Here is a 110821-nt window from a genome sequence, read left to right as displayed (position 1 = left end):
GAGCCGAGGTGCGAGTGAACGAGGTGCAACCGCGTGCCGTCGTTTGCGCTCTCGAGAGTGATGGACAGCCGTGAGGACGCCTCGTTCGGAAACTCCCACGTCAGCTGCAGTCGATGCGGTTCCGCAGCTTCGAGAATGTCGCTTCGAGACAGGGTGTCCTCACCGTGGTCCACCACGAGAAGGCCACCCTCCCTGATGTCGCACTCGACCGCCGCTCCCAGCCATTGGGAGAGCAACGCCGGGTCGGTCCACGCCGACCACACACGTTCGGGCGGCGCCTCGAGCGACCAGGCCAGGGAGACGACACCGCCAGAGCAGCTCGTGGAGGAGAGGGGCATCGCGCATCCGTTCTCTCGATGGTCAACACGGCCGACGCTATCAGCGCCCGTCTACAGACCCGCCTGAATCAGCCGGATGTTCTCGCCGAGAACTCCCGACGCCAAGAGTCCGGCGCCGAGCGGTCCGGACGAATCCGTGCCGAGCAAGGGAAGCTGCCGGCCGCGCCGAGCGCGTGTGCGCTCATGTGAACCCTCGACGCCGTCGACACACCCGGCCGCTCACCGGCTATCGGCCTGCAAAACCCCCAAAGTAGCGATCGAGGGCGTCCCGGTAGCGTGCGGCCACCAGCTCGGGCGTCACTGCGGGCGTGTTTCTGGTGTGAGGGGGAGACCAGGCATCGAGCGCTCGGGTCTCTGATTCGACGGCATCGATCGCGCCCAGATCGGCCTCGCAGAACCACTCGCAGACGGCCAAGCCGTACGTCGCCAGCTGCGCCAGCCCCTCACGGCGGTACACCCTAAAATCCCACGAGAACGTGCTGATCAGCGGCCATGGTGTGAGGCCGGCGGCATGAGGCCGGCTGTCTGCCGCCGGGCTGCGAGCCCAGGCGGCGACGGCTGCGCCCAGCCAGACCCTCCGTTTACCACGGGTCAGAATCACGGATGTCATCCCACGCTCGGCGTCGAACAGCACGCGGGTCTCATCCCGCTCGAGCAGAAGACTCGCGACGGCCATCTGCACCGGACCCCAGGCCTCCACGACCATGAAACCCGCCCCGAGCAACTCGCGGGCGAGCGGCCGCAGCTCGGCTTCGAGCACGGGGATGACCCTCAAGGGGTCGTTGTGGTGATCGAGGTCGGGCACCGCCTCAGCGTAGCTACCCGTCGCCCCGTCGACTGCCGCCGCGCGCCTTGGCATGGCCTGCGGAGGCCCGCAGCTCACGCGCGGGGTGGACGAGAGAGAGGAAACCCAGCTTCATTCCGAGCGATCGACTTCAGTCTGCATTGCTGCCTCGACGGAGTCGGCGAGAAGCTCCAGCACGTGCCGGTACTCCCTTCCGGTGGCGCGCGTCATGCCCAGTTCACACGTTCGATTGCACGACGCATGCGCATCACCATTGATTTCGGCCACCTCTGCCGCTTCCGAAGCAGTCGCAGACGCGGTGAGTTCGGGATGCAGCATGCCTCGGTCACCCGCGAAAGCACAGCAACCCCAATCGTCTGGAATGTGCACGCGATCAGCCACGGCTCCGCCAAGAACCTGCAGATCGGGGTCGAGACCCATCTGTTTGGACGAGCACGTGGGGTGGAGGACGAGGTCACTCACCCGATCACCGAGCGGCACACGCGGCAGAATTTCACGCACCGCGAATGCCACCGCATCTTCAACGGCGAGGCCCTCGTCGGCGAGGAGTCGGGCGAAACCCTCGGTGCAGCTCGACGCATCACTCACGACCACCAGGCCCTTCTCGGCGACGGCCGCACCGATCCGTCTGACTGTGCGGCTGCGATTCACCTCGGCCCCTCGAGCAAAACCCTTCGATGACCACGGCGTACCGCAACAGACTCCCTCGATACCGTCGGGCACGATGAGGCGAACCCCTGCTCGCTCCAACAGACGCACGAAAGCCGCACTCACTCCCGTGCCCTCGCCCGATGCGCCGAACATGCTGTTGACACAAGCCGGCACGTAAACTCCGATCGGCTCGTCGTCGCCTCCCCCGACGACGCGTCCCAGAGAAGCTCGGGATGTTCCGCCGCCGGGCAACTCCTGGGAGTACTGAGGTACGTGTTCCGCTCCGAGCACTGCCCTGCCCACACGGGTCGCTCCGCGAACCACGGAAACCGGAAGGACCGTGGCAACCGACAGAGCAAGGGAGCCCGCCCGCGTCACGGGCGCCCAGGCGGTAGCGGCGGCGCGCCATCCGGCGGCGGCCGCCGGATCGGCCTTCTCTCTGCGGAGTCGCTTGATGAGGTCGCCGGTGTTGATTCCGACAGGGCAAGCCGTCTGACACATGCCGTCGACCGCACAGGTCTCGACGCCCTCATACTCGAAGTCCTTCTCGAGCTCTTCAGCGAGAGATTCGTCACCCCGGGCGCGCGCCGTCACTGCCGCCCGACGTACGACGATCCGCTGCCGCGGGGTCAGGGTAATGTCACGGCTCGGGCAGGCAGGCTCGCAGTATCCGCACTCGACGCAGCGGTCGACCTCCGGCTCGACCGTCGGCTGCAGCTTTATCCCCCGAACGTGCGCAGCGACATCCTCGTCGATCAGGACGCCCGGATTCATGACGTCGAAAGGATCGCAGAGGCGTTTGAGCTCGAGCATCACGTCGTAGAGCTCGTCACCATATTGACGGCGCACATACGGAGCCATTGCACGCCCCGTTCCGTGCTCGGCCTTGAGATTTCCGCCGGCGTTAAGAACCAGGTCCACCATGCCCTCGGTGAAGTCGAGGTATCGTGACAGCGCAGCATCACCTTCGAAGCGATCCGTGAGCATGAAATGGATATTGCCGTCTTTTGCGTGGCCGAAGATGACCGAATTGCGGTATTCGTGCCGCTCGAAGAGCGTCTGCAGCCCCGCGCAGGTGTCGGCCAGCGACGCAGTCGGCACGACGATGTCCTCGAGAAGCGCTGTCGTTCCACTTGGTCGAGCACCAGCGACCGACGCATAAAGACCCTTTCTCAACGACCACGCCCGCTGCCGAGCCGAGGGGTCGGTTTGAAACTCCGCCGGTGCGTGCAGCGACAGGGCAGACAACACTCGTGAGCCCCGTTCCGCAGCATCGGACAGCTCCTCAGCGTCGAGTGCGCGGTACTCCACAAGGAGCGCGGCATGCTTCACCGGCGTGAATCCGCGAATCTGATCGGGCGCCCCCACGAGGCGTTGCCCGATCGCCAGTGATGTGGCATCCATGAGCTCGAGCGTTGCCGCCCCGGAGTCGACGAGGGCGGGGAGGGACCGCGTTGCGGCGTCGAGCGAGGGAAACAGTGCCAGTGCCGTCGAGGCAAGAGGCCATACGGGCACCGTATGGAAGGTCGCCTCGGCGACGAAAGCAAGCGTTCCTTCGGAACCGATGATCAGATGCTGCAGTACGTCGATCGGTGACTCGAAGTCGAGGAAGGCGTTGACGCCGTATCCCATGGTGTTCTTGAGGGCGAACTGTCGCCGGATCAATTCGACGGATTGCGGGTTGCCTCGCACCCTTCGGCGGAGCCGTTCGAGCCCCGCGAAAAGCGCCGGCTCCATTGTCCGCAATTGCGCGTTCGCCTCCGAGGCCGCCGTATCGATGACGGTTCCCGAAGGGAGGACGATCACCATAGATTCGAGTGTTTGGTAGGTGTTCTCGTCGATGCCACATGCCATACCGCTCGAGTTGTTCGCCACGACGCCGCCGATCGTGCACGCGACTTCGCTGGCCGGGTCAGGGCCTAGACGGCGCGCGTGTCGGCGCAAGCGAGCATTGACCTGCGCGACGGTCGCTCCCGGCTGCACGCGTACTCGTTTTCCGCCGTCGAGAACGTCGATGCGTCGAAAACGCTGTCGAACGTCGATGAGCACGCCCGAGCTGGAAGACTGGCCCGAGAGGCTCGTGCCACCGGATCGGAAGGTGACGGCCGTTCGGGAGCGGGATGCTGCGACGAGGATTCGCGCGACCTCCTCGGCCGATTCCGCGACGATGACCGCCTCGGGAGTGAGTAGGTAGTGCGACGCGTCACCCGCGTAAGCGGCTCGATCGATCGCCCGCGTGCGGATGCGCGAGGTCTCAGCCACAGCCTCGATCACTGCCGGAGCGAGTCTCCCTAACGAAATGGGAACCTTCATTTCTGTGGCTCATTCAGGGTGACGTAGCGGTAGTAGTCAGCCAATCGCAGACGCGACGCAGCCGCCTCGTCGACGATGACCGTCGCGTGACGATGCAGTTGCAAAGCAGAACCGGGCACAAAAGACGTCACAGGTCCCTCGACGGAGTCGGCGATGGCGTTCGCCTTCGACTCTCCGTGCGCGACGAGGACTAATTCTCTCGCTTCCAAAATCGTGCCGAGCCCCTGAGTGATGCAATGGATGGGCACCTCGTCGAGAGACCGAAAAAAGCGTGCATTGTCTTCGCGGGTCCGAGGCGCCAGCGTCTTGACTCGTGTTCGGGAGGCGAATGACGACGTCGGCTCGTTGAACCCGATGTGTCCGTTGCTGCCGATACCGAGAATCTGCACATCGATCCCACCGGCCGCCTTGATCGCCGCCTCGTACGCCTCGGCAGCTGCGGCCAAGTCCACAGCTCGCCCGTCTGGTACGTGAACACGAACAGGATCGAATCCGAGTGGGTCGACGACGTCGCGCGTGATCACGCTCGCGTACGACTGGGGGTCACTCACGGAGATGCCGACATACTCGTCGAGCGCAAATCCCGTCGCCCCGGCGAACGAGATCTCTCCCTTCGTCACCCGACCATGAAGTGCTCGATAGGTGTCACTGGGGCTCGATCCTGTCGCCAATCCGATGACGGCTGTGGGATCAGCCCCGACAATGGCAGCGATCTTTGCGCTCGCGATGCGCCCGACAGCATCGGCATTCGCGACGATTATGACCTGCATGCGCTCTCTTCTCTCTCATTCGGCCGTTTGAGTCCGACGAACTCAGCTCTGGGCGAGCGATGAACCAGGGATGGCCGCGAGCAGTTCCTGCGTGTACGGCTCGCTCGGCGTCGAAAAGATCTGCGCCGGAGTACCCGACTCGATGACCCGCCCGCCCTGCATCACGTACACGTGGTGAGCGATCATCTTGACGACTGCCAAATCGTGACTGATGAACAGATAACTGAGCCCGAGATCACGCTGGAGTTGAACAAGGAGGTCGAGGATTTGCGCCTGCACCAGCACGTCCAGCGCAGACACGGCCTCGTCGAGCACCACGAGCTCGGGCTCGAGTGCCAAGGCACGAGCGATTGCGACGCGTTGACGCTGACCACCCGAGAGCTCGTGTGGATACCGGTCTGCGATCGTCGCCGGGAGCGCGACGTGGTCAAGAAGTTGCAGCACCCGCCGGTGCCGTGCCTGTCGTTGCCCTACCCGGTGCACGCGCAGTGGTTCCGAGATCGAGGCGGCAACCGAGTAGCGCGGATCCAGCGATGCGAACGGGTTCTGAAAAACTGGCTGCACACGCCGACGCATACCGAAAAGTTCTCGGCGCCGCAGGGTCGATAGATCTTGTTCCGCGAAAAGAATCCGGCCCTCGGTGAGGGGTTCGAGGCCGAGAAGCATCTTGGCTGTAGTGGATTTACCGGATCCGGATTCCCCGACGATTGCGACGGTACGCCCGCGGGGGATAGTGAACGACACGTCACGGGCGGCCCAGAAGTCGGAGCCTCGGGAGGCCCCGCGCAGCTTGTAGCTGCGCCCGACGCCCTCGATAACTGCCAGCGGCTCAGAATGCTCGTTGTTGGCATCGTCGGCCGAGACAAGCGCAGTCGAGACGAGACTCGGCACGGCCGCGACCAGGCGACGAGTGTATTCGTGCTGAGGCCGTTCGAGGATCTCTCGGGCGGGGCCCTCTTCCACGATCTCTCCGCGAAACATGACGAGAACGCGATCGGCGCGTTCGGCGGCGAGCGCGAGGTCGTGCGTGATCAAGACGACGGCTGTGCCGAATTCAGACGTGAGCTCACCGAGGCGGTCGAGGATGCGTCGCTGCACGGTGACGTCTAATGCGCTCGTCGGCTCATCAGCGATCAACAGTGTTGGTCTACAGGCCAGACCAATGGCGATGAGGACTCGCTGCCGCATGCCGCCCGAGAACTCGTGGGGATACTGGTCGAATCGTTGGGCGGGATCGGAGATGCCGACCATCTCGAGCAGATCGAGTGCGCGGCTCCTGCCCTTGTCTGTGCCACCCCGGCCATGCACGTGCAGGGCCTCCGCAATCTGTGAACCGACGGTGTGCACGGGGTTGAGGTTCGACATCGGGTCTTGGGGGACCAGGCCGATGCCTGCGCCCCGCAGCGCTCGCATGTCTCTTTCGGGCAGGCGCGTCAGCTCGTCGCCGTCGAAGGTGATGGTTCCGGCTGAGATACGGCCGTTTTCTGCGAGCAGACGATTGATGCTCGAGGCGATCGTCGATTTGCCAGACCCGGACTCGCCGACGATCGCCACCGTTTCGCCCGGTGCCACATCGAAGGACACTCCTTTGACAGCTTCGAACTCACCCGCCGGGGTGGCGAACACCACGTGCAGGTCGCGCACTGAAAGTAGTTGCTTGGTCATGATCAATTTCCGCTCGTGATGGGATTGAGAATGGAATCGGCGGCGGACAAGGCCCTCCGCCACAGAGCGTCTACAGCGACGAGTCGGTGACGCGAGGGCGGGGGCGCGCCGTGCAGGCGGTTCGCAAGGAGGGCCATACGCAGTTCCGGTTCACCGGCCACAGCTGGCGAAGCGCCGACGAATGCACCCGTAAAACCCGGGTGACCCAGCAGGTCTCGTCTTTTGCCCCGCCACATGATCGAATATCGGCGTACGCCGAGCCCCTGGCCTGAGTCTCGGGTGGTCCACATCGCGCGCCGCGTCGCCGAATCCACCCCGGTCATCCCGGTTTTTGTCAGCGCAGACGCAAGCCGCAGGAGACCCGAGACGTCGGAGAACCAGCCAGCATGACCCGCGGTTCCTCCAAAGGCATGGAAAGCATTGCCATCTGCCGTGTCGCGAATTACCCGCGTAGTGCGCCAGGCAAATTCGGCTCCGTTCAGACCGACAGGATATGGCTCACCGCTCCGCACCATCTCACGCTCGATCGCATCGCCTTCTGGGCCGGACAGCGCCGGCAGGTGTTCTGCCGGATGCCCGGGCGTCACCGTCACAGCACCCACGGGGGCAAGGACGAGCTCTGTCACGGCCGCGACGAACGGAGTGCCCGAAATTCTTTCGATGACCTCGCCGAGAACCATCATGCCGAGGTCCGAGTAGCACCGTTCGACATCCCGAGGAGCGCACGGCGACAGGGCAAGCGCCGTGCCGATGGGATCGTCTGCAGCGGTCGACTCCAGGTACAACGGCCACCACTGGCGAAGTCCGGCTCGGTGACGTAGGAGATCTTCGACCGTCGCGTCGGAATATCTTCCGCTGCGCATACCCAATACCCGGCCGAGACTCGCGTCGAGTGTCAGACCACCCCGTCTGATCAGTTCGAGAACCGCCAGCGTCGTCAGCACCTTGCTTACCGACGCGATGTCTTGCGTGTGCGCGGTGGTCACGAAGACACCGGAATCCACATCTTCCACACCCGCCGCCGCCAGACTCAGATGCTCTCCATCGGCGATGGCCAGCACGACACCGGGCGGACCGTTCAGCGACTCTGCATCCGGCAACAGGCCTGAAGCGGCGGGGTCCAATAGCGCCTCACTCACGTGATTTCTCTCCCCATCACGGCGTGCGGCCCATGGAATCGAACCGAAGGCTTGTAGGAGCTCGACGAGGTTCGGGCAGATGCAGCGGGAAGGCACCCGGGGAGAACGAGCCAAGCAAGCGGTGGCCAGATGCTCCAGTCGCACTGGGCACGTTGCCGGGAAGCCCATGCCACGCCAACCAGCCGACGAGTGCCATGAGAACGGCCTCCTTCTCGTCTGCGCCGACGCCGAGCACAGCGGTCGTTGTCACGTGAACACCGGGTAGTGCAGCAGCGAGACCGGCCATGAGCACGGGGTTTCTCGCGCCGCCACCCGAGACGAAAACCTCGCTCGCGCCCGCAGCCGACAAGGCATCCGCCACCGTCTGCACGGTCAGCTCCGCCAGTGTCGCGAGCAGATCGACCGTGGAGACCGGCGCTGCATGCGCTCGGAGGGCGTCCTCGAGGTATCCGAGATGGAAGAGCTCTTTGCCCGTACTCTTCGGCGCGGGGAGGGCATAGTACGGTTCGTCGAGGAGTCGGTTGAGCAGCGCGCCATCGACAGTGCCCTCGGCGGCAAGCAAACCGTCCGCGTCGAATCCACGGGGATGAGCCGATCGGTCCACAACGACCGCGTCCATCAGAGCATTCGCCGGCCCGATATCCCAAGCGGTCGCACGACCACGCTCGTCGAGGACTGTCACGTTCGAGATGCCACCGAGGTTCAACGCGGCAGGGCGCCCTTCACGCCCCGCCAGGAGGAGTGCATCGATTGTTGACGCGAGCGGAGCACCCTGGCCGCCGGCTGCGACGTCTCGCACACGGATGTCGCCGAGCACAGGACTGCCTGTACGCTCGGCGATCCATGCGGGCTGGCCGATCTGGAGGGTGCCGAGCACACGAGGCCCATCTGCCCAATGAAAGACCGTTTGCCCATGCGAGACGATGAGGTCGACGTCCCCGCCTGCCTCGATCGCCGTCACCGCAGCATCCGCAAATGCCTGTCCGATAAGGGTGTCGAGCTGCGCGAACTCGGCCATGTCACACTCGGCCGGCGGTAGCGCCGCGAGCAGCCGTGAGCGCAGGACCGAATCGTAGGGGGTCGAGTTCTGGTGCAGGACGCGTGCTTTGAGCACGTCGCCGCTCATGCTGAAGTCCACCACGGCGGCGTCGATACCGTCGTGAGAGGTGCCAGAGATAAGACCGAGGATGCGCACTATGCACGACCTTCCATAATGGGGCGCAAGCGCCCGTTCGTCGATTCGAGGATTGATCGTGCCGCCGCGGCATCGACACCACGGCGTATTGCCACGACAGCGACTTTGACCTCGCCGTCTGCCTGGGTCAGGGCCGAGACTGCCTTTTCGCGATCAGCTCCTGTGATGGTGCGCACTATCGTCACCGCACGCTCGCGTAGCTTGCCGTTCGATGCACGCACATCGACCATCAAGTTGCCGTACGTCTTGCCGAGACGTACCATCACGATCGTGCTGAACATGTTGAGCACGAGCTTCTGCGCCGTGCCCGATTTCAAGCGGGTGGAACCACTGATGAATTCGGGACCGACGACGACCTCGATTCCATGTTCTGCCACCACGCTCAACTCGGATCCGGGATTGCAGGACAGCCCGATTCCGAGGGCACCAAGTTCACGGGCGCGACGCACGGCGCCGACGACAAACGGGGTGCGTCCGCTCGATGTGATTCCAATCACCGTGTCCACGGGTCCGACATGAGCCGCGTCCATCGCTGCAGCTCCAGCAATCGCATCGTCCTCGGCACCCTCGACGGCACCCACGACGGCGGCGGGTCCACCAGCCATCACGGCGAAGACCTGCTCGGGTGGTGAAGAGAATGTGGGAGGGCACTCGGCGGCGTCGAGCACGCCTATTCGACCGGGCGTGCCGGCACCGACATAGAGCAGACGTCCGCCGGACTGCATGCGTGTCGAAGCTGCCTCCAAAGCCGGCACGATTTGAGGCAGGGCCGCTTGCACGGCAGTTGGAACCGCGCTGTCCGCTTCGTTCATGAGCGCCGCTAGCTGAGCGACGGGCATCCGGTCGATGTCGGCAAATCGCTGATCCACGGCCTCCGTGGTCAGGCCCTTGAGCGCGACCTTCGAATTGAACGTGCTCATCGGCTTCGCCTCCCGGTCGGATCGAGCGCGTCACGAAGACCGTCTCCGAGGAGGTTGAGGCCCACCACGAGCAGGATCAAGACGATGCCAGGCGCGAAAAGAGTCCATGGCGCGACAGACACGAGGGTGCGCGCATCGAAGATCATCGAGCCGAGCGACGCGGCTGGCGGTGGGGTGCCCAATCCGAGGAAGCTCAGCGATGCCTCGGTGAGCACAGCCCACGAGAGGGACAGCGTGATCTGAACGATGAGGATGCCGGTGATATTCGGAAGAACATGCCGGAGCATGATGCTCGAAGCGCGCATTCCCGTTGCACGCGCAGCAGAAACGTAGTCAACTTCCCGCAGGGTGAGTACTGGCCCGCGAGTGACACGCACAAAGATAGGCGTGTAGACGACCGCGATGGCGATGGCGACGGTGAACCAGTTTCGCTGAAAGACCGATGCGAGCGTGAGCGCCAGGAGGAGGGGCGGGAAGGCGAACAGCACATTCGTGACACCTCCGATCGCGATGTCGGTCACCCCTCGAAGAAAGCCGGCCACCACTCCGGCGATCGTGCCGACCACGGTGGCGACGGCCACTGCCACAAGAGCCACGACGGCCGAGTTGGCGACGCCCGAGGCCACGCGCGAGAAAATGTCACGCCCGAACTGGTCGGTTCCGAACCAATGTGATGCGTCGGGTGCCTGGAGACGGGCGGTTCGATCCTGAACTGCCGGGTCGAAGGGCAGAAGGCCCAAGACCGACACAACCGCGAGCACCAGTAGAAGCAGAAGCACGACGCTGCCCGCAGCGCCACTCGGGTTGCGAAAGAGCCGACCGCCCGTTCGGGAACCTGGCCGCCTCGCAGCTGTTGCCGGAACGAGGAGGGATTTGGTAGACGCGGCGGTCATGCGGCACGCACTCTCGGGTCGATTCGACGGTAAAGAAGGTCCGTCAGCAGATTGACGATGACGAAAATGACAGCGATGACGAGCACGGTGCTTTGCACCACTGCGTATTCGAACTGATTGATTCCGAGCAGGACCTGACGGCCTATTCCAGGGAGGGAGAAAATCTGCTCCACGACGACCGCTCCTCCGAGGAGGTACCCGAACTGCAGGCCTGACATGGTGACGATGGGAACGAGGGCTGTGCGCAGTACGTGGTGCCATTGCAAGCGTCGCGGCGGAACGCCTTTTGCGCGAGCCGTCCTGATGAAGTCCAGCGTGCGCACTTCGAGCACTGCTGTGCGCGTTGTTCGCATGATGGGAGCTGAGATTCCGAACCCGAGGACGAAGGCCGGCAGCGCCATTTGTTGAAGGTTCAACAGAGGGTCCGTGAAGAGGGTCGCGTATCCCTGACCGTTCGGGTTGAAACCAAAACTCGAGGCTGCCACGGCGAGTAACGCGGTGGAGAGGAAGAACGCGGGGATGCCGAGACCGGCGAGCCCGAAACCCTGCCCTATCCAGTCTCTCAGCGCGTTCGGCTTCGAGGCAGCGAGCATGCCGACCGGCACACCGATGAGTACCGCGATCATGAGCGAGAGAACGGCGAGTTCCAGGGTGACCGGCAACGCTGATGCCGTCATCTCGAGGACACTCTGTTGCGAGCGGGCAGAGTATCCGAGGTTGCCAGTGACGATGGAACCCAGCCACGTGAAGAATTGCCCGATCAGAGGCTGGTCAAGTCCGTAATACGCCTCGAGAGACGCCTTCTGGTCGGCGCTGAGTGCGGCGGCCTCGGTTCCGAACGAGGCAGTGATCTGGTCGCCGGGTAGAGCACGCAGCATGAAGAAGACAGCGACGGCGACGCCGAACAGGGTGAGAAGCGCCCCGCCGAGACGACGGAACCCGACCGATTGTCGAATGCGATGGATCATAGTTCTCCTTCGTTCCGGTCGACGCAGATTGCGATAGCGCCGACCGGAACGATGTCGGTAATCAGGTCAGGGTGACGTCGCGCAGAAACTGCATTGAGCCATTGGCCATTGGAGTGAACCCGTCGACCCCCGCAGCGGTCGCCGTGTAATTGAAGCTCGTGAACAGCCACACCCAAGCAGCCTGGTCCTCGAGTTCCGCGGCGATCTCGCTATAGATCTCCGTTCGTTCGTCGAGATCGTTGCTGGCGCGGCCGGCTGCGAACAACCCATCCAGCGCCGGCGAGCTGTATCCAGCCACGGCATTCAGATTGCCGGTGCTCGTGAAATAGCGACCGTACGATGCGTCAGGGTCGGGCTGCCCACCGTTCAGGGCAACTGCCAACTGGAAGTCTCCGGCGACCCAACGATCCACATAAGCGCCAGATTCCAGCACTTCGAGCTCTAGCGTGATGCCGACCTTCGCGAGCTGCGCCTGAATGTTCTCGGCCTCAGCCACCGCCGTCGAATAGCCGCCCTGCATGACGATTGCCTTCAGCGTGAGGTTGTCGACGCCGGCCGACTGCAGGTACTTTTTCGCCTTGTCTCCGTCGACCTCAGGGCATGGCCGTTCATCTGGGTCGGAGCGGAAGGCGGGAGAAGTGATGGGTCCGGTGACCTCCCCTTCGCCGAGGGCCGCAGTATCGAGTACTTCCTGACGGTCAATCGCACAGGAGATCGCGAGACGCACGTTCACGTCGCTCAGGGCTGCGTCCCGTGAATTGAGTTGGAGAGCGTGGTAGCTGAGCTGCGGCGTCTCGTCGATCGTGACGGGTGCGCCGACGGTGTCCGCGACGAGCGCGTCGTCAAAAACGGCCATCTGCACGTTGCCGGATTGGAGAGCAGCAACGATGGCGGCATCATCTGGGATTACTCGAAATTCGACGGCCGCGATCTTCGGCTCACCGCCCCAGAATTGCGGATTCGCCTTCAGAGTGAGGGACTCATTGGCTTTACGGCTCTCGAAGGTGAACGCGCCCGTGCCGACCGGCGTCTTTTCCGCCGCGGCCAGATCGACGTCGGACGGCAAGATCGCAGTGGTGATAGGAGCGAGCTTCGACGGCAGAGCCGCGTCAGCGGCAGTGAGCGTCATCGTGACCGTCTTCGGGTCTGTCGCCGCGATCGACTCGACTGCCGCGAAGTTCGCTGCGGAGATGGATGCGCTCTGAGGGTCTCGAATGGTGTCGTATGACGCCACAACGTCATCTGCGTCGAACGCCGAGCCGTCGGAGAACACAACACCCTCGCGTAAATGGAAGACAAGGGAGAGCCCATCTTCAGAAACATCCCACGAGTCGGCCAGTCCGGGAACGACGTTCAAGTCCGCGTCAAATTCGGTGAGGGTACCGTACGTGTTCTGCAAGACATTGATCGCTTGAAACTGCGTCGCGCTCCAGGGCAGCAGGGTGTCTACGTCAGTCGTGACGCCCACGACAAGCGTGCCCTCTGTGTCGTCGCTATCAGTGTTCGGTGACGCCGGCGAACAGCCTGAGAGAGCAATTGCAGCAACAGCGGTCAGCCCGAGAGCCACCGTAGTTCTGCTTCGAGAAAGGGAGAACAGTGCCATGAAGTGCCTCCAAGAGGAATGTCGAATGAAGCAATGGGCGCCGGGACACTTCTGTGACCGCGACGTTGCGGACGAGCCTAGGACACAAATATACATGATTTGTTTCGACTACGTAACTTAATTCCTCAGACCAGGGGCCGACTGGGCGCCCCGGGTACGCTGAACCTACTTGAAAGGAGGCGAGCGTGGCTCTAGAGACTGTCCGGCCTGCATCGCGCTCGGTTCTGACCGAAGTTCGTGCCCATCTTCCCGAACTCCGTCCATCCGAACGCCGAATCGCAGAGACGATTTTGGCGGATCCTGAGTCCTCGGCGACGCGTTCGATCGGCGAGCTTGCGAGCATTGCTCAAACGTCCACGACCACAGTGGTGCGATTCACCCGCCGCATCGGGTATGAGCGTTTCAAAGACTTTCGTCATGATCTCACCCAGCAGAATCTGCGCGAACGGCTGGCATTGGCGGAGGCACACGCTCCCGCGTCAGACATCTCTCCCACTGACGCAATCGAGGACATCGTGGCGAAGATAGCCGCTAACGAATCCCTCTCTATTGCGGATACCGCCAACTTCCTCGATGTCGACGAGTTGAAGCGTGCAGTTGCCGCGATCGCGCGAGCCGGTCGGGTGGATCTCTATGGCGTCGGCGCGAGCGCAATCGTTGCACTCGATCTGCAGCGAAAGCTGTCCCGCATCGGTCGCATCGCACTCGAATGGCCGGAATCGCACGCCGCGTGGACCGCGGCCGCGGTACTCGACCCGGGAGCCGTCGCCATCGCCATCTCACATTCGGGAGCCACGATGGACACCATCGAGTTTTTGCGCATCGCGCGTCAGACCGGCGCGACCACCATTGCGATCACCAATCACCAGCAATCCGAACTGGCGCGCGGAGCCGACATCGTGCTGCGCACGACAGCGCGCGAAACCGCCTTCCGCTCGGGTGCCCTCGGTAGTCGTATTGCCCAACTGATGGTCGCCGACTGCCTCTTCGTCGGTGTAGCTCAAGCTGACTACGACAAATCAGTAGATGCACTGAGAAAGACGTACGCGGCAGTGAGCGAAAAAAGCTCGAACCGTCACAACCCCTGAAGACGAGGCCCCACAGTGGCAGCCCCGTCTTCAGCGATGTTCGAGGTCTAGGCGAAGCGCATTAGGACACCTGGAGCTGCAGAGCAAGGATCGATGCCATCTGTGCTGCACCCCGAGCCATTACAGACGCCCCGGCCTCATGGCAGGCCGATGCCGCATCTGGACTCACGGCAATAGCCCAGACGTCACAATCCGCGGCGACCCCAGCTCGAACACCGATGCCGGTGTCCTCCACGACGAGCACATTGCGTTGCTCGAGGCCCATTGCCCTCCTCGCTCGCAGATACACCTCTGGATTCGGCTTACCCGCGCGGCAATCATCGCTCGTAATGGTGACATCGACGGAATCAACAAGCTCACCGAGGAGGCCTCGCACAACATGCCCAGGGGCACTCGTGGCAATAGCAAGCGGAATCCTCCCTGAGGCCGAACGAATGAAAGACCTCATCGCCGGAAACACTCTGTCCTCTGATGCCGCGAGGTGAAGGAACTTCGTGTGGAGACCGGCCACGACATCGTCTATCTCGTCGTCGCTGAGACGCTCGCCGAGAAGTTCGGTAAGCACGTCTTTCGATCGTCGGCCAGCGGCGCCAGGACGGTACTCTCGCACCTCTGGCCAAGGTGCAGTATTGACGAACTCCGACCAGACCCGGCGGTGCAGGGCGGGTGTATCTACGATGACCCCGTCCATGTCCAGGATGAGACCTCCGTATTGGCCGACGAAAGCCAACGGCGAATCATTCACTCGCCTGAGCCCCCCTACCTGTCAGATGCTGATACACGCGGGTGTAGTCCTCGGCAGGAGTGGCTTCGGCAGCCGCACCATAGAGCGAGGCCAATCCGGTGACGACAGGCAGATCGAGGTTCAGCTCTGTGGCCAGCTCGCTGAGCAGCCGCACATCCTTCGCTGCCAGGCGCAAGGCAAAGCCGGCGGGCGGCGGGTCACCGATCATCGTTCTCCCGATGTCCGAGAGCCCCACGCCTCGACCCCCTGTCGACGCGATTGCATCAAGGAAGACGGTCGTGTCCGCATCGATTCCGTCGAGCACGGTGAGCGCTTCGGCCATGGCTGCGACTTGGGCTGTGAACAGCTCGTTGGCCGCGAGCTTCGCCGCGTGCCCAGCACCGGGCGTGCCGAGCGCGAACTGCGATCGCGAGACAAGCTCGAGAATCTCTCCGTACCAGTCGATCTCGTCGCCTCCTCCTCCGAGCAGCAGAATGAGAGACCCTGTCCGGGCAAGAGGAGGGTTGCCCAACACGCCAGCATCCAAGTAGCGCAGGGAACTCCGGGCCGCCTGGCCGTGCAACTCACGACTCGTGGAAGGCTCGCTCGACGTCAAATCGAGAATGCCACGAGTGACATCTCCGCCACCGGCCAGAATCTGATCGACGGTCGCGGCCACCTCCGCGGGCCCCGGAAGCGACAAGACGATCCAGTCCGCGACACGTCGTACAGAGCCGAGGTCGGATAGCCGTGTCCCCCCGGCCTCGACGATCGCATCCACTTTTGTTGAATCCGCATCGTAGGCCCAGACGGACAGGCCGCGCTCGATGAGATGCAAGGCGAGCGGACCCCCCATCGCTCCAACTCCGATAACAGCTACAGTCGGGCTGCTCATTTCCACTCTCCCGCCCGATCCATGTCAAGGATCTCTTCGGCGATGGCATCGAGAGCGCCCATCCACTGCTCGTCGCTGATGACGAGTGGGGGCATGAGCAAAAGCGTGGAGGTGTAGGCCGATGGCTCGGCGAAGATACCTCGGCGCAGTAGCCGACTTGTGAGGTTCTCCATCGGTGGCCGAGCGAATGGGCGACCCTCGGCGTCAGTGAATTCGATACCGAGCTCGAGGCCGAGGCCCCGAACGTCGGCAACGGCCTGCACCTCGGCTACGAGGGGAGAGAGGCGCTCGATGGCGCGCTCGCCGAGAACTGCCGCGCGTTCGGTCAACCCTTCGTCTCGAATGACGTCGAGTGATGCAAGGGCCGCCGCACATGCGATGGGTGTCCACCCGAAGGTGGATGAGAAGCCGGGCCCGGCAACGGCACTTGCGAGCTCGTCGCGTATGAGAGCACCAGCCATCGGGACAGCTCCCGATGTCAGAGCCTTCGCTACGACCACAATGTCCGGGTCGAGGCCTCGATGCTGATATCCGAAATCTCGACCGGTGCGGCCGAAGCCCGTTCCCACTTCGTCGACGATCACGAGGGCTCCGACTTCGCGCGCCCCCTCTTGAACTGCGCGATAGAAAGCGTCGTCGCCAGAGATGACGCCAGGGTTCGTAAAGACAGACTCGAGGAGAATGGCGGCGGGTTCCGGTGTCGCCCTCAGACTCTCGCGAACGAGACTCGCATAGTCTCGGCCCTGTGCACGCAGCGCGTCGGGGATCGGGACGTGACGGTGATACTCGGTCGCGGGTACATCAATGCCCTGAAGTTCAGGTACGCCGCCCGCTTGCATCGCGCCGAGCGTGCCACCGTGATACGCCTGTGTAAAACCAACCACCGCCTGTCGCCCAGTTGCCCGGCGAGCCACCTTGAGGGCGGCTTCGACAGCCTCGCTACCGGTCGCTCCGCACAGTGCCTTGTACCCTCCTCCGAGAAGCTCGTTCAATCTCTCTGCGACGCGTGAACGACCGTCGTGAGTGCACCACGGCGGCGCGAACGGCATTTGAGACGCCTGAGCTGCTAATGCAGCGATAACACGCGGGTGATTCCAGCCCGTGTTGGCCACGTTCCAACCCGACGTTAGATCGAGCAAGCGGCGTCCGTCCGCATCGATCAGGTAGGCCCCCTCCCCGCCCTCGACAGCCACAGGAATCCTGGTGGTGGGCCGTGCGACGTATCGCCTGTCGCGTTCCGCGAGGGAGCTGGAGACACTGCTCGTGCCGAGAATGTCATCGATCACTGTTGACATGGTCTTTCCTTTCACTTGTTTTGCAGGGGATTCTTGCCGAGCGAATGCCCGGGAAGACAACGGTGGCCAGACACAGCAAAAGCAGTCCGAACAAGCTCGCGAGGGTGAGGGCCACTGGCACGCTTCCCTCGCCGAACACGGCGAAGAGCCACCCGACACCGGCGCCGGCCAGCACGGCACTGATCGTTTTCGTGGCGGCCGAAACGACCGTGTGGGCCACCCCGGCCCTGCGATCGGACGTGAGGGCGCGGACGGCAGAGACTTGCGCGACGGTCCAGAGGGCGACTGCTGTTGTGTACGCAACGAGTCCGGCAACAACGATGACGTTCGACAGCCGAAAGACAGCGGGCAACCAAGAACCGGCCAACAGGGTCAAGGCAATGAGATAGACGACAACCAGCCGTCGCCCTTCTAGTCGGGATCCGATGAATGCGAAGATCGGCAGCTCCAGTGCCGCCAGCACGATGAGCGTGAGAAATGGCACCGTCACGCTCAGAGAAGCGAACGGATCAAGAATCGAGCTGGAGTAGATGAGATAGGAATACGCCGAGACGGGGATCGGTAGACCGACCAGGACGAACAGGATCAGTCCTCCCGGAACCGGGTACTGGCGGGGGGATGACGACTGCGTACTGATTCCGTTCCCGAGTGGGCTTCGCGCCTCGGGTACAAGCACTGGACTGCAGACCTCGACCACCGCGATCGTGACGAAGACCACGGCGGCGACGAGGAACACGGCACCGCCCAGACCAATGAGCGACAGCACCGCGCATATAACCAAGCCCCCGCACCATCCGACGACACCGAACATGCGAATACGCGGCAGACCGTGCATCCATCCGGACCGCTGGATCCGAGCAGAAACGAGCGGATCGAGTCCCCCACTCGCCGCCCCGAAGACGCAGAGGGCCGGAATGACCACCCGTGCATCGAACCCCGTGACCGCACAGATGAAGAGGAGAAACGACCCTGATGCTGCCAGGGCGGCAGCACCGAACAACCCTTTTGCGCCCGGCCTGTCGTCGATGGAACCCCATACCGGTGCGACGACGACGGTAGCCACCGTCATGACGCCGATCGCCGACCCTGCCAAGACCGGCTCCCACCCGCTGGTGATCGCAATCGTGCTGGTCGGTGGAACCACGAGGGCGGTGCCACCGAACACTCCAGCGTTCCGATACCGCAGGCCAGCCAGGCTCATCACAGATCAGTTCGACCGTCGTAGTCCGCGTCGGGAGTAATCTCCACGAGCTCGAGGCCAGCCTCATCGACAAGGTATTCATAGCCGATTGACTGAAACGCATTCTCAGGGTCGAGCTGCTTGTAACGTCCCATTCGAGCGGCCCTGTCAGCTGCATGCAGCATTTTCAAGTGATAGAGATTCGTGTCGATGCGAGTGAATGCGTCGGTTCCTATGTATTGCGCCGAGTACCACTCGCCGTGCCACCGTGCGGGATCGAAAGCGTGCGACTCCCCGAGGTTGCGGAAGATCGCGGTTTTCCGCTTTCGTCCCCATACGCCGTCGTTGCGAAATTGGGTCGGGGAGTCCCAGACCTCTCGGAGCGGTTGATCGATTCCGATCGCCCCGGTCCGATCTGCGTCCGCGATCATGCGCGGCCAGTCGTCCCACAATCGACGAGCGGGGCGTTCATCCGCGTCAAACGCTACAAACCAGTCGGCGCCTAACGACTGCCCAGCGATGACGAGGCTTTGACGATTCTTGGGCTCGTCCCAACCTTGCTTTTCTGAGGGGTCAACTCGCAACAAGACGTCTACGAGGGGACTGGATTCGAGTAGCAACGCGGATGCGTCCGAACTTCCATCGTCGAGGGCTACGACTGCCCCGACCCGCGCGGCGACCGCTTCGAGCCAGCCAGGAAGATAACGCGCGTCGTTGAAGACGGGGAGCAGAGCGACCACCCCGTCGAGACGATCGCTCATGCCCTCGAGGGCCCGTCCAGTGTCGTTCTCTTCGCCCCAACGGATTCGAACGCCAGGAGCGTTGTACCCGGTTCGGTGCAGACACGATGAGGTTCCCCTTCTTTGATATGAATCAGAGATCCCGCGGTCACCGTGATGGGACCCTCTTCGGTGTCTACCTCGAGAACTCCGGCGAGTACGACAAGGACTTCGTCGCTATCTTGGCTATGCCAAGACCCAACGAGCTCCCCTCCCCCGCTGTGAAGAACGATGGATGAGTTCATAGTGGTCAATTCAGCGTTGACCCACGAGGGCGGCGCAGTCGGGGTCTTGCCAGCAAGACTCAGCTCGGCGTTGTGCAGGGTGGCCATGGAAACTCCTTAGGTTTGTCGATCGTCGTGATGGTCAGATGCGGAGGAACTTCGAGCCCACCGGTAGCCGATGACCGCGACGAGAAAGCCAGAGGTAACGGCCAGCAGTCCGGTGACCGCAAAGACTCCGGCACTCGTAGGGTCGTCTGCAGCGGCCAAGGCGACTGCCGGAATGAGCGCTCCGCCCCCGGCGCCGCATGCTACGAACAGCCCGGTCGCCCAGCGGGCGCGTGCTATTGGTATGCCGCTGAGTCCGATGCCCAAGATGAGCGAGTAACAGGGGCCCAAAGCGATTACCGCTACGCCCAACGACACGGTCGCCGCCACCGGATAGTTGGAAACGGTCATGGCGGTCACGCCAAGGGCGCATGCCGCCAGGGATGTCGAGAACAAGAGGTACACCCTTGGCGACAATGACCCGCTCAGCAGATACGTCGCCAGGTAGCGCCCCGAGGCGAGAAGTAGCCAGAAGACAGACGTACCGATAGCTGCATGTTGAGCTGGCACGTTGAGCACGAGCAATGGAATGGTCGAGGACCATCCGGAATATACGGTCTCAACACCTACATACAGAGCGAGAGAAAAACCCACCGGGACAAGCACGCTCGCAAGGCTGCGAGTTCGCGTTCCTTGACGACCGGAAAGGGCTTCTTTTTCGGCAACAAACGGCGTAGACGAGCTGCGATTCGATACCCCGTCGTTCGTGCGCAGCACGAAGCACAACGCGACTAGATGCACGCCACCGATGCTGAGGAAGACGAGTTCGGGCCTGCTGCCCGCGGGCGTGAATGCGAGAAGAAGCGGCACACCTGAGGCGACGATCGCGACGGTTCCGGTGAGAGCCGAGAGCAACCGCGCTGTCCCTGTTCCGCTGAAAACGCGAGCGAGGATACTTCCACCCGCCTCCACGAGCCCGAATCCGACGCCGATAATGATGGACACAGCGACAAAGACTGTTGAAACGGATGAGACCGATAGGGCGATGAAGCCCACGGCCTGGATACCTGCGCCGAGAATCGTCACCCGACGTGGCGAAAGACTTTTTCCCAGTACGGACGAGATCAGCACCCCAGCAAGGAGCCCGAAGAACAGTGCTGGAACGGCACGAAGGTAGTCCCCCAGCACGCCTGTTCCACTCGCAGCGAGAGAGGGAATCATTGCGGGAATCGCGGCGGACGTAGTGCCCATAGAGGCAAACAAGATGAAGAGGGATGACACCGCCGCGGGCGTCGGGGCAGATGCCCGTGCCAACGTTCTACCGTGGTCGACCATGCACCCTCCTCCCGATATGCCATTAATGTACATGGGTTGTCGTAGTGAGGGAAGAAACTTACCTAGATTGATCCTTGAGCAAAATCGAAGGCAAGAAGCGCGCCTGTGTCCAAGATTGTGCGGATGCGACCAGCTTCAGACCGAGGGCAACTACGACAATTGCTCCCAGCCGGTAAACGGCCACTTGGAGACGCGGCTGAATGGTTAAGGGCCGGAAATTGTGCGACATTCCAACGCGCTACCTACGTGATTGCACACGTACTGCTGGCCCCAGCGCCCGTCTACAGACCCGCCTGAAGCAGCCGGATGTTCTCGCCGAGAACTCCCGATGCCAGGAGTCCGGCGCCGAGCGGTCCGGACGAATCCGTGCCGAGCAAGGGAAGCTGCCGCAGCGCTTCGCGCACCGGCTCGCTCATGAGCTCGAGCTGCCAATCGATCTCAGTTTGGCCACCGGCATCCGGGTCAGCGATACCCGCAGCCTTCGCGGCGTAGGCGGCCGCGCCGAGCGCGTGCGCGCCCATGTGAGCGACACCGGATGCCTGTCCGGCCGACCACGCTGCGGCCTTCGCCGCCGGGGAGCTGACCACCTGGGCCGCGCGGTTGGCCTCGAAGCGACGCCGGATCTCGCCGGCCGCATCCAGCTCGCCGCGAGCGAATGCGCGCGCCCGGGCTATGCCGTCCCGCGGCCGGTCATCGTCGGGCGCCTCCGCCTCGAACAGAGGCAGCACGCGCTCGGCGCAGTCGGCGGCCCAGGCAGCAACGAGTCGGCGATCGCTCTCACTGAGCGACTGGGGAGAAGGCATGCCAGCACTGTTGCACATCGCAGCCGTCGACGGCACCCTGATGCGCTGCCTCCCGGGCCTGCGCTCCATGGGCACTAGCGTACGGCGCGACCCCAGCGCCTTCGCGGATGCTGATTAGCCGCCAGGTTCCGGCCTATTGCGCAGGCTCGGGGATCACTCGCGACGAGTGTGCGAGGCGAGCCCATCGCGGAGTGCGACGAGGTGAGTGCGGCTGAGTTCGGATGCGGCGCTCGAGTCGCGAGTCGCGATCGCTTCGACGATCTGCGCATGGGTGAGCTGGTCGTGATCGGTGCCCGGTTCACCGCTGAGTTCGAGCATCTGGATCATCGCCTCGCGGCTGCGCTCGGCGAAAGTGTCGAAGAGTTCGGCCAGAACTTCGTTGTGGCTCGCAACGACGACACTTCGGTGGAACGCCGTGTCTGTGTCGACTCTGGCCTCGATCGTGATGCGGTCGACGTCGCGGAGCGCGAGGGCCGCGCGGATCGCATCCAACTCATCGGGCGTATGACGTTCGGCGGCGAGTGTTGCCGCTTCGGTCTCGATGGCGATGCGCGCCTCGAGGATCGACGCGATGTTTGTTCGCGTCACCAGCGCGTCCCAATCGGCAGAGGGAGAAGCTGCCTGAAGAAAAACGCCCGCGCCTTGCCGAGTGAGCAGAACGCCTTGACCGCTCAGCTGGCGGATCGCCTCTCTCACCGTCGAGCGCCCGACACCCAGCTGCGGGGCCAACGTCGTTTCGCCGGGCAGCTTCTGTCCGATCTTCCACTCACCCGCCTGGATGCGAGCGAGAAGCAATCGAGCGACCTGGTCGGAGAGTGACTCGCGCTGTATGGGGCTCATGTTTTCCAGCTTACTCCTCAGCTTGTCTGAGTAGTTGTGTTAGCGTTGCGCCGTGACCTCGACCACCAACTCTCGACTCTCGACCCCGGCGGGGCCGGTTCCGGATTCCTCACCCCATTGGAACCGACAACGCCATTCTCAGATGCCGTCCAATAGATACGACGATCTCTTCGCCCGGGTGGACGTTCCGCTCCGCACTCGCGAGTGGCCGTCACGGCGGCTGACAGAAGCTCCGCTCTGGGTTCCGGTTGATCTTCGCGACGGCAACCAGGCGCTCGCCGAGCCGATGGACCCGAGTCGAAAGAAGGCCTTCTTCGAACTCATGGTGTCGATGGGATACAAAGAGATCGAGGTCGGATACCCCTCGGCATCACAGACCGACTATGACTTCGTGCGGCTGATCGCCGAGACCGATCTCGCTCCCGACGACGTCACCATCGTGGTTTTCACCCCCGCCCGTCGCGATCTCATCGAGCGCACCGTGGAGTCGATCCGCGGCATCCGGAACCCCGTCGTCATTCACATGTACACCGCGACGGCGCCGCTGTGGCGCGACGTCGTACTCGGCCACGATCGTGAGTCGCTGCGCGAACTGATTCTCGGCGGCGGTCGAGACGTGCTCGACTTCGCCGGACACCTCGACGGCGTGCGCTTCGAGTTCTCACCCGAAGTCTTTAACCTCACCGAGCCCGACTACGCGCTCGAACTCTGCAACGCGATCACGACGCTCTGGGATGCCAGCACTGATCGGCCCGTGATCCTCAACCTGCCGGCGACCGTCGAGGCAGCAACACCGAACGTGTACGCAGACCAGATCGAGTACATGCACCGCAATCTCGACAGACGTTCCGCGGTCATCCTCTCTGTGCATCCCCACAACGACCGCGGCACCGGCATTGCGTGCGCCGAACTCGCCGTGCTCGCCGGCGCGCAACGGGTGGAGGGCTGCATCTTCGGCAACGGCGAACGCACCGGCAACGTCGACATCGCCACCCTGGCGCTGAACCTGCACGCGCAAGGCATCGATCCGATGATCGACTTCTCCGACATCGACCACATCCGCCGTGTCGTCGAACACAGCAACCGCATTGAGATCCACCCGCGGCACCCCTACGTCGGCGACCTGGTTCATACCGCGTTCTCGGGCACCCACCAAGACGCGATCAAGAAAGGCTTCGCAGAACATCGAGCTCGCTCGGAGGCCACCAATATCCCCATCGACCGGCTGCCCTGGCGGGTGCCCTATCTGCCGATCGACCCTGCAGACCTCGGCCGCAGTTACGAGGCGGTCATCCGGGTCAATTCGCAATCAGGCAAAGGCGGCATCGCCTACCTGCTCGAACGCGACTATGGCATCGAGATGCCCCGCAGGCTGCAGATCGATTTCTCTCGCCGCGTGCAACAGCACACCGACGACACGGGGCTCGAACTCGACTCCGCAGACCTGTTCGCGATCTTCGAACGCGGCTATCTCACGCCGAGCAACACAAGCGTCGAGCTTCTCGAACTCGACGTCACATCCGCGGGCGGCGCAACTCGAACCGCGCTGCGGATCAACGTGGACGGCACAGAGCATGCGGCGACGTTCGGCGATGTCGGGGTGGTCGAAGCCACCACGCGCATCCTCGAGGCCGGTGGCAAGTCCGTCGAAATCGTCTCGCTGCATCAGACCTCGCTCGCAGCCGGCAACGACAGCGACGCCCTGACACTAATCGAATACCGGCGCGGATCTGCCACCCAGTGGATGGCCGGACGCCACCGTTCTGTTCTCGACGCGACGGTCATCGCTGTCATCAACGCCTCCACAACGTGACCGCGGCAGTAGGGCCTCAGTTCACTCTCGCGAGCGGCGCTTCATAACGAGTGGTGGCGTTGCCACTCGACCGTCGCTACACCGTTGAGCACGCTCAACACCGTTCGCTCGGCGAGGACGGCGTCGATCGGCTGGTGCCCGAAGAACGCCCGATAGTAGAGCGGCGCCGCGAGGAGATCGAGCGTGAGCTCCATGTCGATGCCGGGCCGGATGTCGCCGCTCTCGACCGCGCGCTCGAGGACAGCGCGGGTGGTCGCCCGACGCGCTTCGAAATAGTCGAGCAGAAACCGCTGCCGCAGCTCTGGATCTTTCTCAAGGTCTGACAGCAGGCCGGGCAGGGCTCGCGTGATCGGAGAACTCTCGAATGCCTCGGCCAGGTTCGAGATGCCGGTCACGAGGTCGCAGTGCACGCATCCGGTGTCTGGGGTCGGCGTGGTGCCGAGCACCGAGATGAAGGTGTGAACGATCACGCCGGGCAGGCTCTTCCACCGTCGCCGCAATGCCGGCTTGCTCGTACCCGCGGCCGCAGCGACGCCGTCAAGGGTAAGGGCGCTGTACGGAAGAGTGCCGAGCAACTGGATGACCGCCTCGGTCGACCGTGCATCGATGGACGCGTCGCGGGGGCGGCCCGGTGTCGGCGGATTCGCCGGCGACGAGCTCGACGGCGGCGTCCCACCCTGCTCTGGTTGCGTCATGCAGCCATCGTATCGTAGATTCGTTTCGTTCCGGTGTGGAACGTAACGGAAGGATCGCCAATGACTCAGGATGCGAACTCACAACAGGCCGGCGGTACGTGTGAGACCGATACCGGCGCGGAAGGCGTTTTCGCGCCGCGGTTGCGTTGGTTCACCATCGGCATCCTCGCCAGCGTCGGAGCCGTGGCCTTCGAGTCGCTCGGCATTGCCACGATCCTGCCCGAGGTAGCCGAAGAACTGGGCGGGCTGGGCGCATACGGCTGGGGGCTCTCGGCTCTGATGCTGGCGAACATCGTCGGTACCGTCATCGCAGGCACAGATATCGACCGACGAGGGCCGGCCCGAACCGTGCTCATCGGCAGCCTCGTCTTCGCCGTCGGATGCCTGCTCGCCGGACTCGCGCCCGACTGGGGCGTGTTTCTCGCCGCCCGCGCACTCCAAGGTCTCGGTGTGGGCGCGATCATGGCCTACGCATACAGCCTCGTCGGTGTCGCCTACCCGCCTCGACTGCAGGCCGTGATGTTTGCTTTTCTCTCGTCGGCCTGGACGATACCGTCGCTTCTCGGCCCCGTCTTCGCCGGCGTGCTCGCAGCCGCCCTCGATTGGCGGATCGTCTTCTGGGCGATCGCACCCATCACCCTCCTCCTCCTCCCACTCGTACTGCCGGGGGCTCGCCGGTTGTCCAGCCCGCAGCCGCGGTCCGACCGGCCACTCCCCGGGCCCGTCTGGTTCTCCATGCTTCTCGCCGTCGGCACCGGTGCGATCTTGTTCGGCCTAGACATGAATGCGATCCCGTTGCTGGTCACGCTCGTCACGGCGGGACTCGTCTGCGCCGCTATTGCGCTGCGTCGCGTTGTGCCAGCGGGAACGCTCGGAGCCCGTCGTGGCGCACCGGCTGGGATCGTCATCCGCTTCATTCTCTGCGGAGTGTACTTCGGCTCGGAAGCCTTCCTGCCACTCGGCCTGACAAAGATCCATGGCCTCGACGTCACTCTTGCAGGCCTGGGTCTCGCCGCAGGGGCGCTCGCCTGGACGGCCGGCTCGTTCGTTCAGGCGCGGATCGACGCGGCACGGCCCGGCCGACGCTCGCGGTCGACCCGCATCGGCATCGTCGCTCTGCTGATCGGTGAGATCGTCATGGGCGCAACCGTCGCACTGCCCGGCGTATGGCCGGGCTGGGCCATCATCGGCTGGACCATCGCGGGTGTCGGCATGGGGGTGGCGTTCAATGCGGCGACAGCAGCAACCATGGCCACCGTCGCCGTGACCTCGGCGGGGCGCATCAGTGCCAGCCTGCAACTTGCGCAAACACTCGCGACGGCGATAGTCGCTGGCCTCGGCGGTGCGCTGATCGCAAAGCTCGGCGCCACAACGCCCGCATTCCTCGCGGTCTTCGCGCTCACCGCCGCACTCGGCCTGGTCGGCACCATGCTCGCCGGGCGCCTGGATGCTACACCCAGCAAGCGCGGCACCGCCGGCCCTGCCGAGGTCACACCGAAGTCGACGACCTAGCTGTAGCGGTAGAAGCCCTCGCCGGTCGCGACGCCCAGCTTGCCCTGGTCGATGAAGTTCGTCTTCAGGTACGCGGCCCACGCCTGCGAGCCCGGCTCCGGGTTCGCCGACGCGATGTTGTATGCGGTCGTGAGGCCGACGACGTCGTAGATCTGGAACGGCCCGACGGGCGCACCCGTGCCGATGCGCCAGGTCTTGTCGACGGTCTCCGGGTCGGCGATGCCCTGAAGAACGAGTCCGGCCGCGGCGTTGAGCAGCGGCACCAGCAGCGAGTTGAGAACGTAGCCCGCCTTCTCTTTCTTCAGCTCGATGGGCACGAGGCCGCTGCGTTCGGCGAAGTCGACCACCGAGCGGTAGACATCGGGGTCGGTATCGGTCGTGCCCATGATCTCGGCCGTGTTCTGGCGCCAGACCTGGTTCGCGTAGTGCAGCGCGAGAAAGCGGTCGGCGCGCCCGGTGAACTCCTTGATGTCACTCGGCAGCAGCGTCGAGGAGTTGGTGGCGAAGATCGTCTTCTGCGGCGCCGCCTCGGCGAGCTGCTGGTAGAGGTTGCGCTTGATGTCGATGCTCTCGGGCGCCGCCTCGATCACCAGGTCGGCATCGGCCACAGCCTCGGCCATGTCGCTCGAATACCGGATGCCGTTGGCCGCCGCCTCGGTCGACTCGGCCGTGGCTCCGGCCACCTTGTCAGACACATACACCGGCGCCAGCTGGGCGATGCGGGTGCGGGCGTGCTCGAGCGCGTCGTCGGACACGTCGTAGGCGGTCACGGCAAACCCGTGGAAGGCGGCCTGGTACGCGATCTGCGATCCGAGCACTCCGGTGCCGATGACAGTGACGTTCTGGATGGGTTGCATGGTGGTGCTCCTTGCTAATGAGAGGTAGGAATGACGCCGTAGATGCTGCGCACCCACACGTCGACGAGAACGTCGAGCTCGGCGCCGCCAGTGACGGCCGGATGCTCGCCGGTCGCCGCGGCGAGCAGCACGCGTTCGTTCATGAGATTGAGGGCTGCGGCGAGATCACGAGCATGGATGCCCTGCGGGGCGGCCCCGCGGGCCCGCTCGGCCTCGATGACCTCGGCCGTGTAGTCGACCCAGCTGAGCATCGAGCGCGACCACAGGTCGTGCACCTCGGCGTTGCGGGAGCGCACGGCCATGGCGGCGGTTGCGACAGCGCGGTGCTCGGAGAAGACCTCGACGAACGCCGCGATCGATCGACGCCAGGCCGAGGCAGTGTCGGCGTCGAACTCGCGCGACAGTGCTGCGACGCGAGCCTCCACCTGCCGGATCACCCGGTCGAGCAACGCGAGCAGCACCGCCTCTTTCGAGGCGAAGTAGAAGTAGAAGGTCGGGCGAGATATGCCGGCACCCTTGGCCAACTCGTCGATCGAGAGGCTGTCGAAGTCGCGCGACTGCAGCAGCGCCTCGGTGGTGACGAGGATCGCCTCCTGCCGGTCGTCGCCGGAGGGGCGGGATACGCGTCGCGATCGTTCGGCCATGACTCCACGCTAGCAGTTCTCTCGACATGGTGTTGATTAACTCGACACACTGTCGAGTAGTGTGGTCGTCATGGTGGTTCACGTAGACGTGGTGATTGTCGGGGCGGGTCTCAGCGGCATCGGAGCCGCGAGCATCCTGAAGCGCGACTGCCCCGACAAGACCCTCCTGATCCTCGAATCCCGCGATTCCGTGGGCGGCACCTGGGATCTGTTCCGCTACCCGGGCGTGCGTTCGGATTCCGACATGTCCACGCTCGGCTACTCGTTCCGCCCGTGGAGAGACTCGAAAGCGCTGGCCGACGGCGACGCCATCCGCGACTACATTCGCTCGACCGTCGCCGACGAGCGGCTGGAGCCCGCTCTTCGTCTCAACCACCGTGTCGTCTCGGCGTCCTGGTCGAGTGCCAACTCGCTCTGGACGCTCACCGCGGTGCGCACGCCCCCGGGCAGCGGGGAATTCACCGAGAACAACTCGCAGAGCGAGACCGTCACCATGACGTGCTCGTTCTTGCAGGTCTGCTCTGGCTACTACCGCTATGACCAGGGCTACACGCCAAAGATCGCGGGGCTCGAGTCGTTCGAGGGCCGCGTGGTTCACCCGCAGCAGTGGCCCGCCGACCTCGACTACGCGGGCAGTCGCGTAGTCGTGATCGGCAGCGGAGCGACCGCGGTCACGCTTGTGCCGTCGATGGCCGAGCGCGCCGCGCACGTCACGATGCTGCAGCGCTCCCCCACCTACATCGCCTCGGTCTCGTCGGTAGACCGGCTCGCCGATCGCCTCCGGGGCCGGATGCCCGAGCGCCTTGCCTACGCGCTGGTGCGGGCGAAGAACATCGGCTTCTCGCAGCTGACCTACCAGTTCGCGCGCCGACGACCCGAGGCCATGAAGGGCATACTGCGCAAGGCTGCCGCGCAACGACTGCCGACAGACTTCGCGATCGACCCGAACCTCACCCCCACCTACGAGCCGTGGGATCAACGCCTGTGCGCCATCCCCGACGGCGACCTCTTCTCGGCGATCCGCCGCGGCAAGGCCGACATCGTGACCGGGCAGATCGACCGCGTCACGCCCGACGGAATCGATCTGGTGGATGGCGGACACCTCGACGCGGACGTGATCGTGACGGCCACCGGTTTGAGCCTGCTGTACCTCGGCGGGATGCGACTGGTCGTCGACGGGCGCGACGTCGAGGTGTCGAAGACGCTCGCCTACAAGGGCATGATGCTGGCCGGCGTTCCCAACATGTCGATGACGATCGGCTACACCAACGCCTCGTGGACGCTGAAGGCAGACCTCGTGGCCCGCTATGTCGCGCGGCTGCTGACATTCATGGACCGCCGCGGCTACTTGAGCGTCACGCCCCGGGCCGACTCCTCCGTGGCCTCGGGCCAGCTCACCCCGCTGATCGACCTGGCGGCGGGGTATGTGCGGCGCAGCATCCGGTCGTTGCCCAAGCAGGGAGAACGCACGCCGTGGCGTCTGCACCAGAACTACGTGCGCGACTTCGCGCTGCTGCGCACCGGGCGGGTGACCGACTCCGTGCGGTTCGGTTTCGCCGGCGAGCGCACGCCCCCCGGTCTCGAGCGGCCGAGCGATGGCGAACAACGGGTGCTGCTCGATCGGCCGGGCATGGCCACCGTCTCCCTCGACGGCCGGCGCATCCGGTACCGGGTGACCGGCGAAGGGCCTGCCGTGCTTCTGCTGCACGGCATCGGTCAGAGTCTCGACGACTGGAACGACCAGCACGAGCTGCTCTCGGCGCGGCACACGGCGTACAGCCTCGACCTGCCGGGATTCGCGTACTCGCAGCGGCTGCCCGGCCGGGCCACGCTGCAGCGGCTCGCCTCGGCGCTGCCCGCTTTTCTCGACACACTCGGCGTGACCCAGGCCATCCCCGTTGTGGGCAATTCGCTCGGAGGAGCGGTGGCCATGCAGTTCGCCGCAGACCACCCCGACCGCGTCTCGGCGCTGGTGCTGGTCGACAGCGCAGGCTTCGGATCGGAGGTGACGCTCGCCCTGCGGCTGCTGACCGTGCCCCTGCTCGGCGAGGCGCTCACTCGGCCCCGACTCGGCACAGCGAGGGCGGCCGTGCGTGCGGTGTTCGGCGACCCCGCGCTCGCGACCGACACCCGAATCGCTCGCGCATACCGACTCTCGCAGCGGCCCGGGCACTCGCAGACCATGCTCGACATCGCCCGAGACCTCGGCACCCTTCGGGGCATCAGGAGTTCGTGGCGCGAGACGCTGCTGTCGCGCATAGCGGCGCACGATCGGCCCGTGATGCTCATGTGGGGCGGGCGCGACCGCATCCTGCCTGTCTCGCACCTCGCGGCCGCGCGTGCCGCACTGCCCAAGGCGGCCGTCACGGTCTTTGCGGATGCCGGGCACATGCCTCAGATCGAGAGCGCAGACGAATTCGCGTCGACCGTCGCGCGGTTTCTCGACGCGGTCTGAGCGCGACCGCGAGATGTGAGATCGGTCAGCGGCGGAACATCCTGAGGGTCGTCTCGAACAGGCCCGCGACGGGCCTCTGCTGCTCGCCCTGTTGGGCACCGAGCACGATGAGAACGGCCGTGAGCACGGGTGTGGTCCACTGCAATACCTTCTGGGCTCGCTGAGCGCCGGTGAGGGTGGACGAGGATCCGGCATCGGGCTCGGTGACGCCCTCGCCGCCTTCCTGCGCGTGGCGGCTGATGACCCCTCCCAGGAGTCCGGAGGTCAGCGCCGAGGCCCCGGCCAACGCGGTCAGCATGAGTTTGATGGTCGTGTTGGTGCGGCTCTCTTGCTGACCGACGAGGCGCGTCTTGTTTCCGGCGATCAGCCCCAGTCCGCCGATGCCGTGCACGACGACCGCGGCAAGCTGCACGGGCGCCCATTTCGCCCAGCCTCGAGACGAAATGGCGAGTCGCTCGGCCGGCGACTGAGCCGTGGCCGCGCCGCCGTTGAGGCCGACTGCGCCCATAAGAGAGCCGCCGAACCAGGCCGCGAGTCCGAGATCGTGCATGCTGCGTACGAGTGTGTTGCGTTCAGACATAAGGGCCTCACTTCCGTTTGGTCGCGCGGCGAACGTGCCGCACGTGTGCGCTCGACGCTAGGCGCGATCGACGCGCGTGCTGCGGGGACTTGACACACGCACGCGGTCGATGAGGTGTGTCGCACATCCGATGCAGCCATGCCGCAGTTCACTACGATGACGATCAGGCGCAGCACGCGCCGAGACACGGAGGTCATCCCATGGCATCACCCGAGGTAGACCAGATCATCGCCGCCTATCCCGACTGGCGCGGCGACACGCTCTCGCGCATCCGGAACCTTATCGTCGAGGCCCTGCCCGACGTGATCGAGGAGGCCAAGTGGAAGAAGCCCACCAACCCGCTCGGCGTTGCCACCTGGAGTCTCGGCGGCCTCATCTGCACCGGCGAGACCTACAAAGACAAAGTCAAACTCACGTTCCCGAAGGGCTCGTCGATCGACGACCCCACAGGCCTGCTCGCCGTGGGCGCGGGCGTGCGGCGCGCCATCGACATCCGCGAGGGTGAGATGCCGGATGCGGATGCGCTGCAGGCCGTGATCCGCGCGGCGGCGGCGCTCAACGCTGCTCCGAAAGGCTGAGCCACCGGCTCGCGCCGCTCCAATTCAGGAAAAGTGACTGGAATCAGGAAGTTCTGCACGCAGACCCTCATTATTCCTGCGTTACAGCGTGCTGAGCCATGAAAGGTCGATTCGAAGCCCGCAGCCCCAATTGAGAAGGAGCCCTCCATGGCTGACGACGAGCGCCCTGCGATTGTGCCGCCGACCACGTCGCATGATCTGCCGACCGCCGACGAGGCGATCGCGGCGCTGTCGGATCGGGCCGGGGCGTTCTACAGCGCGCTGATGAACGAGCATTTCGTGCTCGAGTCGGCACGCAGCATCACCGTGAGCGAGGCCAGCAGCCGAGCCGCCCTGTACCTCACGACGCTGTCGAGCAGCCTCGTCGCCTTCGGCTTTCTCGCCCAGACGGCTTATGCGCTGGGATTCCTCATGGTGATCATCCCGGTCGTCTTTCTGCTCGGCATCTTCACATACGAGCGGCTCGTCGAGACCTCCCTCGAAGACGTGGCGGCTCTCGACTCCATCCAGCGCATCCGCGCCGTCTACTCCACGCTCCTGCCGGGAGCGGCGAAGTATTTTCCCCGCCCCGTCGGGCCGCACGCGCCCAACGAGATGCTCCCCATCGGCCGCCGGCATTCCTGGATCGGAGTGTTCTTTACGACGGCCACGGCGATCGCAGTGGTGAACTCGATGGTGGCCGGCGCGGGCGTCGCAATCATCATCGTGCAGTCCACCGAGCAGGCCACCCCGTCGATTCTCATCGGGCTGGGAACCGCCGCGCTTCTCGTCGTTCTACACGGTCTCTACCAGGAGTACCGCTACGCGGCCCTGCGCCGCTTTCTTCACGCAGAACCCAAAGACGGAACGCGCCTCGCCTAGCGCCGCTTCGTCGGTGCCCCTTCAGCTGCAGCGCTCGTGTCCGAACACCTTCTCGACCTAGAGCACGCCGGTTGTGAGCGACTCCCCCGCGGTGAGCGGCTCGCCCGATCGCCACGAATTCGTCGCGATCGCCAGGCCTGCGATACCGAGGACCGCCGCCGAGATGGGTGCCCACAGATCGGCGGCGGGGTATCCCTCGCCGTGCACGAGTGTGTACGGCAGAGTGCCGACGAAGCTGATCGCGATGAATCCGAAGATGAGGTCGAGTCGCCACATGTACGACACGAACGTGAAGAAGCCGGAGTAGCGCTGCGGGGTGGGCCATTGCGTCACGACCTTCCTTCGGGGCTTCTTGCCCTTCTTGCCCTGTTTCGTCACGAGCATGCGTCGCGGGGTCAGGCCTAGGCGGTCTGCGGTGTCATAGCCGATCGCCTTGATCAGCGAGAACAGCATCACACCGAAGCTTCCGGCGGCGGCGAACGCGTTGGCGATCACAACGATCTCGTCGTAGGTGCCGGGCCGATAGGCGTTCCAGTCCCAGCTCTGATCCGCGTTCGCGATGAACAGGGGCGTGAAGAAGATGGCCGTCCACGCGATGATGGGCACGAGCATCCAGAGCACCCGCTCGAGGTAGCTGCGGCGCGGCACATCGACATGGTTGGCGCCGCGGCCGTAGAGTCCGCCGTCGGGGTCGACGGCGGAACTCGCCTTATTCGAGAACTCCGCGATCATGATGGCTGCGGTCGCCAGCGTGAGGAGAAGGAACTCGATGCCGATGACGGCGTTGGCGTCCCACGAGAAGAGTCTGTCTCTCGTGGCTGCGGCCTACCAGCAGAAGGCCACGAACACGGCCACGGTCAGCAACGAGAGCAGGCTGCCGACGATGTACAACCACATGATGCCGCGCGTCATTGTTCCCGTCCTCGACCCGCCCCCTGCAGAGTCGCGCCAAGCTTCCACTATCCGAGGCCGTGCCGCGATGCGCAACCCTCGCCACCATCGAGTGGCCGAAGAGCCAGCGGTGGCGCAAGATGGATTCGTTCACGACGAGGAAGGCGAGCATGCGACGGCGTTCACGGCTGCGATTCGGCCGCGACTTGAGGACGGGGCTGGCTCTGGTCAGCGTGCTGTCACTGTGTGGATGCGGCCTGACAATCCCTTCCGACCCGTCGGGCACACTCGACGCCGTGCGAGGAGGTGTGCTTCGAGCGGGCATATCTCCGAACGCCCCCTTCGTCGACGTCACGGGCGTCGACGACGAACCGACGGGCACGGAACCGACGGGCACGGAGGTCGAGGCCATCGAGGCATTCGCCGACCACCTCGACGCCGACGTCGAGTGGACGATCGGGTCAGAAGAAGAACTGGTGCGTGACCTCGAAGACGGCGAGCTCGACCTCGTGGCAGGCGGGCTCACCGACGAGACACCGTGGTCGGACAAGGCCGGCGTCACCCGCTCGTACGACGACGTGACCGATGACGACGGAAGCGTGCTCAAGTTGGTGATGCTCGCTCCGATGGGCGAGAACGCATTCATCTCCGAGCTCGAGACGTTTCTCAGCCGCTACAGTCGCGAGCACAGCTCATGAGCCGCGAGACCGTGCGCTTCGGGCACACCGAGCTCCCCGAACGCCAAGCCACGATCCTTCGTCGTGCCATCCGGCTCGAATGGATAACCATCGGCTTTCTGGCCGTGACCGTCACGCTCGTCTTTCTCGTACTCGGTAGTTCCCAGGCGATGAAAGCCGCCTGGATCGAAGACCTGCTGTCGTTCATTCCGCCGATCGCGTTCCTCGTCGCCGTGCGCGTCACCCGCCGACTCCCCACCCGACGGCATCCCTACGGCTTTCATCGCTCCGTCGGTGTCGGGCACCTCGTCGCCGCCGTGGCGCTCGCCACCATGGGCAGCTATCTGCTCGTCGATTCGTCGATCGGGCTCATCCGAGCCGAACACCCCACCATCGGCACGATCGAGTTGTTCGGAGCCTCGATCTGGCTCGGGTGGCTCATGATCATCGTCATGGCGTGCACGGCTCTGCCGCCCGTGATCATCGGGCGCATCAAGCTGAAACTCGCTGACGAGCTGCACAACAAGGTTCTCTACGCCGACGCCGATATGAACAAGGCCGATTGGATGACCGCGGTCGGCTCGATCGTCGGCGTCACGGGAATCGGTCTCGGCCTCTGGTGGCTCGACGCCGCAGCGGCCATCTTCATCGCCGGCAGCATCCTCTTCGACGGCATCCGAAACCTGCGCGCGGCGCTGGCCGATCTCATGGACGAACGGGCCACCACCTTCGACGACAAGAAGCCCCACCCGATCGCCGGGCAGATCGACGATCACCTCCGCGGGCTCCCGTGGGTCGCCGACGCGGGCAGCCGGATGCGGGACGAAGGCCATGTCTTTCACGTCGAGTCGTTCGTCATTCCGAAAGACGACGTGGTGCCGACCCTCGATCAGCTCGAATCCGCGCGCCAGGAGTGCATCGACATCGACTGGAAGGTGCAGGACATCGTGCTCGTCCTCACTCGCGACCTGCCTGCCGTCGTCGCGCCGCGCTGACGGCCCCCTTCAGAAGATCTCAGCCGCGCCAGACACCGAATCCGAAAGCCCGAGGGTTCAGACGTTTGTCGTGCAGGTGCGCGCAGCCCCCGGAGTAACGTCGCACTCGCGCTCCGGAGGGCAGCTGAGAGGGTCAGCGAGCCGACGCCGGGGCGCGCCACGGGAACGAGGACAGCCATGCACGTGCCCAGCGACCTGACACCCGCTGCCCGTCGCGTTCTCGATCAGATCGAGTACCACCCCACGACCCACAACCTCGGTTGGCACGACCTGGTCGTCATGCTCAAAAACGCGGGGTTCATGTGATGACGAGATCTGCCAGCCCATCAGACCAGACCGGAGCGACATCGTGAGCCTGCCCAGCGACCCCAACCAAGACGGATTCGAATTCGCCGGCGAACCGGCCGACGCCGACGCATCCGAAGCGATTCTCAGCGAGCTCGACGACAGCGGGGACGACGCCGCAGAAGACGAGGCATCGACTCTCGATGACGTCGACACCCCCGAGTGATTCAGGCGGGCGCACGGTTCACGCCAGCCTGCTGCTGCTCTCGTTCGGCTCGGGCGCGGCAGACGCGTTCGCGTTTCTCGCTCTCGGCGGCATCTTCACCGCCAACATGACCGGCAACCTCATCTTGAGCGGCATGTTCACGAGACCCGAGTTCCTACAGACCTTCATCGGTTCCGTCACGGCGATCCTGGCCTTCGCGGCTTTTCTCTACCTCGGGTTCCGGCTGACGAGTACGCATCGTGTGCCGACGACCTCGCCCCGCGCCACGACCTGGACGCATCTCTTGATCGGCTCGATCGTGCTGCAGACGATCGTCGTGCTGGTCTGGGTCGCCGGATGGGCCACGGCCCCGAACGGCCAGATTCTCGCGGTGGCGCTCGCGTCTGCGGCGTTGGCCCTGCAAACAGTCGCGGCCAGACGCCTCTCGGATCGCTCCGGCGTCACGACCACCTACGTCACCGGCACGCTGACCAGCACGATGGAGTCCCTCGCCGAACGCAGCTCGTCTGGGCAGTTCATCCGCGTTCTCAGCATCCTCATGCTGCCGCTCGGGGCGATCTGCGAAACCGTCGTCATCGCATCCGCGAAATGGGCCGGGCCGATGCTGCCGTGGGCGGTGGCCATCGCGGCGGCGGCCGCTCTCGGCGTCGCCAGACGGGCCGTTCGCTCGGCATAGTCAGAGGTTGCTCACTTCGTCGAACCGTCTCGCGACAACAGTGTGAGTGGCCGCCGCGAGACCTTCTTTAGCCTGGCGGCATGACGAATCCCCAGCACCGGCCGTTTCCCGCTGCGTCTCGCCCTGGCTCGCGCGCCGCGGCCGAGTTCGCAGGAACGTTCCTGCTCGTCTTCGGCCTCGTCGGAGCAGCGCTGTTCACGGCACCCGACTCGAATGGGGCGACCGCGCAGCCCGGAACGGGTCTCCTGGGCGTCGCGTTGGCACTCGGCCTGGCCGTCACGGCAGGCGGGTTCGCGTTCGGTCCGATCTCGGGCGGACACTTCAACCCGGCCGTGACGCTGGGAACCGCGATCGCGGGACGCCTGCCCTGGCGCCTGGTGCCCATCTACCTGATCGCTCAGATCGTGGGCGCGATCGTGGGGGCGACCGCCGTCTACGGGCTCGCATCCGGAGCGAAGCAGAGCTTTCTCGAGAAGGCCGTGGCGTCGGGATTCGCGTCGAATGGCTTCGATTCGTTGTCACCCGGGCAGTACGGACTGCTTCCGGTTGCGGCAGTCGAGACGATCGCCACGGCGGTATTGGTGTTCGTTGTGCTCGCGGCCACCCACCCGGTCAAGGGAACGCCGTTGGCTCCGCTGGTGGTGGGCCTCACTCTCACGTCGATGCTGCTGGTCGCGCTGCCCATCGACAACGCGTCGATCAACCCGGCGCGGTCGATCGCCACGGCCCTCTTCGGCGGGCCCGAGTGGCTCTCTCAGACCTGGGTCTTCATCGTGTTCCCCCTGCTCGGCGGAGCGCTGGCCGCGCTCGTGTATCCGCGCCTGTTCGCACCGCGCGAAGAACAACCCGCGTCATGAGTGCCCCCGGCCGGCAGACAGCGGTATCACCGGCTCCGGATGCGCCGAAGCCCGACTATCGCACCTGGTCGGCGGTGTGGATGGTGTTTGTGGGCGGAGCCGTCGGAACCCTCGCCAGGGAGTCGCTCGACCTGATCACTCCGGCGCATAATCTGCCGCACACGACCTTCATCATTAACGTGGTCGGCTCGTTCGCTCTCGCGGTGATCTATGCGCTCGTGCAGCTGCGGGTCGAGACTTCGCTCGCTCAACGCCGTCTCCGACTGCTCCTCGGCACGGGCTTCATGGGCGGCTTCACGACCTACAGTTCCTTCTCCGTCGCGGTTGCGACTGAGGCCGTGCGCGGTTCTGTGCGCGACGCGGCGCTTCTCGCCGTGGCCAGCATCGTCATCGCCACCATCGCTGCCGTGACGGGCCGCTGTCTCGTCGAGACCTTCGTCACGGGGCCGCCATCCGGGAGCACCCGATGAACGATTTCTTGCCGCTCACCGTGATCGCGATCACCGTCGCCGGCGGGCTCGGGGCCGTCGCTCGCCTCGTTCTCGGCGGAGCCATCCAACACGCGGTACGCACGTCGTTCCCCGTCGGCACACTGGTCATCAACGTCAGCGGGTCGTTCCTCTTGGGGCTCATCATGAGTTCGGCTCTCGCGCCGGCCGGCCCTGCGTGGCTCGCCATAGCGGGCACGGGATTCTGCGGCGGCTTCACGACCTTCAGCACGGCGAGCGTCGACAGCGCCGACCTGCTGCTCAAACGCACATGGATGCGTGCGGCGATCTACGCCGTCGGCACGGCCCTCGCATCGTTCGGGGCGGCGGCGCTCGGGTACTCGATCTGACGAGAGCCCCTCTCGATCGACGTCTTTTCGTCAAGCCGGGCGCCCGCTGGTCAGAACCTCGAGCATGACCAGTCAGACTTTCATTGTGGCCCGGTGCCCTCGAAAGGAATTGCTATGAGCATGGAGAGCGCGGCCTGGAGCTCGCTGTACAAGATCTCGTCTGCCAGAGACGGCAAGCACGGCTTCTCCCGCGAGTCCGTGCGGCGCATCCTGACGTTCGCGGTGCCCTACCGGGCCAAGCTCGTGATCTTCATCGCGCTCTCCGTCGTGGGAGCCTTTCTCGCCGTCGCAACTCCGGTACTCGCCGGCCAGGTGGTCAACGTCATCGTCGCCCGGGGCGCGGTCAACACGATCGTGTGGCTCGCCGTCGTCATCGCCCTCGTGGCCGTGGCCGACGCCGCCGTGTCGCTCGTGACGCGCTGGTACTCGGCACGAATCGGCGAAGGCGTGATCCTCGATCTGCGCACCGCCGTCTTCAACCACGTTCAGAAGATGCCGATCGCATTCTTCACCCGCACCCGCACCGGCGCCCTCGTGAGCCGCCTCAACAACGACGTGATCGGCGCTCAACAGGCCTTCAGTGGCACACTCTCCGGGGTGGTCACCAACGTGGTTGCGCTGATCCTCACCCTGATCGTCATGCTCAGCACGTCGTGGCTCGTGACGATCCTGGCCGTGATCATGCTGCCCCTCTTCTTGTTTCCTGCACGCCGCATGGGCAGCCGACTCGCTGCCCTGCGCCGCGAGGCCGCCGACCACAACGCCGCTATGAGCACGCAGATGACCGAGCGCTTCTCGGCTCCCGGCGCCACCCTCGTGAAGCTGTTCGGCCGGCCCGACGACGAGGCCGAGGAGTTTCGCGTGCGCGCCGCCCGCGTGCGAGACATCGGGGTGCGCTCCGCGATGCTGCAGTTCGTCTTCGTGACCGCCCTGACGCTCGTCTCAGCCCTCGCCCTCGCGCTCGTCTACGGGCTCGGCGGCTTCCTCGCCCTCGCCGGCCAGCTCGACACCGGCGACGTGGTCACGCTGGCTCTGCTGCTCACCCGCCTCTACGTACCGCTGACCGGCCTCGCGAGCGCCCGGGTCGAGATCATGAGCGCGGTGGTCAGCTTCGAGAGGGTCTTCGAGATCCTGGATCTCGAACCGCTCATCCAGGAGAAGGCCGACGCCGCATCCGTGCCCGACGGTCCGGTGTCTGTCGAGTTCGACGATGTGCGCTTCGCCTACCCGTCTGCCGACAAGGTGTCGCTCGCCTCGCTCGAAGAGGTCTCGACGCTCGACACCCGCGGTGGCGAGGAGGTTCTGCACGGTTTGTCCTTCAGGATCGAGCCGGGCCAGACCGTCGCCCTTGTCGGTACCTCCGGCGCGGGAAAGTCCACGATCGCGCAGCTGCTCTCGCGCCTCTACGACGTCGACAGCGGCGCCGTGCGTCTCGGGGGTACCGACGTGCGTGATGTCACCTTCGCCTCGGTGCGGCACACCCTCGGCATGGTGACCCAAGACGGCCATCTCTTCCACGAGACCATCCTCTCTAACCTGCGTCTCGCGAGGCCGGATGCATCCGACGACGACGTGTGGGACGCCGTGCGACGAGCGCGACTCGAGCCGCTCATCCGGTCGCTGCCCGACCAGCTCGACACCATGGTCGGCGAGCGGGGCTACCGGCTGTCGGGCGGTGAGCGCCAGAGGATGACCATCGCGAGACTCCTGCTCGCCCAGCCACGGGTCGTCATCCTCGACGAGGCCACGGCGGCGCTGGACTCGACCTCGGAGGCTGCCGTGCAGGCGGCCCTCAGCGAGGCGCTCGAGGGACGCACGGCAATGGTGATCGCACACCGCCTCTCCACGATCCGCAGTGCAGACCAGATTCTCGTGATCGAGGATGGCTCGATCGTGGAGCGGGGAACGCACGAGGAGCTGCTGGCTGCAGGCGGGCGGTATGAGGAGTTGCACCGCACGCAGTTCGCGGTGCAGAAGAACGTCGCGGCCGACGAGGACGCGCCGACCTCGCCTTAATCGCAGAGTTCGGTCGCCGCTGAGGCTAGAGGGCGAGCGACAGCACGAGGACCGCGACGGAGAGCAGGAGCATGCCGAGGCAGTTCATCCAGAATGCTTGCCCGGTGTTGCGTGCTCGCACGTGTGCCGCCGCCGCGCTGCAGAAGTAGACGATCACACCGACATTCGCAGAGAAGGCGACGCCGGGCACCCAGATGCCCACGATCAGACCGACCACTGCCAGGGTCTTGATGACGACCAAGATCCACCACCAGTCGCGCGGAAAGTTGACACCGTCGAGGCAGTCGCTGATGAACTTCGGCGGGCGCACTGACATGGCCGCATCGACGAACAGCACCAGTGCGAGAAGGGCCGCCGGCCACCATACGTCGGGAATGAGGATCATCTCGGTTGCTCCTTGCAGGTACAGATAGCGGCGAACGTGGCATGCAGGCTGTCGGCGAGCTCGTTCTCGTCGATCGTGGGGCGCGCCGACCAGCTGAAGAGGGTGCCGATATAGGCGAAGTAGATCGCTTGGGCGATGGGCGCGACGGCTCTGGGCGAGGTGCATCCGTGACGCGAGATCGCGGCCGAGATGTCGTCTACGAGCAGCACGGCGAGACGAGAGAAGAGGGGGGACGGTTCTTTTCCCAAAACCTGGATCGAGGCGTACACCCGGGAAAGATCTTGCCTGCTCGCGAACAAAGACACGAAAGGCCGCACGAGGTTCACCATGCTCTGGGCGCATGACGCGTCGTCGCCTGAGTCGGGGGTCGTGCGTTCATGGCCGGCCTCGATCAAACCGTCGAAGATCCGCACGAGCAGAGCGTTCTTGTCTCCTACGGCCATCACCGAGCCGACGCTCATGCCACTGGCGTCTGCGATGTCTCGAATCGTCGCCGCCTCGAAGCCGCGCTCACGAAAGAGTCGGTCCGCCGCGGCGAGCACCCTCTCGCGGGTCGCTTCGCGCAGCTCTACGCGTGTTGCTGCCATGACTCCTCCAATGAACGTGTTCAGTGAACACGATCAGCGTAGTGCATCCGGGAGCCATTCAGACGCATCCAGACCTAGCCGCCACCGACGGAGCGGCGGGCGATGAGCCACGTGCCACCCGTCTTGCGCAGTGACTGCGAGATGCTGGCGACGGCGCGCACCTCGCCGTCAGCCTCCACGAGGGTGAGCGTGGAGCGGGCATCCGCGGTCGCGTCATCACCTGGTGTGACGACGACATCGCTCGTGACATGCCGCGTGCCGACAGGTTCAGCCGCCCAGATGCCACCAATCGCCGACCGAACTGCGTCGCGGCCAGAGGCGGAACCCTGGGTTCCATCCAGCACCATGTCGGGTGTCGTGAGAGCAAGATACCCGTCGACGTCGCGCGCTGTCGCAAGCTCATCCGCTCGCCGAACCACCGCGATGATCTGTTGCTGATCGGCGCCGGACAGAACGCTCACGTCGCGGGCCTCAGCCATTCGTTGATCTGTGCCACCTTGTCGGGCGAGAACACCCTCTTCGGAACCACGCCATGAACCGTCTTCGCGGGTACTGACGAATACGCGGACCCGGTCTGGTTCGCGAATTGGGTGACCCGAAAGCTCACCGAGAGGCTGCACAGAGCGTAGGCCTCACTCTCCGTGATTCCCGCCGCGGCGTGAAGCCACGCGATGAGGCCGCGCAGACACTGCACGAGCGCGTCGTCGAGAGTGTCGCTGAACCCGAATCCGATCCACTCCGTCTCTGTCTCGACCAACGGCCCAGACAAGGCAACGTTTTTGCGCAGGTCGTAGCGGATCACGAGTTCTTCCGCGGCCGTCTCGATGGCCGTCTGGTCGACGACGCCATCGCCCTGAACGGCATGGATGTCTCCGAACCAGACCCGTCCACCCGGTTTGAACACGGGAAGAAAGACAGAGCTGCCCGCCGTGAGCGAGTTCAGTACGAGGTTGCCGCCATACGGTCCAGAGAGGATGGCGCTCGTCGCACTCTCCCCGGCCGGCTCGGTGCCGATGACTCCCACGAAGGGGTCCAGATCGAATTCGACACCCGGAACGAATTCGGCCCTCCGGCGGTCGTCGTCGAAGCGGAAGTAGTGCAGATAGGGCTCGGAGAAATCATGGGGCAGTGCGCCGACGCCCAGAGGGAAGCTGTTCCAGCCCCAATCGAGGGTCCGCAGCGTCTCGATGGTGCATTCGATGACATCTCCAGGCTCGGCTCCGACGACCTCGACGGGGCCGAGCATCGAGTAAGGGCCCTGCGGATACTTGTGGCGCAGCGGCTCCCGCTCGGCGAACGTCATGCCGAACACGGCCTCGTTTCCCCAGTGGGTCCATGTGTGGGGAAAAGACACGCGATCTCCGGAAGGGATCGATACGACCGGCGGAGCTGTCGGGTCGAGGTAACCGGATCGGATGGTGTCAGCGGTCGATTCCACGACGTGCGGCTCAGTCATTGCTCCCCCACTTGCCTCGTTGATGCCATCTTGCTCGATAGAGAAGTCCCGCGACTGCATCATTTGTCGCGACCTCGCATGTCGTGCACGCAAACGGACCTCAAGCTTCACCCCCGCCTTGAAGACGCTGAACGACCGCCGCTAAAGCCGCCGTCAGGCATCCGGCACCAAGGCGCCGACCGTACGATCATCTTGCTCAGACGATCGTCTAGTGAGATCGACTGGGCGAAGACCATAATTCACCGCGTCACGATCATTGAACGGAACCCGATGAGCACCACACCCATCCACTGGACTGGCGGCACGCCGACCGAGGCAGTCGACCTGCTGTCGGGCGAGGGCGGCATCGCCGTCGTGGCCACGAAGGTCGGCTACATCATCATGACGAGCGACAAAGAGGGTCTCGAGCGCAAGTTCGACGCCAAGGAGCGCAACCGCAACAAGCCGGGCGTCGTGCTGGTCAGCTCCCTCGAGATGCTGCGCAAGCTGGCCCAGCTCACTCCCGAGATCGACTCGCTCTACGAGCGCTGCTGGAATGAAGACGTGCTGCTGGGATGCATCCTGCCCTGGAGCGAATCGGGCAGGGCGTCGCTACCCGCCGACGGTTCAGACGAGCTCATGATGGACACCCGGGGCACGTCGTGCTTCGTCATCAAGTTCGGGCTTCCCGCAGAGAACACGGCCCGCGAGCTCTATGAAAAGCACGGAAATATCGCCTTCGCCAGCTCGGCGAACCCCTCGGGCAAGGGCAACCGGGGCCTCGTCGAGGGAATCGGCGGGCGCATCTTCGAGGCTGCCGACGTGATCATCGAGGCCGACGACTACGTCGCGTCGATCCAGCCCGACAAGGATGCCGACAGCCGCTACGAGCAGGGCGTCATGGTGTCGATGGTCGACGTGTTCGGCACCCTCGTGCCCGAGCAGAACGGTCAGCGATCGATCACGCCGGCGCCGACGCTGATTCGCAAGGGACTGGCGGTCGACCGGATCATGTCACTGCTGGCCGACACGTTCTCGAGCTGGGACTACCGCCAGGGCGAGTACTACTGACCCCGGCTCGAAAACGAGGTGCCGGCCGGGTGCGCGCCTGGCCGGCACCTCTTTTTCTTTCGTTATCTACTCTGGCTATTGACGTTAGCTAAACAGGAATGCATACTAGCCACATGACAACTTCCTCCTCGACTCGTTACATCGTCCGGCCCGAAGGCCGCATCGCTTATGACGTGCAGGGCACCGGCCCTCTCGTCGTCTTGGTTCCCGGAATGGGCGATCTTCGCGCCGCTTACCGCTTCCTGGCTCCCGAGCTTCTCGCCGCGGGCTACACCGTCGCCACCACCGACCTCCGGGGCCACGGCGACAGCGACAGCACCTTCTCGTCGTACGGCGACTCTGCGACCGCCGGCGACATCGAGGCTCTGATCGACGAACTGGGCGGAAAGGCTGTCATCGGCGGCAACTCGCTCGCAGCCGGCGCGGCCGTCATCGTCGCCGCCGCACACCCGGAGAAGGTCTCCGGACTGGTGCTACTCGGACCGTTCGTGCGGAATCCTCACGCATCGGCGTTCCAGATCTGGTTGTTCCGCGCGATGATGGCGCCGCTCTGGGTGTCCACGATGTGGAAGGCCTACATGCCCACGCTCTACAAGGGCACGAAGCCCGCCGACTTCGAGCAGTACCGCGACACGGTGATCGCGAGCCTCAAACGCCCCGGATACGGCAAGGCGTTCTCGCTCACGACCAATCAGACCGACCACGCCCCCGCCGAAGCGAGCCTCGCGCATGTGTCGGCACCCGCGATCGTCATCATGGGCGAGACCGATCCCGACTTCACGGACCCTGTCGGTGAGGCCACCTGGATCGGGGCGAAGCTGAAGGCCGAGGTCGTCATGGTTCCCGACGCGGGCCACTACCCCCAGTCGCAGCGGCCCGACATCACCACGCCCGCTGTCCTGGGCTTCCTCGCCACGGTGACCGCCGTTGCCTAGGGCGGGCCTCACCCGCGACGGCGTCGTCGAGACGGCCGCGGTCATGGCGGATGAGGTGGGGCTCTACTCCCTTACCCTGGCGGCCCTGGCCGAACGGCTCGGAGTGAAGCAACCGTCGCTGTACAAGCACCTCGATTCCCTGGCGGGCCTGCATCGAAGCGTCTCCCTGCTCGCCAAGCGCGAGCTCGGAGAGGCGATCTCGCGGGCGGCGGTCGGCAGATCCGGCTCCGACGCGATCTTCGCGATGTCGCACGCCTACCGCAACTGGGCGATCCTGCACCCGGGCCGCTACGACGTCACGCAGATTCCGGCAGCCCCGGGAGACGTCGAAGACGAGAACACGATGATGGCTGCCGTGCAGGTGATCGCCGATGTGCTCACCGCGTACCGACTCGACGGCGACGATTCGGTGGATGCGATCCGTGCCTTCCGGTCGCTGCTGCACGGCTTCGTCTCTCTCGAGACCACGGGCGGATTCGCCCTCAAGGCAGACATCGATCGCAGCTTCGAACGCTTGATCCACGGCTTCACCGTGGCGCTCGACCACTGGACCGACCCCGTCGAGCACGGCGGCGCGTAGAGCGGGTGCTCCGGGCGCGTCACTACTCAGGAGAAGTGCCCAGAATCGGCAGCATTCGCACTCGGCAGGCCGCTTTTTCCTGAGTTAGAGCGCCAGCACAGGGATGCCGACCCGCGACTCAGCTCTCGCCGTGCAAGATGCGCTTGCCTCGGCGCAGAGCGGTGACGACCAGCACCAGTCCGAGCACCGCCTGCACCCCGCCGATCACGAGCCACGACGTGACCGGCTCGACCTGGTGCAGGAACGCCACGGCGAGATAGTTGCCCACGTGGAACCCGCCGTGAACGCCGACGGCCGCCCATAGCGAACCCGTCCACAGCAGCAGGCCCACAGCGAGCAACGCGAAGCCGAACGGCAGTGCGAGGTAGATCACCTGCTCCCCCACCGACTGCTGCCCGCCGCTCGACACGAGGTGGATCACCGTGAATGCGAGTGTCGTCACGATGACCGCGAGCGCCGGTCGCTCGCGCAGTCGCCACAGCAGCATGCCGCGGAACAGCAGCTCTTCGGGAATGCCCTGCTGCACGAATGCGAGCCCGACGTAATAGGCGATCAACAGCGCGATGATCAGCGGGGTCGCTTCGCCGCCGGGCAACTGCGAGTCGTCGAGCACCGGTCCGGTCGCCGGCAGCAACGCGATCGCCGCGAACGCGCTCCCCGCCGCTATCGCGACTCCGAGAAGCAGCCACAGAATCGAACGCCTGCCCCAACGCCACCCGGCGGCGCGAATCGGGGCGCGCTCGACCCACCGCATCCAGAGCCACACGCAGAGCACCACGATGCACAGCACGATCGCCTGCAGCACGAACCCCAGCGCGAAGACCCACGGCGATGAGCCTTCGACGATCTCGGTCGTTCCGGGTATGAGCAGAAGCACGGCGGGCAACAGCCCGGCGATGACGTTCGCGCTCAGCAGGATGCCGATGGCCACCACGACGCGCACGGCTATGCCGAGCGGGCCGACGCCGAGTCGTGGAGACCCGGGCGACGACGCGGGCGAGGTGGGCGCGGCAGGTGGGGTGGATGCGAGGGGTGCGGTGGTCATATTCAGCACGCTACGGAGCCGCCAGGCATCCGGCCCGCCCCTGGGGTCACGACGAAACGTGACTGCGGTCACGTGCGGACGGCCCGCGCGACTGAATACGCTCGAGGGTATGCCCAGCATTCCGACCCGCCGCGCCCTGCTGCTCGACCTCGCCGCGGCCATCGGGTTGGGCGGGCCGGCGCTCATGGTGCTCGACTCCTTCGACAGCAGGCCCGGCGAGGCCACGATGTCGGTCGTGCTGCTGCTGATCGCCGCCATTGTGATCTGGGTGCTGTGGCGCCGCTCCGGGCAGAGGTCACGCACCGCTGCGATCGCCTTCGTGATCGTCGCCACGGCGACCCTGATGCTCGGCAACGGCGTTCTCTATTACGGCATAATCTGGGCGGCCTGTCTTATGCTCGGCGTCACCTTCGCGAGGGGCGCCGTCGTGTGGGGCTACGCCGCGGCACTGGTGACGTTGTCCGTGGCACTGCATCTCTCGTCCGGCAGCTCGATCGAACTCCTGGTGGCCGAAGCGATCGGCGCCGCGTTTTTCACCGGCATCGCTGCCGCGGTCGCGGTCATCTTGCGAGACAGCTTCAGCGTGGGCGAGGCCCTGCGCGGTGCACTCGAGCAGCTGGATGCGGCCAACGCCGAGCTGCGGGGGCGCCTCGACACCGACCGCGACCTGGTTCTCGCCGAGGAGCGCGAACGCACCGCGCGCGAGCTGCACGACGGCCTCGGCCACCGCCTCACCGCCATCGGCCTCTCGCTCGACTACGCCGCTCGCGTCGACGACTCGGATGCCGGGCGCGACGAGCTGCGTCGCGCCCGCGAGCTGGTCAGCGAGTCTCTGGATGCGATGCGCCGGCTCGTGCGCGCGATGCACCCGGTCGAGCTCAGCACGCTGGGCAACGCGGAGGCATTCCGCGCCGTGGCCGAGGCGTTCAGGGGCACGGGCATCGACATCCGCGTGACGATCGAGGGCGACGACTCGGCCCTGAGTCACGAGCGCTCGCTGCTGCTGCTGCGCTTCGTGCAAGAGGGGCTGACCAACGTGGTGCGGCACTCGAACGCGAGCGAGGCGGAGCTGCGCGTGGTCGTCGGTTCCGGCGGCAGCGACGAGCTGAGCGACGGCGGCGTGAACGCCGTGCTCGAGGATCGCGGGGGCGCGTCGAGCGCGTCGGCTACCTCGTTCACTCAGGGCTTCGGCCTCCGTTCCCTGAGCGCCCGAGCCGAGGCCCTCGGCGGAACGCTCGACGCCACGCCCACTCCGTCCGGCTTCCGCCTGTCGCTCGCCCTGCCCGCGCCGGCGGATACATCGGTCGATGCCCGGCAACTCCCAGCGCGCGCGACGGTGGGCAGCGAGACAGGCGCCGCGGCGCGCGCCGCCGTCGCGGGCTACGCCACGTGAGCGCCATCCGGGTGCTGATCGTCGACGATCAGGAGCTGTTGCGGCGAGGCCTGCGCATGATCCTCGAGACCGATCCGTCTATCGACGTGGTGGGCGAGGCCGAGAACGGCACGCGCGCCCTCGCACTGATCCCCGAGCTGGCCCCCGACGTGGTGCTCGCCGACGCCCGCATGCCCGTGCTCGACGGGCTCGGACTGGTGAAGCAGTGCGCCGCGTCGCATCCGGGTCTGCCCGTGCTCGTGCTCACGACCTTCGACGACGCGCGCCTGGTGCGCGAGCTGCTCGACGCCGGCGCCGCCGGCTTTCTGCTCAAAGACATCTCGACGGATGCGCTCACGGGCGCGATCCGCCAGGTTCTGGCCGGCGGCCTCGTTCTCGACCCCCGCGTCGCCCGAGCCGCACTCTCTCCCGCCCAGCCGACCGACCGGCATCCGGTTCTCACCGACGCCGAACGCGCCGTCGCCGACCTCGTGGCCCGCGGAATGCCGAATGCCGAGATCGCCGCGCGGCTGCACCTGGCGCACGGAACGGTGAAGAACACGGTGTCAGCGCTGCTGCGCAAGCTCGACGAACCCGACCGCACCGCTTTGGCGCTGCGTCTCGCGCGTGGGGTGGATGCCTAACGGCGGTCCCCTCCGCGGCGATTCTCGCCCCTTCGATCAGAAGGCGCTGCCGTACTCGATCGCCTGCCGCGCCGCCTCGGCCGGAGAGCCGTGGAAGGCCGGGCCGTGCCCGGGCAGTACCACGGATGACGGAATCCTCTCGAGCAGTTCGAGTGTCGCGCGCGCCCGGTTCACGTCGCCGTGGAACATCTCGGGCAGCAGCTGCGGCCCCGCCTGCTCGCTCGTCGGGTGCCCGGTGATGAGAGCGTCGCCGGTGACGAGAACGCCGTGTTCGGGGAGGAGGAAGCCCAGATGCCCGCGCGTATGGCCGGGGAGCGGTACGGCTTCGATCGACACTCCCACCACGCTGAGATCGTCGAGGTCGTCGACCGCGATGACCCCCTGCGGGGCCTCGACCTCGAGTCCTCCCGCTTCGACGGCGTGAGTGAGCCACTCCGATACTCCAGGCCTGTCTAGATGCGGTTGCACGTCGGCGAGGCCGACCTGTTCGATGACCTCGCGCTGGATGTTGGGGATCTCGTCTCGCGCCGCGTAGACCGGGCAGCCCGAGAGGCGTGAGACGAACGTGACGTTGCCGATGTGGTCTCCGTGGCCGTGCGTGAGCAGAATGGCGCGCACCTCCTCGACCCCGTAGCCGAGCTCTCGTAGAGCGTCGACGACCGCCTGGCGATCGCCCGGGTATCCGGTGTCGATCAGGATCGGACCGAGAGAGCCCTCGATCACGACCCAGTTGACCGACGGTCCGCGCACGAGGTGCACACCCGTTGCGACGTTGTCGATGTCACTCATCATTCGCCTTTCTGCTCATGCACAGTTCTACCGCCTGCCGGGCCAGAACCGGGCGAGAAGCCAGTCGACCCACACGAGACGTGCAGCCGGCGCCACGAGCACAGCCCAGGCCACCGACGCCAGTGCATCCGTGGGGTAGTGCAGGCCGTCGATGACCACGGAGAGAACGACGACCGCGACGAGCACGCTGCCCACGACCACGCCGGTGCGGAACCAGCGGGTGCCGGCGAGCAAGTAGAGCGCGGCGATCACGAACGCCACCATGAACACGGTGTGCCCGCTCGGGTACGAGGCGTCGACCGGCGCAGGAAGAGTCGGGTGAGCGAGGAGCTGCGCATCCGGGCGAGGCCGATCGACGAGGATCTTCACCAGATCGGAGGGCACCCAGGTGAGCGCGACGACGCCGGCGAAGGCCGCGGCCCTGCGCCAATTGCCGCCAGCGAAGCCGATCACCACGGCGATGAGCGCGGTTCCGACAATCGCCGGTCCCGGTCCGATCGCCACGTAGACCGCCGAGGTGAAGACCCCGAGGGCTCCGACGTGAGCGTCGTTGAACGCCTGCGACAGCTCTTGATCGATGGCATGGGAGCGCAGCAGGAACCCGAGCAGGGTGAGCACCAGGACGGCGACGATCGCGACGATCAGTGTGCGACGGGGACGCGGGTCGGCCCGGAGAATGTACGAGTGCGCCCCGGGGATCGGGGCGGCGTGCTTCACGGAGGGCATACGGTCCATTCGGTTGTTCGCGGGTGCGGCCCGACGAACACTCGCTCGAGCGGACCGCCGGTCACCGACGCCGTCGTGCGGTCGCGACCAAGAGTAGGCATCCGGCCCACCGGCAAGCTGCGAATGGGCCGTGGGCACAGCAAACGTGGTGCAATGAGTGCAGCCCAACCGCGGAGGAGACCCCCATGACGTTGCCCGACTCTCTGCTCGATCTGCTGCGCAAGCCGAGCCCCTGCTTTCTCTCCACGATCATGGCCGACGGCTCTCCACAGGTCACCGAGACCTGGGTCGACACCGATGGCGAGCACGTGATCATCAACACGGTGGCCGGTTACGTGAAGGTACGCAACGTCGAGCGCGACCCGCGCGTCGCGGTGGCCATCCAAGACCCCGAGAACCCGTTCCGGTACATCCAGGTGCGCGGCGAGGTGATCTCGATGACCACCGACGGCGGAGTCGAGAGCATTGAGGCCCTGTCGCAGAAGTACACGGGTCAGCCCTACCCCTGGTACGGCGGGCGCGACCAGCAGCGTGTGATCCTGACGATCAAGGCGAACAGCGTCAGCGGCCAGGGCTGATCAGGCGATTCAGGCCTCTCTTCAGCGCTCGACTCAGCGCTCCACCAGAGCGAACTGCTCGAGCACGACGAGCGACGAGTCGGTGAGCTCGAAGCCGTCTCCGAGTTCGGCGCGCATGGCCGCCGAGGTCCAGAAACGGGTGTGCCCGGCGCGCCAGTCGGCGACCGACTCGTAGCCCTCGCCCTCGGCGATGGCATGCTCCAACGACACGTCCTCGAGAGCTACCACGCGCACGGCGGTCGTCTCGATCACGGCCACCCGTTCTCCGCTCGAGTCGACGACCGCGCCCACGTCGCCCACGAGGGGTAGCGCTTCTTCACCGACCTCGTATTCGCGCAGCAGCGAGCTGGTCGCCGTCTTGGCTCCGGATCGAATGGCATCGACGAGGCGATCGCGGAGGGGGCCGGGGAAGGCGAACTCGACGACAGGAAGCTGGTCACGCATCCGACCAGCTAAGCAGGTGCCGGCCGACTCGAAAAATCAGCGCCGACGCTCACTTCTCAGGCGGCGGCCAGCAGCGACCTGACCTCGTCGAGTTCGTGCAGGTCTCCGACGATCGTGGTCGTGGCGGTCGGGGTCTCGACGATGAGGCTGGGCGTGAAGTAGACGCGGTATCGCAGCGCGTAGTCGGGCTGCTGGAGGATGTCGATCACGCGCACGTGCGACGCCTCCGCCAGACCGTCTCCGATGAGCGTGTCGAGCGTGGCTCGCGCCGATCGCGTCGCCGACGATTCTCCTGCCACGAGCAGGGTCAGCTCGGCACTTCTCGGTGTCGATGTCTCGGTCATTCCTGCTCTCCTTCGCCGTCATTCGCGAGGTTGCCCGACCGACGAGCGGCCACACGAGCTTCGAGCGCCGTGGCGGTTCGCTCCAGCGCGCCGTCTCTCGTCGAGCGCAGCCGATCGAGGTCTCGGCGGCGTAGATCGACCTCGTTGCCGAGGCCCGAGATGCGGCCCTCCAGCTCCGCCATCGAGGCAAGGATCTCTGCTTCGCCCCGCTCGTACTCCACGGCGCGCAGCCAGGCGGCGGTGCGGTCCTGTTCTTCTTTCTGGGCACGTGCCGACCCGAGCAGCACGTCGCCATCGGCGATGTAGGCCGGGCGCAGCTCGATCCCCTCCGAGGTGATCACGAGCTCTCGCACCTGGTTTGTGTGCGCCGTCGCCCTCGACTTGACGATCGTCAGCGCACGGTTCCGTTCGCCGCCGTTCGCGATGTAGGTGAGGTGGATCCAGTTGTCTGCGATCGTCGAGATGTTGCTCTTGGTCGCCTCCTCGTCGAGCGAGGCCGCGCCGTGCAGCAGTGAGGTAAGCAGCACCGTGATGCCGCGCTGACTCAGGCTGGTCAGAAGGTAGCTGAGCGACTCGTCGGCGAACGGATGCCCGGAGCCGGTCAACGCCGAGACGGGGTCGATGACCACCGCGTTGGCGCCCAGCTCGTCGACGGCACGAATGATGCGCAGAGCGGCCTCCTCGGGGGTGCCACCGGCGGCCGACTCCTCGAGAATGCGCAGAGTGCCGCTCTCGAGAGACTCGCGGAACGAATAGCCGACGCTCGCGGTGTGCAGCTCGAGCTGAGCGCGCACCTCGTCGAAGCTCACGTAGAGAACCCGGCCACCGCCCTGCACGACAGCAAGGGAGAACGCGGCTGCGAGGGTGCTCTTCGATGTTCCCGGAGCGCCCGAGAGCAGCGTTCTCGAGCCCACGAGATACCCGCCGCCCAGCAGCGGGTCGAGCTCTGTCACGCCAGTAGGCATCCGCTCGTCTGGCCGCGACGCGGCGGCACCCGCCGCGAGCGACCCGGGAGCCAGCCCGCCGGCGATCACGAGCTCGACCCCGTCGTTCGTCATGACCACCGGAACGATGTGCCCGATGTGAGCCGCGCCCCTGTATTTGGTGACCTGCAGGGTGCGCGAGATGGCATTGCCGGTCAGCAGGCGGTCGAGCACCACCACGCAGTCGGTCTGGTAGTCGAGGATCTCGGCCCGCATGCGTGCTCGTTCGTTCTCGACACTCGCCTTCGCCGTAATCAGCACGGTGAGGCCCTGGTTGCGCACCCAGTCGGTCAGACGCAGAAGCTCACGCCGCTCGTCGGCCTCTTCGAGCAGCAGAGAGAGCAGCGAGTTCAGTCCGTCGAGCATCACGATCGTGGCGCCCGAGGCGTCGGTCACGGCGAGCAGCGTGGCGATCAGCCCCTGCATGTCGAATCGGCCGGAGATATGCAGATCCGTCGGCATTCCGGTCTCGAGCACGATCAGCTCGTCTTCGGCGAAGCCGTTGGCACCCCACGAGAAGCCGGCCATGTCTTCGAGCACGCCGTCGGCGGTCTGCTCGAAGCTGATGAAGACGGCGCGCTCACCTTTACTCACCCTGTGGGCGAGGATCTGCAGCCCGAGCACGGTTTTTCCGGCACCCGCGGCACCGAAGATCGTGATCACGCGCCCCCGCGGCAAGCCACCGCCGGTGATGTGATCGAGGCCGGCGATGCCGGTCTCGAGAACGGATCGTGACTCGTCCTCCTGGTGCTGCGCTTGCTCGTCCATGTCATCCGTTCGTTGATGTCAGGCACGCTTGCCGAGGCCCGGTCTCGCGATCATACCGAGAGAGAGCAAAAGTCAACTCCTGCCCAGCGCGAATTCGTCTGCGTAATGTTGGAGCAATGAGTCCCACGCGTCATCCGGTGCTGTCTGTCGTCTACTCGAGCACCGCCACCACAGCCTTCACCGATTCCGATCTCGCCGCCCTCCTCACCGTGAGTCGGCAGAACAATTCACAGGCCGGGCTGACCGGCATGCTCGTCTCACGGCACGACCGATTCCTGCAGGTTCTCGAGGGGCCAGAGGCCCAGGTCGACCAGCTCATGGCGACGATCGCGCAGGATTCCGGGCACCACAGCGTGCGCGTTCTACTGCGCGAGCCCATCGAGCGCCGCCAGTTCGCCGACTGGACGATGAGCTTCAAGCAGCTCACCAGCGTCGACGAACACACGGTTCCGGGCTACCGGGCCGCCTTCGACGACCTCGCCGACGAGAGCAATGACGTGAACGTGACCACAGCGGCGGTGCGCGAGCTCGTCCGTTGGTTCCAAGACAGGCCGACGCCGACGATGTAGCGACTACGGGTCGCGCGATGAAGACTGCGGTCAGTCGGGGCGCGTGGCGGTAATCGTGGCCGTGACTCCGGCCGGGGTGAAGTCACCTGCCAAGCGGATGAGCTTGCGATAGGGCTGCCAACCGTACTCGCGTGTCTCGACCTTGCCGTCGGTCTCCACGAAGAGCTCGAAGCCCCGCTCCCCCTTCACCGCGTGCACCCAGGCGAGCACCTCCTCGACCGATTCGGCGCCCGTAACACGTTGCGGGTCGTGCGCGGCAGGGCGTTCCACGTCATCGCCGGTCCAGAAGCAGACCCAGTAGATGGCCGCGTCCTCCGGTTGCGCATCGAAGTACGACTCGTCCCATTCCGCTCGCACCGAGACCTCCCCTTCTCTTTCCGTCGCTCGACGCTAGCGCGAACGGCCAAACGGCAAAAGAAGTTACGCAGTCGGTCTGCGGCGCTTGCTAGGCTGGCCGCAATTACGTGACACGGGGTGCCCATCCGGGCTGAGAACACACCCGTCGAACCTGATCTAGTTCGTACTAGCGAAGGGATGTCGCGCTCATGCGCACGTCAAAACTATTTATTGAATCCACCGTCGATGCCCTCGAGCAGGTGCGGCTGACCAGCCCGCTCGTGCACTGCATCACCAACAGCGTGGTCGTGAACTTCACGGCCAACGCCCTTCTCGCCGTCGGGGCCGCGCCCGCAATGGTCGACATAGTCGGCGAGGCCGGGCCGTTCGCGACCATCGCGTCCGGCCTGCTGATCAACCTGGGCACCCCGACGCCCGAGCAACGCGGCGCCATGATCGAAGCGCAGGCCGGAGCCGCAGCGGGCGACACTCCTTGGGTGCTCGATCCGGTCGCCATCGGATCGCTTCCGGTGCGCACACCCCTCGCGTACCGCCTGCGCGATCTGCACCCCACGGTCGTGCGCGGCAACGCCTCCGAGATCATCGCGCTCTCGGGCATGGGCGAGGGCGGGCGCGGCGTCGACGCCCTCGACTCGGTCGAGGCCGCCCTTCCCGCCGCCCGCTCGCTCGCCGAGACCACGTCGGGCGTCGTCGCCGTCTCCGGTGCCGTCGACCTACTCACCGACGGCACCCGCGTGGTGCGCCTCGCCAACGGCGACCCGCTGCTCACCCGCATCACGGGCGGCGGATGCGCGTTAGGCGCCGTGATGGCCGCATTCCTGGCGGCCCACGACGACCGTCTGGCCGCGACGGTCGCGGCGGTTACCGTCTACACGGTCGCCGCCGAGCTGGCCGCTGAGAAGTCGGCCGGCCCGGGAAGCTTCGGCGTCGCCTTCCTCGACGCGCTGTCCTCCGTCGACGCCGACGACATCGCCGCGCGAGCGAGCATCTCGTGAGCCTCGATTCGTCGCTCGATCTGTCTCTCTATCTCGTGACCGACACGGCCCTCGCGACGGCGGCCGGGCATCCGATACTCACGGTCGTGCGCGAGGCTGTCGCGGGCGGCGTGACCGTCGTGCAGCTGCGCGAGAAGAACGCCACGGCCCGCGAGTTTCTCGACCTGGTGTGCCGGGTGGCCGATGCGGTGCCCGACGAGGTCGCGGTGATCGTCAACGATCGGGTGGATGTCTTTCTCGCCGCTCGCAGGCTCGGCGCGTCGGTCAGCGGCATGCATCTCGGGCAGTCCGACCTGCCGCCCGCTCTGGCACGCGAGCTCATCGGCCCCGATGCCGTGCTCGGGCTCAGCGCGTCGACCACGGCGCAGCTGCTCGAGGCCGAGAACGACCCCGGCGCGGTCGATTACGTGGGCATCGGGGCGCTGCACGCGACCACGACGAAGACCGACGCGCCCCGGCCTCTGGGGATCGAGGCGTTCGCGGCCCTGGCCGCATCCACTCGCCTGCCGGCCGTCGCCATCGGCGGTATCGGGCGGGCAGACATCGCGCCGCTGCGCCGTGCGGGAGCGGCCGGTGCCGCCGTGGTGTCGGCGATCTGCTCGGCCCCCAGCCCGGGCGACGCCGCACGAGAACTGGCGAGCGAGTGGAGGAGCGCCCGATGAGCGCCGAGACGGCTCCCCTGGCGACCCGAACGTCTGCGACCCGCGCCGTTCCTCGTGTGCTGAGCATTGCCGGCACAGACCCCACCGGTGGTGCCGGGATCCAAGCCGATCTCAAGAGCATCGCGGCGAACGGCGGCTACGGCATGGCGGTCGTCACGGCCCTCGTCGCGCAGAACACGCGCGGGGTGCGCTCGGTGCATGTGCCTCCCGTGACGTTCCTGCGCGAACAGCTGGATGCCGTGAGCGACGATGTCGAGCTCGACGCGGTGAAGATCGGGATGCTCGCCGACGTCGACGTGATCGCCGCCGTGCGCGAGTGGCTGGTTCGGGTGGCGCCGCCGATCGTGGTGCTCGACCCCGTGATGGTCGCGACCAGCGGAGACCGACTGCTGCGGGCCGATGCGGAGGGCGCGCTTCGCGAGCTGGCCCGGCTGGCGCACGTCGTCACCCCGAACATCCCCGAGCTGGCGATTCTGGCCGACGAACCGCAGGCGACAAGCTGGCAGCAGACGCTCGATCAGGCCGCGCGGGTGTCGGCGCGACTCGGCGTGATCGTGCTGGCAAAGGGCGGGCACCTCGAGTGCGACACCGCACCCGACGCCCTGGTCGACGCGACGGGTGACGAGCTGCTCGTGACCGTCTACGAGGCCTCGCGCATCGAGACGACGAACACGCACGGCACCGGATGCTCCCTATCGTCGGGCCTCGCAACCCGGCTCGTCGGCTCTGTTCGGCCGGCGCACGCGGTCGGCGAGGTCAAGCGCTGGATCAGCGAGAGCATCCGGGGCGGCAGCGACCTCGCTGTCGGCGGCGGCAACGGTCCGATCCACCACTTCGCGGGAATGTGGCAGCGCGCCGGGCTCGACACCTGCCCCACGCCCGGCGAGATCCGAGCCAACTGGTGGGAGAGCATCCGCGAGGTGCGCGAACAGATCGATGCGCTGCCGTTCGTGCTGGGTCTCGGCGACGGATCGCTGCGCGACGACGCCTTCCGCGGATATCTCGCTCAGGATGCGCTCTATCTGCGCGACTACGCACGTGCTCTGGCGACCGCGAGCGCCCTGGCTCCGACCGTCGCAGAGCAGGCGTTCTGGGCCGCGGCCTCGCAGGGGTCGATCACCGCCGAGCTGGAGTTGCACGAGTCGTGGCTCGCCGACGGGGCGTACGACGGAACCGTCGCAGACGACGCGACGAGTGCGTACCTCAATCACCTGCTCGCTCGGTGCGCCGAGGGCAGGTACGACACGCTCATCGCCGCGCTGTTGCCGTGCTTCTGGCTGTATCAGGACATCGGCCTGCGGCTGCTGCCTCGATCGCACGACACCCACCCCTATCGATCGTGGATCGAGACCTACGCCGACGCCGGCATCGCCGAGGTGACCGAGACGGCGGTCGAGTTCGTCACGCAGGCTGCTGCGCGCGCCGACGAGCGAGGTCGCGAGGCGATGCGAGAGGCGTTCACCCGCTCTGCGGAGCACGAACTGGCGTTCTTCGCCGCGCCACTGCTGTCGTAACAGCGGAGGCCGGCGTCGCGCGCGCCACAATTCAGGAGAACTGCCTCGAATCGGGCGACTTCGCACGCGGCCGGCCTGTTCTTCCTGAATTAGAGCGCGCGGGCGGCGGCGAGGTCAGTCCGCGTGCCCGCCCACGTGGTGGCGCAGCCCCCAGAGCGCGGCGTTCAGCCGGTCGCGGCTGCCCGTCTTCGACAGGATGCTCTGCACGTGGTACTTCACGGTCGTGACCTCTACGAAGAGCGCCTGGGCGATCTCGGCGTTGGAGAGCCCGCGGGTGAGCAGTTCGAGCACGTCGACTTCTCGCTGGGTCAGAAGGTCGAGAGCGGCCTGGGTCGGCGATGGGTCAGAGCGGCGCCGCCCGAACTCGGCGAGCACCTTCTGCGTGATCCGCTGGTCGAGCGTGCCTCCGCCCGCGGCGACCGAACGGATGGCCGCGGCGATCGTGCGCTCGTCGGCTCCCTTCAAGAGAAAACCGGATGCGCCCGCCTCCAGCGCCGCGAAAGTGTCTTCGTCGACATCGAAGGTCGTGAGGATGAGCACGCGCACGGCCCCGCCGTGCGCCGCGACGATCTGGCGGGTTGCCGTGATGCCGTCCATGCGCGGCATCCGCACATCCATGCACACGACATCGGGCAGCAGCTCACCGGCCAACAGCACCGCCTCTTCGCCGTCGGCCGCTTGGCCGATCACCGTGAGATCGGCCTCGGCGTCGAGCACGACCGCGAGGCCGGCTCTCACGATGGGCTGATCGTCGACGACGAGCACGGTGGTCATTCGCTGTCTCCCTTGATCGCGGGTGCGGGCACGGTGACCGACAACACGAGTGTCGTTCGCCATCCCGAGGCCGTCGGGCCGGCGTCGAGGGTCCCTCCCACCAGCGCGAGTCGTTCGCGCAGGCCCGCCAGCCCGTACCCGCTGTGCGGCACTCCCAACGATGGGGCCGACCCCGGACCGTTCTCGACCACCACGCGAAGGTGGTCGCCAGCCCAGGTCTCTGTCACCGTGACCGGCGCATCCGGAGCGTGCTTGCGCGCGTTCGCCAGCGCCTCCTGAACACCCCGGATGACCACGACTCCGGCGACGGGCCCGATCGTTGCCGGTTCTCCGGTCGTTCGAAACTCGATGGCCATTCCCCGCTCGACGGCATCCCGGATGATTCGGGGCAGGTCCTCGACGACGGGTGCCGGAGCCGGGTCGGCCGACTCATCAGACCGCAGCAATCCCACAGTCAGCCGCAGATGATCGAGCGCCGCGCGCGCATCGGTCTGCAGCGCGTCGAGGTACGTGCGCTGCTGAGTGCGGTCGCGTTCGGCGAGCGCGTTCGCGGCCTGCGCGCCGACGATGATGCCGGTGAGGTGATGGGCGGCGATGTCGTGCAGCTCGCGCGCCATTTGAGTGCGCTGCTGCTGCACAGCGTGCCGAGCCGCCGCGGCCTGCTCGCGCTCCGCGAGCTCGGCCCGTTCGCGCAGAGCCTCCACGAGCTGCGCACGGCTGACGGCGGCCTCGGCGAACAGCGCGGGCGTAATCAGCAGCAGTACGGCCCGCGCGACGCCGAACGGAACCAGCCACGCGGTCTCGATCCCGGCATCCGGACCGGCGAGCACCGTCGCCACCACACTCACCACGACGAGGGGCGCGAGCCAGGCCACCGCCCGCGCCCGGCTGAGTTCACGCCGTGCGCCGTAGGCCGCGAGCACGACGCCGAGGCCGCCCGTGCTGTCTCCCGGCGAGGCGACGATCAGGGCACTGTCGACCACGACGACCACGGCCAGAACCACGCCGGGAGCCCGCCCGCTGCCGAGAAGCGCCGCAGCCTGGATCACCAGAGCGGCGACGCCGAGGGCGAGCGTGCCGGAGGTCGAGGCCTCCGGCAGCGCGAGCAGCAGTGGCACCAGCAGGAGCACCAGAGCGGCCGACAGCAAGGGTCTGGCATTTCGGGTGATGAACATCGGCACGGCTGGGTGTCCTTCGAGATGCTGTGGTCACGGGCGCCGGCAGCGGATGCGCGGGCGCCGTCGTCTGTTCAGGGTAGTCGGCGGGTCAGGCGGCGCACAGCGCGTCGTTCATGGCCTGGAAGACGCTGCGGTAGCTGTCGGTCAGCGCTTCGTCGTCGGTCGGGTCGACCAGGCTCGAGGGCAGCGTGGTGACCGCGATCGTCACGGCCTCGCCACTGTCACTCACCGCATTGCGTGTCTCGTAGCCGAAGATGTCGCCTCCGTGACCCCAGGCGACTCCCCCGCAGCTGAGCGGATACGCCTGCACGCCGAGGCCATAGGCCGAGCCGGGCCAGACATCGTCTTCAGCGGGAACCGTCGTGAGCATCTGCTTCAGAGACTCGGAACTCGTGAGCTCACCATCGAACAGCGCCTGCATAAAGACGTTGAGTTCCTCAGGAGTCGACACCATGCCGCCCGCCGCCCACGTCGCTCCGGGGTCGAGTTCGGTGCTGTCGACGAGCTCGCCCGTCTCGGGATCGGGGTGGTAGCCGAGGGGGTGCTCGCCCGCGATGGAGCGGTCGCCGCCGTGCGGAAGCACCGTCTGAGTCAGGCCGAGCGGCTGCACGATGCGCTCGTCGGTCTGGTTCTCCAACGGCTCGCCGGTGACTCGCTCGATGAGAAGTCCAAGCACCACGTAGTTGGTGTTGCTGTACTCCCAGCGCTCGCCGGGAGCGAAGACGGCCGGGTGGGTGAACGCCATGTCGAGGATGTCGCGCGGCGACCAGTATCGAGCGAGGCCGCCCTCGTGGCCGATCACGTCGACGACGTACTCGGGCAGTCCGCTCGTGTGCTGCAGCAGCTGACGCACCGAGATCTGCCCGCCATCGATGCCGTCACCCGCCACCAGGCCGGGCAGGTAGCGGTCGATGGGCTCGTCGAGAGAGACCTCGCCCTCATCGACCAACTGCATCACCACCGTGGCGGTGAACATCTTCGTGTTGCTCGCGATGCGCACCTGGCCGTTCGGCTCGGCCGCCCGGCCGCTGTCGAGATCGGCGACCCCGGATGCGATGCTCGCCGTCTCGCCGTCGGCTTCGGTCACCGTGCCCAGTGCGGCCGGGAACCCGGCCTCGACGAGGCCGTCGAGACTGGTCTGCAACTGCTGCGTCGAGGCATCCGGGGCGCTCGTCTTGTCGGTGCCATCGCTGCCGGTCGTCGCCGTGCAGCCGGCCGCCGAGACGAGCACGAGAGCGGCCGCGGCGGTGGCCAGATAGAACTTCGTGGAACGTGTCGTTTTCATCGTCGATCACTCCTGAGGTCGTGTGGTGTCGACGAACCTCGCCGACACGAACAAGTCCACTGGAAGGGCCTAGCCGGCGCCCCGGGCCGAAGGACAGACCCGCCCCCTCCTCGAGAACGGGATCCGGGCGGCGCGCGGCCCCCGTCGCGGGTGGGGTAGCTTGGCCGGGTGCAATTCACTGCGTTCGAGGGCTACGCGGCCGAGATGGGGATGACCGTCACGGTGACCCCGGAGGCGCAGAACAGCGACTACGAGTCGGGAGTCGCGCAGATCGACGACGAGGCGTGGCACATCCGCACCGCGCGGAACACCCCGACCAAGGCGGGAGCCTTCGTCGCGTTCTGGCAGCGCGACTCAGACGGAACGACGATGCCATTCGGCGGCGACGATCTTTCCTCCGGACTGCTCGTCTTCGTGGAACAGCAGGGCAGACGCGGGGTCTTCAGGTTCACCCGCGAGCACCTCGCCCGACTCGGCATCACCTCCGGTCGCCGGCCGGGAAAGCGCGGCTTCCGGGTGTACCCGATCTGGTGCGCGGAACTGAATTCTCAGGCCATGACGACGCAGCGCGCCCAGGCACCGGCGTTTGGCGAGTACTGAGTTCGCGACGCACTAGATGCGCGGAACGACCCCGTTGCGCGTGCGATGCCGGAGCACCGCAAGCACGGTTCCGAGCACGGGGAGCCCCGCCGCCAAGATCCAGAAGATGACAACGCCCACCACCCACACCGTCTGAGCGATAACCATGGCGCGCTCGGCCTCGCGCACCGTCTGTTCGGTCACCGGATCGACGCTGCCGACGGCCCCCTGCTTGACCACGCGGGGCGGGTCGTCGGTGACCACGAGAAAAGACCGCTCGGCCGGGTAGTCCTTCGAGGGCGGGAAGCCCCACTGCTCGCCGCCGGAGAACGTGACGATCTCGTCGGGGCCGCCGTCGGCATCCGGAATCGCGACCTCGTAGTAGCTGGTGGTCTTGGGCAGGCCCGACGTGGTGTCGACGTTCGACAGGGTTCCCGTGAGCACGACGCTGCGGCCGACCGCGTCGCGTTGGAAATCGAGGCCGTTCGCCGCGGCGTCTTTGTTGACACCGAGCAGGGCGAGAGCGATCGTACCGGGAACGAGAATCACGACGAAGAGCACCCAGACCGGCCATGAGGGCAACCTGCGTGGTGGCTTGCGAATCGACGGCAGGGGAGGAAGGGCGCTCATGCCTGTGGCTCTCCGGCCACGAAGCGGTGCTCGCGCCACGACGCGACGCCGTCGAGCGCCGCTTCGAGCACCTCGCGGCGACCCGCGTAACGCTGCGGACTCGGTGAGTGGTTGAGCACCATGGGCAGATTGATGATCAGCGAGTCGGATTGAGCGTCGCTGTCTGATGTGCTCGACCGGAGGACCTCGACGACGAGATCGATCGTTCTTCTTTCGCGCACGACGGCGACCCGACCGATCGAACTCCAGCGCAGAACGATCTCGGGTTTCGTCGGGTCGGCACGGCGGTGCAGACCGATTGCTGTTTCGGACACGACGACGACCATCGATGCCACGACGGGCCCGGCCAGACGCCGACCGAGAAGCTGCTGCAGAGCAGCTCGCAGTTCACGGCTGACACCGAACTCCATCACGACGGCTCGAGGAAATTGCGCTCGTATCGCCGCGAAGCGACGCGCCGCCCGGGCTTCGTAGATGAACATAAAAATCACGAGGGGAACGATGACGACGGAGCCGATGAAGACATGCGCCGAGAGGGGGTAGTCGGGCGGATCCGCACTGCGAGACGAATTCTCGACGACCCACTCGACAAACACCGACAGAGGCAGAATCAGTGGAATCAGCAGCAGGGACCAGAGGGCGTAGCGCCACCTGAACTGGGTCATCACGCTCCTCGGTCGGGCAGGCCGCTCTCTGCGCGCCCTCCATCGACCCTACCGAGCGGTCGCCCAGCACACGAAAAGGCGGCGTGGCCGCGCTCCGAAGAGGAGCACGACCACGCCGCGAGTCGTTCTAGGAGTGCTGGCTCCTTCTCTTCTTGCGGAGCACCACGGCGCCGGCCCCCAGCATCAGGAGGGCGAGCAGGCCCACGAAGCTCCAATCCGCTCCCGTCGCCGCAAGCTTTCCCCCGTTGCCCGCCGAGCCTGTTCCGGCCGCGTCAGAACCGCCGCCGGGAACCGGGTTCGCGCCCGGGTCGGCCGGTCCACCAGGCTCACCGGGCTGACCCGGCTCCCCCGGCTCCCCCGGCTCGGAGCCGGCGAGCTGAACGAACGGAGCCACCGAGATGCTGTCGATGTTCGGCGCATACTGCGACCGCAGCAGCACTCCCGGGAACTGATCCGAGATCAACGTCGTGCCATCGAAGTTCGGCTTCTCCTCCGAGCTGAACGAGATCGTGTTGTCACCCTTCTTCAGCTGCACCTGCACCGTCAGCTCCCAGAAGTTGTTCTGGTGGAACGAGTGCGGGAACGCCACCGTCGACGTGGTGCCGTTGACGTCGAGCGTCGCGAACCGGGCGAGCGGGTCGGGGTTGTAGTGCGTCGCGGGCGACTGCTCCTCATTCGAGTACCGGATGGTGAGGGCGTACGTGCCGTCGGCGTCGACATTCACCTTCGAGAACTCGAGGCTGGAGTCGTTGCCGGGGGCTCCGCCGATGGTGCCGACGGCCTCGCCGCCGGACGCCAACGAGAGCGCACGAGTCGCGGCAGACCCGGTGAGCGTCGCATCTTCGGCCTCATACTCGCCGTTCGCCGCCGCCTTCGCGGCGCTCGCGCCAGGCTTCGAGACGGCGAGCCGGTCGAGCACCAGGGCTCCGGATGCGCCGGTGACGGTCACCTTGTTGACCCCGCCAGACAGGAACACCGTCGTGTCGGCGCTGTCGGTGAGCGAGCCCACGGCCGTGCCGTTGACCGCGATCGCGCCCTCACCTTCTCCGAATGTCGCGAACGACAGGGTCGAATACGAGTCGTCGGCGGAGTAGACCCAGAAGGTGGAACTGGCGCCGGCAGCGAGCGTCACCGTGCCCGAGCCGGATACACCGGCGCGGTCGTAGTCGGTGGTTGCATCCGCCGACAGCGTGGCGTTCTCAGCCTCGTAGAGCGAGACGGGGTCGGCCGCCGGCAGCGACAACTCGATCTTGTCGAGGATCGCGTCGCCCTGCGTGCCGCGTGAGCCATCGAGATTCTTCGCCGAGACCGAGATCGTGTGGACCCCCTTCGTCAGGTCGACCGTCGTATCGGCGTGGTCCCAGACCACCCACTTGTAACCGAGCGGCAGAAACACCTCCTGTTCGGCTCCGCCATCTACCGTGACGAACACGTTGACCGGTCCCTGATCGGCATTGAGGTTGTACGTGTTCAGCGAGCTCGAGAACAGGCTGAGGTCGTAGGCGCCGTCGGCCGGTGCCTCGACCGCGAAGTCGAGCTTCACGTCGGAACCCGTGCGAAGCCCGCCGACGTTGTAGTTGCCGGAGGTGTAGAAACCACCCTGGTTGCTGGGCGTCCCCTCGGGTCCGTTGCGGGTCCATCCGGTGCCCGTGTGGGCTGCGTCTTCGGCCTCGTACTTCGTGCGCCACGTCTCGCTCGGCACGGCCGGCGATGTCGTGTCGGTGCCCGGGGTGATGACGATCTCGTAGGCCGAGTCAATGTCGAGCTGCGGAAGGTCGTCACCGAAGCCGAGTCGCACGGCGTCATTGCTCACAGAGGCGTCGTACTCCTTGACCACCTTTGGTTCGCTCGAATCGCCGAGCTGCCCCGTCCAGCGGATCTCTCTGACGAGAACGTGCACGTTCGAGCCGAAGACGTCTTGCGGAACGTCGTCGAAGTACACGGCCTGCTTGCCGGAGGCGCCTCCAATCAGTGCCTGCGCCCGCTTCTTGGCTGTGTCGAGCGTGGCCACGCCCTGCACGGTGTAGCTGTCGAGCGACGGCGGCGTCACCGCCACGGTGTCTCCGGTCATCTGCCCGTAGGAGTTGAGTAGCCACCACTGGCCGTTGCCCCGGTTGGACTGAACGGCCGAGTCGCTGAGGTTGCCGTCGATGTTCCAGTACGCGATGTCGCCGTCCACCTTCTTGTCTTCGAGCGCCGAGATCCACTGGATCATCTGCCCGGGAACGGAGGTGTGGTAGTTGAAGGCGTACTCGTTGAGGTTGATCGGCAGCTGCTTGCCCTCGTATGCGGTGCCGGCGAAGAGCTCCGGCTCCCAGGAGCGGTAGCGATCGACGTTGCGGCGGATCGCCGACGGGTCGCTCAGCTCGTGCCAGGTGATGACAGCAGGAACGGTGCCCGCATCGAGGGTGTGCTGCATGAACCCGCGCACCTGGTCGTACAGAACGCTCGTGTTCGGTCCGGCGATGCGGGCGTCGGGCATCTTGCCCTTGATCAGCGCGTAGACCTCGTCCCAGGCCGAGAAGAACTGGGCAGGGTCGTCGAGCCAGCTCGTGCCATAGAAGCTCTCGCTGCCGTTGCCGAACATGTTGCCCTCGGGCTCGTTGAAGGGAACGAAGACGATGTTGTCTTGGTACTCGGCGGGCAGCTGCAGCACCTGATCGACCTGCGTGGCGATCTTGGCCTTGAAGTCGGCGAGCTTCTCATCGCCCGTGTCGCCGGGCACCTGGTAGGGGAATCCTCGGTAGATGTCGGTCATGTAGATGTAGACGTCGCCGTTCGAGCTGTCGGCCAGAGGCTTCACGATCTCGAGCGCGTCGGCACCCGGATGCTGTGGGCCGTCTTGGGCCTTCGTGGCAACGGTGCGCAATTTGATGCCCTCGAGCAGGTTGTTCGAGGGAACGTCTTGGCCGTAGACGCCGTAGAGCGTTCCCGAGGCGCCGCCCATGAACGCACCGGTGGATACGCCGAGGTCGACGGTCAATTCGCCGGTTTCGACGACGGTGACGGTGGCGGTGACCTCGGTGTCGGTGCCTGTGACGACGCCCGTGACCGTGAACGTCTTCTTGCGGGTGTCGTAGAGCGTCGGGTCGGACACAGCGTCCCAGGTCACCGGGGCGACACGTTCGACTCCGTCGGAGTAGAGCGCCTGCACCCCGGGGAGCGCGGGAGCCTCGCCGACGGGGGTAGTCGTGTCGACCGTCAGCTGGGTCACCGAGGTGACGGTGGGCACAGCCGGGCCGGCCAGAGAGGCGACCTGCTCGGCGTCGAGGGCTCGGTTGTACACCGTGAAGTCGTCGACGACGCCGTCGTAATAGGGGTGCACGTTCCAGAGCGCGCGTCCGATGAAGCCGCTGTTCTTCGCCGAATCCGGGCTCAGCGTCGCGCCGATATCGAGCGAGGCATCTGCCCGCGCGACCTCGAGGCCGTTCAGATACGACACGATCGTCGACCCGTCGAGCACGGTCGAGACGTTGACCCACGTGTCCTTCGCCATCACCGAGCTGGAGGCGGCGTTCGCCTGGCCTCCGGTCGAGGTCGGCTTGACCGCCGAGACGGTGGTGTTGTTGCCGTCTCGGAATTTGGGAGTGAAGAACACGGAGTTGTCTTGGCTGGCTCCGAGGCCGTAGAGCCACTGGAAGCCGCCGTCGTAGCCCGACCATTTCGTCCACGCGGAGATCGTCACGGCGTCCAGGTCTGTGAACAGACCCTTCGGAACCGTGACGAAGGGCGCCGTCGTCGAATCGGCGGGGCCGCCCGTGAGGTCGATGCCGGTCGTTCCCGGCGAGCGCCCCTCGACGAGCGACTCTGCAGAGAAGTTGGCGATGGTTCCGTCGAGCCCCCGGGCCGACTGGTCGACGACCGTGGAGTCGGTGACGTTCTTCTGCTCGAAGTCGTAGTCGAGGATCAGGGCGTCGTCGGGGATGGGGGCCGCCGTGGGCAGCGCCGCCCTCGGTTGAAGGGCCGCCGGCTGCAACGCCGCTGCCGGCGAACTGACGAGGCAGGCGAGAGCGAGCGCCGTGACGACGCCACCCGCCAGGAGTGGAGAACGCCGGTGTCGGCGTTGAGGGAATGCGATCGGGGCCACGGGGGAAACCTCTCATCGGTGTCGGTGGCGGCGCCTGAGGGGTGTCCCGGAAGATCCGCTCTCGAGCGAGTCCTTCACGTGTCAGCGCCGTTGCTTTCGGGTGTTCGACGTTCATCGAACCGGTTCGATGAGTGTATAGGGCTGTTTTGGGGCGGCGCAAGGCTTCCTTGGCGTGGCGTAGAGCATTTTTCGCTGAAGAAGGCTCGGGTTCGACGACAATGAAGGTGCGGATATCGCATCCGGAAGCCGATAAGTCATCGAATCGGTTCGACGAACATCTGAGGAGAATCGTGGCCACCATCGGAGATGTCGCCCGTGTAGCGGGCGTCTCGCGCAGCACCGTGTCGTACGCGCTGTCAGGCAAGCGTCCGATCTCGGGCGAGACGAATGAGCGCATCCAAGCGGCCATTGCGGAACTCGGTTTCACCATCAACGCCGGCGCTCGTGCGCTGGCCACCTCGCAGACGATGGTGCTGGCCCTCTTCCTGCAGTTCCACGACGACGAGTTCCCCCCGGCAATGCTGCAGTACATCTACGCCATCTCCGAGGCTGCTCGCGAAGAGGGCTACGACCTGCTGATGGTGACCGACTCCGACGGGCCGGGCGCCGTGCGGCGCATCACCTCGTCGAACATGGTCGACGGGGTACTTCTGCTCGACGTCACCCACGATGATCCGCGGCTCGAAGCACTCCGCGGCGCTCGCCAGCCAGGAGCGCTGATCGGGCTGCCCCGCGACATCGATGGCCTCGACGTCTTCGACCTCGACTTCGGCGAGGCGGCACGACTGCTGATCGACCATCTGCACGAACTCGGTCACAGCGAAGTGGTCCTGCTGACGCCGCCCCGCCACGTCTTCGAACGAGGCGGAGCCTATGCCTGGAGGTTCCGCGACGCTGCCATGGAACGCGCCGCCCGGTACAACATGACGCTCTCCAGCTACTACGGAGAATCGCAGCAGCCTGCCATCGATCGCAGCCTCGACGAGATGCTCGACCACCGAACGACCGCGACGGCCATGATCGTGCACAACGACGCATCCATCGCCGCACTGCCACGCGTGCTCGCGCGACGCGGAACGCGAGTGCCCGAAGATCTGTCGGTCGTGAGCCTGTTTCCCCGAGAGTTCGGGCGCAGCTTTCAGCTGCCCTTCACTGCCGTCGAGACGTCGCCCGATGGCCTCGCCCGCGAGGCTGTGCAGCATCTGATCCGCAGAATCGCGGATCCGGACTACGCGGCCTCGGTGGTCAAGTTCATCGACCCCGAGCTCACGATCCGGGGCAGCACGGCCACCCTCTAGCCGAAGAGGATCTGCGCCAGAAGAAGCGGTCCGAGCAGCAGAGCCATGGCGATGATGAAGTGTTGAGCCTGCCATGCCCGTTGCGCCCTCGGCGAAGCGAGCGGCGCACTGCCGCGTCGACCGATTGACTGGGGTCATGCGAAGAGTGCTTGTGCTGGGTGGAACGGGCTGGCTGGGGCGCGAGATCACGCAGCGAGCGGTGGCGGAGGGCGCAGAGGTCATCTGCCTCGCTCGCGGTGATTCGGGGTCCGTTCCCGATGGCGCGCGTCTTGTGCGAGCCGATCGGCTGTCTGCCCAGGCATACGACGGCGTGGCCGGCGAGTGGGATGACGTGATCGAGCTCTCCCACGATCCACGGTTCGTCGACCCGGCCCTCGACGCGCTCGCCTCGCGCGCCGCCCATTGGACGCTCGTGTCGAGCGTGTCGGTGTACAGCCGAAACGATGAACCGGATGCCGACGAGTCGGCCGCCGTGGTGGAGCCTCGCGACACCTCGGAGTACGCCGATGCGAAGGTCGCGGCGGAGCGCTCGAGCCTCGAGCACCTCGGCGACCGCCTGCTCGTGGCCCGACCGGGACTCATTGTCGGCCCCGGCGACCCGAGCGACCGCTTCGGCTACTGGCCGGCGCGCTTCAGCCGCTCAGGCCCCGTGCTCGCCCCCACAACTGCGGATCGGTTCGTGCAGGCGATCGACGTCTCCGACCTCGCCGCGTGGATCGAGCGCGCGGGCCGCGATCGCCTGTCGGGCGCGGTGAATGCCGTCGGCGAGGTGATTCCCCTTGCGGAGTTCCTGCACGCTGCAGCGGAGGTCGCCGGCTACGACGGCGAGGTCGTCGAACTCTCCGACGAGGCTCTGCTCGCCCACGACGTGCAGTACTGGGCCGGGCCCAGGTCGCTTCCCCTGTGGCTTCCGCTCAGCGATGCGGCCTTTGCGCAGCGATCGGGAGCCGCCTACCTGGCGTCGGGCGGCATCCGGCGGTCGCTTCACGAGACCCTGTCGCGTGTGCACGCCGACGAACTCGCCCGAGGCATCGACCGCGAGCGCCGGTCGGGACTCGGCACGGGCGACGAGCGCGCGATACTCGTTGCCCGCCGGCTGCTCTAATTCAGGAGAATCGGCCGGATCTGGGCCGTTCTGCACGCCGACAGTCGGTTCTTCCTGAATTGCGGCGGTGCCACGGCCGCGCTCCACGCCAGCGAGACCGCGCCCTCCTCAGTGGTGGTGCTCGACCATCCACTCGGGGAAAGGATCCGGGTAGCTCGCCCACTCCTCCGGCCCCGCCGCCAGCTCCTCCGCCGTGAGCAGACACTCCGACAGCGCCGCCTCGAGCGCGATCTCGTCGAGGTCGGGGCCGAAGAACACGATCTCCTGCCCGATCGGCGAGCCCGAGCTCCAGCTGAGCATCTCGGTCGGCTCGAGATCGAGCACATTGCCGGCGGTCGCCCACGACCCGACCCGGCCGCCGCGCGTCGCCAGCCGCACGAATCCTCGCGAGCGCGCGATGCATCCGACGTTCTCCGGCGTCAGCCGCAGAGTCACGGCGGCGTGCAGGCGACCCGGGTGAAACGGTCGCGGGTCGCGGAACACGAACGTCGAACACCCAGACACCGGATGCGCGGGCGCACCCTCCACGAGCTCCCGCTGCCAGCCCATCGACGCTCCGAGCCGGCGGGCGCGGCCGCGCACCAGCAACCCTGACAGCTGCATTGCGTGCGCCACGTCGAAGGGCGTCAGCACGAGTGCCGACGGCGCCAGTCGCTCGAGAAGTGCGAGCACGAGCCGCGTGTCTTCGGCGGCAGCCGCGTTGGGAACATGGGTCAGCACGATCATGCTGGCGAACTCGAGGCGAGAGGCCAGGCGCCCGGGCGAGGTGAAGTCGTCGACCTGGTCTGCCGGCTGCCCCGCCCAGCCGAGAAGCTGCTGGCCCACCTCGCGCACGGAGCTCACGGCCACCACGTCGCGAATGCCCACGGGAACGCGCGGCCGACGACCATCGAGCATGTGCTCGAGCACCAGGGCGATCTCGACGATGTCGGCCCCCGGCTCCAGCACGACCACGGTGTTGCCCGTGAGGCCGTCGTCGTACTCGGATGCGAGTTGCTCGGCGAGCTCGACGGCGAACGTCGCGTCGTCATCGCCTCCGAGATCGAGTTCGGCGGGCGACTCCGAGGCTGCGCATCCACTGAGGATGGCGGCGATCTGCTCGGCGCGAAGACGATCACTCGACGAGACGAGCGTGACGGCCAGACCGGCGATACGGGAGATCGGGTGGCTGTCGGAGGACTCGTTCATAGTGAGTTACTGTATGTGAGAATCGTTCTCAATAACAAATGGAGGCAGCTGTGAAGGTCCGCAATTCGATCAAGTCGATGAAGAAGATGCCCGGCTCGCAGGTCGTCAGACGGCGCGGGCGCGTGTTCGTGATCAACAAGCTCAACCCTCGCTTCAAAGCTCGCCAGGGGTGAGAAGCGAAAGCCCGCCAGGGGTGAGAAGCGAAAGCCCGCCAGGGGTGACAAGCCTTGCCCAGCGCGAGGTCGTCTCGTCGATCAGACGTGGTCGACGACGCGGTGCTGTGATGATCGCTGCCCTGGTGAGTGCTGCGATCATCGCGGCGCTGGTCGCGGTGAGCATCGGCCCTGTGCCGATAGCCCCGGCGAGTGTCATCGGCATCATCGGCGACGGCGTCTTCTCGACAGGTCGCGGCGACTGGTCGGACTCCGCTCAGCAGATCGTGTGGGGCACCCGGCTGCCGCGTGTGGCGATGGCCCTGGTGGCAGGCGCGGTGCTCGCGGTGTCGGGAGCGATGCTTCAGGCGCTCGTGCGCAACAGCCTCGCCGACCCCTACCTGCTCGGACTCAACTCCGGCGCATCCACCGGCGTCGCCCTCGTCGTTCTGGTGATCGGTGGCGGCAGTGCCCTGCTGTTCTCCGGTGCTGCCCTCGCCGGCGCCATCGGCGCCGTGCTGCTCGTACTGATGCTGGCCGGCGTGGCCAATCGTCGAGGCCCACTACGGCTGGTGTTGGCCGGCCTCGCCGTCGGCTACGCGCTCAATGCCGCCACCAGCTTTCTCGTGTTCTCGAGCGACTCCCCCGAGGCGGCCCGTTCGGTGCTGTTCTGGCTGCTCGGGTCGCTCGCCGCCGTGCAACCGCTCGCCCTCGCGGCCGCCGCCGTCACCGCGGCCGTCGGTATCGGCATCCTGATCGTGATCGCGCCGATGATCGACGCGCTGGCCTCGGGCGACGACTCCGCCCGATCGGCGGGACTCGACCCCGAGCGCACCCGCATCGCCATGATGGTGGGTGTCTCGGCGATGGTCGGCGTCACCGTCGCCGCGGTCGGCGGTGTCGGCTTCATCGGCCTGGTCGTGCCCCATCTCGCTCGCCGGTTGGCGGGCGGCCGTCACCGCGTCGTGCTGCCGATCTCCGCGCTCCTCGGCGCCATCCTGCTTGTCGCCGCCGACACCGTGGCGAGAACCGCCTTCGCTCCTCAAGAGATTCCCGTGGGCGTCATCACCGGAATCATCGGCGCCCCCTTCCTGCTCCTGCTGCTTCGCACATCCTCCTCACCCGCACACACCTCGTAGCCCCCTCTAGAAAGAACCCGATGAACACACCCCTCCTCCGGCGCCTGCCGGCGGCCCTCACCGTCACCGCACTGACCCTCGCGGCGCTCAGCGCGTGCTCGCCGGCCGCATCCGCGCCCGACGGCGGCGCATCCACGAGCGACGCCGCCGACGCGCCCATCACCATCGACAACTGCGGATCGGAGGTCACTCTTGCGGCGCCCGCGAAGCGCATCGTGCTCGTGAACAACGACTCGCTGCCGAACCTCGAGGCGCTCGACGCCGTCGACCGCGTGGTCGCCCTCACCTCGACCGTGCAGCCGGGCCTCTACAAGGACTCCACCTACACGACGCTCGACTCGCTCGACCTGCTCTCGACAGAGAAGAACGCAACCGGCGGATCGATCGTGTCGCAGGAGAGCATCCTCGGAGCCAGGCCGGATCTGGTGATCGCTCCCGAGAACGCGGTCGACCGAGCCGCCCTCGCCGCCAGCGGAATCGCCGTCTACACACCCAGCGCCTACTGCGCGAACCCCGGCCCCGAGCTCAGCCAACCGGCCACCTTCGACCGCGTCTGGAGCGAAGTCCGCACCCTCGGCGCCCTCCTGGGCGAGAGCGATCAGGCCGAGCAGGTCGTCGCCCAGGGCACGGCGAGCCTCGGTTCAGAGGCACCGGATGCCGGAACCGCCGCCGCCCTCTACGTGTCATCCGGCGGGAGCGTTCTCTCGCCCTACGGCGGCCCGAGCATGGTGACGCCGGTCTTCGCGGCCGCGGGGCTTACCAACGTCTACGCCGACTCCCCCGAGCGGGTCTTCGACGCCAACATCGAGGACATCATCTCGCGTGACCCGGCCACCATCGTGCTGCTCTATTCCAGCGGCGAGCCGAAAGACGTCATCGATAGCTTCATGAGCGCTCCCGGGGTGTCCGCCCTGTCGGCGGTGCAGAAGGGACGCGTCGTAGCGCTGCAGTTCCCCTACACCGACCCGCCCAGCATGCTCTCGATCGCCGGACCGCAGCAGGTGCGCGGGCTTCTCTCGACACTGCCGTGATCGAAGCCGAGGCGGTGACCGTCCGCATCGGCCGCCGGGTGCTTCTCGATGACGTCTCGTTCACCGCACAGACCGGGGCGGTCACCGGCATCGTCGGACCGAACGGAAGCGGAAAGACCACCCTGCTGCGCGCCCTCGTTCGCGCCACGCCACTGTCGTCGGGCCGGATCGCTCTGGATGGCAACGACCTCCGCATCCGGCCCCGACGCTGGATCGCGCGCCACGTCGCCGAGGTGGGGCAGCGCAGCGAGCCCGACCCCTCGCTGCGCATCGTCGACGAGGTGTCGCTCGGTGGGCTCGCCGAGCACGGGGTTCTGCGCTCGGGCGGGGCCGCCTTCGACGACAGAGTCGCCGACGCCCTCGAGGCGGTCGAACTGTCGCATCGGGCCTTCGACCGGCTGTCCACCCTCTCCGGCGGAGAGCTGCAGCGGGTGGCGCTGGCGCGAGCGCTCGCCCACGGTGCGAGCCACGTTGTGCTCGACGAACCCACCAACCACCTCGACATCAGGCACCGACTCGAGATCGTCTCGCTTTTGCGGCGCATCGCTCCGACGGTCGTGATCGTCTTGCACGATCTCGACCTCGCGGCCGAGGTGTGCGATCACGTCGTCGTTCTGCATCGCGGACGCGTCGCAGGCGCGGGGCGCCCGGCCGACGTGCTTCTGCCGCCGTTACTCGACGAGGTGTACGACGTGACGACCCACTCGCATCAGGGGCCGGATGGGCGTGCGCGCCTCTCCTTCTCCCTTCCCTCGCCGAATCCCTCCCCTCGAACAAAGGAAACCGCATGACAGACCTCAGCACCCTCGACACCGCACGCTCCCTCGCGGCACGCTGGGACGCCCAGCAGACCGGCTACATCCGACACCGCGCCGAGCGCTTCGACACCATCGCCCGCGTCGTCGCCGCTGTCTGCTCCGACGTCGCCGAGCCGCGCATCCTCGACCTCGCCGGGGGCACGGGCTCGCTGGCTCTGCACGTTCTCGGTCACGTTCCGAACGGCCGCGCGGTCGTCGCCGACAAAGACCCGGCACTTCTGGCCATCGCCGCCGACCTCGCTGCCGACGATGCTCGCGTGCAGACCGCCGAACTCGACCTCGCCCACGCAGACTGGACCGAGCATCCGGCCATCGCGGCCGCGCCGTTCGACGCCGTGGTCTCGTCGACCGCGCTGCACTGGTTGAAGCCCGGAACCCTCGCCGACGTCTATCGAGCCCTGCCCGATCTGATGCGCCCGGGCGGCATCGTCTTGAACGGCGACCACCTGTCGTACAGCGCTCGGCACGAGAGCACGCTGGCTCGCGTGGCCCTCGCCGACGACGCGGCCATGCAGGAATCGACGTTCGCCGGCGACACCGACACCTGGGACGAGTGGTGGCAGGCCGTCGCCGATGCGCCCCGCTACGCAGACGCCCTCGCGCGACGGTCGGAGGTCTGGGGAGCCGAACTGCACGAGGCACCGCCGAAGGTCACGCTCGGCTTCCACCTCGAGAGCCTCGCGAGCGCCGGATTCGCCGAGACGGGCACGGTCTGGCAGTACCTCGACGATCACGTGGTCTACGGGGTGCTCGCGCAATGACCTCCCGAAGCGACATCGCTCCCACGGTCAAGGCCCTCGACGCGCTCGTCATCGGCGCCGGCCCGGCCGGAATCGGCACGGCGCTGGCCCTCTCGGCGGTCGACGACCTGCTGGTCGGCGTGGTCGATCGCGGTCAGATCGGTCAGACGTTCCTCGACTGGCCGACGAAGCAGACCTTTCTCACTCCCTCGTTCACGGGCAATGGGTTCGGCGCGACCGACCTCAACGCGGTGCACCCGCGCACGTCGCCTGCGTTCAGCCTGGGCGCCGACTACCTCACCGGGCCGCAGTACGCCAAGTATCTGCGCAGCGTGGTGAAGCACTTTCAGGTGCCGGTGCTGTCGGATACCGAGGTGACCGCGGTGGAGGCGGCCGGCGACGGGTTCACGGTGGCGACCTCGCGAGGACCGGTGTCCGCGCGCACCGTCGTGTGGGCCGGCGGCGAGTTCTCCGATCGCCCCGACGCGCGCCTGTCCGGCATCGGCCTCGCCGATCACTCCGCCACCCCCGAGGCCTGGGAGCCGCGCTCGGGCCGGGTGATCGTGATCGGCGGCTACGAATCGGGTATCGATATCGCCTGCCACCACGTCGAGCACGGCGCGCAGGTCACGGTCGTGGATGCCGGGAGCCCCTGGGATGCCGGCTCGGGCTCCGATCCCTCGTTCCGCCTCGCCCCGCGTTCACGAATGCGTCTCGACGCCGCCGCCGCGACCGGCCGGTTGACCCTGACCAAAGCTCACGCGAGCAGCATCAAACGCGACGGCGCCGAGTGGATCGCGAGCCTCGACAACGGCACGCGCATCCGTGCCGACTCTCGCCCGATCGCCGCCACCGGTTTCGGCCCGGGTCTGGGCCCGGTCTCCGAGCTGTTCACGCTGCGCCGCGACGGGTGGCCCGAACTCGACGACGATGACCAGTCCACGAGTACCCCCGGCCTCTTCCTGTCCGGTCCGGCGATGCGGCACGGTGCTCTGAAGTTCTGCTTCATCTACAAGTTCAGACAGCGCTTCGCCCACGTCGCTCGTGTGATCGGCGAGGCGCAGGGCAAGGACTGCAGCGGCCTCGAAGAATGGCGCACCGCGGGCATGCTCACCGACGATCTGTCGTGCTGTGGAGTGGAGTGCGCGTGCTGACCGCAACACCTCGCCCCTGGGCTGTGACCGTACTCTTCGTCGCCGCCATCCTCGTCGGCAGCCTCACGGGCGCACTCGCTCCCGCTGCGGGCGGCGCCCTCGCGTCGATGGTGGATCCGTCGATCATGGTGCTGGTCGGGCTGCTCGTGTTCACCCTGCGGCTCGACAGCCTCGCCGCGCTGAAGCGTGCGCCTCGAACGGTGCTGCTCGCACTGGCCTTCAACTTCGCCCTGGTTCCGCTGATCGCGTTCTGTCTGACCTCGCTCCTGCTGCCCGAGCAGGCGCTGCGATTGGGAGTGCTGATCTACTGCCTGTTCCCCTGCACCGACTGGTTCCTCGGCTTCACCCGCATGGCCGGTGGCGACACGACGACGGGGGCGGCGCTCATCCCGATTCAGATGACGCTGCAGCTGGTGCTCTATCCCGTCTGGCTCGGCCTCTTCGGCGGCCAGCAGGTGGGGAGCTCGCCTGTCGAGATCGCTCCGACGCTCGTCACGTGGTTCGCCGTGCCGGCCGGGCTCGCGCTCGGAGCGCGTCTGCTGCTGCGGCTGTGCCTCGCCGTCGCGACACGGGAGCGCATCGTTGACGCAGCAGACAGGCTGGTTCCCCTCGTGATCGCCTTGGTGATCCTCGGGCTGTTCGGCGGCAACGTCGGAACGATCCTCGCCGACCCGGCCTCGTTCGCGTGGGTGCTGCTGGTCGTCTTCCTCTTCTTCGTCGTCGTCTTCGTGATCGGCGAGGGAGTCGCCCGCCTGTTCGGCCTCGGCTATCCCGCGCGGGCGCTGCTGACCATGACGACCTCTGCTCGCAACGCGCCGCTGATGCTCGCCGTCACGACCGTCGCTCTGCCTGATCAGCCCGTCGTGTACGCGGCGATCATCCTGGGCATGCTCATCGAGTTCCCGCACCTGACGGCTCTGATCCACTTGCTGCGTTGGCAGGAGAAGCAGCGCGAAAGAGCGCGTAGAGCGAGCGTCAGCGTGTGAGCAACCACGCCCAGCTACCGCACGGCATGAGCGCACCATGATGGGGTAGCCGAAACGACGGTCGACAGAGCGAGGAGCGAACGCTGAGCACGACACCCGCGTCGCACCCGACACTGCGCGAGTTGACCCGGTCGGAGTGGCGCTGGACGCCCACGATCGGCATCGCCGCGGTGCTGCTTCTCGTGGCGATCAGAGTTTTGGCGCCGGCCGAGTGGACGTCGTGGATGACCGATCCGGCGAAAGACTTCGTGACACTCTCGGTGAGCGTCATCATCGAGTCGCTGCCGTTCGTCATCCTCGGGATCCTGCTCTCGGCGATCGTGCAGATCTGGCTGCCCGCGGGCTTTCTTCTGAGGAGGTTGCCCAGGAACGCCGTGCTGCGGCGCAGCCTGATCTCTCTGCTCGGCGTGCTCCTGCCGGTCTGCGAGTGCGGCAACGTGCCGCTGACCCGCGGGCTCATCGTTAGTGGCCTCAGCGTCGCCGACTCCATGGCGTTCCTCTTCGCGGCGCCGATCATCAACCCGATCACGATCATCACGACGTACCAGGCGTTCGGCTGGAACGACGGCATCCTCATCAGCCGCATCCTCGGCGGCCTGGTCATCGCGAACCTCGTCGGCTTCATCTACAGCGCCCACCCGGCTCCGCAGACCCTGCTCACGCGAGGGTTTCAGGCAGCCTGCGCCGTCGATCCGCACGCCGAGCACGGCACTCGAACGCGCCGCACCCTCATCAGCTTCGGGCGCGAATCCGCGGCCATGATGCCCGCCCTGATCGTGGGCGCGGGCATCGCAGGGCTCATCCAGGTGGCCGTGTCACGCAACCTGCTGATCACGCTGGGCAGCAATCCCCTGTGGTCTGTGCTCGCACTCATGGCCCTCGCGTTCATCGTGGCCATCTGCTCGAACGTCGACGCGTTCTTCATCCTCTCCTTCGGCTCCACCTTCCTACCCGGGGGCATCGTCGCCTTCCTCATCTTCGGACCCATGATCGACATCAAGATGCTCGCGCTGATGCGCACGACCTTCACCGTGCGCACTCTGGTGCAGGTGAGCGTGCTCATCGCCGTCTGTGCCGCAGCCATCGGATTGGCGGTGAACCTTGTTTTTTAGTCGCCTCATGACGCGCTGGAAGGGGCTGGCTCTCACCCTGCTCGCGGCGATCGCCACAGTCTGGCTCGGGGTCACGGGCCAGCTCGGTCTGTACATCAACCCGCGCTACTACGTGTTCACCCTGATCATGGCCGGCATCGCGTTCGTGCTCACGATCGGTGCGCTCCTCGTCATTCCGGGGCCGCGCGAAGACGACGAGCACGATCACGTCGGGGCCGATGGGCCGGATGGGCGCGGGCCCGACGCCCACGACGTCGCCGGGGCCGGTCGCCGCCGCCCGTTGCTCGCGTTCGGCGGATCGCTCACCGCGCTCGTCATCGTCGCCGCCGCGGCCGTCGCCCTGCTCGTCGTGCCCCCGAGCTCGCTCACATCGGCGGCGGTCGAACAGCGCAGCCTCAACGGCTCGTCGAACAGCCTCGCGAACGCCGGGCCGCCGCCGGGCACGTCGGACGACACCTCCGCGTACTCGGTCAAGGACTGGGCCGCCCTCATCCGCCAGGGCGCGAGCGCCGACGACCTGAGTGGCCGGACGGCAACCCTGACGGGCTTCGTGACTCCCGACGCCGACGATCCAGACAACGTCTTCTTCGTCGCCCGCTTCGTGGTGACGTGCTGCGCGGTCGACGCGCAGCCTGTCGGGGTTCCGGTCTACTCCCCGGGCTGGGCGAGCAGCTACGCCACCGACAGCTGGGTCACGGTGACCGGCGAGTTCGAGGCGAACCCCAGCGTGCTCAGCGCCGCCACGACCGTCGTACGCCCCGACAGCCTCACCGCCGTCGACCAACCCTCCGAGCCCTATGTCTATTGACACCGCCGGCCGCAGGTTCCGCCGGCTGCTCTACGGCAGCATCACGATCGTGTCGGTCGTGGCTGCCGTTCTGGTGGTCGCCAACTTCTCGCACGGGCCAGAGCTGCAGTCGGCTCAGATCAACGTGAACACCGCGGTCGAACGCTCGGGGCAGCGCCTGCTGCTGCAGGCCAACGAGCCTCTCGATCCGTCGGCTGCCGACACCCTCACCGTGAGCCCGGCGGCGGCGACCACCGCAACGGTCGACGGCGACACCATCGATGTGCAATTCACCGGGATCCTCAGCTACAACACCCGCTACACCGTGACCGTGCCCGAGGTCCGCAGCGTCGCGGCCGGTAGCGCGTCCACCATCAGCTACACCTTCACCACGGCGAATCCCACCACCTACTTCTTGTCGCCCGCCACCGGGTCCCCCGGGTCGCAGGTGAGCGATGCCGTTCTGGCCGCACCCGTCGGCGGAGGCGCACCGACACCGGTCTACCAAGCCCCGCGCATCCGGCAGTTCGTGGCGCTCGGCGACACCCTCGTCGTCGATACCGTGAACGACGACGGAACCGACGCTCTCACCATCGTGCCGCTCACGGGTGGTGCGCCCATCGTCGTGAACCTCGCCGGCTCCGGCACCATCACAAGCCTTAAGGCCGACCCGACGAGCAAGCTCTTCGGCTACACCTTCACGCCGCAGCAGTCCCCGCACTACGAGGCGCAGCCGGATCAGCTCTACGTCTACGACATCACCCGGGGCAACGACTACTCGATCCCCATCACGGGCACCGATTTCGAGGTATTGACGGCGAAGGACTGGATGTTCATTCCGGGCACCACCTCGCTCGTCGCCCAGACAGAGGGTTCGGACCTGCTGCTGGTCGACACCCTGGGTGAACGAGACGGCACCTCGGGCCCCGCCCCGATCGGGCACGCAGACGAGCTCCTCGGGTTCGTCCCCACCACGAAGACGCTGATCACGGCAGACGCGGGCAGCCGTGTCGCGACCGACTTCGGGCAGACGGCGAATCCGAGCAGCGCATTCCCGATGGTGGCGGGCGACATCGGCTCCGCGGCAGCCGTCGTGAATGCGGGGGGAACCACCCTGCAGATCCAGGACTCGGGCTCTGGACCGGGTACGGCCGTCGCCAAGGTCGACGCGAGCGGCAGCAGCATCATCTTCGCTCTCGACACCCCCGAGTCGGCGGGTCACGCCGTCACGAGCGTCTGTGTCGCACCCAACGGTCTCTACGCCGCGATCACGACCGACGCACAGCACATCACCTACGTCGACCTCTCGAACGGCACAGCGCTCGGCACCGTCGACGGCCGCGACCCGAACTGGTGCTCGGCCCGCTGACGAAATCGCATCGAAAATGGTCTTGATTCCGACTTTCGAGTGGAGTTAATATGTTGCCGTCCGAAGGTGAAAACCCTCGGTAGCCAGCACAATTACACACGCGATATCAGAAAGGGGACTCCTCATCATGGCTATGTTTTTCGATCCTTTCACCGAGTTCGGCCGCCTCACCAGCAGCCTGAGCGGCGGCCAGGCCGGCCCGCGGTTCATGCCCGTCGACCTGTACCGCGAGGGTGATCACTACGTACTCAACGCCGACCTCCCCGGAGTGGATCCGGAGAGTGTCGACATCGACGTCGATGGTCAGCTGCTGACCATCCGCGCTCAACGCACCGCCGACATCCAGAACGGCGTGAAGTGGCTCTCTCAGGAGCGACCGCACGGATCGTACGTGCGACAGTTCAGCGTCGGCGAGGGGATCGACTCGGAGCGCATCACAGCTCACTACGAGAACGGCGTTCTCTCGGTGCTCCTGCCGGTGAGCGAGCGCGCGAAGCCCCGAAAGATCGAGGTTCAGGGCGGGGCGCCCCGCGAGCAGGCCGCGCTGCAGAGCTGACGGGGTGAGCCATGTTTCTCGTCGCCTCTATCAAGCCTCGAGACGAACCGGGAACGGCGTCGGTTTCAGCGTCTGACCAGGTTCTCGCCGAGGCAGACGACATAGTCGTGAGCGCACTGTTCGACGACATCGTGCGGCAGCTGGTGACGCCGGTCGACGTCACCGAGCCTTCGTCGGGTGCACCATCCGAGCATCCGGATGCGTCGGACGACGGCTCGAGCGTCTGGACCCCCACGCCTCGCGTACACCCGGGCAGGAGCAGGTCTCCGCCTCAGAACCTCAGAACCTCAGAACCCACGAACTGAACAACTGACTCACCAGCGAAGCGGTGCCAGAACTTCTGGCACCGCTTCACTCTTGTGAGGCATAGCCAGGCACCGCCCGCCCGGCAATACCAGAAATCGCATGGCGTGCAATGCCCTCGCCCAATTCGACCACCGGCCTAACCTGATCCCTATGACTGCACGCGACCAGTACACGTTCGGCAACCCGGTCACCCTCTACAACCGGGTCGAGCCTCCCGTTCAGCACCAGCCCGAACCCGGGGTGCAGGCGAAGATGACGCCGGTACCCGATCTCGGCGAGAAGACCTACCGCGGCACCGGCCGCCTCGCGGGTCGCAAGGCACTCATCACCGGAGGAGACTCGGGAATCGGCGGCGCCGTCGCGATCGCTTTCGCTCGCGAGGGCGCCGACGTGGTGATCGTGCACCTGCCCACCGAGCAGGAAGACGCCGATCGCATCGTGGGCCTGATCGACGAGGCCGGCACGAAGGGGCATTCCATCGCTGCCGACATCACCGACGCAGCCACCTGCCGCGCCATCATCGCCGAGGCCGTGAGCGTGCTCGGCGGACTCGACATCCTGGTGAACAACGCCGGCAAGCAGGTCGCCGTCGAGCGCCTCGAAGACCTCAGCGACGAGCAGTTCGAGCAGACCTTCCGCACAAACGTCTTCGCCAACTTCTGGCTCAGCAAAGCCGCCCTCCCCCACCTGCCCGAGGGCGCGACCATCATCAACACCGCATCGCTCGAGGCCTACAAGCCTGCACCCGACCGCCTCGACTACGCCTCGACCAAAGCCGCCATCAACAACTTCTCGAAGGGTCTGGCTCAGCAGCTGGCCCCGCGCGGCATCCGGGTCAACGTGGTGGCGCCGGGCCCGGTGTGGACCGCGCTGCAGGTGTCGCAGGGCGTCTCCGATGAGCAGATGACGGCCTTCGACGACGAGAGCACCTATCAGCGCGCCGGCCAGCCGGCGGAGCTGGCACCCGCCTTCGTGTTCCTCGCCTCCCCCGAGTCGAGCTACGTCTCGGGCGAGACGCTCAACGTCAACGGGGCGATGGTCACCCCGTGACCGCCCACGACGGCACGATCTTCTTCCTCCCCGGCCTCGGATTCGACGCAGCAGCGGCGGCGCCGCTCGCCGCCGCCCTCCACGGCCTCGCCGACGACCGCTTTCGGGTCGTGGGCATCGATCTGCCCGGCCACGGCGGGTCTCCGGATGCGCCGAACGGCTCCGTCTCGGCCCTCGCCGACCGCGCGGTCGAGGTCATCGAGGCCGAAGCCGACGGCGGCCCCTTCTTTCTGGCCGCCCACAGCATGGGCGGCAAGGTCGCGGCCCTTGTCGCCGACCGCATCCTGAGCGGCGACGCGAACGTCTTCGGCCTCGCCGGCCTGGTACTGCTCGCGCCGTCTCCGCGCACCCCGGAGCCCATGTCCGACGACAAGCGCGCAGAGATGCTCTCGTGGGCGGAGAACGGCCTGATCTCCGAGGACCACGCCGTGGAGTTCGTCGCCCAGAACGTCGCGACTCCCCTCGACGACGACGACGAGCGCGCGGCCATCGCCCAAGTGCGACTGATGTCGCCCCTGGCCTGGCGCCGCTGGCTCGACGAGGGCAGCACCGAAGACGTGTCCAACGACGTCGGCCCGATCGACCTGCCCGTCGTCGTGCTCGCCGGCGAAGACGACGACGACCTCGGCGCTTCAGCCCAGCCGCGCCTGCTCGACGGCGTCTACCCGCAAGCTCGTTTCGTCTCGCTCGCATCCACCGGGCATCTGCTCCCCTACGAGCGGCCGAGCGAGGTGGCCGCCGAGATCGTTCGGCTGTGGGATGCGACGGTGTCGGTGAGCCCGCAACTCACGCCCGAATGGGGCCGGCTGGTCGCCTCCGAACGCACGGCTCCCGAGGCACGCGGGTTCCTCTCGCGTCGGGTGATCGCAGACGACCCGCAGTACACGCCGCGAGCGCTGTCTGCCGATCAGCTCACGATGCTGCGCACGCTGGCCGACCGGCTGGTGCCGCAGCCTGAGTCGCCGCGCATCGACCTGGCCGCGCGCATCGACGACGACCTCGCGATCGGTCGCGGCGACGGATGGCGCAACACCGGCCAGCCGGCAGACGTGGCCGCATACCGGCTGGGGCTCGACGACCTGGCGACGCTGTGGCCCGCCGACGACCGCGCCGAGCAGGATGCCCTCATCGACGGCATCATCTCCGGAGAACTGAACGGGTTCGAGGCCCGGGGAGACTCCGCCTGGAACGGAGCCATGCGCCAGCACTGGCTCGACGACGTGCGCACCGACCTGACCCGCGTGTGGCTGTCGCATCCGGCGTCGATGGCCCGCGTCGGCTACGACGGCTTCGCGACCAGCGGGCCGGCGAGCGGCCCCGCCGGATACATCACCGTCGCCGCCGGCGAGCGCGACCCGTGGGAGCCGGCCGAGCTCGGAACTGTCGCATCCGATGACGACGACGAGCAGCACGACCACCCGAACACGAACACAACCCGAACCGTCGAGGAGAGCCCCGCGTGGATCTGAGCCGCATGCGCACGTACGACACCGATGAGATCGTCGACGTGGTCGTGGTCGGCACGGGCGCCGGTGGCGGTCCGGTGCTGGCCCGCCTCGCCGAACGTGGCCTGAAGGTCGTGGCTCTCGAGGCCGGACCGAATACCAACGCCGATGGTTTCACCAACGACGAGATCGAGGCCCCGCGCATCAATTGGATGTCGGAGCGGCTCTCGGGTGGCGACGACCCCACCGCGTTCGGCTCGAACAACAGCGGCTTCGGCGTGGGCGGCGGAACCCTGCACTGGGGCGCCTTCACTCCTCGCCCAGACGCACGCGACCTCCGCCTGCGAACCGAGACGGGATCCGGCGAGGACTGGCCGATCGACCACAATGAGCTCACCCGCTACGTCGTCGAGGTCGAGCGCACCATCGGGGTCTCCGGGCCGACTCCCTACCCCTGGGATCCGGAGCGCGAATACCTCGAGCCGCCCGTCGATCGCAACGCCGCGGCCGACATGATGGCCGCCGGATGCGCACAGCTCGGCATTCGGGCCACGGATGCGCCGGCGGCCATCCTGAGCCGAGACCGCGACCAGCCGCATTTCGGAAATCGTCGGTCGAGCCAGAACCTGGGCAGCATCCACCAGGGCGAACGCTACGGAACCAAGGCCACGACCGCGAACACGTACCTGCCCGCGGCCGTCGCCGACGGAGCCGAGATCCGCGCCGACGCGATGGTGCACGGAATCGAAGTCGATGCGCAGGGTCGCGTCGAGGCCGTCGTCTATCGGCGCGACGGACAAGACTTCCGCCAGCGCTGCGCGAATCTCGTGCTGGCGGGCGGGGGCATCGAGACGCCCCGCCTTCTGCTGAACACGGGCCTCGCCAACTCGAGCGGCCAGGTCGGCCGCAACTTCCTCGCCCATGGCGGCGTGCAGGTCTGGGGCCGCTTCGACGAACAGATCCGCGGCTACCGCGGCTATCCGTCGTCGCTCATCAGTGAAGACTTCGTGCGGCCAGAGGGCGTCGACTTCGTAGGCGGCTACCTTCTGCAGAGCCTGGGCGTGATGCCGCTCAACTACGCCACGAGCCTCGTGCGCGGCGCTGGCCTGTGGGGCGACGACCTCATGAACGCCCTGGATGCCTGGCGGTACTCAGCGGGAATCGGCATCAACGGCGAGTGCCTCCCGTCTGACGAGAACCGACTCGTGCTGTCAGACGAACTCGACGAGTGGGGCGTGCCGCGCGCGGTTGTCTCGTTCACCGCCGGATCGAACGAAAAGGCCATCGAGGAGCACGCCACGGCGACGATGACGCGCATTCTCGAGGCAGCCGGAGCTCTTGAGACCCGCGTGCTCGCTCGCACCGCGCACACCCTGGGCACGTGCCGCATGAGTGCCGACCCGTCGTCGGGTGTGGTCGATTCCGAGGGGCGCAGCCACGACATCCCGAACATGTGGATCTCGGACAACTCGACGTTCCCGAGCTCGTTGAGCGCGAATCCTTGCCTGGTTCAGCAGGCGCTGGCGCTGCGCACCGCCGACCTCATGCTGCGCTGAGGTCAGTCGGCTTGTCGGAGCGAGCCCAGTAGTAAAAGGAGGGCATCGACGTCATCCTCTGTGGTTCGCCATGACGACACCGAGATGCGGAATGCGCTGCGGCCTTTCCACACCGTCTGACCGAACCAGGTCTCTCCCGAAGCCTGGGCTGCCTCTGTGATCCGCCGGGTCTGATCCGGATCGTCTGTCGAGACAAGCACCTGATTCAGGACGACCCGGTTCAGCACGTCGTAGCCTGCATCGCGTAGCCCCTCGGCCACCCGGTCGGCGAGGTGCATGGTGCGTTCGACCAGATCGGCGACACCCACCCGCCCCAGTGTGCGCAAGGCGGCCCAGACGGGAATGCCGCGGGCGCGCCGCGAGAATTCGAGTGTGCGATTGCGTTGAGCATCAAAAGATGGCGACAGGTAGACCGCATCGGATTTCATCGCCCCGACGAGAGCCTCCGGGTCACGGAGGATGACCATGGCGCTGTCGTAGGGGGTGTTCAGCCATTTGTGACCGTCGACGGTCCACGAGTCGGCCCGTTCGACGCCAGCGGTGAGCTGCCGGTGCTTCGACGCCCGCGCCCAGAGGCCGAAGGCTCCGTCGATATGCACCCAGGCGCCCGCGGCTTCGGCACGGTCGATCAGCTCCGCGAACGGATCGAACTCACCCGAGTTGACCTCGCCGGCCTGCAAAATCAGGATCGTGCTCGCGTCGAGCGCGGGCAGCTGCAACACATCGATGCGCCCGTGGTCGTCGACCGGCACCCACTCCACGTTGTCGAGGCCGAAGCCGAGGAGTCTGAGCGCCTTGACTACGACAGCGTGGGCGAGTTCGCTGGCGACGATTCGCACGTTGGGCGAACCGCCGAGCCCAGCCCTGTCGACGTCCCAGTTCTGGGCCGCGAGGATCGCGCGGCGAGCAGCAGAGAGAGCGATGACGGTTCCAGCCGAGGCGCTGGTAGTGAACCCGACGGCGCTCGATCGGGGCAGATCGAGAATCTCGAGTAGCCAGGCGCCGGCCACCTCCTCGATGGTCGCAGCGGCGGGCGATCCTGCAAAAGACGAGCCACTGTTGTCCCACGCGAGCGCCATCCTGTCGGCGGCGGCGGCTACCGGCAGCGTGGCACCGGTCACGAATCCGAAGTAGCGGCCGCCGTTGCTCTCGACGGCTCCAGCGGAGCCCTTCTCGTCGAGCAATCGAAGAGTGGAGCGAGCGTCGTGGCCTTCGACCGGAAGGGGCTCCCGGAATGCCCGCAACTCATCGACGGCGGCGGAATCAGGAAAGACTCGACGCGATCCGATGCCCTCGATGTACGATCTCGCGCGCCGATCGGCATCGTCGATGAGTTCGAGTTCGTCGAGGCGACCGGGTCGTGTCGGTAGTGAGGCGTCGGAGGTCATCCGATCATGATCTCGTTCCTGTCGAACGGGCACGAGAGCCAATCGAACATTGTGGCCTCCTCGTTCGAGCACCGTCACCGAATCTTCGGCACAGGTCAGCGACGCTGGAGCTGAACGATCTCACTGCCTTTGTAGTCTCGCGTCGTCATCGTCTCACCGTCGATGACCGCAGAGGACATTCCGTGGAACGATGTCGTGACCCCCATGCACGCCTTCAGCGTCGACAGATCGAGCCTGAAGCGAACCTCGTCGTCGACCACAGTGGCGGTGCCGGTGAACTTGTTGCACCCGTCGTCTCCCGTGAGGTTCCCACTGCCGTCGATCGTCAGCCAAGCGGTATCCGGATCTGCGGCCTGCCAGGTGCCTTCGGGGTCGGTTGTCGCCGTGTCGCTCGATGCAGAGCTCGCGCAACCGACGAGGCCGAGCAGGGCGCCGCCGCTGATCGCCAGGGCAAGAATCGATGAGGTACGCATGACGCCATCTGATCAGTCGGCACGTCGAGTTTCAAGTAACTGAGATTAACCTTCGAGGTTTCTTTGCTTTTGCCTTGAGTTCTTAATTACGCTCTCAGAGGCGGGGGTATCTCGGCGGCACGTGCAGCCAGAACCAGATCTATGCCCTCAGCTCTTATCGCATACGGAACTAGGGGTAACACTTGTCCACTTGGAAAAAGAGAGCTGCGTACGTCGCAGTTTGCTCGCTCGCGCTGACGGGCCTCAGCGGAACGTTCGGCACGGCCGCGTTCGCCACCGAGGGCGACGACGTCGCTCCCACGTCTGGCGCGCAGTTCGACACGCTCGCACAGTCACTGCTGACTGAAGATGCCGTTCAGGCCGTGGCGACGGACGCCGACGGCAAGGTCGTTATCTACACGACCGCACCCACCCCGGACATCGGTGCCGGCGCGCGCTCCGTTGCAGAAGACAACAGCAACGTGCGCGTCGAGGTCATGGATGCGCCGATCTCCGCGTACTCCACGAACGACGTCGTCGGCGGTGCCGGCTACGCAGCCTACGATCCGCCCCTAGGCGAAAAGGTCGGGCTGTGCTCCATCGGATTCTCCGCCTGGTCTCCCGAGGGCGCCCCGGCCGTCATCTCGGCCGGCCACTGCACGGAGGACAACTCCGCGACGGATAGCGCGCTCACCCTCCCCTCGGGAGACACTGCTGGCGGAGCCCCTGAGGGTAGCCCCGTCACGTTGACGCAGCCGCTCGGCGAGCTCGCCTTCTCCCAGTACGGCGGCCCGGGCAACACCGCCGGCGAAGAGGGCAGAGCAGACAGCGTCGACATCTCGGTCATCGATGTGACCAACCCGGCGCTCAACACTCTGCCGCAGGTCACCGACTGGACGACCTCGGCCAGCGAAGACCTCTCCACCTCGACCCGCCCGGTTCGTTCCGTCGGTGCTGCCGAGGTAGGCGCTCAGGTCAGCAAGAGCGGCCGCACGACCGGCTTCACCTCCGGACCAGTCGAGTCCATCGGATGGGCCAACGTGGAAAAACGCCAGGTCTCCGGATTCCTGTCGATCCTCACCTCGAGCCAGGGCGACTCAGGTGGCTCGATCATCCAGGGTGACCGTGCCGTCGGCGTCGTCTCCGGTGGAACCACCGTCGACGGCCGGTCCGTCATGTGGGGTGCGAACATCCAGAACGGTCTCGCCCTGACCGGCGGCTACACCGTCGCACTCTTCCTCGATGCACCCGCCGTCACCGAGCAGAGCGCCCCGTACTTCACGGACGCTCCCGTCTCGGGAACCGGTCCTGCGGGCGCCACCCTCACCGTGACGCCGGAGAACGGCACCCCGTTCGACGTCGCGATCGATGCCAACGGAGCCTGGTCCTTCCCCGCACCCGGCACCGAGGGCAACTACAGCTACTCCATCGTCGCGAAGAAGGGTTTCGACACCTCGGCGTCCGCCACCTTCGACATCGACGTGGTGCTCGCACCGCCCGTCTTCACCGCACCGCTCGATGGCCAGCTGATCGAGACGTCGCTCAAGGCAGTCACCGGAACCGGCAAGGCCGGCGCGACCGTCACCCTCACCGGTGACGTGACCGGTACCGCTACGGTCGATGGCGCTGGAAACTGGTCGGTTCCCGCCGACCTGTCGTACGGCGCGTACAGCATCACCGCCACCCAGGAAACGCCTGACGTGATCCCCACGCAGAACCGCGAGTTCCAGGCGCTGGCCGCATCGGGCGGCGCCACCGTCGCCTTCCGGGTCGGCCCGGTGGCCCCCGTCATCAGCAGCCCCGCCAACGGCGTGGCCTATGTCGAAGGCAGCGGCCCCACCCAGGTGAGCGGCACCGGCATCAACGGCGCGGTCGTCAGCGTGTCCGTCAACGGCGTCTCGGCCGGCACGGCCACGGTCGCCAACGGCGCATGGGTCCTGCCCCTCGTCGGACAGCTCGCGGCCGGATCGGTGACCATCACCGCCACGCAGGCGATCAACGGCATCACCGGAACCGCAGCGACCTCGACCATCACGATCACCGCGGTCACGGCACCGGCAGGAACCCCGGGTACTCCCGCGGCCCTCGCCAACACGGGTGCGCCCGTGATGCCGCTGCTCGGAGGGGGCCTCGCCCTGCTCCTGGCCGCCGGTGGAATGATGCTCATCGCACGTCGCATCGGTGCCACCCGCACCAACTAGCACGATAAGAAAAGGGGCAGCAGCGACCACCCGGTCGCTGCTGCCCCTTTTCTGCGCGCCGATGACAGGTACGCTGAAACGGCCTTGCCCCCGCACAAAGGAGTCCGCTCGATGTCCATCACCGTGTCCGGCGTCATCGCCCGATCAAAGGGCTCACCCGTCGAACTGACCACCATCGTCATCCCGGATCCCGGGCCAGGCGAGGCCGTCGTCGACATCGAGACGTGCGGCGTCTGTCACACCGACTACCACTACCGCGAGGGCGGAATCAGCGACGATTTCCCCTTCCTCCTGGGCCATGAGGCCGCCGGCCGGGTCAGCGCCATCGGCGAGGGCGTCACGAACGTGAAGGTCGGCGACTTCGTGGTGCTCAACTGGCGCGCCGTCTGCGGCGAGTGCCGCGCCTGCCTGCGCGCCGAGCCCTGGTACTGCTTCAACACCTTCAACGCCACCCAGAAGATGACCCTCGAAGACGGCACCGAGCTGAGCCCCGCGCTCGGCATCGGCGCCTTCGCCGAGAAGACGCTCGTGCACGCCAAGCAGTGCACGAAGGTGAATCCGGATGCCGATCCCGCCGCCGTGGGCCTGCTCGGCTGCGGCATCATGGCCGGCCTGGGTGCCGCCATGAACACCGGCAATGTGACACGAGGCGACTCCGTCGCGGTCATCGGATGCGGCGGCGTGGGCACCGCAGCCATCGTCGGTTCGCAGCTGGCCGGCGCCAGCACCATCATCGCCATCGATCGCGACGCCAAGAAACTCACCAAGGCGACAGCCCTCGGCGCGACCCATGTGATCGACTCCAGCGAGCTCGACGAGGCCGGAGTCGTGGCGGCCGTGCAGGAACTCACGAACACCTTCGGCGCCGACGTCGTGATCGACGCGGTCGGTCGCCCCGAGACCTGGCGTCAGGCTTTTTACGCCCGCGACCTCGCCGGAACCGTCGTTCTCGTCGGCGTTCCCACTCCCGACATGATGCTCGAGATCCCCCTGCTCGATGTGTTCGGCCGGGGAGGCTCGCTCAAGTCGAGCTGGTACGGCGACTGTCTGCCCGAACGTGATTTCCCCATGCTCACAGATCTCTTTCTGCAGGGCCGACTGCCCCTCGACGAATTCGTGACCGAGCGAATCGGCATCCGCGACATCGAAGAGGCGTTCGCCAGCATGGCGAGCGGCGACGTGCTGCGTTCGGTGGTGGTTCTGTAATGGCTGCCCGCATCGAGAATCTCGTCACGAGCGGCACGTTCAGCCTCGACGGCGGAACCTGGGATGTCGACAACAACGTGTGGATCGTCGGCGACGACCGTGAGTGCGTCGTGATCGACGCCGCCCACGATGCCGACGCCATCCTGGCCGCCGTCGGCGAGCGCACCGTCACCGCGATTCTGTTGACGCACGCCCACAACGACCACATCGACGCCGTCGCGGCGCTGCAGGCCGCGACCGGCGCGCCCGTACTGCTGAACGACGGCGATCGGATGCTCTGGGACGCGGTCTACCCCGACACCGCGCCGAGTTCCGGCCTGGTCGATGGCCAGGCTCTCATTGTCGCGGGCACGGAGCTGCACGTGCTGCACACTCCGGGCCACTCCCCCGGAGCGGTGTGCTTCTACGCCCCGTCACTGGGCACGGTCTTCAGCGGAGACACGCTGTTCAATGGCGGGCCGGGTGCAACGGGCCGCTCGTACAGCGACTTCGGCACGATCATCGAGTCGATCACCGCGAAACTGCTGACGCTGCCCGACGAGACCGTCGTGCTCACCGGTCATGGCGACGCGACGACGATCGGCGCCGAGGCCCCTCACCTCGACGAATGGATCGCTCGCGGCCACTGACCCCCTAAGGCTGCGGCTGGGCCCGCCAGCCGCGCTTGTTGGCGCGAACCAGAAGCACGATGCCCTCGATCGGCAGCACGATGAACATCACGATGAACACCACGTGCCACTGCGCCACGAACGCAAAGGCCAGCGTGGGCTGATTGGGCACGCTCGGTTGGTTCTGCCCGATCAGGCTCGCCACGAACGACAGCGCGAGCACGATCAACCCGGCGGAGAAGGGCCGCACCCACGCGACGATCTTCTCGCGGCGCGTCCAGGCCTTCGCCATGCCGACCCACACGAGACCGACGAGCGGACCGAGGATCGGCACGACGAAGGTGCCGATGATGAGCACGAGCACGGCGGCGATCGAGAACGCGCGGCCGGGAACGGGTTCTGCCACGGCGGGTGCGGGAGCCGCGGGCGGCTGAGTCATCTCGGCGCGCGCCTCAGCAGCGATGAGCGCGGGGTCGTCCATCTCGGCGATGCGAGCCGACGCCGCTTGATCGTCGAGACCGGCGAGTTCTTCGCGGATGCCCGACACGATCTCGAAGCGAACATTGGGGTCGACTCCTACGAGCGCCGTATCGAGGCGGGCGAGATAGGTCTTGACGGAATTCGAAGTCTGTTCGGTCATGAGCCGCTGTCCTTTCCGACGAGCTGATCCACGGTGGCAGCAAAGGGCGCCCATTGCTGGCGGAACGAGTCGAGCTGCGACTCGCCTTGAGCCGTGAGCCTGTAGTACTTGCGCACCGGTCCGGAGGCCGATGCCTCGTCGTATGCGGTAACGAGCCCCTGACTGCGCAGGCGGGCGAGCATGGGATAGAGAGTTCCGATGCTCGCGATCAGTCCGCTCGCGACGAGTCGCTCCGAGAGCTCCCAGCCGTACATGGCCTGGCGCGAGAGCAATCCGAGCACACAGAACTCGACGACGCCCTTGCGAAGCTGTGTGCCGACGTCCGCTACCATGCATCACACGTTACGTGCGATGCAAGATAGTTGCAAGTGCGTCGCCGCGGCCGAGGTCGCGATACTGGTGGAATGAGATCGCGTGTCGAGGGCCCCTGCGTGTGGATCACCACACTCCGCGCCGACGGGTCACCCCATACGACCCCGGTCTGGTTCGTTGCGACAGGCGACACCTTCTGGGTCGCGTCGGCTGCGACGAACGTGAAGGTGCGAAACGTCCTGGCGGATGATCGGGTCTCGCTCGCCATCGACGGGTCCGGAGCCGACCCGCACGTCGCCCAGGGCAACGTTGTCGTCCACCACGACATAGCCGGCTTTCCCGACGTCGTCTCACTTTTTATGCGGAAGTACGACGGCTGGAACCTGCTCGATGCGACGGTGGACGGTGCGCGCGTGCTCCTCGAGATCCCGATTGAACGGTGGCTGCTCGGTGGATCGTAAAGACAACGCCTATCCCATCTCCGTGCGTCGGGCCGACCTCGAGGGACCGGACAGCGAAGGGGTGAGTCTTCTCGTCGAGGCCTACCTGAGGCAGACAGAGCGAGAGAAGGCTGCGCACCTCGGTGGCGCTCCCGCCGATGCCTCTGTTCCCTCGCGATATCGAGCGGAGATCGACGAACCGGCGAGAGCGTATGAGGACTCGGTCGTCTATGTCGCCGAGTCGAAGGGTGAACTCCTCGGCGTCGTCGTCGTGAAGACGAACACAGCGACGCGCGAGATCAAGCGGCTGTGGGTCGACCCCGGTGCCCGCGGCCGGCGGGTCGGCGCGGCACTGATCGACGAGGCGATCAGATCAAGAGATCTGCCCGTGCGATTGACCGTATGGGATTGGCGCGCCGACGCCATTCACCTGTACTGCGCGCGCGGCTTTGTGGTGGCGGAGTCGTGGGAAGAGCGGGCGAGACTCGTGTGCATGCAGCTCGAGCCAGAGCGGAGCCTCTAATTGCGACGGATGATCGGGCCTTACTGAACAGATGTCGGAACCCTTGCGCTTTCCCTCGATTGCGCTGTGCAGCGGGGCTACTGTGAAAACGCTCCTCACCTCATCGACGAGCAGAATTCCCACACGCAGTCGTCCCGAGCACGACTTGGTTCGACACGAAAATGGAGGTCAATCATGGCGTTTGTGACCGTAGAAGACGGCACCGAGATCTACTACAAGGACTGGGGATCGAAGGACGCCCAGCCCATCGTGTTCCACCACGGCTGGCCCCTGTCGAGCGATGACTGGGATGCCCAGATGCTGTTCTTCCACTCGAAGGGCTACCGCGTCATCGCGAGCGACCGCCGCGGCCACGGTCGGTCGACCGACATCGGCACCGGGCACGACATGGACCACTACGCGAGCGACGTCTCGGCCGTGGTCGAGCACCTCGACCTGAAGAACGCCATCCACATCGGTCACTCCACGGGTGGCGGCCAGGTCGCGCGCTACGTCGCGAAGTTCGGCGAGCCGCAGGGCCGCGTCGCGAAGGCCGTCCTCGTCTCGTCGGTGCCGCCGCTGATGGTGCAGACCGACGCCAACCCCGAGGGCACGCCCATCGCGGTCTTCGACGGATTCCGCGAGGCCCTCGCAGCCAACCGTTCCGAGTTCTACCAGGCCGTCGCATCCGGCCCCTTCTACAGCTTCAACCGCGAGGGCGCGAAGGTGTCGGAGCCGGTGATCGCGAACTGGTGGCGTCAGGGCATGACAGGCAGTGCGCTCGCCCACTACGAAGGCATCAAGGCGTTCTCCGAGACCGACCAGACCGAAGATCTGAAGGCGATCTCGGTTCCCGTTCTCGTCACCCAGGGTGACGACGACCAGGTCGTGCCGTACAAGGATGCTTCGCTGAAGCAGCACGAACTGCTGCAGAACTCGACCCTGAAGGTCTACGAGGGCTACCCCCACGGAATGCTCACGACGCACGCCGACGTGATCAACCCCGACCTGCTCGCGTTCATTCAGCAGTAACGACATCACGCTCGGCGCTCGCGCCGACAGCAGACGGCGCACCCCGGAGAACCCGGGGTGCGCCGTTCGTCATCTCGCCAGAGAACAGGACCAGGCGACCTCGCGATCCAGCTGACCGGTCTCGACGAAGAGGCGCACCTGGTGGGTGTCGGCGAGAGCCACCGCGAGCTCGTCACGGTCGGCGCCCGTGAAGCCCAGCTTCTGCCAGAACGGGCCGGATCGCCGCGAGAACAACCACGCACGCTCGACTCCCGCGTGTCGCGCGGCATCCATCGCGAAGCGCGCGAGGCGGGAGCCCGACCCGGCCGATCGCTGCTGGGGATCCACCGCAACACTCCGGATAAGCGCGTGTCGGCCATCCGCGCTGAGCTCGAAACCCGTGCTGCCGACGACCCGGCCCGCTCCATCTCGCTCGACCCACAGGCGCACCCCTGGCGCATCGAGTCCGGCCAGAGTCAGATCGGCTGCCCGCAGAAACTCTCGGATCGGGCCGATATCAGAAGGGGACACGCGTTCCAGCTCCACCCCTCGATTATGCCCACGCTCGCTGCGGCGAATCGAATCGCGCAGTCGAACCCTCAGCCGCGACGCGCCGACTACGGAATGAGACGCTGCTCGCGAAGATCTCCGAAGATGCGCAAGAACATGGCCCGGGTGTCGACGTACTCATGAAAACCGGCACGTCTCGATTTCGACGCATCAGCGATGACGTCATAGTCCCACGCGAAGACGAAGTCTCCGAAGGCCCATGACGACACGTCGGAGTATGGGGTGGCGACCAGCCCATGGCGCTCGACCATCGAGTTCCACAACTCCTCTTTGTCTGCCATCACCTCGGTGAGATCCATCTCGAGCGGCGGAGCAACCTCGAGCTCGAAGAACGCCGCAATCTCGGGCCACATCGTCGACCACCGGAAGAGGTCGCCGTTGGTGATGTTGAAGGCCTCGTTGCGGGCAGCCGCGGTAGTGGCGGCCCAGACCGTGGCTTTCGCAAGCAGATCGGCGTCGGTCATCTCGATGAGCGAGGTGTAGGCGCCAGGTCTGCCAGGGAACCGCAGCGGAATGCCCAACTCCTTGCTCATCGAGGCGTACACGGCGATCACCATGGCGAGGTTCATCGGATTTCCGAGCCCGATGCCGGCGACGACGGAGGGCCGCAGGGCAGACCACGTCCACGTCGATCCCACCTGGCGACGCTCGAGAAACTGCTGCTGATCGACGTTGAACTCGGGCGGCATGTGCGGCGGATCGGACTCCTTCGCGGGCGTCGCGAAGGGGCCGAGGTGGGCGCCGTAGACCTTGTAGCCCTGCATGAGGCTGATGTGTTCGAGCGCCGGAGCGACAGCCTCGATGGCATCGACGACATTCGTCAGCATGGCCATGTTCGGCGCGACCAGCTCGGCCCATCGAGGGCGGTCTTGATAGGCCGCGTAGAAGACGTGAGTCACGTGCGACAAGCCCCGAAGCGCCACGCCCGTGGCCTCACGGTCGAGCAGATCGACAGCGATGTGTCTCACTCGCTCCTGGTCGGCGCCGCCTCGGCGCGAGAGGCCGATGATGTCCCACTCCCCGAGCGCCTCGAGGTGCTCGATCAGATTGCCTCCGATCACCCCGCGCGCTCCGACGACGAGTGCGGTCTTCTGTTCCATTGGTCCTCCATCGTTACATCGCAATTTACCGATCTAAGGTCTACCACAACATCGGTAAACCGCGATATTGCGATACTGTGGACGAGTGACAGAAACGCACGAGCTCGATCTGGTGGCCGTCTTCAAGGCTCTCGGCCATCCGACGCGACTCGCGATTCTCGGATGGTTGAAGGAGCCGGAGTCGTTTCCACCGCAGGATCAGCCCGCGTCCGAGGTCGGAGTGTGCCTCAAGCACATCCAGGCCAGGGCCGAGGTGTCGCAGTCCACAGCCTCGCAGTTCATGGCCACACTCCAGCGGGCAGGGCTGGTGACCTGTACCCGCATCGGGCAGTGGTCCCACTACAGCCGAAACGAACCGGCCATCGCGGCGCTCGGCACGCAGCTGTCGTTCAGCCTGTAGCCCGATCGAACGAGACCAAGACCGGCACGATGCGGGCGGCGAGCTCGATTGCAGCATCGACGGACGAGTGGTCGTAACGCCCATCGGCATCGAGCAGGTTGATCGAACCGATGGTCACTCCGTCGTGAATGACAGGCACATTGATGATCGCGCCGCACCCGAGCGACTCGATGAGTTCGTGGTCTGCGAAATTCGCTCGCAGGTCCTCCACATCGAAACTGGCCCAGGGCTGCTGCTGCACCACAACACGGTCATACCAGGGATCGTCGTCGCCCTCCCGAAGCGGCTCTCCTACGCCACCGACCGAATAGCTCGCGGGATCAGTCGAGTACACCCGCGTCATCCGGTTCTCATCGACCTCGATCGTCGAGATCGTCACGAGTCTGGCGCCCGGCGATCGGCGGGCCGCCGCGACCAGATCTCGGAAGGCGTCGTGCGCAGCGATCATCGCGGCGTCTGGAATGCGTTGCCAGAAGCAGGCTCAGGGTCGACGACGGTGTCTTGCCGACGGTCAGCGACCGCGGCTGCCACGTTGTTGATAGCCGCGATCAGGGCGCCGAGAAAGATCGTTGCCACGACGAGCAGGGTCTTGCCGGTCGTGCCCAGCCCGCCGTCCATGAGCGCGAAGACGACAACAGCGACTCCGAGACCATAGGCGGCCCACGACATGTTCTTCATCCGGCCACGCTATCCGCGCGCCCAGGAGAAGTCGACCGCGCGTTGGCTACGAATAGCTCGATGAGCGCGTGATCCTTGACACCCGGGGCTGACTCGACGCCGCTCGAGACGTCGACTCCCGTCGGTTCGGCTTGGGCGACCGCCTGTGCCACATTCTCCGGATCGAGTCCGCCGGCCAGCAGCCAGGGGCCGGAGGGTCGCTGCGTCTGCAATTCCCCGAGATCCCAGCGCTCGCCCGATCCGGCTCTAGGCGAATCGATCAACAACATCTCCTCACCCCACGACTCGAGATGGCTCTCATGCGTCGCCTTGCCGAGCGACGTGGCCCGCCACACGCGCGGAAAGAGCTCCAGCGTGCGCTGGACCTGCAGCCGGTCGAATCCATGCACCTGAAGCACGTCGACGCCGCATCCCTGAGCCACCGAGGCGGTCGCCTCGGGGCTGAGACCTTTCGTCACCAGCACGGTCGTCGCTCGCCGGGCGGTGTACGCGACAAGCCGACGGGCCGTCTCTGCATCGACGAACCGAGGACTGCCCTCGGCGATCACGAAACCGACGGCATCCGCCCCCGCCGCTATGGCCACATCGATCGCGGCCTCGGTGCGGAGGCCGCAGATTTTCACGGTGAGTGCGGGGAGAACCATGCGGGCGAGCCTAGCGGGCGGGGGCAACCATGGCCTCGCGCGAACCCCGCTAGGCTCCCTCGGGTGACGATCGTGCCCGGAACCCCCGCGTACCGCCTCTTCGACACACGCGTCGTTCACACCCGCGCGATCTCGCCGACGTTCGTCCGCGTCACGCTCGGATCGCCATCGCTTCGACACTTCGCTCCGTATGGTCTCGACCAGCGGCTCAAACTCATTCTTCCGCATGACTTAAGCCAGGCGACGGCGCGACGGCAGCCGTGGGAGGGGCCGTTCTCGGGCGACGTCGACGGGCTCTCCGTCGCCGAGTGGCGGGCTGCGCTGGCCAGCATGCCCGCGGGCGAACGTCACCTCGCTCGCACATACACGACCGGCCGCGCGCGACCGCGGGAGTGCGAGGTTGATATCGACTTCTTCATCCATCACCCGGCCGGGCCCGCTTCGACCTGGGCCCGCTGCGCCGTTGTCGGCGACCGCATGCTGGTCTCCGGGCCGGATGCGCGGGCGAACGACCGTCGGCACGGCATCCAATGGCGACCGGCCGAGCCGCCCACCGTCGTACTGCTACTCGGTGACGAGACGGCGGTCCCGGCCCTCACCGGGATAGCCAGCTCCCTCGGCAGTGGCACCCGAGGCGTCATCGTGGTCGAGGCCGACGACGTCGACGCAGGCCCGGCGATCGAGCAGGTTCCGAGCGAGGTGGCCGTGCACTACGTCGCCCGTGAGGGCCGGGCACCCGGCGAGACTCTGGCCGTTGCCGCCGAATCGTGGGCGGCGTCGAATGCACCCGACGCGCGAGCGGCCGGCACGGCTTTCGCCGCATGGATTGCAGCCGAGAGTTCCGCGATTCCCCGGCTTCGTTCTGTCGTCGCCGAGGCCGGAATCCCGCGCTACCTTCTGCACTCTCAGGGATATTGGAACCACGGTGCACGCGGTTCGAAGATTTAGATAGGGTACCCTAACCTGGGTCGCCACCGTCGTCGACGCATCCACCCGACGTCGAACGAGAGCTGCCTTCCATGCCCCTGCTTCCCCCCGCTTCCCCACGCTTTCGACGACCCGCGCTGGTCGCGGGGCTCGTCCTCGCAGCCGTGGTCTTCTCGGGCTGTTCGGCGGCGGCGACCACAGCCCCGGCCGCAACCGACGCCGCGGCGGCAGGCACCATCAGCGTCACGCATGCTCGCGGCGAGTCGGAGGTGCCGGCTCAGGCGAAGCGCGTGGTGGTACTCGAGCCCGTCGCACTCGACGCGTCGGTCGCCCTCGGAATCGTGCCCGTCGGTGCAGCCGTGCTCAACGAGGCTGCCGGCATCCCCGCGTATCTCGGCAAAGAAGCGAGCGGCATCACGTCGGTCGGAACGGTGACCGAGCCCAACGTCGAGAAGATCGCAGCCCTCAAGCCCGACCTCATCATCGGCACCGAGTCGCGCCATTCGGCACTGTACGACCAGCTGTCGTCCGTCGCGCCCACGGTCTACCTCGCCTCGCAGGCCGATCCGTGGAAGGACAATGTGAAGCTGGTGGGCAAGGCCCTCGGCCGGGCCGACGAGGCAGACACTCTGCTTGCCGACTACGACGCCCGCTGCAACGAGGTCAAGACCGAATTCGCGGTGGAGGGGAAGACCGCGCAGCTCATCCGCCCCCGTGACGGGCTGCTGACGGTCTACGGACCCGAGTCGTTCGCCGGCAGCACCCTCGAATGCGTCGGCTTCACCACGCCCCCGAGAGATTGGCAGAACTCGATCTCCGTCGATCTGTCGTCCGAGAAGGTCCTCGAGGCGAGCGCCGATCTCGTGGTCGTGACGACGAGCGACGTCGACGACCCGACAACCATGCCCGAGGCGATCACCGCCAACGCGTCATCGTTCCCCGACGTGCACCTCGTCGACCAGTCGTACTGGATCACCGGGGTGGGACCGATGGGCGGCCTCAAGGTGCTCGACGACATCGAGAGCATCCTCCGCGACGCGCGGTGACCATTCACCCGACCCGCAGCTTCGTTCTCTTCGTCGCGGGGGCCTTCGGGCTCATCGCGCTGCTCGTCGTTCTCTCGCTCGTGGTCGGCGCGAACATGATCGCGCCGACGGTGCTCCTCGACACCCTGACGGGCGGCGGAACGGAAGAGTCGCGGTTCATCCTCTTGGATCAGCGAGTGCCTCGTACCGTTGCGGCCCTCGTGGCCGGCGCCGGACTCGGCGGGGCGGGCGCACTCATCCAGGCCGTCACGCGCAATCCACTCGCCGATCCGGGGATCCTCGGGGTCAACGCCGGGGCCGCCGCCGCCGTGGCCGGTGCCATCGTGTTCCTCGGAGTCGCCAGCCCCGGCCAGTACGTGTGGTTCGCATACGCGGGGGCCTTCGTTCTGACGGCGGCGGCGTTCCTCCTCGGTTCGGCAGGCCCACGTCGGGCCGACCCGCTGACTCTGACCGTCGCGGGCCTGGCCGTCGGAGCCGTGCTCTCGGGGCTCACCACGGGCCTCACCCTGACGAACCCCGATGCCTTCGAGCGGATGCTCGGCTGGTCGGCCGGCAGCCTCCTCGGTCGTGGGTTCGACGTGACGACCCCGGTGCTTCTTCCGCTGGTCGTGGGCATCGCGCTCGCACTGGCGATCGCCGCAGCACTCAACGCCATGGCGCTCGGCGACGATGTGGCCGCGGGCCAGGGAGTGAGAGTTCCGCGAACTCGGCTGCTGGCCGTGGTCGCCATCACCCTTCTCGCCGGAACCGCCACCGCCGTCGCCGGCCCCATCTCGTTCGTCGGACTGATGGTGCCGCACGTCGTTCGCTGGATCGTCGGAGTCGATCAGCGCCGCATCATTGCCGGATCGATCGTCGCGGCGCCCGCTCTCGTACTCGCCTCCGACATCGTCGGGCGACTCGTGGCGCTGCCGGCCGAGATGCCGGTGGGCATCGTCACCGCGTTCGTCGGCGCTCCCGTTCTCGTGCTCCTCGTGCGACGCAACCGACGGGTGACGGGACTGTGATGAACGACACGCGACGGCGCATCCGCCCTGCCACGATCAACCTGGTGCTACTGGTTCTGCTCGCCGCTCTCGCCGCGATCGGAGCGATGTCGGGAGACTTCCCGATTCCGTTCCCCGATCTCCTGAAGGTGATGTCGGGCACCGCGAACGACCTGACCACCACCGTTGTGCTCGAGTGGAGGCTGCCCCGCATCGCGGCAGCCATCGTGGTCGGCGCGGCGCTCGGGGTCGCGGGTGGACTTTTCCAGACCGTCACGCACAACCCGCTCGCAAGCCCCGACGTGCTGGGGCTGTCGAACGGCGCCTTCGTCGGCATGCTCGTCTCGCTCATCGTGGCCGGATCCTCTGTCGAGTCGCGCACGATCGGAGCCCTGATCGGCGGTCTCGCCACCGCGCTGCTCATCTTCGCCTTCTCGCGCGGCGTCGGTTTCGGGGGCTTTCGTTTCATCATCGTGGGGGTCGCGATCTCTTCGATGGCCGCCGCGTTCGGCACCTGGTTGCTGCTGCAGGTCGATCTCGACACCGCCCTGTTCGCCTCGGCCTGGGGTGCGGGTACGTTGGCCGGCGTCACCGCGGGAGGTGTCGCCACCGCCGCGGTGCTCATCGGCCTTCTCCTCGCCGTGATTCCTCTGCACGTGCGTGCGCTTCACCAACTCGGATTGGGTGACGATGTGGCCATCGTGACGGGAGTGCGCATTTCGGTCACCCGCATCACGATGCTCGCGGTCGGCGTGGTTCTCGTCTGCGTGGCGACCACCGTTGCAGGGCCCGTTGCCTTCGTCGCGCTCGCTGCCCCGCAGATCGCGAGACGCCTCATCGGCACCCCGCACATCCCCTTCCTCACGACGGCCATCTTCGGCGCCGTCATGCTCAGTGCATCCGATCTGATCGCCCAGCACGCGCTACCGGTCACGCTGCCCGTCGGCGTCGTCACCGTGGTCGTCGGCGGCTGCTACCTCGTCTGGTTCCTCGTCAGAGAGGCACGGGTGAGACGGCGGGTCGGCTGATAAAGGCACCCACGACTCGAGGTCAACCCCCTATTCGGCGTCCGCCGCACCCTAACTAGCGTCGAAACAGGAGTCCGGACAGCCCGGACCCGCTTCGATACAGAACTGAGGTCGCGTTATGGCACGCTGGACAGCAAGAATTCTCGGCATCATCGTCGCTCTTCTGGCGGTGGTCGGCTTCTTTGTCGAAGGCGAACACCTGGCAGGTATCGCGAATGTCGATCTGACGCTCGACGTCGCGCGCGTCGTGATCGCGGTGGCTCTGCTCTGGGTGGGCTTCGGCCGCACCTCCGCCTCGGCGCTTCGTGCCGTGCTCGCGATCGTCGGCATCATGTACGTCGCGATGGCCCTGCTGGCTTTCGCCGACTCCACCCTCTTCGGCCTCCTCCCGACAGGATTCACGGGCTTCGACATCGGGTTCCACCTCGTCACGGGAATCATCTCTGTGATCGCCGCCTTCGTGCCCGTTCGCGACCGCGCGCCGGTCGCCGCACGGGCCTGACCGCACGTCACGACCAATCCCCGGCTGCTTCCATGCGCATGTCGGGGCACTGGGCGCCCGGGTCACTACTTCGCCAACGCCGCCTTCGCATAGGCGACGATGGCATTGGCGTGGCCGTGGCCCAGGCCGTGCTCCGACTTGAGCGTCGACACCACCTGCATGTGGGGATGGTCGGCGAGTTCGACGACGACGAGGTCGAGCCACTCCTGAATAGGCTTGCCGTAGGTGCTCTCGATACTCGCGAAGTACGACGCCGGGCCCTTGAGCTTCGATCCGTCGGTGGGCTGCTCGGGGGCGAGAACACGCGTGCTGGTCATGCAGTCACGATAGAAGACGCGGTGCGCGGCAGCAACGGTTCGCTCACGTAGATCAGTCGTTCTCTGCCCGGCCGCTCTCGACGAACAGGTAATCGGCGACCTTCGTCCAGTCGTCGCCTGCGACAGGCGTATCGCTGAGCATGTAGTTCGGCATACCGTTGAAACGAACCATCAGGGGCAGGCCGGTCGAGCATCCGCTGGCACCGACGTCGCCCTCGAAGATCATCAGGCATGTGCTGTCTTCGGAGTCGCCGGTGCCTTTCGCCGCGTAGAACGTCGTGTCGCCCTTCTGCCAGAGCAGTCGCGTCGACTCCTGCTCCACGGCGGCGACTACGTTCTCCGTTCCGTTGGCGGGGAGCTCGTCACTCGCGACCTGCTCGCGGTCGAAGACGTCGAGCCCACCTACCGGTGCGCATCCCGAGAGGCCCGCCGCCAGCGAGAGCGCCACCACCGCTACGGCAAGCACCGTCGATCTCTTCATGTCGTCACCCTTTCCAGAGCATCGTCGTCATATGTATGTAAATCAGTCGACCGTCGAGCATCGGGAGGTCGCCTCGATCGTCAGCTTCGGGGGCTGCCCCGCGGCCGAAGGCCTGAGAGTGAACAGCATGAGCGATCGGCTGGCCAGGGTAAGAATCGGTGCCGGCCCCTGCTCGGACTTCATGGTCGCGCTCCACCCCTCCTTGGCCGCGTATGTGGCCGACAGCTCGCGCACCCACCCGGTCAGATCGAAGCCCTCTGCCGTCACGATCGATCGCTCGACGGCGACGAGCGTTCCCTCCCCGCCGCCTGGGCACGGCTCGGTGCGGATCGTGTCTGCGGCCGACACGATCGAGTCCGGCGGAAGCTGCGCCTGCAGATCGTCCATGCCGTCGGTCACCTGGGTCGTGACATCGTCGACGGTCAGCGAATTCACCGACGACGAGAGGGCGAGGCCCGTCGCGACGATTCCCACGAGCAGAACGACGCAGGCGACGGCCAGCACCACCGTCGGATGCTTTCGCAGCACTCGCATCGCGTTCTCTCCCTCGATCGCCCTGCCTCAAGTCTGCCCGGTCACTTTCTCGGGGCAAACGAGCGATGAGACGCCTCGTCCCATGCGGCTCTCGTTCGTTCGGGTGGAGATTCGAGGGGTCCGTGCTCGTATGAGCGTCGGATGCCCTGAATCTCCGCCCGAACGCCCGCCCGACCGAGGGAACGCCCGACCACCCGACCTACCGCAGGATGCCGCGGGTGCGGGCCGCAGACACCGCCGCGGTGCGCGAGCTCACGCCGAGCTTCGTAAAGATATGCGCCAGATGCGACTTCACCGTCGTCTCGCTCACGAACAGATCGCCGGCGACCTCGGTGTTGGAACGGCCGGCCGCCACCAGCTCGAGCACCTCAATCTCGCGAGAGCTCAGACTCGCCTGCGGCGCCCGCATGCGGCTCAGCAGTCGCGACGCGATCACGGGCGCGAGGGCGCTCTCTCCCGCCGCCGCCGCCCGCACTGCCGCGATGAGCTCGTGCGGCGGAGCGTCTTTCAGCAGGTACCCGCTCGCCCCGGCCTCGACCGCGCCCAGGATGTCGGCATCCGAGTCGTAGTTCGTGAGCACCAGAACGTAGGGCGCGGCGTCGAGGGCCCGGATGCGCCTGGTTGCGTCAGCGCCCGTCGCCTGCGATCGGGCGCCGAACTGCAGATCCATGAGCACGACGTCGGGATTCTCGTGCACCGTCGCCGCCACCGCCTCGTCTGGCGTGGAGGCCTCGGCGACGACCTCGATGTCGGCCTCAAGGCCGAACAGCGCGGCCAGCCCGGCGCGAACGATGGGGTGGTCGTCTGCGACGACGAGCCTGATCACGCGATGCTCTCGAGGGCGAGTTCCACGCGCAGGGTCGTTCCTCGACCGGGCGACGACTCCACCGACAACACGCCTCCGAGCTGGTCGACGCGCTCCCTCGCCGCCGTCAGGCCGAACGAATCCGACCGGCCGCCCCGAGCATCCGCCGCCTGAAGATCGAACCCGGCGCCGTCGTCGACGATGGTGAAGCGAAGGCCGACGCCATCCGACTCGAGAGTGATCACCGCGGCCGCGGCGTGCGCGTGCTGAATGACATTGGCCACCGCGCCCTGGGCGATGCGCAGCAGCGCGGTCTGCAGCTGCATGGGAAGTTCGATCGAATCGGAGACCCGCACCGTGACGGCGAGACCCTGCGCCTGCCACTGCCCCACGGCCAGCCGACGAAGCGCACCGCCGAGCCCGTTGTCGTCGAGATCGGGCGGCGTGAGCTCACGAATGAAGCGCCGGGCCTCGGCCAGATTGTCGGCCGCCGTCTCGCGCGCGAGCCGGATGTGCTCCACACCCGGCCGTTCGGGGTCGGCGCGCTCGGCCGCGTGCAACAGCATCTGGATGCTCGACAGGCCCTGGGCGAGCGTGTCATGGATCTCGCGGGCCAGTCGGGCGCGCTCCGCGAGCACACCCGATTCGTGCTCGGTCGCGGCGAGCTGACCCTGGGTCGCCACCAGCTCCTGCATCAGCGCCTCGCGCTGTTGCGCCTCACGGGCGAGCGCCTGGTAGCCGAGGCCGATGAGTAGAGCGACTCCGGCGCCCACGAGCGGTCCGACGACGCCGCCGACCGTCCAGCCGCCATGGATGCCCAGGGCGCAGATCGCGACGACGGTCGCGGCCACGATCGCCACCGACCCCCACCACCGGCCGAGCAGGTGCAGATAGAGAAAGAACAGCGGAAAGACCAAGTACGCGGCCTCGGGCGTGAGCCACAGCAGGGCGATCCACTCGAGGGTGATCGCGGCCAGCCACAGAGAACCCGCGATGCGACGGCGGCCACGAGCCCGCGCCACTACTCCCCCGAGCGCATAGGTGACGAGGAGCAGAATCGCGAGGCCGATCACGACTCCGGCGCGTTCGCTCGGCACGACCACGGCGCGAACGATCACCAGCACCGCGAGCGCCGCGAAGAGAACGTGCAGCCCGGTGCGCAGCCCCACGAAGACGGGGGTGAGCGCGGAATGAGCCATGAATCGAACTCTACGCGCCGCCCCAGCCGCGTCATCCTTCGAAAGTACGACTGCGAGGCCGATAGATCGGCCAGACCACACCGTGCGGGCGACGGATGCCTCGGGCCGGTCTGGGCGGAAAAGTGAGGAGGGTCACCACCCCGGTGACACGAAAGGACGTCTCATGTTCGTCGCACTCCGCGACCTGCGCTTCGCCCGAGGACGATTCGTTCTGATCGGCTCGGTCGTCGCCCTCATCACGATTCTCGTCGGCTTTCTCAGCGGCCTCACCGGCGGCCTGGCCACCCAGAACATCTCGGCCATCCTGCAGCTACCTGGCGACCGCATCGTCTTCTCGAGCCCGGGCGGCGAGGCCGCGAGCTACTCCGACTCCACCGTCACCGAGAAACAGCAGGCCACGTGGGCAGCCACGGCGGGGGTCACCTCCGCCCAGCCGATCGGCATCACGCAGACCCGCGCCGAGGCGGGCGGCACTCGAACAGCCGTCGCCGTCTTCGGAGTGCAGCCCGGCTTCACCTCCACCGCCCCCACGCAGCGCGGGCACGTGAGTCTCGCCGCACCGGCGGCGCAGGCTCTCGGGGTGAAGGTGGGGGATTCCGTGACGATCGGAGCCACGCGCTACGTCGTCGACAGGGTCGCCGGAGATGCCTGGTACAGCCACACTCCGGTCGTCGAGATGACGCTCGCCGACTGGCAGGCCTCCGCGGCGGCCACCGGCAGCGCCGACAGCTATGCGACCGTGCTGGCCGTATCCGGCACCCCCGACTGGAGCGCCGCCGACACGTCCACCGCGACCGTCTCGACGAGCATCCTCGGCTCGCTGACCGCGCTCAGCGCCTTTCGCTCGGAGATCGGCTCCCTGCTGCTGATGGTCGCCATGCTCTTCGGCATCTCCGGTCTGGTCATCGGCGCGTTCTTCACGGTCTGGACGATGCAGCGCAAGGGCGACATCGCCGTGCTCAAGGCCCTCGGCGCCAGCACTCGGTCTCTTCGAACGGATGCGTTGGGCCAGGCGCTCCTCGTTCTGGTCGCCGGCATCGGGGTCGGCCTCGCCGTCGTCACCGCACTCGGGCTGCTCGCCGGCTCGGCACTGCCGTTTCTGCTCAGCCCCGTCACCACCCTCCTGCCCGGCGTCATCATGATCACTCTCGGGCTCGCCGGAGCAGCCTTCGCGCTGCGTTCCGTCACCTCCGCCGACCCCCTCACCGCCCTTGGGAGCACCCGATGATCCGCCTGAACGACATCACCCTGACCTTCGCCGACGGTGACGCCCGCATCACCGCAATCGATCGTGTGTCGCTCGCGACGCATCCGGCAACGGTCACCGGCATCACCGGGCCGAGCGGATCTGGCAAGTCGAGCCTGCTCGCCGTCGCCGCCACGCTCATTCGTCCCGACTCGGGCGAGGTGCTCATCGACGGGGTCGACGTCGGCACGCTGAACGCGACGGAGGCGACCGAGCTGCGCCGCGAGAAGATCGGCATCGTCTTCCAGCAGTCCAACCTCATTCCCTCGCTCACGGCCCAGGAGCAGCTGATGGTCATGAACGAACTGGGCGCGCGAGGTGGTCGAGCCGGGCGGCGAGGCCGAGCCGTCGCATCCGATCGCGCAGCGATGCTTCTCGAGGCCGTCGGCCTGACCGACCAGCGACACAAGAGACCGCACCAACTCTCGGGCGGGCAGCGGCAGCGGGTCAACATCGCTCGAGCGCTCATGAACGAGCCCAGCGTTCTTCTGGTCGACGAGCCGACGAGCGCTCTCGATCAAGAGAGGGGTGCGAGGATCATCGAGCTGATCCTCCGCCTCACCGCGGAGCTCGACACGTGCACGCTGCTCGTCACCCACGACCTCGTGCACCTGCCCCGCATGCACGCGGTCCTGCACTTGGTCGACGGAGCGCTCGTCGAGGTGCCGAGTTCACGGCTGGGCGCGGCCGATCAGCGCGCTGGCAGGGCTTCGAGGAACGCGGTGGTGTCGTCGGCGATCGCGGGCGACTGGCTGTGATGCAGGTAATGCTGCCCGTCGAGAGCGACGACCTGGCCGTGGTCGACGGCGGCGGCCTGCTCGTCGTGCAGTTCGCGCCAGCCGTCGAGCTCGGCATCGTTCTTCACGACGAAGAGCAGCACCGGAAGGGTGGGCGGAAAGGCGAGCTCGCGAGCCGCGCCGAAGTTCGAACTCGCATGGGCCATCTCGTCGAGCATCGTCGGCGAGGTCGAGTTGCGCGTCGTGAGCAGGCGCATCTGCTCGGCGGTGCGGTCGTCGAAGGGCGCGTGATCGGCATCGCCCGAGATCCACGACAGTGCCCGGATGACGCCGAGGTCTCGTAGCGCGACGAGTCCGTCGGTGGCAATGGGTTCGTCCCAGCCGGGCTGATTCGGAACGCTGCTGTCGATGCCGACGAACGCGATGAGCTCGTCGGCGTAGTCGGCGGCATAGCTGAGGGCGTAGATGCCGGCGATCGAGTGCCCCATCAACACGTAGCGATCGATCCCGAGGTACTGCAGCGCCTCGTGGACCTCGTGCGCGATGTTCTGGGATGTGCGCGGGCTGTCGGTCTGGTCGCTGAGTCCGGTGCCGAACGGCTCGACCGCGATGACCCGGTACGACCCCTCCAACTGATCGATCAGGGGCCCGAAGTCGAGGCCGGGCGCCGCCGTTCCCAGGCCGGGCAACAACACGATCGCCTCGCCGCTGCCACCGCTGTCGAGCACGTTCAGCTGCTTCCCCTCGACCGGAACGAGAGTGCCGTACGGGGCGATGGCAGCGAGGTCGGACTTCGTTGCGACGACGTTCACGATCGAGGTCGTGGCGAGGGTCACGATCGGAATGGCCAGGAGGGCACCGATCGTCAGCAGCGTGATCTTCAGGGGTTTTCGCACGACATTCTCGTTTCAGCTCTGCCCGCGAGACGATCGCGCGGGCACAACTCAAGTCAATCGAGCGTCGGCGTTACCCGGAAGTGCCGTGATGTCACGACGTGACATGACATGTGTCACGACGTCAGACGGAACGCAGCTCGTCGACGTCGTCGACGCCGGCGGCCTCGGCCTCGCGACGGCGGGCCCTCAGCGACGGGGCGGCGAGGGCTGCGAGGATCGCGATCACGCCGACTCCGGCCGAGACCCAGAATCCGATGGTGAACGAGTCGTCGGTGGGCGCGCCCTGAGCGGTGACGTTCGACGACAGCAGGGCCGCGATCACCGCGGTTCCCACGCTGCTGCCGATCGTGCGGATGACCGTGTTCGCGCTGATGGCCTCACTCGTCTGCGACGCGGGAACGCTTTCGACGATGGCGTTCGACGTGGCGGCGAGGGCCATTCCGATGCCGATACCCGTGAGAACACCGGAGACGAGGATCTGCCAGTCCTCCGCGTGACCGAGAGCGGGAATGACGAACGCGATCGCGACCGACACTCCACCGACGATCATGGGGATCTTCGGCCCGATCTTGCGGATCAGAATTCCGGCGAGCACGCCCGACAGCACCATCGCCACCACGGTCGGCAGCAGGTACAGCCCAGCCTCGCTCACCGATTTGCCGAAGCCGTAGCCGAGAACGCTCGGCAACTGCAGCAGGGTGGGCACCAGGATGAACGTGCCGAACATCGCGAAGCCGAACGCGAGGGCCACGATGTGGGCGGTCCAGACTCCGCGGTGCTGGAACAGGCGCATGTCGATGAGCGGTTCCTTGACGCGCAGTTCGACGAACACGAAGACGACGATGGCGACGGCCCCGAGAACGAGCAGGCCGATGGTCTTGCCGTCATCCCAGCCCCACTTCTGGCCCTCGCCGATGGCGAGCAGCAACGCGACCAGACCGACAGACAGGATGCCGGTGCCCACCAGATCGAGACGGCCCGGCGTGCGCTTGGTCGACTCGGGGATGCCGAAGATGGCGCCGAGGAGGGCGATCGCCACGAGGATGGCCGGCAGCCAGAACAGCCAGTGCCAGGAGAGCGCCTCGACGATGGGGCCGGCCGCCACGATGCCGACGCCGGCGCCGATGCCGAAGATGGCCGAGAGAAGACCGATGGTCACACTCACGCGCTCCCTCGGCAGCTCGTCGCGCACGATGCCGATGGAGAGCGGCATGACCGCGCCGGCCGCGCCCTGCAGTACGCGGGCCACGATCAGCACGCCGAGGTTCGGTGCGAGGGCCGCGAGCACAGTGCCGACGAGCAGCAGCGCGAGAACGACGATGATCACCTTGCGCTTTCCGACCATGTCGCCGAGGCGACCGAGGATCGGGGTGAGCACCGATGCCGAGAGCAGATAGGCCGTGAGAACCCAGCTCGCGTCGGTCGTCGCGACACCGAGGTCTGACCCGATCGTGCCGAGGGCGGGCGCGACGAGCGACTGCAGCACGGCGAACGAGAGCCCGCCGAGCGAGAGGAAGAGAACGATGGCGACGGAGCGGGAGCCCCGGCCCTTTGCGGCTGTGCCCGACTGGGCGCTGACGGAACCCGTGGTCGGGCCCTGGGCGATGACAGACATGGATCTCCTCGATGTAAACACTTGACGACTTGTCGAGTATTCACCCGTCGATGACGTTTGTCAACAATCGTTTACTTCGCTTATCGCCCGGCTACAGTGGGTGCGGGAGTTGATACATGAACAGCAAGACGACGATGTCGACGGCAGACCCCTCCGAGATCCCGACCGAGGCCGATGACGAGCTGATCCGCTCGGGTCGCGACGCCGCCCTGACGCGACGCGCCCTGGTGCGTGCTGCTCGCAGGCGCTTCGCCACCGATGGGTATCGCGCCACAACTGTTCGGCAGATCGCGGCCGACGCCAAAGTGAACGTGGCGCTGATCAATCGGTACTTCGTCTCGAAGGAGGGCCTCTTCGAGGCGTGCATGCTGCGCACGTCAGACGAGCTCGAGAACCAGGGCTCGAGACCCTCCAAGAGCATCGACGAGGTGATCGACCGGCTCATCGAACACGTCGTCAACGCGCCCGATCGTGACGACCCGCTGCAGCTCCTCCTGCTCCTGCGCTCGTCGGGAGACGAGAATGCCGACCTCATCCGACGCAGGACCCTCGAGCACTTCACCCGCAGGCTCGCTGCGGCGGCGGGCTGGAAAGAGAACGACGCGGCCACCGACGCGATCCTCCTGCGCGCTCAACTCGCGATCGCGACATCTCTCGGAGTCGTGATGCTGCGCACCTCGGCAGCCGTGCAGCCCGTCGCATCTGCGAGCGCCGACGATCTCACCGAACCGCTCAAGCAGATGTTCCAGGTGCTCTTCACACGGCAGCACGACTGACCCTCCCTGCCCACCCTGATCCGATTCACCCGCTCTCAGAACCGGGCGCGGGGCATGCTGCGCGCACCCGCCGGATAAAGCAAGGGTCGAATCTCGATTCGATCTGAGACCTCAGGCTGGATGCATCGGGGGCACACTGCCGCCCGTCGAAGGAGACAGCATGTATTTCCACGTACAGGAATGGATCAACGACATCGCTGAGGACGAGCCGGACCCAGCGGCGGCGAACGCCCTGCAAGAGGGACTCGGCGGGCAGTTCGGCGAGATGCGCACGATGATGCAGTACCTCTTTCAGGCCATGAACTTCAGAGGCCCCGCCGCGAAGCCGTACCGCGACCTCATTCAGGGCGTCGGCACTGAGGAGATCAGCCACGTCGAGCTGATCGGCACTACGATCTCTCGGCTGCTCGATGGCGCGCCGGGCTACAAGGGCAAGCTCACCGACCCGCTCGACACCCCGGGCGCGGGCGGCGCGACTCCCCTGAACATCGCACTCGACCACGGCAACATCCACCACTATCTGGTGGGCGCACAGGGAGCACTGCCCGTCGACTCCGCCGGCAACCCGTGGCTCGGGAGCTACGTCTACAACTCGGGAAACCTCGTTCTCGACCTGCTGTACAACCTCATGCTCGAGTCCACCGGACGCCTGCAGAAGACGCGCATCTATGAGATGACCGCCAACAAGACGGCTCGGTCGACGATCGCGTACCTCATCGTGCGTGACCAGGCCCACGAGAACGCCTATGCGAAGGCTCTCGAGACACTCGGTGTCGACTGGAAGAAGACCCTTCCGATTCCCAAGACGAACGCCGAGCAGTTTCCCGAGGTCAAGAAGCTCGTCGACCTCGGTCTGCAAAGCAAGCAGTTCACCTTCGACCTGAAGGGCGAGTCCGAGGCCGGACGCATCTTCCAAGGGGGCGTCGCCCTCGAACGACGGCACAGACCTCGACGGCAGCGAACAGGCACCCATCGGAACGCCGTCATTCATCGCGCCCGAGCGCCTCGAGGAGTTCTCGCCGGGACTCGACCCCGAGCTGCTCAAGCTCATCCAGGCCACGGCCGAGCAGGAGCTCGCCGAGGTCAACGCGTTCTACGGCCCCACGGCCCAGTAGGTGTTGCCGTTCAACAGGATGGATTGATGACACGCCGGTGTTGGCCATAAGACACACCGACGATGTCTCGATTCATCCTGTTGAACGGTTCGAGCACGTCTTCGTACACTGACTCCGTGAGCACTGCACTCGACGACGGGCCCTTCTTTCACGGCACAAAGGCCGATCTCCGTGTCGGCGATCTTCTCGTGGCGGGACGCCGCTCCAACTACCGCCCCGAGGTCGTGATGAACCACATCTACTTCACTGCGTTGAAGAACGGCGCGGGCCTCGCGGCCGAGCTCGCGGTCGGCGACGGCGAGCCGCGCGTCTACGAGGTCGAACCCACGGGCGAGTTCGAGAACGACCCTAACGTCACCGACAAGAAGTTCCCGGGCAACCCGACCCGCTCCTATCGGAGCACCGCCTCAATGCGAGTGGTCGGAGAGGTCACCGACTGGGAGCGCCTGACACCCGGGGCCCTGCAGCAGTGGCACGAGCGCCTGGCAGCACTGCGCGCAGAAGAGCGCGGCGAGATCATCAACTGACCGAATTATCCGCAGCGGGTGGTCGACGCACCCTCGAGTAAGGACGAAAAACTATGAACGACCGCAGTAAAGGAACCGAGTCCGTCCTCCTCGTGGTCGCGATCATCAGTTTCCTGGTCGTGATCGCCACGCTGGTGTTCATCGCGCAGGGCAGCGGAAACTGGTTCACGGTGGCTGGTTCCGGGCTCACCACGATCGCAGCAGTGACCGCCATCGTGAGATCACGTCGGGCCCG

General features: G+C 66.4%; 119 protein-coding genes, 1 pseudogene and 1 riboswitch (2 of these 121 running past the window's edge). Of the genes and pseudogenes, 61 read left to right on the top strand and 59 right to left on the bottom strand.

The window, feature by feature from the left end:
* The 11 genes from ASF79_RS15790 to ASF79_RS15740 form a co-directional block, all read right to left on the bottom strand.
* On the bottom strand, positions 1 to 338 hold the 5' portion of the coding sequence (locus tag ASF79_RS15790) for an SRPBCC domain-containing protein (protein WP_055856795.1). It extends 142 nt beyond the left edge of the window; the window shows 338 of its 480 coding nt (coding positions 1-338); it begins with the start codon at positions 336 to 338; its stop codon lies beyond the left edge, outside the window.
* 226 nt (positions 339 to 564) lie between these two features.
* A complete protein-coding gene (locus ASF79_RS15785; RefSeq protein WP_156366300.1) occupies positions 565 to 1143 on the bottom strand; it encodes a hypothetical protein in 579 nt (192 codons plus the stop codon).
* Between the two features lie 111 nt (positions 1144 to 1254).
* Positions 1255 to 4107 carry an FAD-binding and (Fe-S)-binding domain-containing protein gene (locus ASF79_RS15780; protein ID WP_055856788.1) on the bottom strand — a complete coding sequence of 951 codons (2853 nt, stop codon included), beginning with the start codon at positions 4105 to 4107 and terminating at the stop codon, positions 1255 to 1257.
* A complete protein-coding gene (nagB, locus tag ASF79_RS15775) occupies positions 4104 to 4877 on the bottom strand; it encodes a glucosamine-6-phosphate deaminase (RefSeq protein ID WP_055856784.1) in 774 nt (257 codons plus the stop codon). Before nagB ends, ASF79_RS15780 begins: the two co-directional genes overlap by 4 nt.
* 42 nt (positions 4878 to 4919) lie before the next feature.
* Entirely contained in the window at positions 4920 to 6542 is a 1623-nt protein-coding gene (locus ASF79_RS15770; protein ID WP_055856781.1) for an ABC transporter ATP-binding protein, read from the bottom strand.
* Positions 6543 to 6544: 2 nt separating this feature from the next.
* Entirely contained in the window at positions 6545 to 7681 is a 1137-nt protein-coding gene (locus ASF79_RS15765; protein WP_162239099.1) for a serine hydrolase domain-containing protein, read from the bottom strand.
* Positions 7682 to 7697: 16 nt separating this feature from the next.
* Positions 7698 to 8876 carry an anhydro-N-acetylmuramic acid kinase gene (locus ASF79_RS15760; protein ID WP_055856775.1) on the bottom strand — a complete coding sequence of 393 codons (1179 nt, stop codon included), beginning with the start codon at positions 8874 to 8876 and terminating at the stop codon, positions 7698 to 7700.
* On the bottom strand, positions 8876 to 9796 hold the full coding sequence (gene murQ, locus ASF79_RS15755; protein ID WP_055856772.1) for an N-acetylmuramic acid 6-phosphate etherase: 921 nt from the start codon (positions 9794 to 9796) through the stop codon (positions 8876 to 8878). The genes ASF79_RS15760 and murQ overlap by 1 nt, the downstream gene beginning before the upstream one ends.
* Positions 9793 to 10689 (bottom strand): ABC transporter permease, encoded by an 897-nt coding sequence (locus tag ASF79_RS15750; RefSeq protein WP_055856770.1) that lies wholly within the window; start codon positions 10687 to 10689, stop codon positions 9793 to 9795. Before ASF79_RS15750 ends, murQ begins: the two co-directional genes overlap by 4 nt.
* Positions 10686 to 11657: an ABC transporter permease gene (locus tag ASF79_RS15745; RefSeq protein ID WP_055856767.1), complete on the bottom strand. Its 972-nt coding sequence runs from the start codon at positions 11655 to 11657 to the stop codon at positions 10686 to 10688. Before ASF79_RS15745 ends, ASF79_RS15750 begins: the two co-directional genes overlap by 4 nt.
* A 61-nt stretch (positions 11658 to 11718) precedes the next feature.
* Entirely contained in the window at positions 11719 to 13260 is a 1542-nt protein-coding gene (locus tag ASF79_RS15740) for an ABC transporter substrate-binding protein (protein ID WP_055856765.1), read from the bottom strand.
* 185 nt (positions 13261 to 13445) lie between these two features.
* Here ASF79_RS15740 and ASF79_RS15735 point away from each other — a divergent pair, with 185 nt between their 5' ends.
* Positions 13446 to 14348, top strand: a complete 903-nt coding sequence (locus ASF79_RS15735) for a MurR/RpiR family transcriptional regulator (protein ID WP_055856761.1) — start codon at positions 13446 to 13448, stop codon at positions 14346 to 14348.
* A 61-nt stretch (positions 14349 to 14409) separates the two neighbouring features.
* Here the strand turns inward: ASF79_RS15735 and ASF79_RS15730 are convergent, their stop codons facing one another.
* The 9 genes from ASF79_RS15730 to ASF79_RS15690 all read right to left on the bottom strand — a co-directional run bounded on the left by ASF79_RS15730 (position 14410) and on the right by ASF79_RS15690 (position 22468).
* Complete coding sequence (locus ASF79_RS15730; protein ID WP_235500811.1) at positions 14410 to 15039, bottom strand: HAD family hydrolase; 630 nt, start codon at positions 15037 to 15039, stop codon at positions 14410 to 14412.
* 46 nt (positions 15040 to 15085) lie between these two features.
* Complete coding sequence (locus ASF79_RS15725) at positions 15086 to 15967, bottom strand: NAD(P)-dependent oxidoreductase (RefSeq protein WP_082495983.1); 882 nt, start codon at positions 15965 to 15967, stop codon at positions 15086 to 15088.
* On the bottom strand, positions 15964 to 17262 hold the full coding sequence (locus ASF79_RS17230) for a class-III pyridoxal-phosphate-dependent aminotransferase (protein ID WP_082495982.1): 1299 nt from the start codon (positions 17260 to 17262) through the stop codon (positions 15964 to 15966). Before ASF79_RS17230 ends, ASF79_RS15725 begins: the two co-directional genes overlap by 4 nt.
* Complete coding sequence (locus ASF79_RS15710; protein ID WP_156366297.1) at positions 17243 to 18073, bottom strand: hypothetical protein; 831 nt, start codon at positions 18071 to 18073, stop codon at positions 17243 to 17245. The genes ASF79_RS17230 and ASF79_RS15710 overlap by 20 nt, the downstream gene beginning before the upstream one ends.
* A gap of 389 nt (positions 18074 to 18462) precedes the next feature.
* On the bottom strand, positions 18463 to 19203 hold the full coding sequence (locus ASF79_RS15705) for a glycosyltransferase family 2 protein (RefSeq protein WP_055856742.1): 741 nt from the start codon (positions 19201 to 19203) through the stop codon (positions 18463 to 18465).
* Complete coding sequence (locus tag ASF79_RS17225; protein ID WP_082495981.1) at positions 19200 to 19553, bottom strand: cupin domain-containing protein; 354 nt, start codon at positions 19551 to 19553, stop codon at positions 19200 to 19202. Before ASF79_RS17225 ends, ASF79_RS15705 begins: the two co-directional genes overlap by 4 nt.
* A 9-nt stretch (positions 19554 to 19562) precedes the next feature.
* On the bottom strand, positions 19563 to 20825 hold the full coding sequence (locus ASF79_RS15700) for an MFS transporter (RefSeq protein WP_156366296.1): 1263 nt from the start codon (positions 20823 to 20825) through the stop codon (positions 19563 to 19565).
* 281 nt (positions 20826 to 21106) lie between these two features.
* Positions 21107 to 21628 carry a putative immunity protein gene (locus tag ASF79_RS15695; RefSeq protein WP_055856736.1) on the bottom strand — a complete coding sequence of 174 codons (522 nt, stop codon included), beginning with the start codon at positions 21626 to 21628 and terminating at the stop codon, positions 21107 to 21109.
* A 153-nt stretch (positions 21629 to 21781) separates the two neighbouring features.
* Complete coding sequence (locus ASF79_RS15690; RefSeq protein ID WP_055856732.1) at positions 21782 to 22468, bottom strand: FadR/GntR family transcriptional regulator; 687 nt, start codon at positions 22466 to 22468, stop codon at positions 21782 to 21784.
* Positions 22469 to 22610: 142 nt separating this feature from the next.
* Here ASF79_RS15690 and ASF79_RS15685 point away from each other — a divergent pair, with 142 nt between their 5' ends.
* A complete protein-coding gene (locus ASF79_RS15685; protein WP_082495980.1) occupies positions 22611 to 24281 on the top strand; it encodes a 2-isopropylmalate synthase in 1671 nt (556 codons plus the stop codon).
* Between the two features lie 41 nt (positions 24282 to 24322).
* Here ASF79_RS15685 and ASF79_RS15680 read toward each other — a convergent pair whose 3' ends face one another.
* A complete protein-coding gene (locus tag ASF79_RS15680) occupies positions 24323 to 24976 on the bottom strand; it encodes a TetR-like C-terminal domain-containing protein (protein ID WP_055856726.1) in 654 nt (217 codons plus the stop codon).
* A gap of 141 nt (positions 24977 to 25117) precedes the next feature.
* Here ASF79_RS15680 and ASF79_RS15675 point away from each other — a divergent pair, with 141 nt between their 5' ends.
* Positions 25118 to 26488, top strand: a complete 1371-nt coding sequence (locus tag ASF79_RS15675; protein ID WP_235500790.1) for an MFS transporter — start codon at positions 25118 to 25120, stop codon at positions 26486 to 26488.
* Here ASF79_RS15675 and ASF79_RS15670 read toward each other — a convergent pair.
* Both ASF79_RS15670 and ASF79_RS15665 read right to left on the bottom strand, forming a co-directional pair.
* Positions 26485 to 27345 (bottom strand): 3-hydroxyacyl-CoA dehydrogenase, encoded by an 861-nt coding sequence (locus ASF79_RS15670; RefSeq protein WP_055856719.1) that lies wholly within the window; start codon positions 27343 to 27345, stop codon positions 26485 to 26487. The genes ASF79_RS15675 and ASF79_RS15670 overlap by 4 nt on opposite strands.
* Before the next feature lie 14 nt (positions 27346 to 27359).
* Entirely contained in the window at positions 27360 to 27989 is a 630-nt protein-coding gene (locus ASF79_RS15665; RefSeq protein WP_055856715.1) for a TetR/AcrR family transcriptional regulator, read from the bottom strand.
* 70 nt (positions 27990 to 28059) lie between these two features.
* Here ASF79_RS15665 and ASF79_RS17750 point away from each other — a divergent pair, with 70 nt between their 5' ends.
* Positions 28060 to 30444, top strand: a complete 2385-nt coding sequence (locus ASF79_RS17750; RefSeq protein ID WP_156366294.1) for an alpha/beta fold hydrolase — start codon at positions 28060 to 28062, stop codon at positions 30442 to 30444.
* Between the two features lie 25 nt (positions 30445 to 30469).
* Here ASF79_RS17750 and ASF79_RS15655 read toward each other — a convergent pair whose 3' ends face one another.
* Positions 30470 to 31024: a hypothetical protein gene (locus tag ASF79_RS15655; protein WP_055856713.1), complete on the bottom strand. Its 555-nt coding sequence runs from the start codon at positions 31022 to 31024 to the stop codon at positions 30470 to 30472.
* A 200-nt stretch (positions 31025 to 31224) separates the two neighbouring features.
* On the opposite strand from ASF79_RS15655, the gene ASF79_RS15650 reads away from it, so the two are divergent.
* Both ASF79_RS15650 and ASF79_RS15645 read left to right on the top strand, forming a co-directional pair.
* Entirely contained in the window at positions 31225 to 31602 is a 378-nt protein-coding gene (locus ASF79_RS15650) for a DUF1801 domain-containing protein (RefSeq protein WP_055857272.1), read from the top strand.
* Between the two features lie 147 nt (positions 31603 to 31749).
* Positions 31750 to 32463 carry a hypothetical protein gene (locus tag ASF79_RS15645; protein WP_055856710.1) on the top strand — a complete coding sequence of 238 codons (714 nt, stop codon included), beginning with the start codon at positions 31750 to 31752 and terminating at the stop codon, positions 32461 to 32463.
* A 57-nt stretch (positions 32464 to 32520) separates the two neighbouring features.
* On the opposite strand, the gene ASF79_RS15640 is transcribed toward ASF79_RS15645, so the two are convergent.
* On the bottom strand, positions 32521 to 33195 hold the full coding sequence (locus ASF79_RS15640) for a hypothetical protein (protein ID WP_055856707.1): 675 nt from the start codon (positions 33193 to 33195) through the stop codon (positions 32521 to 32523).
* Positions 33196 to 33524: 329 nt separating this feature from the next.
* Here ASF79_RS15640 and ASF79_RS15635 point away from each other — a divergent pair, with 329 nt between their 5' ends.
* The 9 genes from ASF79_RS15635 to ASF79_RS15605 all read left to right on the top strand — a co-directional run bounded on the left by ASF79_RS15635 (position 33525) and on the right by ASF79_RS15605 (position 39924).
* Complete coding sequence (locus ASF79_RS15635; RefSeq protein ID WP_055857269.1) at positions 33525 to 34052, top strand: transporter substrate-binding domain-containing protein; 528 nt, start codon at positions 33525 to 33527, stop codon at positions 34050 to 34052.
* Positions 34049 to 35026: a cation transporter gene (locus tag ASF79_RS15630; protein ID WP_055856704.1), complete on the top strand. Its 978-nt coding sequence runs from the start codon at positions 34049 to 34051 to the stop codon at positions 35024 to 35026. The genes ASF79_RS15635 and ASF79_RS15630 overlap by 4 nt, the downstream gene beginning before the upstream one ends.
* A 177-nt stretch (positions 35027 to 35203) precedes the next feature.
* Complete coding sequence (locus tag ASF79_RS17810) at positions 35204 to 35332, top strand: hypothetical protein (protein WP_268751150.1); 129 nt, start codon at positions 35204 to 35206, stop codon at positions 35330 to 35332.
* 43 nt (positions 35333 to 35375) lie between these two features.
* Entirely contained in the window at positions 35376 to 35537 is a 162-nt protein-coding gene (locus tag ASF79_RS17440; protein ID WP_156366293.1) for a hypothetical protein, read from the top strand.
* The gene (locus ASF79_RS15625) at positions 35515 to 36213 is read left to right on the top strand and encodes a DUF1275 family protein (RefSeq protein WP_055856701.1); all 699 of its coding nucleotides are present in this window, start codon (positions 35515 to 35517) and stop codon (positions 36211 to 36213) included. The genes ASF79_RS17440 and ASF79_RS15625 overlap by 23 nt, the downstream gene beginning before the upstream one ends.
* A gap of 80 nt (positions 36214 to 36293) precedes the next feature.
* A complete protein-coding gene (locus ASF79_RS15620; protein ID WP_055856697.1) occupies positions 36294 to 37070 on the top strand; it encodes an aquaporin in 777 nt (258 codons plus the stop codon).
* The gene (locus ASF79_RS15615; protein WP_082495978.1) at positions 37067 to 37540 is read left to right on the top strand and encodes a fluoride efflux transporter FluC; all 474 of its coding nucleotides are present in this window, start codon (positions 37067 to 37069) and stop codon (positions 37538 to 37540) included. The genes ASF79_RS15620 and ASF79_RS15615 overlap by 4 nt, the downstream gene beginning before the upstream one ends.
* The gene (gene crcB, locus ASF79_RS15610; protein WP_055856691.1) at positions 37537 to 37908 is read left to right on the top strand and encodes a fluoride efflux transporter CrcB; all 372 of its coding nucleotides are present in this window, start codon (positions 37537 to 37539) and stop codon (positions 37906 to 37908) included. Before ASF79_RS15615 ends, crcB begins: the two co-directional genes overlap by 4 nt.
* A 114-nt stretch (positions 37909 to 38022) precedes the next feature.
* Entirely contained in the window at positions 38023 to 39924 is a 1902-nt protein-coding gene (locus tag ASF79_RS15605; RefSeq protein ID WP_055856686.1) for an ABC transporter ATP-binding protein, read from the top strand.
* A 25-nt stretch (positions 39925 to 39949) separates the two neighbouring features.
* Here ASF79_RS15605 and ASF79_RS15600 read toward each other — a convergent pair whose 3' ends face one another.
* From ASF79_RS15600 to ASF79_RS15585, 4 genes are all read right to left on the bottom strand, one after another.
* Positions 39950 to 40309, bottom strand: a complete 360-nt coding sequence (locus ASF79_RS15600; RefSeq protein WP_055856684.1) for a DoxX family protein — start codon at positions 40307 to 40309, stop codon at positions 39950 to 39952.
* A complete protein-coding gene (locus tag ASF79_RS15595) occupies positions 40306 to 40896 on the bottom strand; it encodes a TetR/AcrR family transcriptional regulator (protein ID WP_055856682.1) in 591 nt (196 codons plus the stop codon). The genes ASF79_RS15600 and ASF79_RS15595 overlap by 4 nt, the downstream gene beginning before the upstream one ends.
* Positions 40897 to 40970: 74 nt before the next feature.
* Entirely contained in the window at positions 40971 to 41357 is a 387-nt protein-coding gene (locus ASF79_RS15590; protein ID WP_162239098.1) for a YybH family protein, read from the bottom strand.
* The gene (locus tag ASF79_RS15585) at positions 41354 to 42352 is read right to left on the bottom strand and encodes an acetamidase/formamidase family protein (protein ID WP_055856676.1); all 999 of its coding nucleotides are present in this window, start codon (positions 42350 to 42352) and stop codon (positions 41354 to 41356) included. Before ASF79_RS15585 ends, ASF79_RS15590 begins: the two co-directional genes overlap by 4 nt.
* Positions 42353 to 42622: 270 nt before the next feature.
* On the opposite strand from ASF79_RS15585, the gene ASF79_RS15580 reads away from it, so the two are divergent.
* The 3 genes from ASF79_RS15580 to ASF79_RS15570 all read left to right on the top strand — a co-directional run bounded on the left by ASF79_RS15580 (position 42623) and on the right by ASF79_RS15570 (position 44917).
* Positions 42623 to 43402: an L-threonylcarbamoyladenylate synthase gene (locus tag ASF79_RS15580; protein ID WP_055856673.1), complete on the top strand. Its 780-nt coding sequence runs from the start codon at positions 42623 to 42625 to the stop codon at positions 43400 to 43402.
* 113 nt (positions 43403 to 43515) lie between these two features.
* A complete protein-coding gene (locus tag ASF79_RS15575; protein ID WP_055856668.1) occupies positions 43516 to 44337 on the top strand; it encodes an alpha/beta fold hydrolase in 822 nt (273 codons plus the stop codon).
* Positions 44330 to 44917 carry a TetR/AcrR family transcriptional regulator gene (locus tag ASF79_RS15570; RefSeq protein ID WP_055856665.1) on the top strand — a complete coding sequence of 196 codons (588 nt, stop codon included), beginning with the start codon at positions 44330 to 44332 and terminating at the stop codon, positions 44915 to 44917. The genes ASF79_RS15575 and ASF79_RS15570 overlap by 8 nt, the downstream gene beginning before the upstream one ends.
* Positions 44918 to 45035: 118 nt before the next feature.
* Here ASF79_RS15570 and ASF79_RS15565 read toward each other — a convergent pair whose 3' ends face one another.
* Entirely contained in the window at positions 45036 to 45962 is a 927-nt protein-coding gene (locus tag ASF79_RS15565; RefSeq protein WP_162239097.1) for a CPBP family intramembrane glutamic endopeptidase, read from the bottom strand.
* A 109-nt stretch (positions 45963 to 46071) separates the two neighbouring features.
* Here ASF79_RS15565 and ASF79_RS15560 point away from each other — a divergent pair, with 109 nt between their 5' ends.
* Complete coding sequence (locus ASF79_RS15560; protein WP_055856660.1) at positions 46072 to 47355, top strand: sensor histidine kinase; 1284 nt, start codon at positions 46072 to 46074, stop codon at positions 47353 to 47355.
* A complete protein-coding gene (locus tag ASF79_RS15555) occupies positions 47352 to 47978 on the top strand; it encodes a response regulator transcription factor (protein ID WP_055856657.1) in 627 nt (208 codons plus the stop codon). Before ASF79_RS15560 ends, ASF79_RS15555 begins: the two co-directional genes overlap by 4 nt.
* 36 nt (positions 47979 to 48014) lie before the next feature.
* Here ASF79_RS15555 and ASF79_RS15550 read toward each other — a convergent pair whose 3' ends face one another.
* The gene (locus ASF79_RS15550; RefSeq protein WP_162239096.1) at positions 48015 to 48767 is read right to left on the bottom strand and encodes an MBL fold metallo-hydrolase; all 753 of its coding nucleotides are present in this window, start codon (positions 48765 to 48767) and stop codon (positions 48015 to 48017) included.
* A gap of 27 nt (positions 48768 to 48794) precedes the next feature.
* Positions 48795 to 49493: a phosphatase PAP2 family protein gene (locus ASF79_RS15545; protein WP_055856652.1), complete on the bottom strand. Its 699-nt coding sequence runs from the start codon at positions 49491 to 49493 to the stop codon at positions 48795 to 48797.
* Between the two features lie 185 nt (positions 49494 to 49678).
* Here ASF79_RS15545 and ASF79_RS15540 point away from each other — a divergent pair, with 185 nt between their 5' ends.
* Complete coding sequence (locus tag ASF79_RS15540; RefSeq protein WP_055782568.1) at positions 49679 to 50071, top strand: PPOX class F420-dependent oxidoreductase; 393 nt, start codon at positions 49679 to 49681, stop codon at positions 50069 to 50071.
* A 33-nt stretch (positions 50072 to 50104) separates the two neighbouring features.
* Here ASF79_RS15540 and ASF79_RS15535 read toward each other — a convergent pair whose 3' ends face one another.
* The 3 genes from ASF79_RS15535 to ASF79_RS15525 are packed head-to-tail and all read right to left on the bottom strand — an operon-like array spanning position 50105 to position 52610.
* On the bottom strand, positions 50105 to 50515 hold the full coding sequence (locus ASF79_RS15535) for an ASCH domain-containing protein (protein ID WP_055856650.1): 411 nt from the start codon (positions 50513 to 50515) through the stop codon (positions 50105 to 50107).
* A gap of 56 nt (positions 50516 to 50571) precedes the next feature.
* The gene (locus ASF79_RS15530; RefSeq protein ID WP_055856646.1) at positions 50572 to 50859 is read right to left on the bottom strand and encodes a circadian clock KaiB family protein; all 288 of its coding nucleotides are present in this window, start codon (positions 50857 to 50859) and stop codon (positions 50572 to 50574) included.
* Positions 50856 to 52610 (bottom strand): ATPase domain-containing protein, encoded by a 1755-nt coding sequence (locus ASF79_RS15525; protein ID WP_055856643.1) that lies wholly within the window; start codon positions 52608 to 52610, stop codon positions 50856 to 50858. The genes ASF79_RS15530 and ASF79_RS15525 overlap by 4 nt, the downstream gene beginning before the upstream one ends.
* 116 nt (positions 52611 to 52726) lie before the next feature.
* Here ASF79_RS15525 and ASF79_RS15520 point away from each other — a divergent pair, with 116 nt between their 5' ends.
* Entirely contained in the window at positions 52727 to 53179 is a 453-nt protein-coding gene (locus tag ASF79_RS15520; protein WP_055856639.1) for a BLUF domain-containing protein, read from the top strand.
* A 30-nt stretch (positions 53180 to 53209) separates the two neighbouring features.
* Here ASF79_RS15520 and ASF79_RS15515 read toward each other — a convergent pair whose 3' ends face one another.
* A complete protein-coding gene (locus tag ASF79_RS15515) occupies positions 53210 to 53536 on the bottom strand; it encodes a hypothetical protein (RefSeq protein WP_055782581.1) in 327 nt (108 codons plus the stop codon).
* A gap of 103 nt (positions 53537 to 53639) precedes the next feature.
* Positions 53640 to 53731: riboswitch (TPP riboswitch) on the top strand.
* On the opposite strand from ASF79_RS15515, the gene thiM reads away from it, so the two are divergent.
* The 3 genes from thiM (at position 53725) to ASF79_RS15500 (ending at position 56707) form a co-directional block, all read left to right on the top strand.
* Positions 53725 to 54531 carry a hydroxyethylthiazole kinase gene (thiM, locus tag ASF79_RS15510; protein ID WP_055856636.1) on the top strand — a complete coding sequence of 269 codons (807 nt, stop codon included), beginning with the start codon at positions 53725 to 53727 and terminating at the stop codon, positions 54529 to 54531. It overlaps the preceding riboswitch by 7 nt.
* Entirely contained in the window at positions 54528 to 55193 is a 666-nt protein-coding gene (gene thiE / locus ASF79_RS17575; RefSeq protein WP_055856633.1) for a thiamine phosphate synthase, read from the top strand. The genes thiM and thiE overlap by 4 nt, the downstream gene beginning before the upstream one ends.
* Positions 55190 to 56707 carry a bifunctional hydroxymethylpyrimidine kinase/phosphomethylpyrimidine kinase gene (locus ASF79_RS15500; protein WP_055857264.1) on the top strand — a complete coding sequence of 506 codons (1518 nt, stop codon included), beginning with the start codon at positions 55190 to 55192 and terminating at the stop codon, positions 56705 to 56707. The genes thiE and ASF79_RS15500 overlap by 4 nt, the downstream gene beginning before the upstream one ends.
* A 114-nt stretch (positions 56708 to 56821) precedes the next feature.
* Here ASF79_RS15500 and ASF79_RS15495 read toward each other — a convergent pair whose 3' ends face one another.
* The 3 genes from ASF79_RS15495 to ASF79_RS15485 all read right to left on the bottom strand — a co-directional run bounded on the left by ASF79_RS15495 (position 56822) and on the right by ASF79_RS15485 (position 59944).
* Entirely contained in the window at positions 56822 to 57481 is a 660-nt protein-coding gene (locus ASF79_RS15495; RefSeq protein WP_055856630.1) for a response regulator, read from the bottom strand.
* Positions 57478 to 58656, bottom strand: coding sequence for a sensor histidine kinase (locus ASF79_RS15490; protein WP_055856627.1), 1179 nt, complete (start codon positions 58654 to 58656; stop codon positions 57478 to 57480). Before ASF79_RS15490 ends, ASF79_RS15495 begins: the two co-directional genes overlap by 4 nt.
* Before the next feature lie 91 nt (positions 58657 to 58747).
* Positions 58748 to 59944, bottom strand: coding sequence for a serine hydrolase domain-containing protein (locus ASF79_RS15485; protein WP_055856624.1), 1197 nt, complete (start codon positions 59942 to 59944; stop codon positions 58748 to 58750).
* A 168-nt stretch (positions 59945 to 60112) separates the two neighbouring features.
* Between ASF79_RS15485 and ASF79_RS15480 the strand changes: the two genes are divergently transcribed.
* A complete protein-coding gene (locus ASF79_RS15480; protein ID WP_055856620.1) occupies positions 60113 to 60544 on the top strand; it encodes a MepB family protein in 432 nt (143 codons plus the stop codon).
* 12 nt (positions 60545 to 60556) lie between these two features.
* Here the strand turns inward: ASF79_RS15480 and ASF79_RS15475 are convergent, their stop codons facing one another.
* The 3 genes from ASF79_RS15475 to ASF79_RS15465 form a co-directional block, all read right to left on the bottom strand.
* Positions 60557 to 61153: a hypothetical protein gene (locus ASF79_RS15475; protein ID WP_156366292.1), complete on the bottom strand. Its 597-nt coding sequence runs from the start codon at positions 61151 to 61153 to the stop codon at positions 60557 to 60559.
* Positions 61150 to 61818 carry a hypothetical protein gene (locus tag ASF79_RS15470; protein WP_055856615.1) on the bottom strand — a complete coding sequence of 223 codons (669 nt, stop codon included), beginning with the start codon at positions 61816 to 61818 and terminating at the stop codon, positions 61150 to 61152. The genes ASF79_RS15475 and ASF79_RS15470 overlap by 4 nt, the downstream gene beginning before the upstream one ends.
* Before the next feature lie 127 nt (positions 61819 to 61945).
* On the bottom strand, positions 61946 to 65905 hold the full coding sequence (locus ASF79_RS15465; RefSeq protein WP_156366291.1) for a LamG-like jellyroll fold domain-containing protein: 3960 nt from the start codon (positions 65903 to 65905) through the stop codon (positions 61946 to 61948).
* Between the two features lie 290 nt (positions 65906 to 66195).
* Between ASF79_RS15465 and ASF79_RS15460 the strand changes: the two genes are divergently transcribed.
* Both ASF79_RS15460 and ASF79_RS15455 read left to right on the top strand, forming a co-directional pair.
* A complete protein-coding gene (locus ASF79_RS15460) occupies positions 66196 to 67203 on the top strand; it encodes a LacI family DNA-binding transcriptional regulator (protein WP_055856612.1) in 1008 nt (335 codons plus the stop codon).
* 136 nt (positions 67204 to 67339) lie between these two features.
* Positions 67340 to 68308, top strand: a complete 969-nt coding sequence (locus ASF79_RS15455; RefSeq protein ID WP_055856609.1) for an NAD-dependent epimerase/dehydratase family protein — start codon at positions 67340 to 67342, stop codon at positions 68306 to 68308.
* Positions 68309 to 68416: 108 nt separating this feature from the next.
* Here the strand turns inward: ASF79_RS15455 and ASF79_RS15450 are convergent, their stop codons facing one another.
* Positions 68417 to 69496, bottom strand: a complete 1080-nt coding sequence (locus ASF79_RS15450) for a GTP-binding protein (protein ID WP_055856605.1) — start codon at positions 69494 to 69496, stop codon at positions 68417 to 68419.
* A gap of 50 nt (positions 69497 to 69546) precedes the next feature.
* Between ASF79_RS15450 and ykgO the strand changes: the two genes are divergently transcribed.
* The 15 genes from ykgO (at position 69547) to ASF79_RS15375 (ending at position 83697) form a co-directional block, all read left to right on the top strand.
* On the top strand, positions 69547 to 69669 hold the full coding sequence (gene ykgO / locus ASF79_RS15445) for a type B 50S ribosomal protein L36 (RefSeq protein WP_044441107.1): 123 nt from the start codon (positions 69547 to 69549) through the stop codon (positions 69667 to 69669).
* Between the two features lie 44 nt (positions 69670 to 69713).
* Positions 69714 to 70787 (top strand): FecCD family ABC transporter permease, encoded by a 1074-nt coding sequence (locus tag ASF79_RS15440; protein ID WP_235500789.1) that lies wholly within the window; start codon positions 69714 to 69716, stop codon positions 70785 to 70787.
* Between the two features lie 20 nt (positions 70788 to 70807).
* Positions 70808 to 71818 (top strand): ABC transporter substrate-binding protein, encoded by a 1011-nt coding sequence (locus tag ASF79_RS15435; RefSeq protein WP_055856595.1) that lies wholly within the window; start codon positions 70808 to 70810, stop codon positions 71816 to 71818.
* Positions 71819 to 71832: 14 nt separating this feature from the next.
* Entirely contained in the window at positions 71833 to 72609 is a 777-nt protein-coding gene (locus tag ASF79_RS15430; protein WP_162239095.1) for an ABC transporter ATP-binding protein, read from the top strand.
* On the top strand, positions 72606 to 73397 hold the full coding sequence (locus ASF79_RS15425) for a class I SAM-dependent methyltransferase (RefSeq protein WP_055856589.1): 792 nt from the start codon (positions 72606 to 72608) through the stop codon (positions 73395 to 73397). The genes ASF79_RS15430 and ASF79_RS15425 overlap by 4 nt, the downstream gene beginning before the upstream one ends.
* Positions 73394 to 74530 carry an NAD(P)/FAD-dependent oxidoreductase gene (locus ASF79_RS15420; RefSeq protein WP_055856586.1) on the top strand — a complete coding sequence of 379 codons (1137 nt, stop codon included), beginning with the start codon at positions 73394 to 73396 and terminating at the stop codon, positions 74528 to 74530. The genes ASF79_RS15425 and ASF79_RS15420 overlap by 4 nt, the downstream gene beginning before the upstream one ends.
* Positions 74524 to 75516, top strand: coding sequence for an arsenic resistance protein (locus tag ASF79_RS15415; protein ID WP_055857261.1), 993 nt, complete (start codon positions 74524 to 74526; stop codon positions 75514 to 75516). The genes ASF79_RS15420 and ASF79_RS15415 overlap by 7 nt, the downstream gene beginning before the upstream one ends.
* 122 nt (positions 75517 to 75638) lie before the next feature.
* Positions 75639 to 76628: a permease gene (locus ASF79_RS15410; RefSeq protein WP_235500788.1), complete on the top strand. Its 990-nt coding sequence runs from the start codon at positions 75639 to 75641 to the stop codon at positions 76626 to 76628.
* A 7-nt stretch (positions 76629 to 76635) separates the two neighbouring features.
* The gene (locus ASF79_RS15405; protein WP_055782631.1) at positions 76636 to 77436 is read left to right on the top strand and encodes a TIGR03943 family putative permease subunit; all 801 of its coding nucleotides are present in this window, start codon (positions 76636 to 76638) and stop codon (positions 77434 to 77436) included.
* Complete coding sequence (locus ASF79_RS15400) at positions 77426 to 78784, top strand: Ig-like domain-containing protein (protein ID WP_055856584.1); 1359 nt, start codon at positions 77426 to 77428, stop codon at positions 78782 to 78784. The genes ASF79_RS15405 and ASF79_RS15400 overlap by 11 nt, the downstream gene beginning before the upstream one ends.
* A 127-nt stretch (positions 78785 to 78911) precedes the next feature.
* Positions 78912 to 79340 (top strand): Hsp20/alpha crystallin family protein, encoded by a 429-nt coding sequence (locus ASF79_RS15395; protein ID WP_055856581.1) that lies wholly within the window; start codon positions 78912 to 78914, stop codon positions 79338 to 79340.
* Between the two features lie 11 nt (positions 79341 to 79351).
* Positions 79352 to 79645, top strand: a complete 294-nt coding sequence (locus ASF79_RS15390; protein WP_055856576.1) for a hypothetical protein — start codon at positions 79352 to 79354, stop codon at positions 79643 to 79645.
* 151 nt (positions 79646 to 79796) lie between these two features.
* The gene (locus ASF79_RS15385) at positions 79797 to 80696 is read left to right on the top strand and encodes an SDR family oxidoreductase (RefSeq protein ID WP_055856573.1); all 900 of its coding nucleotides are present in this window, start codon (positions 79797 to 79799) and stop codon (positions 80694 to 80696) included.
* The gene (locus ASF79_RS15380) at positions 80693 to 82165 is read left to right on the top strand and encodes an alpha/beta hydrolase (protein WP_082495970.1); all 1473 of its coding nucleotides are present in this window, start codon (positions 80693 to 80695) and stop codon (positions 82163 to 82165) included. Before ASF79_RS15385 ends, ASF79_RS15380 begins: the two co-directional genes overlap by 4 nt.
* Positions 82156 to 83697, top strand: coding sequence for a GMC family oxidoreductase (locus ASF79_RS15375; protein WP_235500787.1), 1542 nt, complete (start codon positions 82156 to 82158; stop codon positions 83695 to 83697). The genes ASF79_RS15380 and ASF79_RS15375 overlap by 10 nt, the downstream gene beginning before the upstream one ends.
* 2 nt (positions 83698 to 83699) lie before the next feature.
* Here ASF79_RS15375 and ASF79_RS15370 read toward each other — a convergent pair whose 3' ends face one another.
* Positions 83700 to 85085, bottom strand: coding sequence for a pyridoxal phosphate-dependent decarboxylase family protein (locus ASF79_RS15370; RefSeq protein WP_055782646.1), 1386 nt, complete (start codon positions 85083 to 85085; stop codon positions 83700 to 83702).
* A gap of 95 nt (positions 85086 to 85180) precedes the next feature.
* On the bottom strand, positions 85181 to 85558 hold the full coding sequence (locus ASF79_RS15365; RefSeq protein ID WP_055856570.1) for an META domain-containing protein: 378 nt from the start codon (positions 85556 to 85558) through the stop codon (positions 85181 to 85183).
* 182 nt (positions 85559 to 85740) lie between these two features.
* On the opposite strand from ASF79_RS15365, the gene ASF79_RS15360 reads away from it, so the two are divergent.
* The 3 genes from ASF79_RS15360 (at position 85741) to ASF79_RS15350 (ending at position 89573) form a co-directional block, all read left to right on the top strand.
* Positions 85741 to 87738, top strand: a complete 1998-nt coding sequence (locus tag ASF79_RS15360) for a S1 family peptidase (protein ID WP_055856567.1) — start codon at positions 85741 to 85743, stop codon at positions 87736 to 87738.
* Positions 87739 to 87849: 111 nt separating this feature from the next.
* Complete coding sequence (locus tag ASF79_RS15355) at positions 87850 to 88944, top strand: S-(hydroxymethyl)mycothiol dehydrogenase (protein ID WP_055782655.1); 1095 nt, start codon at positions 87850 to 87852, stop codon at positions 88942 to 88944.
* Positions 88944 to 89573: an MBL fold metallo-hydrolase gene (locus tag ASF79_RS15350; protein ID WP_055782658.1), complete on the top strand. Its 630-nt coding sequence runs from the start codon at positions 88944 to 88946 to the stop codon at positions 89571 to 89573. Before ASF79_RS15355 ends, ASF79_RS15350 begins: the two co-directional genes overlap by 1 nt.
* A 4-nt stretch (positions 89574 to 89577) precedes the next feature.
* Here ASF79_RS15350 and ASF79_RS15345 read toward each other — a convergent pair whose 3' ends face one another.
* Both ASF79_RS15345 and ASF79_RS15340 read right to left on the bottom strand, forming a co-directional pair.
* Positions 89578 to 90192, bottom strand: a complete 615-nt coding sequence (locus ASF79_RS15345; RefSeq protein WP_055856563.1) for a hypothetical protein — start codon at positions 90190 to 90192, stop codon at positions 89578 to 89580.
* Complete coding sequence (locus ASF79_RS15340; RefSeq protein ID WP_055782663.1) at positions 90189 to 90524, bottom strand: PadR family transcriptional regulator; 336 nt, start codon at positions 90522 to 90524, stop codon at positions 90189 to 90191. Before ASF79_RS15340 ends, ASF79_RS15345 begins: the two co-directional genes overlap by 4 nt.
* Positions 90525 to 90596: 72 nt before the next feature.
* On the opposite strand from ASF79_RS15340, the gene ASF79_RS15335 reads away from it, so the two are divergent.
* From ASF79_RS15335 to ASF79_RS15325, 3 genes are all read left to right on the top strand, one after another.
* Positions 90597 to 90965: a pyridoxamine 5'-phosphate oxidase family protein gene (locus tag ASF79_RS15335; RefSeq protein ID WP_055856560.1), complete on the top strand. Its 369-nt coding sequence runs from the start codon at positions 90597 to 90599 to the stop codon at positions 90963 to 90965.
* Positions 90955 to 91467 carry a GNAT family N-acetyltransferase gene (locus ASF79_RS15330; RefSeq protein ID WP_055856556.1) on the top strand — a complete coding sequence of 171 codons (513 nt, stop codon included), beginning with the start codon at positions 90955 to 90957 and terminating at the stop codon, positions 91465 to 91467. The genes ASF79_RS15335 and ASF79_RS15330 overlap by 11 nt, the downstream gene beginning before the upstream one ends.
* 174 nt (positions 91468 to 91641) lie before the next feature.
* The gene (locus ASF79_RS15325) at positions 91642 to 92478 is read left to right on the top strand and encodes an alpha/beta fold hydrolase (RefSeq protein ID WP_055856551.1); all 837 of its coding nucleotides are present in this window, start codon (positions 91642 to 91644) and stop codon (positions 92476 to 92478) included.
* Between the two features lie 69 nt (positions 92479 to 92547).
* Here the strand turns inward: ASF79_RS15325 and ASF79_RS15320 are convergent, their stop codons facing one another.
* On the bottom strand, positions 92548 to 92988 hold the full coding sequence (locus ASF79_RS15320) for a GNAT family N-acetyltransferase (protein ID WP_235500786.1): 441 nt from the start codon (positions 92986 to 92988) through the stop codon (positions 92548 to 92550).
* A gap of 86 nt (positions 92989 to 93074) precedes the next feature.
* Positions 93075 to 94127: an SDR family oxidoreductase gene (locus ASF79_RS15315; RefSeq protein WP_055856544.1), complete on the bottom strand. Its 1053-nt coding sequence runs from the start codon at positions 94125 to 94127 to the stop codon at positions 93075 to 93077.
* 85 nt (positions 94128 to 94212) lie between these two features.
* Here ASF79_RS15315 and ASF79_RS15310 point away from each other — a divergent pair, with 85 nt between their 5' ends.
* Positions 94213 to 94527: an ArsR/SmtB family transcription factor gene (locus ASF79_RS15310; protein ID WP_055856541.1), complete on the top strand. Its 315-nt coding sequence runs from the start codon at positions 94213 to 94215 to the stop codon at positions 94525 to 94527.
* On the opposite strand, the gene ASF79_RS15305 is transcribed toward ASF79_RS15310, so the two are convergent.
* Genes ASF79_RS15305 through ASF79_RS15295 form a run of 3 tightly spaced genes read right to left on the bottom strand, consistent with a single transcriptional unit; the run spans position 94517 to position 95849 of the window.
* Positions 94517 to 94975 (bottom strand): GAF domain-containing protein, encoded by a 459-nt coding sequence (locus tag ASF79_RS15305; RefSeq protein ID WP_055856538.1) that lies wholly within the window; start codon positions 94973 to 94975, stop codon positions 94517 to 94519. The two genes, ASF79_RS15310 and ASF79_RS15305, sit on opposite strands and share 11 nt — an antisense overlap.
* Complete coding sequence (locus ASF79_RS15300; protein WP_055856534.1) at positions 94972 to 95205, bottom strand: hypothetical protein; 234 nt, start codon at positions 95203 to 95205, stop codon at positions 94972 to 94974. The genes ASF79_RS15305 and ASF79_RS15300 overlap by 4 nt, the downstream gene beginning before the upstream one ends.
* Complete coding sequence (locus ASF79_RS15295; RefSeq protein ID WP_055856529.1) at positions 95202 to 95849, bottom strand: phosphoribosylanthranilate isomerase; 648 nt, start codon at positions 95847 to 95849, stop codon at positions 95202 to 95204. Before ASF79_RS15295 ends, ASF79_RS15300 begins: the two co-directional genes overlap by 4 nt.
* Before the next feature lie 63 nt (positions 95850 to 95912).
* Between ASF79_RS15295 and ASF79_RS15290 the strand changes: the two genes are divergently transcribed.
* From ASF79_RS15290 to ASF79_RS15270, 5 genes are all read left to right on the top strand, one after another.
* A complete protein-coding gene (locus tag ASF79_RS15290) occupies positions 95913 to 96797 on the top strand; it encodes a siderophore-interacting protein (RefSeq protein WP_055856526.1) in 885 nt (294 codons plus the stop codon).
* Positions 96798 to 96868: 71 nt separating this feature from the next.
* The gene (locus tag ASF79_RS15285) at positions 96869 to 97822 is read left to right on the top strand and encodes an ABC transporter substrate-binding protein (protein ID WP_055856523.1); all 954 of its coding nucleotides are present in this window, start codon (positions 96869 to 96871) and stop codon (positions 97820 to 97822) included.
* The gene (locus tag ASF79_RS15280; RefSeq protein ID WP_235500785.1) at positions 97819 to 98829 is read left to right on the top strand and encodes an iron chelate uptake ABC transporter family permease subunit; all 1011 of its coding nucleotides are present in this window, start codon (positions 97819 to 97821) and stop codon (positions 98827 to 98829) included. The genes ASF79_RS15285 and ASF79_RS15280 overlap by 4 nt, the downstream gene beginning before the upstream one ends.
* A complete protein-coding gene (locus ASF79_RS15275; RefSeq protein WP_055856520.1) occupies positions 98829 to 99836 on the top strand; it encodes a FecCD family ABC transporter permease in 1008 nt (335 codons plus the stop codon). The genes ASF79_RS15280 and ASF79_RS15275 overlap by 1 nt, the downstream gene beginning before the upstream one ends.
* A gap of 118 nt (positions 99837 to 99954) precedes the next feature.
* Positions 99955 to 100338, top strand: a complete 384-nt coding sequence (locus ASF79_RS15270) for a hypothetical protein (protein ID WP_055856517.1) — start codon at positions 99955 to 99957, stop codon at positions 100336 to 100338.
* 65 nt (positions 100339 to 100403) lie between these two features.
* Here ASF79_RS15270 and ASF79_RS15265 read toward each other — a convergent pair whose 3' ends face one another.
* From ASF79_RS15265 to ASF79_RS15245, 5 genes are all read right to left on the bottom strand, one after another.
* Entirely contained in the window at positions 100404 to 100655 is a 252-nt protein-coding gene (locus ASF79_RS15265) for a DUF4287 domain-containing protein (RefSeq protein WP_055856514.1), read from the bottom strand.
* Between the two features lie 52 nt (positions 100656 to 100707).
* Positions 100708 to 101136 carry a hypothetical protein gene (locus tag ASF79_RS15260; RefSeq protein WP_055856510.1) on the bottom strand — a complete coding sequence of 143 codons (429 nt, stop codon included), beginning with the start codon at positions 101134 to 101136 and terminating at the stop codon, positions 100708 to 100710.
* Positions 101137 to 101178: 42 nt separating this feature from the next.
* The gene (locus ASF79_RS15255) at positions 101179 to 101670 is read right to left on the bottom strand and encodes a hypothetical protein (protein WP_055856507.1); all 492 of its coding nucleotides are present in this window, start codon (positions 101668 to 101670) and stop codon (positions 101179 to 101181) included.
* A gap of 199 nt (positions 101671 to 101869) precedes the next feature.
* Positions 101870 to 102496, bottom strand: a complete 627-nt coding sequence (locus ASF79_RS15250) for a response regulator transcription factor (RefSeq protein ID WP_055782736.1) — start codon at positions 102494 to 102496, stop codon at positions 101870 to 101872.
* Positions 102493 to 103674 carry a sensor histidine kinase gene (locus ASF79_RS15245; RefSeq protein WP_055782738.1) on the bottom strand — a complete coding sequence of 394 codons (1182 nt, stop codon included), beginning with the start codon at positions 103672 to 103674 and terminating at the stop codon, positions 102493 to 102495. The genes ASF79_RS15250 and ASF79_RS15245 overlap by 4 nt, the downstream gene beginning before the upstream one ends.
* A 163-nt stretch (positions 103675 to 103837) precedes the next feature.
* Between ASF79_RS15245 and ASF79_RS15240 the strand changes: the two genes are divergently transcribed.
* Both ASF79_RS15240 and ASF79_RS15235 read left to right on the top strand, forming a co-directional pair.
* Positions 103838 to 104902: an ABC transporter permease gene (locus ASF79_RS15240; protein WP_055856501.1), complete on the top strand. Its 1065-nt coding sequence runs from the start codon at positions 103838 to 103840 to the stop codon at positions 104900 to 104902.
* Entirely contained in the window at positions 104899 to 105678 is a 780-nt protein-coding gene (locus tag ASF79_RS15235; protein ID WP_082495966.1) for an ABC transporter ATP-binding protein, read from the top strand. The genes ASF79_RS15240 and ASF79_RS15235 overlap by 4 nt, the downstream gene beginning before the upstream one ends.
* Here ASF79_RS15235 and ASF79_RS15230 read toward each other — a convergent pair.
* Together ASF79_RS15230 and ASF79_RS15225 are read right to left on the bottom strand one after the other, a co-directional pair.
* The gene (locus tag ASF79_RS15230) at positions 105612 to 106553 is read right to left on the bottom strand and encodes an alpha/beta fold hydrolase (RefSeq protein ID WP_055856498.1); all 942 of its coding nucleotides are present in this window, start codon (positions 106551 to 106553) and stop codon (positions 105612 to 105614) included. The genes ASF79_RS15235 and ASF79_RS15230 overlap by 67 nt on opposite strands.
* Before the next feature lie 121 nt (positions 106554 to 106674).
* A complete protein-coding gene (locus ASF79_RS15225; protein ID WP_082495965.1) occupies positions 106675 to 108168 on the bottom strand; it encodes an MFS transporter in 1494 nt (497 codons plus the stop codon).
* Between the two features lie 116 nt (positions 108169 to 108284).
* Between ASF79_RS15225 and ASF79_RS15220 the strand changes: the two genes are divergently transcribed.
* From ASF79_RS15220 to ASF79_RS15205, 4 genes and pseudogenes are all read left to right on the top strand, one after another.
* A complete protein-coding gene (locus ASF79_RS15220) occupies positions 108285 to 108944 on the top strand; it encodes a TetR/AcrR family transcriptional regulator (RefSeq protein ID WP_055856494.1) in 660 nt (219 codons plus the stop codon).
* Between the two features lie 160 nt (positions 108945 to 109104).
* Positions 109105 to 110059, top strand: a pseudogene (locus ASF79_RS15215) (manganese catalase family protein).
* Between the two features lie 116 nt (positions 110060 to 110175).
* A complete protein-coding gene (gene arr / locus ASF79_RS15210; protein WP_055857248.1) occupies positions 110176 to 110586 on the top strand; it encodes an NAD(+)--rifampin ADP-ribosyltransferase in 411 nt (136 codons plus the stop codon).
* 53 nt (positions 110587 to 110639) lie between these two features.
* Positions 110640 to 110821, top strand: partial view of a hypothetical protein gene (locus tag ASF79_RS15205; protein WP_055782751.1) — the 5' portion only. The gene runs 52 nt beyond the window's last position; the window shows 182 of its 234 coding nt (coding positions 1-182); it begins with the start codon at positions 110640 to 110642; its stop codon lies off the right edge, out of view.

The organism is Agreia sp. Leaf335, from assembly GCF_001423605.1.
In the GTDB taxonomy this organism is placed as follows: domain Bacteria; phylum Actinomycetota; class Actinomycetes; order Actinomycetales; family Microbacteriaceae; genus Agreia.
This window is presented reverse-complemented; position numbering and strand designations above follow the sequence as displayed.

Coding starts and splice junctions, on each gene's coding strand:
- ASF79_RS15780 (WP_055856788.1), bottom strand. CDS start 4,107: ATGAAGGTTCCCATTTCGTTAGGGAGACTCGCTCCGGCAGTGATCGAG.
- nagB (WP_055856784.1), bottom strand. CDS start 4,877: ATGCAGGTCATAATCGTCGCGAATGCCGATGCTGTCGGGCGCATCGCG.
- ASF79_RS15770 (WP_055856781.1), bottom strand. CDS start 6,542: ATGACCAAGCAACTACTTTCAGTGCGCGACCTGCACGTGGTGTTCGCC.
- murQ (WP_055856772.1), bottom strand. CDS start 9,796: ATGAGCACGTTCAATTCGAAGGTCGCGCTCAAGGGCCTGACCACGGAG.
- ASF79_RS15750 (WP_055856770.1), bottom strand. CDS start 10,689: ATGACCGCCGCGTCTACCAAATCCCTCCTCGTTCCGGCAACAGCTGCG.
- ASF79_RS15745 (WP_055856767.1), bottom strand. CDS start 11,657: ATGATCCATCGCATTCGACAATCGGTCGGGTTCCGTCGTCTCGGCGGG.
- ASF79_RS15740 (WP_055856765.1), bottom strand. CDS start 13,260: ATGGCACTGTTCTCCCTTTCTCGAAGCAGAACTACGGTGGCTCTCGGG.
- ASF79_RS15730 (WP_235500811.1), bottom strand. CDS start 15,039: ATGGACGGGGTCATCGTAGATACACCCGCCCTGCACCGCCGGGTCTGG.
- ASF79_RS15725 (WP_082495983.1), bottom strand. CDS start 15,967: ATGAGCAGCCCGACTGTAGCTGTTATCGGAGTTGGAGCGATGGGGGGT.
- ASF79_RS17230 (WP_082495982.1), bottom strand. CDS start 17,262: ATGTCAACAGTGATCGATGACATTCTCGGCACGAGCAGTGTCTCCAGC.
- ASF79_RS15710 (WP_156366297.1), bottom strand. CDS start 18,073: ATGTTCGGTGTCGTCGGATGGTGCGGGGGCTTGGTTATATGCGCGGTG.
- ASF79_RS15705 (WP_055856742.1), bottom strand. CDS start 19,203: ATGAGCGATCGTCTCGACGGGGTGGTCGCTCTGCTCCCCGTCTTCAAC.
- ASF79_RS17225 (WP_082495981.1), bottom strand. CDS start 19,553: ATGGCCACCCTGCACAACGCCGAGCTGAGTCTTGCTGGCAAGACCCCG.
- ASF79_RS15700 (WP_156366296.1), bottom strand. CDS start 20,825: ATGGTCGACCACGGTAGAACGTTGGCACGGGCATCTGCCCCGACGCCC.
- ASF79_RS15695 (WP_055856736.1), bottom strand. CDS start 21,628: ATGCCTTCTCCCCAGTCGCTCAGTGAGAGCGATCGCCGACTCGTTGCT.
- ASF79_RS15690 (WP_055856732.1), bottom strand. CDS start 22,468: ATGAGCCCCATACAGCGCGAGTCACTCTCCGACCAGGTCGCTCGATTG.
- ASF79_RS15685 (WP_082495980.1), top strand. CDS start 22,611: ATGCCGTCCAATAGATACGACGATCTCTTCGCCCGGGTGGACGTTCCG.
- ASF79_RS15680 (WP_055856726.1), bottom strand. CDS start 24,976: ATGACGCAACCAGAGCAGGGTGGGACGCCGCCGTCGAGCTCGTCGCCG.
- ASF79_RS15670 (WP_055856719.1), bottom strand. CDS start 27,345: ATGCAACCCATCCAGAACGTCACTGTCATCGGCACCGGAGTGCTCGGA.
- ASF79_RS15665 (WP_055856715.1), bottom strand. CDS start 27,989: ATGGCCGAACGATCGCGACGCGTATCCCGCCCCTCCGGCGACGACCGG.
- ASF79_RS17750 (WP_156366294.1), top strand. CDS start 28,060: ATGGTGGTTCACGTAGACGTGGTGATTGTCGGGGCGGGTCTCAGCGGC.
- ASF79_RS15655 (WP_055856713.1), bottom strand. CDS start 31,024: ATGTCTGAACGCAACACACTCGTACGCAGCATGCACGATCTCGGACTC.
- ASF79_RS15650 (WP_055857272.1), top strand. CDS start 31,225: ATGGCATCACCCGAGGTAGACCAGATCATCGCCGCCTATCCCGACTGG.
- ASF79_RS15645 (WP_055856710.1), top strand. CDS start 31,750: ATGGCTGACGACGAGCGCCCTGCGATTGTGCCGCCGACCACGTCGCAT.
- ASF79_RS15640 (WP_055856707.1), bottom strand. CDS start 33,195: ATGATCGCGGAGTTCTCGAATAAGGCGAGTTCCGCCGTCGACCCCGAC.
- ASF79_RS15635 (WP_055857269.1), top strand. CDS start 33,525: ATGCGACGGCGTTCACGGCTGCGATTCGGCCGCGACTTGAGGACGGGG.
- ASF79_RS15630 (WP_055856704.1), top strand. CDS start 34,049: ATGAGCCGCGAGACCGTGCGCTTCGGGCACACCGAGCTCCCCGAACGC.
- ASF79_RS17810 (WP_268751150.1), top strand. CDS start 35,204: ATGCACGTGCCCAGCGACCTGACACCCGCTGCCCGTCGCGTTCTCGAT.
- ASF79_RS15625 (WP_055856701.1), top strand. CDS start 35,515: ATGACGTCGACACCCCCGAGTGATTCAGGCGGGCGCACGGTTCACGCC.
- ASF79_RS15620 (WP_055856697.1), top strand. CDS start 36,294: ATGACGAATCCCCAGCACCGGCCGTTTCCCGCTGCGTCTCGCCCTGGC.
- ASF79_RS15615 (WP_082495978.1), top strand. CDS start 37,067: ATGAGTGCCCCCGGCCGGCAGACAGCGGTATCACCGGCTCCGGATGCG.
- crcB (WP_055856691.1), top strand. CDS start 37,537: ATGAACGATTTCTTGCCGCTCACCGTGATCGCGATCACCGTCGCCGGC.
- ASF79_RS15605 (WP_055856686.1), top strand. CDS start 38,023: ATGAGCATGGAGAGCGCGGCCTGGAGCTCGCTGTACAAGATCTCGTCT.
- ASF79_RS15600 (WP_055856684.1), bottom strand. CDS start 40,309: ATGATCCTCATTCCCGACGTATGGTGGCCGGCGGCCCTTCTCGCACTG.
- ASF79_RS15595 (WP_055856682.1), bottom strand. CDS start 40,896: ATGGCAGCAACACGCGTAGAGCTGCGCGAAGCGACCCGCGAGAGGGTG.
- ASF79_RS15585 (WP_055856676.1), bottom strand. CDS start 42,352: ATGACTGAGCCGCACGTCGTGGAATCGACCGCTGACACCATCCGATCC.
- ASF79_RS15580 (WP_055856673.1), top strand. CDS start 42,623: ATGAGCACCACACCCATCCACTGGACTGGCGGCACGCCGACCGAGGCA.
- ASF79_RS15575 (WP_055856668.1), top strand. CDS start 43,516: ATGACAACTTCCTCCTCGACTCGTTACATCGTCCGGCCCGAAGGCCGC.
- ASF79_RS15565 (WP_162239097.1), bottom strand. CDS start 45,962: ATGACCACCGCACCCCTCGCATCCACCCCACCTGCCGCGCCCACCTCG.
- ASF79_RS15560 (WP_055856660.1), top strand. CDS start 46,072: ATGCCCAGCATTCCGACCCGCCGCGCCCTGCTGCTCGACCTCGCCGCG.
- ASF79_RS15550 (WP_162239096.1), bottom strand. CDS start 48,767: ATGAGTGACATCGACAACGTCGCAACGGGTGTGCACCTCGTGCGCGGA.
- ASF79_RS15545 (WP_055856652.1), bottom strand. CDS start 49,493: ATGCCCTCCGTGAAGCACGCCGCCCCGATCCCCGGGGCGCACTCGTAC.
- ASF79_RS15540 (WP_055782568.1), top strand. CDS start 49,679: ATGACGTTGCCCGACTCTCTGCTCGATCTGCTGCGCAAGCCGAGCCCC.
- ASF79_RS15535 (WP_055856650.1), bottom strand. CDS start 50,515: ATGCGTGACCAGCTTCCTGTCGTCGAGTTCGCCTTCCCCGGCCCCCTC.
- ASF79_RS15530 (WP_055856646.1), bottom strand. CDS start 50,859: ATGACCGAGACATCGACACCGAGAAGTGCCGAGCTGACCCTGCTCGTG.
- ASF79_RS15525 (WP_055856643.1), bottom strand. CDS start 52,610: ATGGACGAGCAAGCGCAGCACCAGGAGGACGAGTCACGATCCGTTCTC.
- ASF79_RS15520 (WP_055856639.1), top strand. CDS start 52,727: ATGAGTCCCACGCGTCATCCGGTGCTGTCTGTCGTCTACTCGAGCACC.
- thiM (WP_055856636.1), top strand. CDS start 53,725: ATGCGCACGTCAAAACTATTTATTGAATCCACCGTCGATGCCCTCGAG.
- ASF79_RS15500 (WP_055857264.1), top strand. CDS start 55,190: ATGAGCGCCGAGACGGCTCCCCTGGCGACCCGAACGTCTGCGACCCGC.
- ASF79_RS15495 (WP_055856630.1), bottom strand. CDS start 57,481: ATGACCACCGTGCTCGTCGTCGACGATCAGCCCATCGTGAGAGCCGGC.
- ASF79_RS15490 (WP_055856627.1), bottom strand. CDS start 58,656: ATGTTCATCACCCGAAATGCCAGACCCTTGCTGTCGGCCGCTCTGGTG.
- ASF79_RS15485 (WP_055856624.1), bottom strand. CDS start 59,944: ATGAAAACGACACGTTCCACGAAGTTCTATCTGGCCACCGCCGCGGCC.
- ASF79_RS15475 (WP_156366292.1), bottom strand. CDS start 61,153: ATGAGCGCCCTTCCTCCCCTGCCGTCGATTCGCAAGCCACCACGCAGG.
- ASF79_RS15470 (WP_055856615.1), bottom strand. CDS start 61,818: ATGACCCAGTTCAGGTGGCGCTACGCCCTCTGGTCCCTGCTGCTGATT.
- ASF79_RS15455 (WP_055856609.1), top strand. CDS start 67,340: ATGCGAAGAGTGCTTGTGCTGGGTGGAACGGGCTGGCTGGGGCGCGAG.
- ASF79_RS15450 (WP_055856605.1), bottom strand. CDS start 69,496: ATGAACGAGTCCTCCGACAGCCACCCGATCTCCCGTATCGCCGGTCTG.
- ASF79_RS15435 (WP_055856595.1), top strand. CDS start 70,808: ATGAACACACCCCTCCTCCGGCGCCTGCCGGCGGCCCTCACCGTCACC.
- ASF79_RS15425 (WP_055856589.1), top strand. CDS start 72,606: ATGACAGACCTCAGCACCCTCGACACCGCACGCTCCCTCGCGGCACGC.
- ASF79_RS15420 (WP_055856586.1), top strand. CDS start 73,394: ATGACCTCCCGAAGCGACATCGCTCCCACGGTCAAGGCCCTCGACGCG.
- ASF79_RS15405 (WP_055782631.1), top strand. CDS start 76,636: ATGACGCGCTGGAAGGGGCTGGCTCTCACCCTGCTCGCGGCGATCGCC.
- ASF79_RS15400 (WP_055856584.1), top strand. CDS start 77,426: ATGTCTATTGACACCGCCGGCCGCAGGTTCCGCCGGCTGCTCTACGGC.
- ASF79_RS15395 (WP_055856581.1), top strand. CDS start 78,912: ATGGCTATGTTTTTCGATCCTTTCACCGAGTTCGGCCGCCTCACCAGC.
- ASF79_RS15390 (WP_055856576.1), top strand. CDS start 79,352: ATGTTTCTCGTCGCCTCTATCAAGCCTCGAGACGAACCGGGAACGGCG.
- ASF79_RS15385 (WP_055856573.1), top strand. CDS start 79,797: ATGACTGCACGCGACCAGTACACGTTCGGCAACCCGGTCACCCTCTAC.
- ASF79_RS15370 (WP_055782646.1), bottom strand. CDS start 85,085: ATGACCTCCGACGCCTCACTACCGACACGACCCGGTCGCCTCGACGAA.
- ASF79_RS15365 (WP_055856570.1), bottom strand. CDS start 85,558: ATGCGTACCTCATCGATTCTTGCCCTGGCGATCAGCGGCGGCGCCCTG.
- ASF79_RS15355 (WP_055782655.1), top strand. CDS start 87,850: ATGTCCATCACCGTGTCCGGCGTCATCGCCCGATCAAAGGGCTCACCC.
- ASF79_RS15350 (WP_055782658.1), top strand. CDS start 88,944: ATGGCTGCCCGCATCGAGAATCTCGTCACGAGCGGCACGTTCAGCCTC.
- ASF79_RS15345 (WP_055856563.1), bottom strand. CDS start 90,192: ATGACCGAACAGACTTCGAATTCCGTCAAGACCTATCTCGCCCGCCTC.
- ASF79_RS15340 (WP_055782663.1), bottom strand. CDS start 90,524: ATGGTAGCGGACGTCGGCACACAGCTTCGCAAGGGCGTCGTCGAGTTC.
- ASF79_RS15335 (WP_055856560.1), top strand. CDS start 90,597: ATGAGATCGCGTGTCGAGGGCCCCTGCGTGTGGATCACCACACTCCGC.
- ASF79_RS15325 (WP_055856551.1), top strand. CDS start 91,642: ATGGCGTTTGTGACCGTAGAAGACGGCACCGAGATCTACTACAAGGAC.
- ASF79_RS15315 (WP_055856544.1), bottom strand. CDS start 94,127: ATGGAACAGAAGACCGCACTCGTCGTCGGAGCGCGCGGGGTGATCGGA.
- ASF79_RS15305 (WP_055856538.1), bottom strand. CDS start 94,975: ATGATCGCTGCGCACGACGCCTTCCGAGATCTGGTCGCGGCGGCCCGC.
- ASF79_RS15300 (WP_055856534.1), bottom strand. CDS start 95,205: ATGAAGAACATGTCGTGGGCCGCCTATGGTCTCGGAGTCGCTGTTGTC.
- ASF79_RS15295 (WP_055856529.1), bottom strand. CDS start 95,849: ATGGTTCTCCCCGCACTCACCGTGAAAATCTGCGGCCTCCGCACCGAG.
- ASF79_RS15285 (WP_055856523.1), top strand. CDS start 96,869: ATGCCCCTGCTTCCCCCCGCTTCCCCACGCTTTCGACGACCCGCGCTG.
- ASF79_RS15275 (WP_055856520.1), top strand. CDS start 98,829: ATGAACGACACGCGACGGCGCATCCGCCCTGCCACGATCAACCTGGTG.
- ASF79_RS15270 (WP_055856517.1), top strand. CDS start 99,955: ATGGCACGCTGGACAGCAAGAATTCTCGGCATCATCGTCGCTCTTCTG.
- ASF79_RS15265 (WP_055856514.1), bottom strand. CDS start 100,655: ATGACCAGCACGCGTGTTCTCGCCCCCGAGCAGCCCACCGACGGATCG.
- ASF79_RS15260 (WP_055856510.1), bottom strand. CDS start 101,136: ATGAAGAGATCGACGGTGCTTGCCGTAGCGGTGGTGGCGCTCTCGCTG.
- ASF79_RS15255 (WP_055856507.1), bottom strand. CDS start 101,670: ATGCGAGTGCTGCGAAAGCATCCGACGGTGGTGCTGGCCGTCGCCTGC.
- ASF79_RS15245 (WP_055782738.1), bottom strand. CDS start 103,674: ATGGCTCATTCCGCGCTCACCCCCGTCTTCGTGGGGCTGCGCACCGGG.
- ASF79_RS15240 (WP_055856501.1), top strand. CDS start 103,838: ATGTTCGTCGCACTCCGCGACCTGCGCTTCGCCCGAGGACGATTCGTT.
- ASF79_RS15235 (WP_082495966.1), top strand. CDS start 104,899: ATGATCCGCCTGAACGACATCACCCTGACCTTCGCCGACGGTGACGCC.
- ASF79_RS15225 (WP_082495965.1), bottom strand. CDS start 108,168: ATGTCTGTCATCGCCCAGGGCCCGACCACGGGTTCCGTCAGCGCCCAG.
- ASF79_RS15220 (WP_055856494.1), top strand. CDS start 108,285: ATGAACAGCAAGACGACGATGTCGACGGCAGACCCCTCCGAGATCCCG.